The organism is Huintestinicola butyrica, assembly GCF_025567215.1.
In the GTDB taxonomy this organism is placed as follows: domain Bacteria; phylum Bacillota; class Clostridia; order Oscillospirales; family Ruminococcaceae; genus Huintestinicola; species Huintestinicola butyrica.
In genome coordinates, this window is record NZ_JAOQKB010000010.1 from 6,673 (window position 1) to 102,800 (window position 96,128).

At 48.1% G+C, this 96,128-nt stretch carries 88 protein-coding genes, 7 tRNA genes, 2 pseudogenes, 1 riboswitch and 1 other annotated feature; of the genes and pseudogenes, 74 read left to right on the forward strand and 23 right to left on the reverse strand.

The features are described 5' to 3' along the window. Both OCV68_RS10520 and OCV68_RS10525 read right to left on the reverse strand, forming a co-directional pair. Positions 1 to 932 (reverse strand): hypothetical protein (locus OCV68_RS10520; protein ID WP_262572521.1); only part of this gene is annotated, 932 nt, incomplete at its 3' end. Further along, a complete protein-coding gene (locus OCV68_RS10525; RefSeq protein WP_262572523.1) occupies positions 913 to 1,449 on the reverse strand; it encodes an RNA polymerase sigma factor in 537 nt (178 codons plus the stop codon). The genes OCV68_RS10520 and OCV68_RS10525, both read right to left, overlap by 20 nt. Before the next feature lie 186 nt (positions 1,450 to 1,635). Here OCV68_RS10525 and OCV68_RS10530 point away from each other — a divergent pair. Continuing rightward, a tRNA-Leu gene (locus OCV68_RS10530) sits at positions 1,636 to 1,719 on the forward strand. A 386-nt stretch (positions 1,720 to 2,105) separates the two neighbouring features. Here OCV68_RS10530 and OCV68_RS10535 read toward each other — a convergent pair. The 5 genes from OCV68_RS10535 to OCV68_RS10555 form a co-directional block, all read right to left on the reverse strand. Next, positions 2,106 to 3,728 carry a DUF4368 domain-containing protein gene (locus OCV68_RS10535; RefSeq protein WP_449555768.1) on the reverse strand — a complete coding sequence of 541 codons (1,623 nt, stop codon included), beginning with the start codon at positions 3,726 to 3,728 and terminating at the stop codon, positions 2,106 to 2,108. Between the two features lie 100 nt (positions 3,729 to 3,828). Beyond that, positions 3,829 to 4,023, reverse strand: coding sequence for a hypothetical protein (locus tag OCV68_RS10540; protein ID WP_002334813.1), 195 nt, complete (start codon positions 4,021 to 4,023; stop codon positions 3,829 to 3,831). A 72-nt stretch (positions 4,024 to 4,095) separates the two neighbouring features. Further along, positions 4,096 to 5,040 carry a MobV family relaxase gene (gene mobV, locus OCV68_RS10545; RefSeq protein ID WP_118595220.1) on the reverse strand — a complete coding sequence of 315 codons (945 nt, stop codon included), beginning with the start codon at positions 5,038 to 5,040 and terminating at the stop codon, positions 4,096 to 4,098. A gap of 183 nt (positions 5,041 to 5,223) precedes the next feature. Further along, positions 5,224 to 5,619, reverse strand: coding sequence for a replication initiator protein A (locus tag OCV68_RS10550; protein ID WP_118595219.1), 396 nt, complete (start codon positions 5,617 to 5,619; stop codon positions 5,224 to 5,226). 111 nt (positions 5,620 to 5,730) lie between these two features. After that, complete coding sequence (locus OCV68_RS10555; protein WP_262572526.1) at positions 5,731 to 6,144, reverse strand: cysteine-rich VLP domain-containing protein; 414 nt, start codon at positions 6,142 to 6,144, stop codon at positions 5,731 to 5,733. Between the two features lie 468 nt (positions 6,145 to 6,612). Between OCV68_RS10555 and OCV68_RS10560 the strand changes: the two genes are divergently transcribed. The 5 genes and pseudogenes from OCV68_RS10560 (at position 6,613) to OCV68_RS10580 (ending at position 10,236) form a co-directional block, all read left to right on the forward strand. Continuing rightward, a complete protein-coding gene (locus OCV68_RS10560) occupies positions 6,613 to 7,413 on the forward strand; it encodes a helix-turn-helix domain-containing protein (protein WP_118595217.1) in 801 nt (266 codons plus the stop codon). Positions 7,414 to 7,433: 20 nt separating this feature from the next. Beyond that, on the forward strand, positions 7,434 to 8,132 hold the full coding sequence (locus OCV68_RS10565) for a GNAT family N-acetyltransferase (RefSeq protein ID WP_118595216.1): 699 nt from the start codon (positions 7,434 to 7,436) through the stop codon (positions 8,130 to 8,132). A gap of 183 nt (positions 8,133 to 8,315) precedes the next feature. Then, positions 8,316 to 8,798, forward strand: a pseudogene (locus tag OCV68_RS10570) (GrpB family protein); the annotation flags it as partial. Continuing rightward, the gene (locus OCV68_RS10575; RefSeq protein ID WP_242944011.1) at positions 8,799 to 9,212 is read left to right on the forward strand and encodes a cytidine deaminase family protein; all 414 of its coding nucleotides are present in this window, start codon (positions 8,799 to 8,801) and stop codon (positions 9,210 to 9,212) included. It abuts the pseudogene before it with no gap. Positions 9,213 to 9,369: 157 nt separating this feature from the next. Then, complete coding sequence (locus OCV68_RS10580; protein ID WP_001255868.1) at positions 9,370 to 10,236, forward strand: aminoglycoside 6-adenylyltransferase AadE; 867 nt, start codon at positions 9,370 to 9,372, stop codon at positions 10,234 to 10,236. A gap of 1,003 nt (positions 10,237 to 11,239) precedes the next feature. Here OCV68_RS10580 and typA read toward each other — a convergent pair. The 3 genes from typA to OCV68_RS10595 all read right to left on the reverse strand — a co-directional run bounded on the left by typA (position 11,240) and on the right by OCV68_RS10595 (position 13,448). Next, the gene (gene typA / locus OCV68_RS10585; RefSeq protein ID WP_022473835.1) at positions 11,240 to 13,060 is read right to left on the reverse strand and encodes a translational GTPase TypA; all 1,821 of its coding nucleotides are present in this window, start codon (positions 13,058 to 13,060) and stop codon (positions 11,240 to 11,242) included. A 225-nt stretch (positions 13,061 to 13,285) separates the two neighbouring features. Continuing rightward, a tRNA-Tyr gene (locus OCV68_RS10590) sits at positions 13,286 to 13,369 on the reverse strand. Between the two features lie 3 nt (positions 13,370 to 13,372). After that, positions 13,373 to 13,448, reverse strand: a tRNA-Thr gene (locus tag OCV68_RS10595). Positions 13,449 to 13,711: 263 nt separating this feature from the next. Here OCV68_RS10595 and OCV68_RS10600 point away from each other — a divergent pair. The 3 genes from OCV68_RS10600 to OCV68_RS10610 all read left to right on the forward strand — a co-directional run bounded on the left by OCV68_RS10600 (position 13,712) and on the right by OCV68_RS10610 (position 17,934). Further along, positions 13,712 to 14,401: a response regulator transcription factor gene (locus tag OCV68_RS10600; RefSeq protein ID WP_262572529.1), complete on the forward strand. Its 690-nt coding sequence runs from the start codon at positions 13,712 to 13,714 to the stop codon at positions 14,399 to 14,401. Positions 14,402 to 14,432: 31 nt separating this feature from the next. After that, complete coding sequence (locus OCV68_RS10605) at positions 14,433 to 15,893, forward strand: sensor histidine kinase (RefSeq protein ID WP_178086129.1); 1,461 nt, start codon at positions 14,433 to 14,435, stop codon at positions 15,891 to 15,893. A 742-nt stretch (positions 15,894 to 16,635) separates the two neighbouring features. Further along, positions 16,636 to 17,934: an O-acetylhomoserine aminocarboxypropyltransferase/cysteine synthase family protein gene (locus tag OCV68_RS10610; RefSeq protein ID WP_262572531.1), complete on the forward strand. Its 1,299-nt coding sequence runs from the start codon at positions 16,636 to 16,638 to the stop codon at positions 17,932 to 17,934. Between the two features lie 384 nt (positions 17,935 to 18,318). Here the strand turns inward: OCV68_RS10610 and OCV68_RS10615 are convergent, their stop codons facing one another. The 4 genes from OCV68_RS10615 to OCV68_RS10630 form a co-directional block, all read right to left on the reverse strand. Next, positions 18,319 to 18,972 (reverse strand): HAD family hydrolase, encoded by a 654-nt coding sequence (locus OCV68_RS10615; protein ID WP_262572533.1) that lies wholly within the window; start codon positions 18,970 to 18,972, stop codon positions 18,319 to 18,321. Beyond that, positions 18,965 to 20,554: an aldolase catalytic domain-containing protein gene (locus tag OCV68_RS10620; protein WP_262572535.1), complete on the reverse strand. Its 1,590-nt coding sequence runs from the start codon at positions 20,552 to 20,554 to the stop codon at positions 18,965 to 18,967. Before OCV68_RS10620 ends, OCV68_RS10615 begins: the two co-directional genes overlap by 8 nt. Then, complete coding sequence (locus OCV68_RS10625) at positions 20,551 to 21,300, reverse strand: 3-deoxy-manno-octulosonate cytidylyltransferase (protein WP_022474965.1); 750 nt, start codon at positions 21,298 to 21,300, stop codon at positions 20,551 to 20,553. The genes OCV68_RS10620 and OCV68_RS10625 overlap by 4 nt, the downstream gene beginning before the upstream one ends. Positions 21,301 to 21,444: 144 nt before the next feature. Continuing rightward, entirely contained in the window at positions 21,445 to 23,052 is a 1,608-nt protein-coding gene (locus OCV68_RS10630; RefSeq protein WP_262572538.1) for a leucine-rich repeat domain-containing protein, read from the reverse strand. Positions 23,053 to 23,350: 298 nt separating this feature from the next. Here OCV68_RS10630 and OCV68_RS14690 point away from each other — a divergent pair, with 298 nt between their 5' ends. Next, positions 23,351 to 23,677 carry a helix-turn-helix domain-containing protein gene (locus tag OCV68_RS14690; protein ID WP_317259213.1) on the forward strand — a complete coding sequence of 109 codons (327 nt, stop codon included), beginning with the start codon at positions 23,351 to 23,353 and terminating at the stop codon, positions 23,675 to 23,677. A 96-nt stretch (positions 23,678 to 23,773) separates the two neighbouring features. On the opposite strand, the gene OCV68_RS10640 is transcribed toward OCV68_RS14690, so the two are convergent. Beyond that, complete coding sequence (locus OCV68_RS10640) at positions 23,774 to 25,630, reverse strand: CAP domain-containing protein (RefSeq protein WP_262572540.1); 1,857 nt, start codon at positions 25,628 to 25,630, stop codon at positions 23,774 to 23,776. Between the two features lie 378 nt (positions 25,631 to 26,008). Here OCV68_RS10640 and wecB point away from each other — a divergent pair, with 378 nt between their 5' ends. The 8 genes from wecB (at position 26,009) to OCV68_RS10680 (ending at position 34,399) form a co-directional block, all read left to right on the forward strand. Next, on the forward strand, positions 26,009 to 27,106 hold the full coding sequence (gene wecB, locus OCV68_RS10645) for a non-hydrolyzing UDP-N-acetylglucosamine 2-epimerase (RefSeq protein WP_262572627.1): 1,098 nt from the start codon (positions 26,009 to 26,011) through the stop codon (positions 27,104 to 27,106). A gap of 1 nt (position 27,107) precedes the next feature. After that, positions 27,108 to 27,548 carry a GtrA family protein gene (locus OCV68_RS10650; RefSeq protein ID WP_262572542.1) on the forward strand — a complete coding sequence of 147 codons (441 nt, stop codon included), beginning with the start codon at positions 27,108 to 27,110 and terminating at the stop codon, positions 27,546 to 27,548. Positions 27,549 to 27,562: 14 nt separating this feature from the next. Then, positions 27,563 to 28,327 (forward strand): glycosyltransferase family 2 protein, encoded by a 765-nt coding sequence (locus OCV68_RS10655; RefSeq protein ID WP_262572543.1) that lies wholly within the window; start codon positions 27,563 to 27,565, stop codon positions 28,325 to 28,327. Between the two features lie 4 nt (positions 28,328 to 28,331). Next, complete coding sequence (locus tag OCV68_RS10660) at positions 28,332 to 30,077, forward strand: glucosyltransferase domain-containing protein (RefSeq protein WP_262572545.1); 1,746 nt, start codon at positions 28,332 to 28,334, stop codon at positions 30,075 to 30,077. Positions 30,078 to 30,485: 408 nt separating this feature from the next. Continuing rightward, positions 30,486 to 31,205 carry a serine O-acetyltransferase EpsC gene (gene epsC / locus OCV68_RS10665; RefSeq protein ID WP_022474956.1) on the forward strand — a complete coding sequence of 240 codons (720 nt, stop codon included), beginning with the start codon at positions 30,486 to 30,488 and terminating at the stop codon, positions 31,203 to 31,205. Positions 31,206 to 31,219: 14 nt separating this feature from the next. Continuing rightward, positions 31,220 to 32,638 (forward strand): cysteine--tRNA ligase, encoded by a 1,419-nt coding sequence (cysS, locus tag OCV68_RS10670; protein ID WP_262572547.1) that lies wholly within the window; start codon positions 31,220 to 31,222, stop codon positions 32,636 to 32,638. 9 nt (positions 32,639 to 32,647) lie between these two features. Further along, the gene (locus OCV68_RS10675) at positions 32,648 to 33,328 is read left to right on the forward strand and encodes a peptidylprolyl isomerase (RefSeq protein ID WP_262572550.1); all 681 of its coding nucleotides are present in this window, start codon (positions 32,648 to 32,650) and stop codon (positions 33,326 to 33,328) included. An 81-nt stretch (positions 33,329 to 33,409) separates the two neighbouring features. Further along, positions 33,410 to 34,399, forward strand: a complete 990-nt coding sequence (locus OCV68_RS10680; protein WP_262572552.1) for an aldo/keto reductase — start codon at positions 33,410 to 33,412, stop codon at positions 34,397 to 34,399. A 63-nt stretch (positions 34,400 to 34,462) separates the two neighbouring features. On the opposite strand, the gene purB is transcribed toward OCV68_RS10680, so the two are convergent. Beyond that, on the reverse strand, positions 34,463 to 35,899 hold the full coding sequence (gene purB, locus OCV68_RS10685; RefSeq protein ID WP_022474952.1) for an adenylosuccinate lyase: 1,437 nt from the start codon (positions 35,897 to 35,899) through the stop codon (positions 34,463 to 34,465). Between the two features lie 157 nt (positions 35,900 to 36,056). Between purB and OCV68_RS10690 the strand changes: the two genes are divergently transcribed. Then, entirely contained in the window at positions 36,057 to 37,622 is a 1,566-nt protein-coding gene (locus tag OCV68_RS10690) for an alkaline phosphatase family protein (protein ID WP_262572554.1), read from the forward strand. A gap of 20 nt (positions 37,623 to 37,642) precedes the next feature. Continuing rightward, positions 37,643 to 38,056, forward strand: coding sequence for a peptide deformylase (locus OCV68_RS10695; RefSeq protein WP_147622568.1), 414 nt, complete (start codon positions 37,643 to 37,645; stop codon positions 38,054 to 38,056). Positions 38,057 to 38,125: 69 nt separating this feature from the next. Here the strand turns inward: OCV68_RS10695 and OCV68_RS10700 are convergent, their stop codons facing one another. From OCV68_RS10700 to OCV68_RS10710, 3 genes are all read right to left on the reverse strand, one after another. Beyond that, positions 38,126 to 39,097 carry an SPFH domain-containing protein gene (locus OCV68_RS10700; RefSeq protein WP_022474949.1) on the reverse strand — a complete coding sequence of 324 codons (972 nt, stop codon included), beginning with the start codon at positions 39,095 to 39,097 and terminating at the stop codon, positions 38,126 to 38,128. Positions 39,098 to 39,120: 23 nt separating this feature from the next. Further along, positions 39,121 to 39,540: an NfeD family protein gene (locus OCV68_RS10705; protein WP_147622566.1), complete on the reverse strand. Its 420-nt coding sequence runs from the start codon at positions 39,538 to 39,540 to the stop codon at positions 39,121 to 39,123. A gap of 515 nt (positions 39,541 to 40,055) precedes the next feature. Further along, positions 40,056 to 41,096, reverse strand: coding sequence for a sensor domain-containing diguanylate cyclase (locus OCV68_RS10710; RefSeq protein WP_262572558.1), 1,041 nt, complete (start codon positions 41,094 to 41,096; stop codon positions 40,056 to 40,058). A gap of 167 nt (positions 41,097 to 41,263) precedes the next feature. On the opposite strand from OCV68_RS10710, the gene OCV68_RS10715 reads away from it, so the two are divergent. The 13 genes from OCV68_RS10715 (at position 41,264) to OCV68_RS10775 (ending at position 59,807) form a co-directional block, all read left to right on the forward strand. Next, positions 41,264 to 43,093: an adenylate/guanylate cyclase domain-containing protein gene (locus tag OCV68_RS10715; protein ID WP_262572559.1), complete on the forward strand. Its 1,830-nt coding sequence runs from the start codon at positions 41,264 to 41,266 to the stop codon at positions 43,091 to 43,093. Next, positions 43,090 to 43,866 (forward strand): sugar phosphate isomerase/epimerase family protein, encoded by a 777-nt coding sequence (locus OCV68_RS10720; protein WP_262572561.1) that lies wholly within the window; start codon positions 43,090 to 43,092, stop codon positions 43,864 to 43,866. Before OCV68_RS10715 ends, OCV68_RS10720 begins: the two co-directional genes overlap by 4 nt. A gap of 112 nt (positions 43,867 to 43,978) precedes the next feature. Next, a riboswitch (cyclic di-GMP riboswitch) is annotated at positions 43,979 to 44,068 on the forward strand. 81 nt (positions 44,069 to 44,149) lie between these two features. Further along, complete coding sequence (locus OCV68_RS10725; RefSeq protein WP_262572563.1) at positions 44,150 to 47,299, forward strand: FecR domain-containing protein; 3,150 nt, start codon at positions 44,150 to 44,152, stop codon at positions 47,297 to 47,299. Between the two features lie 276 nt (positions 47,300 to 47,575). Further along, complete coding sequence (locus OCV68_RS10730) at positions 47,576 to 48,466, forward strand: hypothetical protein (RefSeq protein ID WP_262572565.1); 891 nt, start codon at positions 47,576 to 47,578, stop codon at positions 48,464 to 48,466. Between the two features lie 111 nt (positions 48,467 to 48,577). Beyond that, positions 48,578 to 49,792 (forward strand): EAL and HDOD domain-containing protein, encoded by a 1,215-nt coding sequence (locus OCV68_RS10735; RefSeq protein ID WP_262572567.1) that lies wholly within the window; start codon positions 48,578 to 48,580, stop codon positions 49,790 to 49,792. Between the two features lie 209 nt (positions 49,793 to 50,001). Beyond that, on the forward strand, positions 50,002 to 50,211 hold the full coding sequence (locus OCV68_RS10740) for a hypothetical protein (protein ID WP_178086127.1): 210 nt from the start codon (positions 50,002 to 50,004) through the stop codon (positions 50,209 to 50,211). Next, positions 50,111 to 51,520, forward strand: coding sequence for a hypothetical protein (locus OCV68_RS10745; protein ID WP_147622559.1), 1,410 nt, complete (start codon positions 50,111 to 50,113; stop codon positions 51,518 to 51,520). The genes OCV68_RS10740 and OCV68_RS10745 overlap by 101 nt, the downstream gene beginning before the upstream one ends. 96 nt (positions 51,521 to 51,616) lie before the next feature. After that, positions 51,617 to 53,155, forward strand: coding sequence for an ABC transporter permease (locus tag OCV68_RS10750; protein WP_147622558.1), 1,539 nt, complete (start codon positions 51,617 to 51,619; stop codon positions 53,153 to 53,155). A 13-nt stretch (positions 53,156 to 53,168) separates the two neighbouring features. Then, positions 53,169 to 54,143, forward strand: coding sequence for a carbohydrate ABC transporter permease (locus OCV68_RS10755; protein WP_262572572.1), 975 nt, complete (start codon positions 53,169 to 53,171; stop codon positions 54,141 to 54,143). A gap of 57 nt (positions 54,144 to 54,200) precedes the next feature. Beyond that, the gene (locus OCV68_RS10760) at positions 54,201 to 56,021 is read left to right on the forward strand and encodes a type 2 periplasmic-binding domain-containing protein (RefSeq protein WP_147622557.1); all 1,821 of its coding nucleotides are present in this window, start codon (positions 54,201 to 54,203) and stop codon (positions 56,019 to 56,021) included. A 254-nt stretch (positions 56,022 to 56,275) separates the two neighbouring features. Continuing rightward, positions 56,276 to 56,932, forward strand: coding sequence for a YesL family protein (locus OCV68_RS10765; protein WP_262572574.1), 657 nt, complete (start codon positions 56,276 to 56,278; stop codon positions 56,930 to 56,932). A 135-nt stretch (positions 56,933 to 57,067) separates the two neighbouring features. Beyond that, complete coding sequence (locus OCV68_RS10770) at positions 57,068 to 58,969, forward strand: GGDEF domain-containing protein (protein WP_262572576.1); 1,902 nt, start codon at positions 57,068 to 57,070, stop codon at positions 58,967 to 58,969. A 319-nt stretch (positions 58,970 to 59,288) separates the two neighbouring features. After that, a complete protein-coding gene (locus OCV68_RS10775; RefSeq protein ID WP_147622554.1) occupies positions 59,289 to 59,807 on the forward strand; it encodes an SGNH/GDSL hydrolase family protein in 519 nt (172 codons plus the stop codon). Positions 59,808 to 59,850: 43 nt separating this feature from the next. On the opposite strand, the pseudogene OCV68_RS10780 reads toward OCV68_RS10775, so the two are convergent. Next, positions 59,851 to 60,078 (reverse strand): annotated as a pseudogene (locus tag OCV68_RS10780) (cupin domain-containing protein); the annotation flags it as partial. 72 nt (positions 60,079 to 60,150) lie between these two features. Further along, positions 60,151 to 60,315: an NADPH-dependent FMN reductase family protein gene (locus OCV68_RS10785; RefSeq protein WP_262572578.1), complete on the reverse strand. Its 165-nt coding sequence runs from the start codon at positions 60,313 to 60,315 to the stop codon at positions 60,151 to 60,153. A gap of 289 nt (positions 60,316 to 60,604) precedes the next feature. Here OCV68_RS10785 and OCV68_RS10790 point away from each other — a divergent pair, with 289 nt between their 5' ends. The 20 genes from OCV68_RS10790 (at position 60,605) to OCV68_RS10885 (ending at position 74,578) form a co-directional block, all read left to right on the forward strand. Beyond that, positions 60,605 to 61,504 (forward strand): LysR family transcriptional regulator, encoded by a 900-nt coding sequence (locus OCV68_RS10790; protein ID WP_262572580.1) that lies wholly within the window; start codon positions 60,605 to 60,607, stop codon positions 61,502 to 61,504. Positions 61,505 to 61,693: 189 nt separating this feature from the next. Then, positions 61,694 to 61,963 carry an ACT domain-containing protein gene (locus tag OCV68_RS10795; protein WP_022474929.1) on the forward strand — a complete coding sequence of 90 codons (270 nt, stop codon included), beginning with the start codon at positions 61,694 to 61,696 and terminating at the stop codon, positions 61,961 to 61,963. A 21-nt stretch (positions 61,964 to 61,984) separates the two neighbouring features. Beyond that, positions 61,985 to 63,340: a PFL family protein gene (locus OCV68_RS10800; protein ID WP_022474928.1), complete on the forward strand. Its 1,356-nt coding sequence runs from the start codon at positions 61,985 to 61,987 to the stop codon at positions 63,338 to 63,340. Positions 63,341 to 63,433: 93 nt separating this feature from the next. Next, positions 63,434 to 63,754 carry a hypothetical protein gene (locus OCV68_RS10805; protein ID WP_147622549.1) on the forward strand — a complete coding sequence of 107 codons (321 nt, stop codon included), beginning with the start codon at positions 63,434 to 63,436 and terminating at the stop codon, positions 63,752 to 63,754. A gap of 35 nt (positions 63,755 to 63,789) precedes the next feature. After that, positions 63,790 to 64,851 carry a V0D/AC39 family V-type ATPase subunit gene (locus tag OCV68_RS10810; protein WP_022474927.1) on the forward strand — a complete coding sequence of 354 codons (1,062 nt, stop codon included), beginning with the start codon at positions 63,790 to 63,792 and terminating at the stop codon, positions 64,849 to 64,851. 24 nt (positions 64,852 to 64,875) lie between these two features. Then, positions 64,876 to 66,828, forward strand: coding sequence for a V-type ATP synthase subunit I (locus OCV68_RS10815; RefSeq protein ID WP_022474926.1), 1,953 nt, complete (start codon positions 64,876 to 64,878; stop codon positions 66,826 to 66,828). Positions 66,829 to 66,855: 27 nt separating this feature from the next. Next, the gene (locus tag OCV68_RS10820) at positions 66,856 to 67,287 is read left to right on the forward strand and encodes an ATP synthase subunit C (RefSeq protein WP_022474925.1); all 432 of its coding nucleotides are present in this window, start codon (positions 66,856 to 66,858) and stop codon (positions 67,285 to 67,287) included. Between the two features lie 19 nt (positions 67,288 to 67,306). Next, a complete protein-coding gene (locus OCV68_RS10825; protein WP_022474924.1) occupies positions 67,307 to 67,615 on the forward strand; it encodes a V-type ATP synthase subunit F in 309 nt (102 codons plus the stop codon). 34 nt (positions 67,616 to 67,649) lie between these two features. Next, entirely contained in the window at positions 67,650 to 68,252 is a 603-nt protein-coding gene (locus OCV68_RS10830) for a V-type ATP synthase subunit E (RefSeq protein WP_262572585.1), read from the forward strand. After that, a complete protein-coding gene (locus tag OCV68_RS10835; RefSeq protein WP_262572587.1) occupies positions 68,249 to 70,027 on the forward strand; it encodes a V-type ATP synthase subunit A in 1,779 nt (592 codons plus the stop codon). Before OCV68_RS10830 ends, OCV68_RS10835 begins: the two co-directional genes overlap by 4 nt. Continuing rightward, positions 70,027 to 71,424, forward strand: a complete 1,398-nt coding sequence (locus OCV68_RS10840) for a V-type ATP synthase subunit B (RefSeq protein WP_262572589.1) — start codon at positions 70,027 to 70,029, stop codon at positions 71,422 to 71,424. The genes OCV68_RS10835 and OCV68_RS10840 overlap by 1 nt, the downstream gene beginning before the upstream one ends. A 41-nt stretch (positions 71,425 to 71,465) precedes the next feature. Next, positions 71,466 to 72,146: a V-type ATP synthase subunit D gene (locus OCV68_RS10845; RefSeq protein ID WP_022474920.1), complete on the forward strand. Its 681-nt coding sequence runs from the start codon at positions 71,466 to 71,468 to the stop codon at positions 72,144 to 72,146. Between the two features lie 229 nt (positions 72,147 to 72,375). Next, a tRNA-Val gene (locus tag OCV68_RS10850) sits at positions 72,376 to 72,451 on the forward strand. 3 nt (positions 72,452 to 72,454) lie between these two features. Next, positions 72,455 to 72,531: transfer RNA gene (locus OCV68_RS10855), tRNA-Asp, on the forward strand. A 4-nt stretch (positions 72,532 to 72,535) separates the two neighbouring features. After that, positions 72,536 to 72,611 (forward strand) — tRNA-Gly (locus tag OCV68_RS10860). 78 nt (positions 72,612 to 72,689) lie between these two features. After that, positions 72,690 to 72,763 (forward strand) — tRNA-Cys (locus OCV68_RS10865). Between the two features lie 33 nt (positions 72,764 to 72,796). Beyond that, on the forward strand, positions 72,797 to 73,126 hold the full coding sequence (locus OCV68_RS10870; RefSeq protein ID WP_022474061.1) for a YabP/YqfC family sporulation protein: 330 nt from the start codon (positions 72,797 to 72,799) through the stop codon (positions 73,124 to 73,126). Continuing rightward, positions 73,123 to 73,662: a spore cortex biosynthesis protein YabQ gene (yabQ, locus tag OCV68_RS10875; protein ID WP_022474060.1), complete on the forward strand. Its 540-nt coding sequence runs from the start codon at positions 73,123 to 73,125 to the stop codon at positions 73,660 to 73,662. The genes OCV68_RS10870 and yabQ overlap by 4 nt, the downstream gene beginning before the upstream one ends. Positions 73,663 to 73,688: 26 nt before the next feature. Then, entirely contained in the window at positions 73,689 to 74,051 is a 363-nt protein-coding gene (locus OCV68_RS10880) for an FtsB family cell division protein (protein ID WP_022474059.1), read from the forward strand. Positions 74,052 to 74,119: 68 nt separating this feature from the next. Further along, entirely contained in the window at positions 74,120 to 74,578 is a 459-nt protein-coding gene (locus OCV68_RS10885) for a S1 RNA-binding domain-containing protein (RefSeq protein WP_022474058.1), read from the forward strand. Between the two features lie 74 nt (positions 74,579 to 74,652). On the opposite strand, the gene OCV68_RS10890 is transcribed toward OCV68_RS10885, so the two are convergent. Continuing rightward, on the reverse strand, positions 74,653 to 75,102 hold the full coding sequence (locus tag OCV68_RS10890; protein ID WP_262572593.1) for a MerR family transcriptional regulator: 450 nt from the start codon (positions 75,100 to 75,102) through the stop codon (positions 74,653 to 74,655). A 145-nt stretch (positions 75,103 to 75,247) separates the two neighbouring features. On the opposite strand from OCV68_RS10890, the gene OCV68_RS10895 reads away from it, so the two are divergent. From OCV68_RS10895 to OCV68_RS10910, 4 genes are all read left to right on the forward strand, one after another. Then, positions 75,248 to 75,538: a carboxymuconolactone decarboxylase family protein gene (locus OCV68_RS10895; protein ID WP_394803508.1), complete on the forward strand. Its 291-nt coding sequence runs from the start codon at positions 75,248 to 75,250 to the stop codon at positions 75,536 to 75,538. Positions 75,539 to 76,397: 859 nt separating this feature from the next. Next, complete coding sequence (locus tag OCV68_RS10900; protein WP_022474009.1) at positions 76,398 to 77,108, forward strand: DUF421 domain-containing protein; 711 nt, start codon at positions 76,398 to 76,400, stop codon at positions 77,106 to 77,108. Next, positions 77,095 to 77,472 (forward strand): DUF4363 family protein, encoded by a 378-nt coding sequence (locus tag OCV68_RS10905; RefSeq protein WP_022474008.1) that lies wholly within the window; start codon positions 77,095 to 77,097, stop codon positions 77,470 to 77,472. The genes OCV68_RS10900 and OCV68_RS10905 overlap by 14 nt, the downstream gene beginning before the upstream one ends. 110 nt (positions 77,473 to 77,582) lie before the next feature. Further along, positions 77,583 to 78,392: an Ig-like domain-containing protein gene (locus OCV68_RS10910; protein WP_262572594.1), complete on the forward strand. Its 810-nt coding sequence runs from the start codon at positions 77,583 to 77,585 to the stop codon at positions 78,390 to 78,392. A gap of 42 nt (positions 78,393 to 78,434) precedes the next feature. Here OCV68_RS10910 and OCV68_RS10915 read toward each other — a convergent pair whose 3' ends face one another. Then, the gene (locus OCV68_RS10915) at positions 78,435 to 80,684 is read right to left on the reverse strand and encodes a DUF4125 family protein (RefSeq protein ID WP_262572596.1); all 2,250 of its coding nucleotides are present in this window, start codon (positions 80,682 to 80,684) and stop codon (positions 78,435 to 78,437) included. A 363-nt stretch (positions 80,685 to 81,047) separates the two neighbouring features. Between OCV68_RS10915 and OCV68_RS10920 the strand changes: the two genes are divergently transcribed. The 17 genes from OCV68_RS10920 to queF all read left to right on the forward strand — a co-directional run bounded on the left by OCV68_RS10920 (position 81,048) and on the right by queF (position 95,901). Next, the gene (locus OCV68_RS10920; RefSeq protein WP_022474005.1) at positions 81,048 to 81,917 is read left to right on the forward strand and encodes a nucleotide-binding protein; all 870 of its coding nucleotides are present in this window, start codon (positions 81,048 to 81,050) and stop codon (positions 81,915 to 81,917) included. Between the two features lie 41 nt (positions 81,918 to 81,958). Beyond that, positions 81,959 to 82,363: a methylglyoxal synthase gene (gene mgsA, locus OCV68_RS10925; RefSeq protein WP_022474004.1), complete on the forward strand. Its 405-nt coding sequence runs from the start codon at positions 81,959 to 81,961 to the stop codon at positions 82,361 to 82,363. Positions 82,364 to 82,423: 60 nt separating this feature from the next. Beyond that, positions 82,424 to 82,629 (forward strand) — a binding site (T-box leader). A 54-nt stretch (positions 82,630 to 82,683) separates the two neighbouring features. Then, entirely contained in the window at positions 82,684 to 83,976 is a 1,293-nt protein-coding gene (gene hisS, locus OCV68_RS10930; RefSeq protein WP_147622537.1) for a histidine--tRNA ligase, read from the forward strand. Continuing rightward, positions 83,927 to 84,610 (forward strand): hypothetical protein, encoded by a 684-nt coding sequence (locus OCV68_RS10935; protein ID WP_147622536.1) that lies wholly within the window; start codon positions 83,927 to 83,929, stop codon positions 84,608 to 84,610. Before hisS ends, OCV68_RS10935 begins: the two co-directional genes overlap by 50 nt. A gap of 21 nt (positions 84,611 to 84,631) precedes the next feature. Next, positions 84,632 to 86,413, forward strand: coding sequence for an aspartate--tRNA ligase (gene aspS, locus OCV68_RS10940; protein WP_262572599.1), 1,782 nt, complete (start codon positions 84,632 to 84,634; stop codon positions 86,411 to 86,413). Positions 86,414 to 86,640: 227 nt separating this feature from the next. Beyond that, positions 86,641 to 87,663, forward strand: a complete 1,023-nt coding sequence (locus tag OCV68_RS10945; RefSeq protein WP_262572602.1) for a pyridoxal phosphate-dependent aminotransferase — start codon at positions 86,641 to 86,643, stop codon at positions 87,661 to 87,663. After that, complete coding sequence (locus tag OCV68_RS10950) at positions 87,656 to 89,137, forward strand: cobyric acid synthase (RefSeq protein WP_262572605.1); 1,482 nt, start codon at positions 87,656 to 87,658, stop codon at positions 89,135 to 89,137. The genes OCV68_RS10945 and OCV68_RS10950 overlap by 8 nt, the downstream gene beginning before the upstream one ends. A 2-nt stretch (positions 89,138 to 89,139) precedes the next feature. After that, the gene (locus tag OCV68_RS10955; RefSeq protein WP_022473998.1) at positions 89,140 to 89,661 is read left to right on the forward strand and encodes a cob(I)yrinic acid a,c-diamide adenosyltransferase; all 522 of its coding nucleotides are present in this window, start codon (positions 89,140 to 89,142) and stop codon (positions 89,659 to 89,661) included. 34 nt (positions 89,662 to 89,695) lie between these two features. Then, positions 89,696 to 90,283, forward strand: a complete 588-nt coding sequence (gene yfbR / locus OCV68_RS10960) for a 5'-deoxynucleotidase (protein WP_262572608.1) — start codon at positions 89,696 to 89,698, stop codon at positions 90,281 to 90,283. Between the two features lie 317 nt (positions 90,284 to 90,600). Then, complete coding sequence (locus OCV68_RS10965) at positions 90,601 to 90,870, forward strand: hypothetical protein (RefSeq protein WP_262572610.1); 270 nt, start codon at positions 90,601 to 90,603, stop codon at positions 90,868 to 90,870. Positions 90,871 to 90,972: 102 nt separating this feature from the next. After that, positions 90,973 to 91,569, forward strand: a complete 597-nt coding sequence (locus OCV68_RS10970) for a UBA domain-containing protein (RefSeq protein ID WP_262572612.1) — start codon at positions 90,973 to 90,975, stop codon at positions 91,567 to 91,569. 159 nt (positions 91,570 to 91,728) lie between these two features. Beyond that, positions 91,729 to 92,166: a UBA domain-containing protein gene (locus tag OCV68_RS10975; protein WP_262572615.1), complete on the forward strand. Its 438-nt coding sequence runs from the start codon at positions 91,729 to 91,731 to the stop codon at positions 92,164 to 92,166. A gap of 20 nt (positions 92,167 to 92,186) precedes the next feature. Beyond that, positions 92,187 to 92,870, forward strand: a complete 684-nt coding sequence (locus OCV68_RS10980; protein WP_262572617.1) for a response regulator transcription factor — start codon at positions 92,187 to 92,189, stop codon at positions 92,868 to 92,870. Between the two features lie 34 nt (positions 92,871 to 92,904). Continuing rightward, the gene (locus OCV68_RS10985) at positions 92,905 to 93,726 is read left to right on the forward strand and encodes a lipase family alpha/beta hydrolase (protein ID WP_262572619.1); all 822 of its coding nucleotides are present in this window, start codon (positions 92,905 to 92,907) and stop codon (positions 93,724 to 93,726) included. Positions 93,727 to 93,753: 27 nt separating this feature from the next. Further along, on the forward strand, positions 93,754 to 95,064 hold the full coding sequence (locus tag OCV68_RS10990) for a sensor histidine kinase (protein WP_022473991.1): 1,311 nt from the start codon (positions 93,754 to 93,756) through the stop codon (positions 95,062 to 95,064). A 13-nt stretch (positions 95,065 to 95,077) separates the two neighbouring features. After that, on the forward strand, positions 95,078 to 95,386 hold the full coding sequence (gene trxA, locus OCV68_RS10995; RefSeq protein ID WP_262572621.1) for a thioredoxin: 309 nt from the start codon (positions 95,078 to 95,080) through the stop codon (positions 95,384 to 95,386). A gap of 17 nt (positions 95,387 to 95,403) precedes the next feature. Further along, entirely contained in the window at positions 95,404 to 95,901 is a 498-nt protein-coding gene (gene queF / locus OCV68_RS11000) for a preQ(1) synthase (protein WP_022473989.1), read from the forward strand. Positions 95,902 to 96,128: the final 227 nt, after the last annotated feature.

Here is a 96,128-nt window from a genome sequence, read left to right on the forward strand (position 1 = left end):
AAGCCTGTGCGGAAATGACCCTTGTCAAAGGTAAAATGTCCGCCGAAGCTGTCACGGAGGTTATATGCCTTGGAATATTCCGTACCGCAGCTGACGGTCTCGCCGTTTTTCAGCTTTATATATGCCTTGCCTGCCAGCAGGCCGTTTTCGCTGTTCATCAGGCTGTCATAGCTGTAGCCCTCGGTGTCGGCTGCAACGCCGCAGGGGGTTATGGTAAATTCGATGCCGTTGCCGCCTGCATATCGGTTGACATAATCGGGTATCTCAACGGTGAAATCTGCGGAGAACAGGCTGCTGTCAATGATATTGTCATATGAGATGATGCGGCCGGAGTTAAGATATACGCCGGACATATTGAAGCAGGTGAAATCTATGGGGATAGTGCCGCTCATCTCGCCGGTGCAGTTCACGGTGAAGATGCAGTAGAAAGTCCTGCTGTCCTCACGGACAAAGCGGATATCGGAATGTCCGCCGTTGGTGGAAAAGCGTGCGTAGGTGTTTTCCATTTCAACGCCGTCGTGTCCCCAGCCGTCAATGTACTGCTCCTCGTAATAGTCATACATAGGGATATCATGGTCAAAATCCAGCTTAAATACACAGAATATGCTGTAGCTGTCCGCCGCATAGCCCATGGGAGTGACCGTAAGGCCGTCGCTTTCACATTCAAGTGAGGATATGTCCATCTCGCCCGTAAGGCCCTCAAAATTGCTGTAGTCCGCCTCTCTGCCGTATATGACGGAGAACAGACCGCTCTGAGCCGCATACACCACCGTGCCGAACATCAGCACCAGCACCGCCGCAGCGGGGAGCATGAGCTGACGGAGCTTTGGCCTCGCCTTTTTTCGCCTTTGGGGGATATCAAGTATTTTCTGCCTTGTGGCATCGTCTGCCTTTAACTTGTCAAGTGCGTTTTTATAATGCTGTACATTCATCGCCGTATTCCTTTCCTAGAGCAGCCCTAAGCCGCTCTCTGCCACGCTGGAGCCTTGTTCTCACTGTAGATTCCTTAACGCCCGTAAGCTGTGATATTTCCTTGACGGAGTATTCCTCGTAGTAATAGAGATGTATCGCCGTGCGGTATTTCAGCGGCAGGCTCATGACCGCTTCAAGGACAGCCTGCTCGCTGCCGCTCATTTCAACATGAGCAAACTCATCGGAGCCGACATTGCCGATTATGTCATTGCTGACTATGTCAGCAATGTCCCTGTGGTCACGGCGGGAGAACCACGCCAGCCGTCTGCGATTGATGCAGTAGTTTGCCGTTACCCGAATGAGCCACGCCTTTTCCGCTTCCGCCGAATCGAAGGAGATATCCTCCTTAAACAGCCGAAGGAACACCTCCTGAGCGGCGTCCTCCGCCTCGGCAAAGTTTTTCAGATAGGTGTATGCCAGCCGCACCACCATATCCAGCCGCCTGTTTACGGCGTTTTCATATTCTTCTTTGTTCAACACATCATCTCCCTGTCAGTGGAGTTTTATCGAAACGTTTCTGTATATAAAACACATCAGCGGGGCAAAAAGTCTCATTTTTGTGCGATTATTTTAGGAAATATATTGTTTACAGATTATTGATGAATATAGATATCTGCTGTGCTATAATATAAAAGCTGACTGATTAAACAGGTCAGAAAATATGCGAGAGTGCTGGAATAGGCAGACAGGCACGTTTGAGGTGCGTGTGTCTTTGACGTGTGGGTTCAAGTCCCATCTCTCGCACCAAACACCGTTCAGATTCTGAGCGGTGTTTTTTTGTGCTTACAAGGCAAAAGCGGTTCGGATATCCGAGCCGCTTTTTCGTTTGTATAGTGCCGTCAAGCGGCTTCAATGTGCCGTTTGGTGGAGGTATGCAGATTATGCCCGAGTGGCTTTTTATCAAATAAAAATGAGATGCAGAGGACAGTGTCCCACCGATATTCGGGGCTGATATGTCTATGGGTGTGAAAACAGGCTGTCTTTTCATATTTACCTCCTTGAAATCGCTTGTTTCGGTGCTGCCTGAAAGGAGCGATTCAAGGCTTACGGACAGTATTTCCGAAAGCTCGGTGACAAGGGTTATGTCGGGGCAGCCCAGACCGGTATCACATAGTTAAAGATATTGGTATCATTCAATCAATTTTGCCGATAAAGCGGTAGAAGATTTCTACCTCCTGTTCCCGGCTTCCGTCCTCACCTTTGACCGCTTCATGGACAACGATTTTTTCAATCAGCGTATTCAAAAGTTCGGCGGTCAGTTCTGTTGGATTGACGCACTCTTTCATCAAGGCAATCCATTTTTCTGCGTCTGCGGCGTTCTGGCTTTCAGTGGCGATAGCGGATTGAAGCTGTTCAATCTTTGTGTCCAGTTCAGCCTGTTCGCTTTGGTACTTCCCGGACAGCATAGAGAAGTTGTATTCCGTGATACGCCCCGCCGCCCAGTCCTCATACATCCGGGCAAACAGGGTATCAACTTCGGATTTCCGCTTCTCTGCCTTTTTCAGCTCGGCGGCCTGCTTCTTTCTTGCGGCGGCCTGTCCCTTGTCATTGGCGTTTAACAGCCGCTTCAAGAGCCGTTCTTCATCATGCTGTACCAGCCCCGACCAGTATTGCAGACGGGAGAGGACATAGGCGTAAAGCACATCATAGCGGATATAGTGCATGGAGCATTGGCGTGTGCCCTGTCCGTACTTGCTACAATGATAATGGCCGTAAGGCTTGCTGTTCTGCCTGTTCTCCCCATAGGACAGCGACCAGCCGCAATCCGCACATTTTACCAATCCGGAAAAAATCTGCGTTGTACCATCCTTGCACTTCCTACGGCGGTTTGCTATCTGCTCCTGTACCTGCCGGAAAACCTGCTCGCTGATAATCGGCTCCTGCGTGTTCTCCACCCGCACCCATTCACTTTGGGGCTTGCGTACCCTCCGCTTGTTCTTAAAGGAAATGTTCGTTTCCCGGTAGTGAATGGTATGGCCGATATAGGTTTCATCTTTCATAATGCTCTTGACCTGCGCTATCGTCCATGCGTAGCTTTTTTCCTCTGGCGCACCCGCATAGATGTTTGCGAAAGTCCCGTCACGCTGGAAGTTGATAAATCCCGGCGTGGGAACCTTTTCCGCAATCAGTATTCTTGTGATACTGGCCGCCCCTCTGCCATGAATGGCAAGGTCAAAAATCTTCTCCACTATCCAGCGGGTTTCCTCGTCGATTATCAGCTTGTTTTTGATTTCCGGGTGTTTCCTGTACCCGATGGGAGCATAGGCGCCGATACGCTGTCCTGTGGCAAACTTCGCTTTGAAAGCGGCCTTTACCTTGCGGCTTGTATCTTTCGCAAACCATTCATTGAACAGGTTTTTGAACGGGACAAAATCGGAAAGCCCTTTCTCTGTGTCCTCATTCTCCGCAACGGCGATGTAGCGAACCCGTTTCTCCGGGAACAGAAATTCCAGATAGTAGTCCATCATCACATGTTCCCGCCCGAAACGGGACAGGTCTTTCGTGACAATGCAGTTTACTTTTCCGGCTTCCACATCGTCCATCATGCGCCGAAAATCCGGCCGTTCAAAGTTCGTCCCCGACCAGCCATCGTCCACATACTCACCGACTACATGAAGCCCCTGTTCCTTTGCGTACTGTTGCAGGATTGTCCGCTGTGTTTCAATGCTTACGCTGTCACCATAGTTTTCATCGTCCCGGCTCAATCTCATATAAAGCGCCGTGTTGTAAATCGTAGTATTGTAAGGTTGTTTCACCGTTAAAAATCCTCCTTCTAAAGAAACAACCCACGCTTACAATACTTTTGCTCTATGGCAATTATATCATAAGCGTGGGCGTGTTATCAATGATGGGCTATCAGGTTGAAGCGGCTTTTTCTGCGGTATGCCGCACCACATCTACAATCAGATCACCGAGGGGCTTCCCGCCTGCGGCGAAGTGTTCGGAGATTTTTATACGGTTGTTCCCACATACAAAATACTGCGTGCCGTTCTCTGCTTGTATGACCTGCCCTGTCCGGGGTGTAAAAATATCGCTTTCGCTTTTTGCCATCCAGTGTCCTCCATATTCAGTTTTCAAGGTACAATGCCGCACAGGGGCGGCGAAAATTTCTGCTTATATCTATCACCTTTCCTTTACCGTGTGCCGCTGCTGCCGTTTCAGTTCCGCCAGTATATCCGGCGGGATACGGTCAACCAGCCGCTGTAAATTGTCCAGTTCGCTTTTCAGCTTTGCCCGTTCCATCGTATCTTTCATCTTGCCTTTTTCACTGGCCTTTGCCCTTGCTTCCAGCTTCTCATTCTCCGCCAACAGGTCATTGATTGTGACCTTGTACTTTTTCAGTTGCCCGGAGAAGTTCTCCATCTGCGGGAACCACTTTTTCAGCATGGAGAGGGCTTCCTCTTTTTTCTTTCCGGCGTTCAGCGGGTTAATGCCGTCAAGGGCGGCTTCAATGGCTCTGGCCTGTTTGGAGAGGGAAACCGCCTGTTTGAAAAGCCGAGTGGGGATATGCTTCCGGCCTGTCTTGCTGGCACTCTCCCCACGCTCCAAGTCGGGATATTTCTCCACCATATAGGCGTGAAAGTCGTCCTGCCACTTCGTCAGGTTTGCCCGGTTGCCGATAATCTCCTTTGCACACAGGCGGTTGTCCTTTGTCAGCGGAACAAAGGTCAAATGCAGGTGGGGTGTTTTCTCGTCCATGTGTACCACCGCCGACACGATATTTTCCCGTCCTACCCGGCCAATGAGGAAATCTGCCGCCCTTTGGAAGAACGCCTGTATCTCCTTTGGGGATTTCCCCTTGAAAAACTCCGGGCTGGCAGTTATCAGCGTATCGACAAACCGTGTGCTGTCTTTCCTCGTCCGGCATCCGGCCTGCTCGATACGGCTCTGAATGAAGTGGTAATAGCGTCCCTCCGGCTTGACGATATGGAAGTTGTATTTGCTCCGGCTTGTATCAATGTCGGGGTTACTGGCGTATTGTTCTTTCTGTCTTTCGTGATGGGCTTCCAGCGGCCTTGCTGGGTTGCCCTTGTGCTTCTCAAACCGCAAAATTGCGTGTTGTGCCATTCTGCTCCTTTCCCCATTCCTTTCCTATCCGGGGTTTTCCACAGGGAAAATCCCGCCGGAATTATCTCTGATACGATAGGAATGGAATGGATATAAATAAATCATTTTAATCTTTGTATTTCTATATACCGTCCGGTTTTCGTACTTCAAGGGGGCGGTTTCCGTACTTCATGGGTACGGTTTTCAGTCCTCCGGCGTACCAGAACGGGATTTCTTGAAGTCGGTGTTTGGAACCGCTTCATAGGATTTTGGGAAAATGCGGTTGGGTTTTCCACAGCCCTGCTTCTGGATTTCCACCAGTCCGGCGTATTGCAGTTCCCGCAGGGTATTTACCGCTTTCTGCCGCCCACAATGGAGCAGGTCAACCACTTCACAGATAGGGTAATACAGGAAAATCCGTCCGCAGTCATCCGCCCACCCATTCTTGCGGGACAACTCTGTCCGGCGCAGGATAAAGGCGTACAGAACCTTTGCCTCGTTGGACAGGGACTTGAATGTGGGGGCTTCAAAGAGGAAATTCGGGAGCCGGGTGAAGCTGAACGCCTTTTCCGGCTGATGGATATAGATGGTATTTGTCATAGTGCGTTTTGTGGACGGTTAGAAGCTCGTTTTCCGGGGCGGGCGATACTTTATACCACCTGCCCCGGTTTGGGGCTTGTAAAGCCTGATAAATCAAGGCTTTTTTCGCTCCTAACTGTCCACAGCAGACCTCCTTTTCCGTTCACTTTCTGTTTTCTGCCGCCTGTGAACTCTGGCGGCACAGCCGGGGCAGTATTTTGCCCGGTTGGATTTGGGGACGAACACGCCGCCGCAGACCGCACAGCGTTTCAAGTCCCTATCCCGGAAAATCTCCGCTTCCAGCGTTCCGTCCAGCGGCAAGACCGACCAGCGGAACCACTTACAGCAGACCGAGAAAGAAACTGTCTGCGGGCAGGTGCAGGTGTCCCCATCATCAAGGACAATGCAGTTGCCGTCCTCAAAGCAACAGCACTCCCGGTGTATCAGGCTGGCCGCCTGTTTCTTCTGCGCCGGTGTCATGCGGTAAAGGGAACCGTCCGGCTTGCGTTCCAGCGGCGGCAAGTCTTTATAGGGGTTATTTCTCATGCGTTCCCTCCATTTTGTTTTCCGTTGCCGTTCTCCCCGAAAAGGTTTCCTGCCTCGTCGTCGCAAGCTGCGTATCGTTCGTTTCACCGCAAGCGGCAAAACTCACTCGCTCCGCTGCTCCTCCTCTCCCCACAAAGCCATGCGGCTTTGCGGGGACCCCGACAATAGCGGCGTGTTCCGGCGTTGGCACGCTCCCCGCAACTTCGGGACAACTTGTCCCGAAGTGACCTCTGGACAAAGTGTCCAGAAGCTGGCTCCTTGCGGTGCTTCCCCAGCTGGGGTATTCCTTTTCGGACGGTCATTCTGTTTTCAAGGTGCCGTTCATCGATGAACTACCCTAAGTCTACACGAAAAAAATGCAATCCCCGGAATTTTGCGAGAATTGCATTTTGATGAAGTTTACACTTTGGAAATTGCATTTTTGCAATCATTCTGTATAATGGAAGTATGCGGAGGAGGTGCGTGTTTATGGCTTTACCCGGAACACCCGGACAGCGGATTTCCGATTTATGCAACGGGAACCACATCACACAAAAGGAACTTGCGGAGAAAATAGGCGTTTCCGCTTCCCAGTTGAGCCGCATTGTCAGCGGCGAAACGAGAACGGTCAGCAGTGATATTCTCATAGGTGTGGCAAAGGAATTTAAGGTATCGACAGACTACATACTGGGCTTGTCCACCGTGAGCGTCCGTAAAAGCTACGATATTTCTGAATTAGGCTTGTCCGAGGGAGCCGTGAGGGGGCTTGTGACGGGTGCTGTTGATGTGCAAATCCTTAATCGTCTGTTAGAACACAGGAATTTTCCCAAGCTGATAGATTTGATACGGATTTATTTTCAGGACACGGCGGCAAAGGGGATAACAGCAAGAAACAAGCTTATCGAGATAGCAACGGCTTCCCTGTCCGACCTGATGAAAGAACACCCGGAACACCGGGCGGAAGCAAAGCAGGATTTGCAGCTTTTGAACGCCCAGAAGATGGGGGAACATGAAGCGGAGATTGAGAAAATCAAAAATGTGTTCCTCGCTATCCTGCGGGATATTAAGAAAGACATTGACAACGGGTCACAGCCGGGAGAAGCTGTGACCGCCGCTATGTTCCAAGCCATGCGGGACGCACTGGCGGAGCAGAAACAAAAACCGCTTTCCATTGACGATGTAACGGCGATGATAGCCGGACAGATCGGACAGCTTGCACCGATGGACGAGGAAACCGCCGACCTGTTTCAGCGGTTAGTAAAGAAAATGATTGAACAGGCAGAGAAATAAATGTAAGAGAATATTAGAAAATGGGAAAAAGCAACTCGTACTATATGCAGCTTCATGTAGAAGCACTGTTTACAATGAATGAAAAGAACGAACTTATGACTATAAGGGAACCATGGGACTCAACTTCACAGCCGGCTCCCCGCTTCTATTTGACAAGACCACTTTACGAAAAACCACATGCTTATTTTCGTGTTGACGTACCGAAAGAATTAAGAGAAAAACTACAATCAATTACCAACAGAGAGCCAGTACTGATGCTGCCGAATGAATCACCTATTTATGATAAAGAATATCGGCAATTATTAGGAGAAAGTAAGATTTCAGAAGATGCTTGTTTTTGGCTTCCTGAACAGCCAAAGTTAAAAGCCTGCTTACTCACTAAAGACAACATTGAGCCTCAGATGAGCCACTATTTTCCCTGGCTACCTGAAGAGTTGCTGGATGTTCCCTTTTGCGCTGCTTATTTGGAAGATTCTCAAGTCGTATCTATTTGTCGTAGTGTTCGGATTATTCTTGAGGCAGAGGAAGCGGGAATTGAAACGGCTGAACTTTACAGAAGAAAAGGGTATGCATTCCACACACTTGCAGAATGGGCAGAAGCAGTTAGACGAAATGGTAGTATTCCTTTGTATAGTGCGTCCACTTCTAACTTAGCCTCTTTAGGTTTAGCAAAAAAGGCAGGCGGCATTTTCTTTGGTAACGGTTTTTGCGTTTGCTGATTTATGGTTTTGGGGTATAACAAACTGTTTGAAGAAGAAAAGAAGCGGCTAAAATAGATTGCGGAGAAGTTGGACTTGCCGAAAAATCCAAACCCGCAGCGAGGCAGAAAGTAAGAGAGCAGTAAATACTGATTAAGGGAGCAAGTTGATATGAAAATTAAAGAAATCAAGGAGTGATTTATTATGCCACAGCATATAACCGTTGTAAATTATGACCCGGAATGGCCGTCAAAATATGTACGAGAGCGGGACTATATTACCGAAATACTGAAAGAAAATTGCATTTCTATCTACCATATTGGAAGTACATCTGTTCCGGGACTGGCCGCCAAGCCAATTATCGATATTATGGCAGTCGTTAGAAGTCTTGAAAAGGTAGATACGGTTGCGGAAAAGTTTTCAGAGATAGGCTACGAATATCTCGGAGAATTTGGAATAACGGGCAGACGCTATCTTCGCAAAGGCGGTGATGAGCGAACCCATCAAATTCATATTTTTCAAGCGGACGATTGGAACAATATCGGACGGCACCTCGCATTCCGTGACTATATGCATACCCATGAAAAAGAGCGGAACGAATACGCAAAAATCAAGAAAGACCTTGCACAAAAGTTTCCCTATGATATAGATGGATATTGTGATGGGAAAGAAAATTTTGTTCGTGAGATGGAAGAGCGTGCGCTTGCCCAATACGATGGGACGTGGGATAAATTGTATATTGCCGCAAGGAAAGTACAGCATGAAAGAAAACTCTCTCCACTGATTGAGGTTGGGAGTGTTTCTGCCGCAGTTCTTTCGGCAAAAGGAAATATCTATACCGGGGTTTGCATTGATACCGCTTGTTCATTGGGAATGTGTGCGGAAAGAAATGCGATTGCAAATATGATAACAAACGGGGAAAGCCAAATCATAAAAATAGTCGCTGTTATGCCAGACGGAAAAGCAGGCATGCCGTGTGGAGCCTGCCGGGAATTTATGATGCAGTTAGATAAAGCGGCGGGAGAAATAGAAGTCCTGCGTGACTATGAAACAAAACAGGTGGCGAAGCTAAAAACCCTAATTCCTGATTGGTGGAAGTAAGTTATTAGCAAAGCCAGCCGAGCCAGTCAACGGTCAAGATGAACGGCGCATAAATGCGCCGCCGTTGACAGTCCCGCCCGTCTTTGCTGATGGGCAATCAAGGCGGGAAAGCCCTAAAATGGCTTCACACCTATTTCAATAATTGGAGGAGATAAAAATGAGATCAGAAAAAGAAGTTTATGATATTGTTTTGAATTTTGCAAAAACAGACAAACGCATTCGCATGGTTACTTTGGAAGGATCTAGAACAAATACAAATATTCCGCCTGATGATTTTCAGGATTTTGATATTACTTTTTTTGTTACGGATATGGACAGCTTCACAAGTGATGATAAATGGCTAGATATATTTGGTGAAAGGTTGATTCTGCAAAAGCCGGAAGATATGGAATTATTTCCAGCTGTAGAAAAGGGATTTTCATATTTAATGCTGTTTACTGATGATGTTAAGATAGATTTAACTTTGCTGCCGCTGGAACTGATAGACGAGTATTTTACATGGGATAAACTGGTAAAGTTACTGTTGGATAAAGACAACCGTATCGTAAAGCCGCCAATACCAACGGATATAGACTACCACTTGCAGAAGCCTACTCAAAGAATGTTTGACGATTGCTGTAATGAATTTTGGAATACTACAACATATGTAGTAAAGGGCTTATGCCGCAAAGAAATTCTTTTTGCTATTGACCATATGAATGATATAGTACGAAAAGAATTGCTTCGCATGATTTCCTGGCTGATTGGTATCAAACAGGGATTTCATTTCAGTTTGGGAAAAAACTATAAATTTATGAAGCAATATGTCCCAGAGGAATTGTGGGAACGACTTATGTCCACTTATAATATGGATTCCTATCCCCATATGTGGGAATCCTTTGAACAATGTATGGCATTGTTCCGGGAGGTTTCGTCAGAAGTGGCATGTCAGTTGGATTACCAGTATCCACTATATGATGAAAAAATCAGTAATTATGTGATTCGGCAAAAGAAAAAATATGGCATTGAAGATGATAACAAATAAAATTTTTTCAATCGAAAAAATTTATTTTGATTATTCAATTTTGAAAAACTGAATACCTCAAAATCAGAAAGAGCGCGGCCAAGCACTTTGAGGGATTGGCCGCCTTGTCCACCCATCCAGCGGGGCGGCGGGCGGCGGTCAAGGCCGGGTGTAACCCCGTTCATTTCAGCCTTGACGGTTGCCCGCTGTCCTGCTACTTTTTCGGGAGTGTGGCCACAACTTCGGGACACTTTGTCCACAAGTCGGAGCGTAGGACGAGGGACGGGGGCTTTCATATACGCCCAGTCTGCTGTTGAAACCAGACCTGTGCTTACGGCTCTACGCCACGCAAGCACAGCCCTGTTTTCCTGCCGCTTCAAATGCCCTTGCCCTCCCCGGCGGCAACGGCATTTGAAGCGGCAACGCCGACAGAGCGTATAACACACTACACTTTGCTTCGCAAAGTCGTGTGCCAAATGGGGGCGTTGCCCCCTTTGGAAACCCCCACAAGAAAAGGCGATATGCTACCCCTCCACGGGGCGCATACCGCCTTTTCTTGTTATTCAGCCCTCCGGCTGTATTGGTTGAGCAAAAGTCAGCGTGGGATTGGTGTGGTATCTTTATCTAAGCGATACCCCTCTCTCCCATTTTGAGACTGCCTTGTCGATCAGCTAGTTGTTTCTGGGTCATATTCAGATCGGTGCGCAGTTTTCTTATAATACTAAGCACCAATTAAAAACTATACAAAAAATTGAGCATGATCTTGCGTATATGGATTATGCGATGATTTTTTGTCTATAGTTTTATTGGTGATTAGTATAAGGTTGCCTACATCGGCGCAATTCATACGATCAGCTCCGTTCTTATATTATCATACCGCTTTTGGAGGGGAAATCAATAAACGAACCGTAGAGATATATTGGGGGACAGCGGATTTTTTATGAGCCACGCTCGTTTTATCTCTGAATATCAAAATCAAAAGGGCTGCTGCATTGCTGCAACAGCCCTTGGCTTATTTATACGATTACTTTTCCTTTGCCTTGGTCTTTGCTCTCAGGGCGTTATCAAGGATACGCTTTCTGATACGTATGGACTTGGGTGTTACCTCCAGCAGCTCATCATCTGCGATGAACTCAAGGCTGTCCTCAAGGGAAAGTCTTCTGGGAGGTACAAGTCTCAGTGCATCATCGGAGCCGCTGGCACGGGTATTGGTCAGGTGCTTCTTCTTGCAGACGTTAACTACAAGATCCTCCACCTTGGGAGATGCGCCTACTACCATTCCCTCGTAAACGGGTGTGCCTGCGCCGATAAACAGGGAACCTCTCTCCTGTGCGTTGTACAGACCGTAGGTAACTGCCTCGCCTGTTTCAAAGGAGATAAGGGAGCCTGTATTTCTTCTGGGGATATCGCCCTTATATGGCTGATAGTTCTCGAAGATGCTGCTCATTACGCCCTCGCCCCTGGTATCGGTGAGAAATTCGCTCTTGTAGCCGAAAAGTCCTCTTGCGGGGATTATAAATTCAAGTCTCATACGGCTGCCCTGGGGGTGCATGGACTGAAGCTCGCCCTTTCTTGTGCCCATCTTTTCCATTACGGGGCCTGTGCAGTCCTCGGGAACGTCGATTACAAGGCGCTCCATAGGCTCGCAGAGGACGCCGTCGATCTCCTTCATCAGCACCTTAGGAGTGGAAACGCCCAGCTCATAGCCCTCACGGCGCATATTTTCGATAAGGATAGAAAGGTGCATCTCACCTCTGCCGCATACTCTGAAAGCGTCGGTGCTCTCGGTCTCGGAGACACGGAGGGAAACGTCACGGAGGACTTCCTTGAACAGTCTTTCACGGAGCTGACGGGAGGTAACGAACTTGCCCTCTCTGCCTGCAAAGGGGCTGTCGTTTACGGAGAAGGTCATCTCAACGGTAGGCTCGGAAATTTTTACGAAAGGCAGGGGCTCGTAGTTATCTGCTGCGCAGAGTGTATCGCCGATGGTGATGTTCTCGATACCGGATATCCATACGATATCGCCCACCTTTGCCTCGTCAACGTTTGCCTTGCCCAGACCCTCGATCTGGCTTATGGTAACGATCTTGCTGTTATAAGGCTTCTTTGTTTCGTGGTAATCGCCGACGATAACGGGCTGATTTACCTTGATAACGCCTCTTTCAACACGGCCGATACCTGTTCTGCCCACATAATCGTTATAGTCGATAGAGGAGATGAGCATCTGCATGGGGCCGTTCTCGTCGCCCTCGGGTGCGGGGATATAGTCGAGGATAGTATCGAAAAGGGGCTTCAGGTCTGTGCCTGCCTCATACTGGCTGAGGGAGCAGGTGCCTGCACGGCCTGAGCAGAAGAGGATAGGGCTTTCGAGCTGCTCGTCGCTTGCGTCCAGGTCAAGGAGAAGCTCCAGCACCTCGTCGCCGATCTCGTCGAGACGTGCATCGGGACGGTCGATCTTATTTACGACGATGATTATTTTATGGCCAAGCTCCAGTGCCTTGGAAAGCACGAAACGGGTCTGAGGCATGGGGCCTTCGGCTGCATCTACCAGCAGGAGAACGCCGTCAACCATTTTGAGCACACGCTCTACCTCGCCGCCGAAATCGGCATGGCCCGGGGTGTCTATGATATTGATCTTAACGCCGTTATACTTAACGGAGGTATTCTTTGCGAGAATTGTGATTCCTCTTTCACGCTCGATGTCGTTGGAATCCATTACTCTGTCTTCAACTTCCTGATTTTCTCTGAATGCGCCGCCCTGCTTGAGCATTTCATCAACGAGGGTGGTCTTGCCGTGGTCAACGTGGGCGATGATGGCGATGTTGCGCAGATCGTTTCTTACCATAATAATCTTTCCTTTCAGTATGTCCTTTTTGAATTTCTTTTCCTGATATCCTGCAAATTGAACATACTCTGCAATAATTTCAAAATACTGCGTACAAAATAACTTAAACTGATATGGTCATAGTGCCAGATAAATTTGAACAGATTAACATTTTTATATTTAACCCATACAAATGCGTCACGGCATAAAAAAGCCTTGCAGGAAATCCTGCAAGGCAATTTTTACTGGTGGAAGAGGGTGGATTCGAACCACCGAAGCCGAAGCAACAGATTTACAGTCTGCCCCCTTTGGCCACTCGGGAACTCTTCCATATGGAGCTGGTGGACGGACTTGAACCCCCGACCTGCTGATTACAAATCAGCTGCTCTACCAACTGAGCTACACCAGCTTGAACTTTCGTTCGTGTTACTCATTCAAGCGACTATTACAGTATATCACCTTAGTCGGATTTTGTCAAGCACTTTTTTTATGATTTACAGAATGTTAATATTTGCGGGTTTGGGGCGGATATACTATATTTTTGAAAGAAAAGCTCGGAATATGCCGCTGATTGCAATATTTCATGCTGCACGCCTGATTTTCACAAAAATGTCACATTTATATGTTATTATGGTTATACCGACAACTTAAATACAGAAAGGAACGGTAATTATGGAGGGCAAAAAAATTCTTATTGTTGATGATGAAAAGAATATCCGCAATGTTATAAAAGAATACGCTAAGTTTGACGGCTTTGAGACCTTTGAGGCGGAGGACGGTATGCAGGCTGTGGAAATGTGCCGCACTCAGGACTTTGACCTTATAATCATGGACATCATGATGCCTAAGCTTGACGGCTACTCCGCTGTAAGAGAGATTCGCAAGACCAAGCAGATACCCGTTATCATGCTTTCCGCAAGGGGCGAGGAGTATGACAAGCTTTTCGGCTTTGAGCTGGGCGTTGATGACTACGTTACCAAGCCATTTTCTCCCAAGGAGCTGCTGGCACGTATCCGTGCGGTAATGAAGAGAAGCGCCGCTCCTGCGCCTGTGGGTGATAATAATGTGCTGAAATTCGAGGGGCTGGAGATAAATATGTCAGGCCGTGAGGTGTTCGTTGACGGCAAGCCCGTTTCCCTCACTCCCAAGGAGTATGACCTGCTGTTCTACCTTGTGCGCAACAAGGGCATTGCGCTTTCCCGTGAAAAGCTGCTGGAAGAGGTCTGGGGCTATGACTTTTACGGCGATGACCGCACCGTTGACACGCACATCAAGATGCTGAGAAACTCGCTGGGCGATTACCGCAAGTTCATCGTTACACTGAGAGGAATGGGTTACAAGTTCGATGCGGGACGTGAATAAGGAAAAAAAGGAAAGCCGCAGGGAAAAAGGGATGAACAGCCTGAGCAGGCTTTTCCGCAGTGTCAGATTTACGGTATGGATATATTTTGCCATATTCATCACAAGTATCCTGATGCTTATATGGATATCATTTACGGTATCGCTGGAGGCTACTTACCGCACTCAGAAGACCAATGATATCACCTCCATAGCAAACTACATTCTTACCCAGTGGAGCGAAGAGGGCTTTACCACAAGCACTCTTGACCGTATCGCCCATGACAATGATATGTGCGTGCTTATCCAGGACAGGTACGGGCTGAATGTGTATTCCTATGACACTATGGCGAAAAACTGCCTTGTGCATGGCTCGGTAAACTATCAGAACCTGTATAAGTACCGTGAAAAGGCGCTCAACAGCGCTACGGGCATTTATTATGCCGAGACCAAAAACAACCAGTTCAACACGGATATGCTCATCTTTGTGATGCTCATAGGTACAAAGGAGCAGCCGTCGGGCTACCTTTTCCTGAACACATCGCTGGAGCCGTTGGACTCCACCGTTTCGATCCTCAGGGTGCAGATGCTTCAGGTGAGCCTTGCAATGCTGGCGCTGGGTTTCGGCATATCAATATTCCTGTCAAGGCTCATTGCTACGCCTATCACAAGGATAACCCTTTCCGCCGAGAAGCTGGCGCAGGGCGACTATAACGTAAAGTTTAACGGCAGGGGATACACCGAGACGGAGCAGCTGGCGGACACGCTGAACTATGCTTCCAAGGAGATAACCAAGGTGGATACCATGCGCCGTGACCTTATGGCGAACATATCCCATGACCTGCGCACACCTCTTACAATGGTAAAGGCGTATGCGGAGATGATACGTGACCTTTCGGGCGATGACCCTGAGAAGAGAAACGAGCATCTGGAGATAATCATTGAGGAGAGCGACCGTCTGGCGGCGCTGGTAAACGACATAATGGATCTTACCAAGCTGGAGAACGGCACATCTGAGCTTCACAAGGAGCCTTTCTGTGTGGGTTCACGGCTCAGGGAGATAATGACACGCTACAAGCTGCTTTCCGAGAGGGACGGCTACAAGTTCTATATCTCGGTGAACGATGACGCATGGGCAGAGGCTGACCTTATCAAGTTCGATCAGGTAATATACAACCTTGTAAACAACGCTGTCAATTACTCGGGCGAGGAGAAGTCCATATACGTTATGGAGGTCGCAACGCCCAAGAAGATAACCATTTCCGTGACAGACACGGGAGACGGCATTGACAAAGAGCTTATGCCGCTTATATTTGACCGCTATTACCGTGCGGAAAAGCATAAGAGAGAGGTAATAGGCACGGGACTGGGACTTTCCATTGTAAAGCAGATATTCATTCTTCACGGCTTCCAGTTCGGAGTTAAGTCGGAAGAGGGGATAGGAAGTACGTTCTGGTTTGAGATGGATAGAGTTCAGCCGCCAAAGGACGAGGAGATCGAGGAAAAGGCGGAATAACGACCAAAATATCAGATAATAGGACAATATGAAAAAATCAGCACAAATGAGAGCAAGGCAAAAAGTTTAGTCCACCTTTTCAAAGGTGGCGGGTTTCCAAAGGGCAGAGCCATTTGGTCGCTGCTCGCAAGCAGCGAAATCCGTTTGCGAGCGGCTTGAATGATTGACCTGATAGCCGACTTAAAAATCCTAAAGCCGCCTGCACTGTAAGTTAAAAAACGCTCAAACAAATATAATTTCTAAAATAGTCTTAAAACTATTAAATGCAGGCGGCTTGAAACCAAGAGATGTTCCATTAGGAACGTCGAATTTGGTTTCCGCCGTAAGGCGCTGGTACGGACAAACTAACGTTTCAATTATATATGTCCGTACCGAATGCAAAGGAGACACCACCAGGGAAAAGGCGTTATTTTCGATTTTATAGGTTCCTTTTTCAACAAAAACAGGCAGATGTATTAAAATCATCTGCCTGTTTTTGTTTATATTGCCAAAATCTTATAATATCCCTTGACATTGTAGGAATTATGGTGTATTATATAGCCATAGTAATTCATACCATACAGCTATGATAAATATGATTAGAGTAAATTCCCGCAAATAAGGAGCAAACAGAACATGAAGATCAGGTATCTGGCGCTCAGATGTACCATACGAATGTGCAGCTGATATGCGCTTTAAATAAGAAAATTCGTACATTCAGTGTGATATACACAGAAACTTGATTTATAAGGAGATATTTAAAATGAGTAATTTTGCAGGAAGAGATCTTAAGTTTGAAACCAAGCAGCTTCATATCGGACAGGAGAACGCAGACCCCGTTACTGACGCAAGAGCAGTACCTATCTACGCTACTTCTTCCTATGTTTTCCATAACTCCCAGCACGCAGCAGACCGTTTCGGCCTCAAGGACGCAGGCAACATCTACGGCAGACTTACCAACCCCACTCAGGACATCTTCGAGCAGAGAATCGCTGCTCTTGAGGGCGGTGTTGCAGCTCTTGCAGTAGCTTCCGGCGCAGCTGCTATCGCTTACACTATCCAGAACCTGGCAAAGGCCGGCGAGCACATCGTTGCTGCCAAGACCATTTACGGCGGTACATACAACCTCCTCGAACACACTCTTCCCGAGTACGGCATCAGCACTACTTTCGTTGATCCCGATGAAGAGGGCGCATTCGAGAATGCTATCCGGGACAATACCAAGGCTATCTTCATTGAGACCCTCGGCAACCCCAACGCTAACCTTATCGACATCGAAAAGACCGCTGAGATCGCTCACAAGCACAAGATCCCTCTGGTAATAGACAACACCTTCGGTACTCCTTATCTTATCCGTCCCATTGAGCACGGTGCAGATATCGTAGTTCATTCCGCAACAAAGTTCATCGGCGGCCACGGCACTGCTATCGGCGGCGTTATCGTTGACAGCGGCAAGTTCGACTGGGAAGCGAGCGGAAAGTTCCCCTCCCTCACCGAACCCAACCCCAGCTACCACGGCATCAGCTTCACCAAGGCAGTAGGCGCTGCGGCTTTCGTTACAAAGATCAGAGCTATTCTCCTGAGAGATACAGGCGCAACCCTTTCTCCTTTCCACGCATTTATGTTCTTACAGGGTCTTGAGACACTCTCCCTGAGAGTTGAGAGACACGTTGAGAACGCTATCAAGGTAGTAAATTACCTGAACGCTCATCCTCAGGTAGCAAAGGTAAATCACCCCTCACTTGCAACAGGCAAGCAGAAGGAGCTTTATGACAAGTACTTCCCCAACGGCGGCGCCTCTATCTTCACCTTTGAGATCAAGGGCACTGAGGACGATGCTAAGAAGTTCATTGATAATCTTCAGGTATTCTCCCTCCTGGCAAACGTTGCCGATGTTAAGAGCCTTGCTATCCACCCCGCTTCCACCACACACTCTCAGCTCAACGAAGAAGAGCTTGCTGAGCAGGGTATCAAGCCTACCACTATCAGACTTTCCATTGGTACAGAGCACATTGATGATATCATCTTTGACCTTGAAGAAGCTTTCAAGGCTATCAAGTGAGATAAGTTATAATACTAATCCTCAATCAACCTATAGACAAATCCTCGGCTGAAATAAGCCCATTCTTCGTCAAGCTCCCTTGCCGGGCGACAAGCCCGCCTGCAGTCGCTTTCCTAGACTGGTCTTATTTCATCTGTCGGCTTTGTCTATAGAACGATTAAAGATTAGTATAAGCTGAAAAGCAGTGTCAGGAATGGCACTGCTTTTTTGTGCTTATATGGGCAATAATGGGTGAGATGCAAAAAAGCAGTGCGGCTTTGATTGCTGCACTGCTTTCGGTTTTATACTAAGAACCAATTAAAAACTATACAAAAAATCGAGCATGATCTTGCATATATGGATTATGCGATGATTTTTTGTCTATAGTTTTATTGGTGATCAGTATTATTCGCAAAGAAATTTTTCTATCTGCATTACATCATCACATACTGCACAGCAGGGAAACTCTTTTGCATCTTCCACGGTTTTGAAGCCGAAGCCGTAGGTCACGGCTATGAAGTCGATGCCCGCTTCCTTTGCGCCTATGGCGTCGTATTTGCTGTCGCCTATGAGCACGGCTTGCGACTTATCGCAGCCGCTCTTTTCAAGGCAGTACTCCAGAAGCTGGGCTTTGGTTTTTGGAGCCTTGGTATCCACTCCCGTTACGATATCGAACTTATCGGAGAGACCGAATGTATCGAATATTTTCACTGCTGTCTGGTGGGCTTTCAGGGTGGCTACTGCGGTGAGCTTGCCCTGTGCCCTAAGCTTGTCCAGCAGGTCGGTGATGTGGGGGTACAGATCTATTTCCTTATAGCCTTGTTTTACGGCGTACTCCTTATGATATTCTACCGCCTGTCTGAGCCTGTCGCCGGAAAGTCCGAAATTGCGTGCGTAGGATTCGTCCATGGGTGGACCTACGTGGGAATACATCTGCTCCAAGGTTATCTCGGGCAGGTGCATCATTTTTTGGGCGTATCTTATGCTGTTGAGTATTCCGGGAGAGGTATCGGCAAGTGTGCCGTCAAGGTCGAATATGATGAGCTTATAGTTATTCATCCGGTGTCTCCTCTTCGTACAGCGAGGGGGTGATGAAGCTTATTTTCATTGAGCTGCGGAGCTTTGCAAGGTATTCCCTGATGGCTCTGTTCATGAGGACGTGCTTTTCAGTATCGTCCACGCTCATCATTTTTTCATCGAAATAGTTCTTTTCGGAGGTAACGTCAAATCCGTCATAGCCTGCAAGGGCGGCTTCGGTCACGCCTGCTTTTTTCAGGATATTCAGCAGCATGAGGCCTGAGTTATCGGAGATGATGTCGTTGTCGATAAGATATTCCGAGTAGTTTACGGTGCATACGCTGCCGCCTGCGGCGATGTTGGAAGTGAGGATAACACGTCCGTCCATGGCGGAAACTGCGTCATCAATGCCCTTGAAACGCTTCAGGTTGCTGACGAAAACCCTGTCGCAGCGGTGATATCTGGGAATATGGTTTATGCTGAAAATAATGGGGGAGTTATCATCGATATACTGCTGTATCTGTTCCTTATGGGTAAGCAGAGTTTTTCCGGGGGCAAGAATGAGTATCTTCCTGCCCTTGCAGAGAGCTGCTATTTCTTCTATCGCCTTGCTGTCGTCGATGTTGTGCTCCTGATAATCAAGGTACAGCTCGGTGATAAGCTCCTTATTGTAAAGGTGCTTTTTATCGGCGGGCAGTCTTTTGATTATGGCGCTGATATCACGAATGCAGAGGGACTGCTTATTCATCAGGTATGAAGCGTAATTGGGGTGGCAGCCGTTTACTGCGGCAAGGTAATAGGGGGCGGAATAGCCCCATGTTTTTCTTGAATAAACGGGCAGGATATGCTCGTCCATTATTTCCAGAATGGGTATGATATCATACTTTTCGCAGGTGTTTTCGTTGATATACTGGGTCAGCAGCTCGGTGCAGAGGTTTCCCGCACCTCTTCCCATGCCGAACACGGAGGAGTCGATGATAATATTTCGTTTGGAATTAAGTCCGATAAGCTCCTGTGCGTTTGAGAATGAAAGCTGGAGGTTATTATGGGAATGGAAGCCCACTCTTACATCGGGTGCAAGGTTATTATCCACCAGATAGAACATTCTCAGGAGGTTGTTCTTATACATGGTTCCCAGTGTATCCACCAGATAGAATGCGAAGGGGTGCATGGTGTTGACCTTTTCGATAAGGTCAAGGAGGGCTTTATCAGTATAGGTAGCGGTTCCAACGGGCTGAATGAACACCTTATAGCCCTTATCGGAGAGCCGGTTTGCAAAGTCAAAGGCTCTGTCGATATCCTGCTCGTGGAATGTGAGACGTATGCCTGAGATGGACGTGCCGTCATACGGCTCTATTTCCTCGATAGGGATATCGCCGTAGGCTATCATTGCCACGTACATTGTGCCGTCCTTATTATCCGGCAGGTGCATTGCAATGGCGCTGACGCTGCCGAAAAGGGACTTATCGGGGTCATTTGCTCCGCTTTTCAGGAAGCCGCACTCGATTATCTCTATCTTTGCCTGTGCAAGACTGGAGATTATCTCGGAGATACACTTCCTGCCAAAATTGAAATCATTGATGTAGCCTCCGTCACGGAGGGTGCAGTCAAGAATACTTATCATAAAACAATTTCTCCGTTATTTATCTTTTCGGCGATGATCTTGTTTACCTTGTCGAGATCCTTGTGGGTATCAACGGAAAGGGTCGTTGCTTCGGTAAGAATGAACTTTATCTTGTGGCCGTTTTCGAGGAAGCGGAATTCGTCGATATCCTCAATGCTCTCGATCTCGCCACGCTTGGTGTCGTTTACGAATTTAAGGGACTTTTTGGTGAAGCACTGAACGCCCACGAACTTTTTGAGCTGATAGGTAGATTTTGCTTTGGGGAAGGGGATAGGGCTTCTTGCCATGTACATTCCGTAGCCCATCATATCAACGGCTATTTTTATCTTGGAGCTGTCGATAGCGTCGATGGGGTCTCTGAGGATCATCATGCCGTTTGCAACATAGCTGGAGTCGGGGTCAACGTCATGGGGGATAAGGTCCTCGATGCAGCTGGACTCGATAAGGGGTTCGTCGCCGTTTACGTTGATGTAGAAATCCGCATCTACCTTGGTGGAGAACTCATAAAGTCTTTCAAGGTGAGTGGGGCAGCTGTCGGAGGTCATGACAACCTTGATGCCCAGTGACTCGCAGGTCTCACGAATCTTGTCGTCATCGGTGGCAACATATACCTCGTCGATGCCCTTTGCCATGCTCAGCTGGCGGTGCACCCACCATATCATTGGCTTGCCGCATATATCGGCAAGGGGCTTGCCGGGGAAACGTGATGACTTATATCTTGCGGGAATTACGCCTACAACTTTCATTATTATACATTCCTTTCAACTTATACAATTATACCGCCGCAGGGCGGCTTTTCATCATATTTAAATTATACAGTGTTTATGGGGTTTTGTCAATCAATAAAAAATCGGATACCGTTTTGGACGGTATCCGATGATGGGGCTATGTTATCTTACGGTAGGGGCTACGTCAACGAAATCAATGCCGTTTTCTTCGAGGTAGGTGAGATCGTTGAAGCCATTTTCTATATACTCACCCTTGGCAGCGGTGGGAGCGGCGTAAACAATATCAGATGATGATACGCTTGTCCATGAGCCGTTTACATAAGCCTTAACGGCAAAGCCGTACATTACGTAATTGCTGAGGTTCCTTACGTACATACCGTTGGTCGTTCTCTTGCCCGCCAGTGTCCATCTTCCGTTTACGGTGTAATATACTGCATACTGGGTTGCGCCCGATACATTTGTCCAGTTAAGAGCGACCTGTCCGTTCTGGGGCACTACCTTTGTTATTCTCGGCTTTGCGGTGGTTGTGCCGCTTGCTGACGGGGTTGCATACACGATATCGGCGCTTGTTACTCCTGACCAGCTGCCGTTGACGTATGCCTTTACTGCGAAGCCGTATCTTGTACCGTTGCGGAGGTTTCTTACATACATTCCGTTGGTAGTTCTTGTGCCTGCGTTATACCATTTGCCGCCTACGGTGTAATAAACTGCATAATTTGTTGCGCCGCTTACAGCTGTCCAGTTCAGGGCTACCTGACCGTTCTGTCCCTGCGCTTTGGTGATAACGGGCTTGGCGATGTATCTGTAATTTATGCCGTAGCTTCTTGCATAGCGCTCTGCATACGAACCTCGTGTGCAGTAAATAGTCAGATTATAGCAGTTTGAAAATGCGGTGTCGCTTATTGATGTAACGTTTGAGGGGATAGTGATACTGCTGAGATTATAGCAGTTTGAAAAAGCATAATCGCCGATAGATGTTACTCGTGAGGGTATAGTAACGCTTGTAAGACCGGAGCAGCCGTAGAATGCAGAAGAGGATATTTTAGTCATATTATTTGAAAGCCTTAATGAGCGGATACCCGAGCAGTTGGCAAAGGCATATGCTTCGACCTGTGTAACGTTGTCGGGGATACTGAGGCTTTGCAAGCCACTGCAGTTCTGGAAAGCATAAGAGCCTATACGAGTAACTTTGCCCGGAATGCTTATGCTGTTGAGGGAATAGCAGTTGTAAAAAGCATAATTTCCTATATTGGTAAGGTTTGAGGATAACTTAACATAGGAAAGGCTTGTGCAGTTTTTAAATGCACCGGGACCGGTTTTATAACGCCAATATCTGCAATCTGAAGCATCCTCAGTTACATTGCCATCATATATACTTGTTACAGTGTTTGGAAATATTACACCTGAAAGCAGCGTTTTGTCGGTAAATGCTGATGCACCGATAATTCCTACATTATAGCCTTTTAATGTGGTTGGAATCTGTAAATACGGACTGGTTCCTGTATATTCATATATAAATGCAGCACTATCATTTGGGTATATTGAACTTGATAAATCCGTTTCACTTCCCATATGCCAGTTAGCTTCCGGAATCTCTGTATCAGTTTCATCTTCCGTGGGGGCTGCTTCGGAGAATGAGAGACTGTCAGTATATTCACCTAAGAGCGTATCGGGGAAAATAAGCGACGGGTCGTCTGCATATGCCGACGGTATGCAGGAGGAGACTACAGCCGCAGCTGCAAGCACAGATACGATTTTTTTGAATTTCATTTTCATCAACCATCCTTTTTGTTTTAATGTATATAAATTTCCAATTTTTTATTGGAAATCATATCCTAAAATGAAATTTCTGCTTTCAATGCCATTATATCACAATGAAAAAAAGGTTGTATTTTTTGATTCTGTGTTATAGCTTTATGAAACTAAATTTTTCTCAATTATGTTATATCTATACCCAATATATATATTGGATTTAAATATATTATAATGTAATATATTGGATTTGTCAAGTATAATCCATGAAATATGTTATAATATATCAAATACCAATGAAAAAGAGGATAAGCAAATGGCATTTTATAAAAGAATAAAAGACCTGAGGGAGGACAGCGACAAGACACAAAAGGAAATTGCAGATTATCTCGGTACCTGTTATCAGTATTATGCGGTTTATGAAAAGGGAAAAAGCGAAATATCCTTTGAACGTGCGATAATGCTTGCGGATTATTACAATGTGAGCCTTGATTATATTGCGGAGAGAACGGACAATAAAATGGGAATGTGTCCGGCACTTTCAAAGGAGCAGTCGGAGCTTCTTAATGCTTACAGCAGGCTTTCGGAGCGTGATAAAAGGCTTATATCGTCTCTTATGAATGAAATGGAACAACAAAAATAACGGAACGCTTTTACTCACCCTGAGAAAAACGTTCCGTTATTTTGTTTTATGGTTAATTGTGTGTTACGTGTTGACCGTTGGAGATAATACAATATTTCATCTTACGGTTGGAGCTACGTCAACGAAATCAATGCCGTTTTCTTCAAGAAAGCTGAAATCATCAAAATCGGTATCCATAAGGTCGGACTTTGCGGCGGTGGGAGTTGCATAAACGATATCGGCGCTTGTGATGTTTGTCCATGCGCCGTTTACGTACGCCTTGACTGCGAAGCCATACTTTGTGCCGTTTGTAAGACCTGTTACGTACATACCTGTTGCGGTTCTGTAGCCTGCTACTGACCACTTGCCGTTAAGGTAGGTGTAAACTGCGTAATTGGTTGCACCGTTTACGGCAGTCCAGTTAAGGGCTACACGACCGTTCTGACCCTGAGCCTTGGTGATAACGGGCTTTGCTGCTGCGCTGACGGGTGTGGCATATACGATATCGGAAGAGGATACCGATGACCAGGTGCCGTTAACGTATGCTTTTACTGCGAAGCCGTACTTTGTGCCGTTGGCAAGGTTCCTTACATACATACCTGTGGCTGTTCTGTAGCCTGCGACTGACCATGTGCCGTTGAGATAAGTATAAACTGCGTAATTTGTTGCGCCCGAAACGGCAGTCCAGTTGAGGGCGACCTGACCGTCCTGACCCTCTGCCTTGGTTATCTTGGGCTTTTCAACGGCGGCTGTGGGTGTGGCATAGACGATATCCGAGGAGGAGACCGATGTCCATGTGCCGTTTAAATATGCCTTGACAGCAAAGCCGTATCTTGTGCCGCCTGTAAGACCGCTGACGGTCATTTTAAGGGCGGTGGTGGTTCCTGCGTTATACCATTTTCCGTTTGCGGTGTAATAAACTGCGTAGTTTGCTGCGCCCGAAACGGAGCTCCAGCTGAGATCGACCTTGCCGCTGCCTGCGGTTATGCTTGTTATGGAGGGCGTCAGGCTGGGAGCGGTAGAGGTAAGGGTATCGGAAACGGAAAGGCTTCCCTTTTTGGTGGCTGCGGTGATAATGGCTGTTCCGCCGCCTGCTACGGTGACATTTCCTGCTGAATCCACCTTTGCGGCGGAGGAACTTGATGAATAGTTGAATGAGGAGCTGTCAACGGTGGCGGTTATATATGTCCAGCCCACGTTATTGTTGCTGACGGTGAATATTGTGGTCTCGCCAGCGGAAGAGAAGGTGTTTTCTGCCAGCTTGCCGCTCATATTTATATAGTCCGTTGAAGCGCTGACGGCGGCTGTGGCGGACGCTGTTCCCGTTTTCACGGCGCCGTCGGCTGTGATATCGCTGAAGCACTGCACCCAGAAGTTGATGCCCTTATAATTGAAGCAGCCTACGCCCACGCTGGTGTAGTTTGCTTTGAGGATATTTTCACGGTGACCTGTGGAGTTCATCCAGCCTGTTATTACTTCGTCGGGGTCTGCCTGACCTGCGGCGATGTTCTCACCTCTCCAGCCGCCGTCAAAGGCGGTGAAGCAGCGGCTTCCGTTGGGACGGGTATGGCTGAAATATATGACTGTTTCGGCAGCTCTCTGCATTGCGGCAGCGGTAAGGGTGCTGTCGGCGGTGAGGGGGGAGAGGCCGTTATTCACACGCTGCTCGTTGAGCAGGGTAATTACCTGTGAGGCATATGTATAGTTCTGCGTGCCGCTGATGTTCAGTGTTCCTGTAGCCGAGGCATAGATATCGTCTGTCAATGCGCTGTCGTATGGAGATTCGGCTGCCTCGGTGGATATTGCTTCCCCGATAGTTGTTTGGATACCGTCAACATCTGCTTCGGCATACGCTGCTGCGCTCATTGACAGGCAGAGTGCGGCAGAAACCGTGCAGGCGAGGAGCTTCATCATTGATTTTATTTTGTCATATCCGCAGGTCTTATGATATGTCTGTGAGTTATGTTCCTTCATGTCAGGATCATTCCTTTCACAGCCCGATAAAAGAGCTAAAAAATTATACATATTTATTATAATATTTTTGGGCGCTTATGTCAATCGTCAGGGAAAATACGGGGGAGAAATTTTCGGGGGATTTATGGGGAATGTGTACAAAAGTGCAAAGCGGATAAACAGGTGGGTTGTTGACTGTGATATAAATCAAAGGTGTATAATGGGGTGCTGTATCTTTAACAGCGAGCGTAAAGTTATAGGTCTCGGATTTAAAAATTCATTGACAAAGCGGTTGTAATGCTATATAATTATATTAACTTTATTTTACTAAAGAAATTACATAATGTTATTTTACGGAAATAAACGGTAATACAGTAAAGGGTGAATGATTTGAAGGTAATGTGCGTGTTCGGTACAAGGCCTGAGGCTATAAAGATGTGCCCCCTTGTAAATGAACTTAAATCAAGAAAAAATATTGAAACAGTGGTATGCGTTACGGGTCAGCACAAGGAAATGCTCCGGCAGGTGCTTGATATTTTCAAAATTACTCCCGAATATGACCTGGGGATAATGAAAAAGGGTCAGGACCTTTTTGATATAACCACTGCCGTGCTTACGTCCATCAAGGAAGTGCTTGCAAAGGAAAAGCCTGACCTTGTTCTTGTTCACGGCGATACTTCCACTGCTTTTGTAACTGCTCTTGCCTGTTTCTATTCGGGCATAAAGGTGGGTCATGTTGAAGCGGGACTGAGGACTTACAATATTTTCTCGCCATATCCCGAGGAGTTCAACCGTGAGGCTATAAGCCTTATATCCGAGCTGAACTTTGCTCCCACTGAGTTTGCACGTCAGAATCTTCTTAATGAGAAAAAGGATCCGGCCAACATCTTTGTTACGGGAAACACGGGCATTGATGCGCTGAAAACAACTGTAAGCCCCGATTACAGGCATGAGCTGCTGGACTGGGCAGGCGATTCAAGGATACTTCTTATCACTGCGCACAGACGTGAAAATATCGGCGAGCCTATGCGCAGGATATTCCGTGCCATTCTCAGGCTGGTGAACGAAAATCCCGATGTGAAGGCTATTTATCCCGTTCATCTTAATCCTGCGGTAAGGAGCATTGCCAGGGAAGAGCTGGGCAGCTGCGACAGGATAAAGCTGTGTGACCCTCTCAATGCCATAGATTTCCACAATATCATGGACAAGTCCTACATAATCCTTACGGATAGCGGTGGAATACAGGAGGAAGCACCCTCTCTCAACAAGCCCGTTCTTGTGCTGAGAGATACCACAGAGCGTCAGGAGGGCGTGGAGGCAGGAGTTCTGAAGCTTATCGGAACATCTGAGGAAAATATCTACAATGCCTGCACGGAGCTTCTTAACAACAGGGAAGAATATAATGATATGATAAACCGCAGCAATCCTTACGGTGACGGCTTTGCCTCCAAGAGAATAGCGGATATTATCTGCGAGCGTTTCGGGGCTGGGGAATGATATGGAAAAAATAAGATCGCTTATTGAAAAATATTTGCAGGTGATAAAGTATTTTATCATTTCCTGCGGAACGGCAGTTATTGAGCTGTGCATAGGGCTGCTGCTCATAAATCTGCTGCACCTGTCGGAAGTGATATCAAACACGGCAGGTATCCTTATCGGCTCGGCTATACATTATGTATGTGTTACCAAAAAGGTTTTTAACAGGTCTGTGGATATAAGGACTGTTGTTATATATATTTCCACGTTCCTGCTGGGTATGTTCATTCAGAACGGTGTTGTATGGGGCGTATGCAGGCTCCTTGACGGCGTTGTGGGCAAGAGCATAGGCTACACGGTTTCAAAGGTCGCTTCGTTGGCGGTATCGTTTTTTGTGCTTTACGGAGTAAGAAAATTCCTGTATGCAAAGGTCACTCCCAGGGACAATAAGGATAACAAATAAAAGGAGATATACAGATGAATAAGATATATGCAATGCTTCCCTGCTACAATGAGTCGGAAAATATTGCCGCTCTTATAGAAAAGTGGCTTGGTCAGGCAGAGGTGCTCAGAGGTATGGGATATGAGCTGACTGTTGTGGGAATTGATGACCGCAGCACAGACAATACATATGATATCATCAGCAGCTATGCCGAAAAGTACGATAATGTAAAGGTGATAAGGCACGAAAAGAACCTTAATCTTGGCGGCGGCGTAAACACTGCGTTCACTGCGTTCCAGAAGGAATGCTCCGAGGGCGATCTTTGTGTTCTTATGGACGGCGACAACACTCATGACCCTGTTTACATCAAGTCCATGGTGGAAAAGATAAAGGCAGGCGCTGATGTGGTCATTGCTTCAAGATACTGTCAAAGCTCTTCGGTAAAGGGCGTTCCGGGAATAAGACTTTTCCTCAGTGACGGTGCAAGAGTGTTCTATACTGCTGTGCTCCATGTTAAGAATGTAAAGGACTACACCTGCGGATACAGAGTATATACCTATGAGATAATCAAAAAAGCAAGAGGGGTTTACGGCGACAGGTTTGTTGAGATGAAAACATTCTCCTGCATGATGGAAGTGCTGTACAAGCTTTCTCTTGTAGGTGCAAAATTTGACGAAGTGCCATTTGAGCTGAGATATGACAACAAGCTGGGCGAAAGCAAGATGAGAGTGCTCAGGACTGTAAAGGACAGCATCACCACTGCGTTCCGCCTCAGATTTTCCGCAAAGAAGAAAAGGTGAGGATATGGAAGAGACATTAAAGAAGCGGAAATTTTCGGTATATAACATAATCTTCATCATAGTTGTAATTGCACAGCTCATTTTTCTGTCAGTGAGCTTTGCGGTAAACAACACAGCTCACCATGAGGACGAATATTTTTCCTATGGACTGGCAAACAGCCAGAACAGGGTATATCTTTACGGAAGCGCTTTTCAGGTGCCTGATAACTACAATGTATGGATGACGGGCAATGACTTCAAGTATTATATTGAGACGAATGAAGAGTCAAGATTTTCGTATGATACTGTGTGGAAAAATCAGGCGGCAGACACTCATCCGCCGCTGTATTACGCTGTACTTCACACCATCTGCTCCTTTTTTCCCGATCAGTTCTCTTGGTGGTGGGCATTCGGGATAAACCTTTTCTGCTTTGCGGTGACACAGGTATTTTTGTACAAGTTTTTCTCAAGATTTGCAAAGTCACAGCTGGCGGGTGTCATTGTCTGCATTTACTGGGGGCTTTCGCTGGGCGGGCAGTCCAATGTGTATTTCCTGCGAATGTATATGATGCTCACCATGTTTGCGGTGATGTACGCATATTTCAGCCAGACCGTACTTACGGCTGAGGGGAAAATCCCGCTGAAGCAGTTTATTTTTGTGGGACTGACGACGTTCCTCGGAGCGCTTACTCAGCATAATTTCCTTGTGTTTGCGTTTATGTACACGCTCATTCAGTGCGTTGTACTGCTGATAAAAAAGCGTGTTAAGGACTGCTTTGCATACGGCGGTTCTGCGGCTGTGGGCGTGGGACTTTCCATTGCGGCATTCCCTGCGACCATTGCCCATATGTTCTCCACGGAAATGCACTGGTCAGGCGAGATAGACCCTGCTATACAGAGATATCAGTATCTCAGGGTAATTGTAAGGAACATGACCGGCTACATAATGAATTTCTTTGAAATGAATTATTATGCAGATGTCATTGCCATAATTCTGTGCGTACTGGTAGTATTGGCTGCGGCGTGCTTTGTGTGCAGAAAAGAAAAGTGGTTCATTCCCATTGCGGAAAAATGCAAAAATGCTCTGCGTACTTTATGGACAAACTTTAAAAAGGCAGACCTCAGCCCCATAATGATATTTGCGGCATCTGTGCTGGTATTTGAGATAGTTGTCCGCAAGGTATATATCTATGACCTGGAGCTGGACTCGGTACGTTATTTTTACATATTCCTGCCGCTGGTCATAGGCGTTTTTATCAGCTGGATATATGTCATCGGAACACATATCTCAAAGAAGATATGCACGCCTGTTATATGTGTTGCTCTGGCGGCGCTGCTGGTTTATCAGAATGTAAGGATCACGCCTACATATGTGTTGAGCGACTCGCCTGAAAACGGCACTGTAAGCAGCTATGTAAAGGGGCAGAACTGTGTTGTTCTGGTAAGCTCCCCGATTTTCCTGCCCTGTTACTGCACTATGCTTGCAGATACGAACAATGATTATATAACCCCATATGTTAACTGCGAGTTTGAGGCTCATGCAGATGAATACAAAAAGCTTTATGAAAACGGCGAGGACTTTTATGTTCTGTTCGATACCAACAAGATCGCCGAAAAGAAAACAGATGAAAATTCCAATGCCCTTACCTACGATTATATCATAGACTATTTTGAGGATATCTCGGGATATAAGGCGACTTACTGCACACAGCAGAGAGAGCATTATATGGACGTTCGCCTCTACAAATTTGAAAAGCAGGCGGAAAATTAAAAAAATTGCTATTGCTTTTTAAAGATGGACGTGGTATAATAATATCAATATTTCAAAGGCTAAGCGTTCAGAGTAGCCGTTTTGTCACTTTTCAGAGAGCGTCCGTTCGGTGCGAGGGCGCAGGTGCGGGCGGTGAAGTGCGTTCGTCAGCTTGGCGGGGGAAGCGTTTGTTGTGTTATATCACAACAAATTATAGTGTGTATCCCGCTGCGGGTGTTCCCGTTACAGAATGATATCGCTTCGGCGGTATATAAGGGCAGCTTGCTGCCGAATTGAAGTGGGACCGTGGCTTTTCGCCGCCTTCAGATATTTCTGAAGGCGGCTTTTTTGTTGCAGGCATATCATATGCACGCTTGCCTTCATATAATAATATTATCCCTGCATTTTACAGGTTACAGGAGGAACGATATGAGCAGTTTTGATGAGCTTATAAAGCATTTTAAGGCGGACATCGAATCCGTCAAGCAGAGAGACCCTGCGGCTAAGAACACCGTGGAGATAATCCTCACTTACTCGGGACTTCATGCGGTGGCGGCTTACCGTGTATCCCATTATTTCTATAAGAAGAAAATGTTCCTTACCGCAAGAGTTATATCTCAGGCGGCAAGGTTTATCACAGGCATTGAGATCCACCCGGGCGCAAAGATAGGCAAGGGTCTGTTCATTGATCACGGCATGGGCGTTGTTATCGGCGAGACCACCGAGATAGGCGACAACTGCCTTATATACCAGGGTGTTACCCTTGGCGGTACGGGCAAGGACAGAGGAAAGCGTCACCCGACACTGGGCAACAATGTTATGGTCGGCGCAGGCGCAAGGGTGCTTGGCCCCTTTAAGGTGGGCAACAATGTAAAGATAGCCGCAAATGCTGTTGTGCTGGAAGCCATTCCCGACAACTGCACGGCTGTCGGCGTTCCCGCAAGGATAGCACGCTGCAACGGCAAACCCACCACCGATCTTGACCAGGTACACATTCCCGACCCTGTTGCTCAGGAACTGTGCAAGATGGACGTTCGTCTCAGCCAGCTGGAAAAGAAGGCGGGCATCACTCCCGCTCCAAAGGACGAACCCAATCTGGACTGCGGCTGCGGTTTCAGAAGCGATGATTATGACGATTACGTAATTTGAAAGGAAGAATAAAAATGCAGATCTATAATTCACTGAGCCATAAAAAGGAAGAATTTATCCCCAACACCCCAGGCAAGGTTTCCATGTACACCTGCGGCCCTACAGTATATCACTATGCGCACATAGGCAACCTGAGAAGCTACATCATGGAGGACGTTCTTGAAAAGTACCTCCGCTTCACAGGTCTGGACGTTAAGAGAGTTATGAACATCACCGATGTCGGACATCTTACCAGTGACGGCGACACAGGCGATGACAAGATGCTCAAGGGCGCAAAGCGTGAGCACAAGACCGTTATGGAGATAGCTGATTTTTACACCAAGGCTTTCTTTGCGGACTGCGCAGAGCTAAACATCAAGACCCCCGATGTGGTTGAGCCTGCTACTCACTGCATTCCCGATTTTATAAAGGTAATTTCCGCTCTTATTGAAAAGGGCTACGCATATGAGGCAGGCGGAAACATTTATTTCGACACCTCAAAGCTGAAGGAATACTATGTTTTCGGCGACTTCAACGAGGAAGACCTGGCTGTTGCTGTCCGTGAGGGTGTTGACGAGGACGGCAACAAGAGAAACAAGGCTGACTTTGTTCTCTGGTTCACAAAGTCCAAGTTTGACGATCAGGAGCTTAAATGGGAAAGCCCCTGGGGTGTGGGATATCCCGGCTGGCACATTGAATGCTCCTGCATCAGCATGAAGCATCTTGGTGAATATCTTGACCTTCACTGCGGCGGTATTGACAACGCATTCCCTCACCACACCAACGAGATAGCTCAGAGTGAAGCTTATCTGGGTCACAAGTGGTGCAACTACTGGTTCCATGTTCATCATCTTAACACCAATCACGGCAAGATGAGCAAGTCCAAGGGTGAGTTTCTTACCGTTTCCCTGCTTAAAGAAAAGGGATATGACCCTATGGTTTACAGATTCTTCTGCCTCCAGTCCCATTACCGCAAGTCGCTGGTATTCTCTTACGAGAATCTTGACAATGCGGCAGGTGCATATGACAAGCTGATAGCAAGGGTGGCACGTCTTCTTGCCGAGACTCAGGGCGAGATCGACAAGGCAGCTTATGACGAGCTGATGAAGGGCTTTACTGCGGCTCTTGACAATGACCTGAACACCTCTCTGGCAGTTACTGCGGTCTATGATGTTCTCAAGGCTGACACCACTGCGGCTACAAAGCTTGCGCTTATCGGCGAGTTTGACAAGGTACTTTCCCTTGGAATTATCGACCATGCAAAGAAGCTCAGCGCAAAGAATGAGTCTGCCGATGATGATATCCCCGAGGAGATAAAGGCGCTTGCGGAGCAGAGAAAGGAAGCAAGAAAGGCAAAGGATTTTGCTCTTGCGGATTCTCTCAGAGACAAGATAGCTGAGCTGGGCTATGTTATCGAGGAGACCCGTCAGGGCACTAAGATAACCAAGAAGTAATGGTGTGATATGCAGACAAAGACCATAAAGATAAGAAAAAAGTATGTTTTCGGGTTCTTTTTCTTCGTGATCGCAGCTATTACCATATTTATGCTGATAAACGCATTCACGGAGATGAACAAGGCGGCTCCCGACCCTGTGGAGAATTACGACAACATTGAGCTTATCCAGTTTGAGCCTGTGGGCGACGGGGCGCAGGTGGCTCTCATATCCACCGACGTGGGGGATATGAAGGCGGTATTGTACCCCGATGAAGCGCCCAATGCGGTGAGCCTTTTTGTCAGCACTGCCGAGAGCGGCGGATATAATGGGCTTACAGCGGGGCTTTACGAGCAGAAGAGCGTATTTACTCTTGACGCTCCCGAGGTAGACGGCACATACAAGGCGGAGCTTCACAAGAATCTATGGCCCTTTAAGGGTGCGCTGTGCATGACTGACGGGGGAGACATTGTTTTCATAAACACGGTGCAGTACACCGATGAGGACAAGGAGTATCTTTCCGCAGAGGAGGGCGAGATGCCCGAGGTGCGTCATGCTTTTTATGAGCATGGCGGTGTTCCCAACTATGCTGGTCAATATGCTGTTTTCGGACAGGTTTTCGAGGGCATTGATGTGCTGGAGAAGATTGCGGACAGCGAGATGGGGACGGAAATTGCGGTGAAGAGTGTGGAGATTTTGACGGAAAAATAGTACATAAGCCGACAGAGCTTTTAAAAGCATAACTGTCGGCTTATTTGCAAGTTAAACATGATTTATGGGAATGGAGCGCTAATGTACACCACAAACGAAAAAAGATACGATAAAACAGAATATCGCCGATGCGGGAAGAGCGGGTTGAAAATGTCCGCTTTGTCGCTGGGGCTGTGGAAGAATTTCGGTTCAAAAAGTCCATTTGACAACATGGAGAAGATGGTTCACACCGCTTTTGACTGCGGTATATGCTGCTTTGACCTGGCCAACTGCTACGGAAGCCCTGACAACGGGGCTGCTGAGGAGAATTTTGGCAGGATACTTGACAAAGGACTGAGAGCCTATCGTGATGAGCTGTGTATTTCCACCAAGGCGGGCTTTTATATGTGGAGCGGCCCTTACGGCGACAAGAACGGTTCGGCGAAAAATCTCACTGCGTCCCTGGACGGCAGCCTTAAAAGAATGGGGCTTGAATATGTGGATATTTTCTATCACCACATTGCCGACCCTGACACTCCCGCAGAGGAGACGGCGCTGGCTCTTGACAAAGCGGTAAAGGACGGCAAGGCGCTTTATGTGGGGATATCAAACTATGACGGCAGGCAGACTGAGGAGATCGCTTCCATATTCCGTGAGCTTCACACGCCGTTTATTGTAAATCAGCTGCCCTTTTCTGTTCTTGACAGGGAATCGGAAGAAGTGCTGAGGGTCAATGATGATATCGGCATTGGCACGGCTGTTTTTTCGCCCCTTTATCAAGGCTTCCTTTCCGACAGGTATCTGAACGGCATTCCTGCTGATTCAAGGGTGGGCAAGGGTGAGACATGGGTAGGCGAGGAACTTGATGACAAGATGATATCAAAGCTCAGGCAGCTGAACTGCATTGCTCAGGCAAGGGGACAGTCCCTTTCGCAGATGGCGCTGGCGTGGATACTCTCTCACAAAGAGGTCACGACGGTGATAATCGGCGCAAGCTGTCCCGAGCAGATAACCGAAAATGCCCGCTGCACCGAAAAGCCTGATTTTTCGGAAGAAGAGCTTTTGCAGATAGACATGATAATATGTAAATAAAAACGTCCGCATCATTTGGTGCGGACGTTTTGCGTTATATCGTCATATATCGTATTTTTCGGATCAGACATTGATCTCAGCGGACTCGTGGGTCATGGAGCTGTACTTGTCAAGTACGGGCTTTACGCACTCAGCAAGGAACTCTGTAACCTGCTCGGAGCTTCTGCCTGTGTAGTTCTCGGGAACCAGAACAGCCTCGATATCCTCTCTCTTGAGACCAAAGGAAGGATCGGCAAGGATACGCTCGATAAGGTCGTTTTCCAGGCCCTCTTCCTTTACCTGCTTGCCGGCTTCCATAGCGTAGGTACGGATCTTCTCGTGAAGCTCCTGACGGTTTCCGCCTCTCTTTACAGCGTCCATCATAATGTTCTCGGAAGCCATGAAAGGAAGCTCTCTCATAATTCTCTGGCGGATCACTTTGGGGTAAACTACCAGCTCGGAGGTTACGTTTATCATAATGTTCAGGATAGCATCTGCTGCAAGGAATCCCTCTGCAACGGAGATTCTCTTGTTTGCTGAGTCATCGAGAGTTCTCTCGAACCACTGTGTACCTGCGGTGAATGCAGGGTTAAGGGTGTCTATCATAAGATATCTTGCAAGCGCAGTGATTCTCTCGCAGCGCATGGGGTTTCTCTTATAAGGCATTGCGGAGGAACCGATCTGGTTCTTCTCGAAAGGCTCTTCCATCTCCTTGAAATTCTGGAGGATTCTCATATCGTTTGCGAACTTCATTGCAGACTGTGCAATGTTGCCCAGTGTGCTGATTATCTGGGAGTCTATCTTTCTGGAATAGGTTTGACCGGAAACGGGAACTACAGCGTCAAAGCCCATTTCCTCAGCGATCATTCTTTCAAGCTCCTTGACCTTGGTGCTGTCGCCCTCGAAAAGCTCCTTGAAGGAAGCCTGTGTGCCTGTGGTTCCCTTGGAACCGAGAAGCTTCAGGTTCTTAAGTCTGTATTCAAGCTCGTCAAGGTCCATGAGCAGCTCATTTATCCAAAGAGTAGCTCTCTTGCCCACAGTGGTGAGCTGTGCGGGCTGGAGGTGGGTGTATGCCAGAGCGGGCATATCCTTGTACTTATCTGCAAATGCGGAAAGCTGGGAGATAACGGTAACAAGCTTCTTGAGGACGATGTTCATAGCGTCTCTCATAACGATGATATCGGTGTTGTCACCAACATAGCAGGAGGTAGCGCCTAAGTGAATGATGCCTGCTGCCTTGGGGCAAACCTTTCCGTAGGTGTAAACATGAGCCATAACGTCGTGGCGGACGAGCTTCTCACGCTCTGCTGCGCACTCATAGTCGATGTTATCAACGTTTGCTTCCAGCTCATCTACCTGCTCCTGAGTAACATTCAGACCCAGCTTCATTTCAGCCCTTGCCAGAGCCACCCAAAGACGTCTCCATGTGGTGAATTTTTTATCTGCTGAAAATACATACTGCATTTCCTTGCTTGCGTATCTGGTGCAGAAGGGGGATTCGTAGGTGCTTGTATCCTGCATTGTAATAACTTCCTTTCGTTTCTTTCCTGACGGCATAATAATATAGTTTATTATACCATGGTGCGCAGGATTTGTCAATAACGAATGAAAAGGGCAGGGACTTGCTTTTTGCGGCCGTTTGGGGTATAATGGTTCTTATCAACTTGGAGGTGAGCTTATGGCTGAGGATAGCCTTATATCAAAAAACACCAAACAGACTGTCACTTTTGCGTCGGCGCTGTTTTTTTCGTTTAATATTCTGTTTTTCGCCCCATTGGAGATATATCTGGGCAATATGAATGATATTTCCGTTCCGCTGAAATATGTGCTGTGGGGCATTGCTCCGCTGACCGTTGCGGTCACTGCAATTCTGTTTTTCCTGCTTTACAAGACTAAGGAAAAATATTTTTACACGGCGGTAAGCGTAGTCTGGGGACTGGGACTGGCATTTTACATACAGGGAAATTTCCTGCAGATAAATTCCGCTCAGCTTGACGGCACCGAGCAGCGGGCGGGAGCGGTGAGCTGCATAATAAACCTGCTCATCTGGCTCGTGATACTCGCAGTGCCGCACCTGATACAAAAATTTAAGCGTGATATTTTCCCCAATGCTGTGAATATATCGTCGCTGGCTATTGTGGCGATAGAAGTGCTGGTACTTATCCTGGGCTGCTGGCAGGCGGCTGAAAATGACGTTGACGGCAGAGTTATCGAGATGCTTTCGGGGGATAATTACGACTACTATCTTTCTCAGGACGACCAGTACGAGTTTTCCACTGACCATAACATTATCCTGATACTCACCGATGAATATGATTCTTTCTGCTTTGAGAAAGCGGTGAAAAATGACCCGCAGGCTGCGGAGGGCTTTAAGGATTTCACCTTTTACAGCAACACCATCGGAGTATTCGGCGGTTCCTCGCCGTCCATAACCAACATATTCACAGGCAGTCATACAGATCTGGATTTCAGCAACGACACTTTGTTTAGAACCCTTGATTCAAACGGCTACATAACGCAGCTCTTTGCTTCCAAGGAGATATTCTCCCATGATATATTTATGAAATATGCGGATAACTGCGTTGAATACAGCTTTGGTGCAAAGGATCTTATGAATCTGGACAAGTGCATATACAGCCTTGCTTTTTACAAATATATGCCTGTGATACTGAAAGAGCCTTTCCATCTTGGCGGCGCAGACATCAACAGAATGACATCTTCCTCCGACGCATATTACCGTGTTTATGACTATAACAATCTGGCTTTTTACAACACCATCGGAACTGATGTCACTTACACCGACAGTAAATGCTTCAAGTACATATATCTGTTCGGACTTCACCCCATAAGAACTACATCAAAGGACCTTATCGACCACGGCGATGAACAGGTATCGGAGGAAGAGTGTGCGGAAGCTGTCAACAAGATACTTTGTGTATATCTTGAAAAGCTTCGTGAGAACGGCGTTTATGACAATTCGGACATAATCATCATGGCTGACCACGGCTTTAAAAACAACGACTGGGGTAAATATCCTACCCTGCTGATAAAGCGCAGCGGAGAGAGTTTTGACAAAATGAATGTTTCGGACGTTCCCGTATCATATGATGATATGTATCCCACTCTGCTGTATCTTGCGGGAGACGAAAGCTCCGAAGGCACTGTATTTGACCTTAAAGAGGGGGAGCGGACAAGGTATTTTGCTCAGACTGATGAATACATCACAGGCTCGGTGACACGATAAAATAATATGAGAGGTGCTTTATGATAAAAGAACTTATGCACGACCCCATATTTCTGGCTCAGAAGTCGGAAACGGCGGACAGAAACGATATACAGACAGCAAATGACCTGCGTGACACGCTGGAAGCCAACAGGGAGCGGTGCGTGGGCATGGCTGCCAATATGATAGGCGTGAAAAAGCGCATGATCTGCTTTGTTAGTGACGGGGAATATATGATAATGTTCAACCCCGAAATAATAAAGCAGTCCGACCCATACGACACTGAGGAGGGCTGCCTTTCTCTGCTTGGCGGCCCCAGAAAATGCAAAAGGTACAAGAAAATAAAGGTGAAATATCAGAACGAGGATATGCAGGTGCGGATAAAGACCTTTTCCGATTTTACCGCCCAGATAATCCAGCACGAGACAGACCACTGCAACGGCATACTTATATGAATTTATATAATTATAAATAAAAAGGCGTGACAGCTCATATGAACTGCCACGCTTTTTTTGATAGTGTTTTTACTTGCTTTCGGGCTTCTGATCTGTTACCACAAGCTCCTTGAGAGAGGTTGCAAGACCTGCAAGTCCCTGTATCTCGGAGGGGATAATGATCTTTGTTGCCTTGCCGTCGGCTGCCTTCTGGAAGGCTTCCAGGCTCTTGATAGCGATAACGCTCTGGGAAGGATTTGCTTCATTGAGCTGACGGATAGTATCAGCCAGAGCCTGCTGAACGTTTCTGATGGATTCAGCTTCACCCTCTGCTTCGAGTATCTTCTGCTGTCTTACAGCGTCTGCACGGAGTATCATAGCCTGCTTCTGAGCCTCTGCCTGGAGGATAGCTGCCTGCTTTTCAGCCTCTGCACGGAGTATCTTGGACTCCTTTTCACCCTCTGCAACAAGCACCTGAGACTTCTTTTCACCCTCTGCCTGGAGGATCTTCTCACGGCGCTCACGCTCTGCCTTCATCTGCTTCTCCATTGCGTCCTGTATCTCACGGGGAGGAAGGATATTCTTCAGCTCTACTCTGTTTACCTTGATGCCCCAGCGGTCGGTAGCCTGGTCGAGGATAGCGGTTATCTTGGTGTTGATAACATCTCTGGAGGTGAGTGTAGCATCAAGCTCCATCTCGCCGATGATGTTACGGAGTGTGGTTGCGGAAAGGTTCTCGATAGCGGAAAGAGGTCTTTCAACGCCGTAGGTGTAAAGCTTTGCGTCGGTAACGGTGAAGAACACGACGGTGTCTATCTGCATTGTAACGTTATCCTTGGTGATAACGGGCTGAGGCTTGAAGTCAACTACCTGCTCCTTGATGGAGACCTTCTTTACCACCTTGTCGATGATGGGGATAACGTAGTGGGGGCCTGTGTGAAGTGCTCCCGAGAATGCGCCCAGACGCTCAACCACGTACACCTGAGCCTGGGGAACAATCTTTATTCCCGAGATGATGATAACTACAACGATAAAAATTATTATGGCAATTAAATATTCCATATCTGCTCTCCTTTTGGTTTAGGTTATTCTTTTGCGACTGTGACGAATGCGGCGCCCTTGGCTTTTACCACCACGGTCTCGCCCTTTTCGATCACTGAGCTGTCGGCTGTTTTTGCACCCCAGTCAACGCCCTCGATGCGTACTCTGCCCGTACCTGCTTCGGGGTCTATCTTTTCGATGACTATTGCTTTTTTGCCGATGTCAAGCTCGCCGTTTGTGGGTGTGTTTTTGGGCATGATCTTTTTAACAACAGGTCTTGTGACCGCCAGCGTGATAACAGAAACGGCAAGGAATACCGCCAGCTGTACTGCGAAGCCTGCTCCGAGGACAACTGCGATCAGGGCTGCCAGTGCACCCAGTGCGAACCATACTGAGACCAAGGCACAGGTTGCAGCTTCCGCCAGAACTGCTGTTATCAGCACGATGATCCATAAGATGTACATTACTCTGCTCACTCCTTTCGTTGTCGGTACCGGTGTTTATGTCGGCTGACTTTTGCCTTAATACTATATTATCATAGTTTTATGCTAAAATCAATGATTTTATTAAATTTTAATCTTTTTCACAGGAAAATCATAATAATATTACATTGGGAGAGGGCGTTTTGTGGGATCGGTAAAACAGAATTATAGTTTGCCCGTGCCTGCGGCTGCGACGACCGGATGGCTCTGCCCTCATGTGGACTTCCTAATACTAATCTTCAATCAACCTACAGACAAATCCTCGGCTGAAATAAGCCCATTCTTCGTCAAGCTCCCTTGCCGGGCGGCAAGCCCGCCTGCGGTCGCTTTCCTTGACTGGTCTTATTTCATCTGTCGGCTTTGCCTATAGAGCGATTGAAGATTAGTATAAAACCTTTTCCTTTGTGCTTATTTGTGCTGTTTTTTTATTTGTACCACTGCAAATAAAAAAAGACTGCCACGATTGCAGCAGTCCTTTCAAATATCTTATGATACTATTAAAGAATAACAGTATTTCTTCCGCTTTCCTTTGCCTTATACAGCTTTTCGTCAGCGGTCTTGATATTGTCCTCAATGGACTTCATGGGGTCAAGCTGAGTTACGCCGAAGCTCATGGTCACCTTTATGTCCATGCCCTCAAAGTGACAGACAGAATCCATTATTGCCTGACGCACCCTCTCGGCAGCCTCTGCCGCCTCTTCGTCTCCTGTATCGGGCAGTATAACGATGAACTCCTCGCCGCCCCAGCGGTAAACGCCGTCGCATATGCGCACGTTCCTTCTGAGATAGCCTGCCACATGGCGCAGAACCTCATCGCCTGCGTTATGACCGTATGTATCGTTTACTTTCTTAAAGAAATCTATGTCGCAGATGAAAAGGGAAACGCATCTTACGGCTTCCGGGTCGGTAAGTATCTTCACATAATTCTTGTTATAGTCATTATAGAAGCCCATACGGTTTTTAAGCTCGGTGAGCTTGTCGTGCTGGGAATCGTCAAGGAACGTTTCCGATTCAAGAGTAATGCCGCAGATGAATGCCGCCAGTGAAAGACGCTTTGTATCTGCCTGAACATCGAACTTGCCGTCATTATCCAGCTTGTTTATAGCCTGATATGCGCCGATGAACTCTCCCTTGCAGTCGGAGATAGGCATTACCAGTATGGATTTTGTAACATATCCTGTTTTCTTATCAACATCTGAGTTGAAATCAGGGTGATTGTAAGGGTCGTTGGTCACTATAGTGCGCTTTTCTGCGAGAGCCTTGCCCACAAGGCCTGTGCCCTCGGGAATGGTTATCCTGCCCGTACCCACAGCGGCAGTTGTCCATAACTCATGGGAACGCTTATCCCATTTCCAGAAGCTTGCTCTGTCGGCATTGACGAGAGTTCTGCCCAGATCCGTCAGCAGGCGGAAAATAGCGGAATGGTCATTTGAAGCGTCGTCATCGGGGTGGGACATCTCGGTGTAAAGGCTCTGTGTGATGGAAAAGATCTGCTCCAGCAGCTTATCCGAAGATACAGCTTCGTTTACGTTATCCATATTATCACTTCCAATATCTGATTTTTATGTTATTATAACACATTCAAAACAGCTTGTAAATAGAAAAATATCTTTTTGGCGATTTTTTTTGAAATATAGTGACAAATTGCATTTAACGTGTTATAATATTATTAAATATTATCTATCAGAAGAAAGGGTGGCATACTTTGAAGAACCACAGCAAGGTATCGGCAGTCATTGAAGCCGCAGTAGTTTTCGCTCTGGTGTTCGTCACCTCATTTTACGATGTGTTCTATTCCTTTGACAGCCTGCTGAGAGACAAGCTGTACCAGGCCCCCAGGGGCATAAACAATAAAATAAAGATAATCGCCATTGATGATGAAGCTCTCCGTGAATACGGTCCTTTCGGCACATGGTCAAGGGGCGTTTATGCGGATATCATCAACACTCTGGGGGAATATCCCGCTGCGGTGGCAATGGATATCATGATATTCGGCGATATGGACAGCCAGGGCGACAAGGCTCTTTCGGAAGCCTGCCGTAACAGCGGACATGTGGTGGCAGGCTCATACATAAGCTACTCCAACGCATACAAGACGGACGAAAACGGCAAGCCCTACATCGACCGCTTCCATATCGAGCAGATAGAGCAGCCCATTGAGGCGGCTGACTGCATCACAGGCTTTGTGAACGCTTCCCCTGACGATGACGGAATAGTCCGCTCCGCATTCCTTACCGTGTCCGCTCCCGAGCTGTACGGCGATGAGAGCTTCGGCAGCCTTGCGGCGGAGACCTACTATCTTTATTGCAAAAACACAGGCACTGCGGCAAACACCCCCACACTTGACGATAACGGCAGAATGTGGATAAGCTATGCAGGCCGCCCGGGAGATTATGAGCATATCTCCATGTCCTCTCTACTTGACGGAAGCGTTGACCCACGCATATTCACCGACTGCATAGTTCTTGTGGGAGCATATGCTTCGGGACTTCAGGATCAGTTCTCCGTACCCAACAGCTCCGACCAGATGTTCGGAGTGGAGATACACGCAAATATCATACAAGGCCTTCTGGACGGCAAATGCCCCGTTCCCGCAAACCGTGTATTATCCGCACTGGCAGCGTCAGCAGCGGCGGTGCTGGCATATCTTATCTCAAAGTATTCAAAGGTGAAAATATCCACACCTATTATAATGGTAATGACGGCCGCCTATATCGCAGCTGGAGTTATGCTGAACGGCTCGGGCCTTACCATACCCATACTTTATGCACCTTTGTTCATGGTAATATGCTACCTTGTAAATCTTGGCAGAAAATATGCGGAGGAAGCTATTGAAAAGCGCAAGATAACCGCCGCATTTAAGAAATACGTTGCTCCGCAGGTGGTTGAGGAGATAGCAAAGTCAGGCTCATACCACATAAAGCTGGGCGGAGAAAACAGGCACATCGCAGTGCTTTTCGTTGATATCAGAGGCTTCACACCCATGTCAGAAAGCCTTGAGCCTGAGCAGGTGGTGGATATCCTGAACAGCTACCTTAACCTTACCACAAATTCAATTTTTGCCAACGGCGGCACGCTGGATAAGTTCATCGGCGATGCCACCATGGCAGTGTTCAACGCTCCTTTTGACCTTGACGACTATATCTTCCGTGCCGTAAAGACCGCATGGGATATCGTCAGCGGAGGAAATGCAATAGAAAGCACATTTATGGAAAAGTACGGCAAATCCGTAAGCTTCGGCGTGGGCGTCAACTGCGGAAACGCCGTTGTGGGCAATATCGGCTGCGATTTCCGTATGGACTACACCGCCATCGGCGACACCGTAAACACCGCCGCCCGTCTGGAATCAAACGCCAAGCGTGGTCAGGTGCTTATCAGTCAGGCGGTATATGACGAGGTAAAGGACAGGATAACCGCAGAGCCTATCGGCGAGATACCTTTGAAGGGCAAATCAAAGGGCGTGTTCGTATATTCGCTGACAGGCATAACAGGTGAGATCAAGACCGACAAGCAGAAAGGAATGTCCGCACAATGAGCAGATTTATGATAATCCCACGGATAGACAAACTGGACGAGAGCCTTGCCCTTGCCCATGAATACGGCTTCGGCTTTGAGTTCAACGACTTTTACTCGCCCAAGGTGCTTGATGATACTGAGCTTACGGAAAGCATCATCGAAAAATACAAAGCGGCGGGGCTTCCCGACTACTGCACTTCCCACGGCGACTTTTTTGACGTGCTGGTGTTCAGCGAGGATAAATACATCAGGGAGATATCCCGAAAGCGCATTATCCAGAGCCTTGAAACCGCTTTGAAGATAGGCGCAAGAGGCGTGGTGTTTCACACAAACCACAACCCCTATTTTATAGCCGATGCTTATGTGAACAGCTGGCACAGGTATAACGAGGAGTTCTGGAACGAGATACTTCCCATGTACCCGCAGCTGAACATCTATCTTGAAAATATGTGCGACAGTTCCCCGAAAATGCTTGCCGGCCTTGCCAAAAGCCTCTGCCATCACAAAAATTTCAGCGTATGCTTTGACTATGCCCACGCCAGCGTTTTCGGCAGATGCGATATAGGGCAGTGGGTAACGGAGCTTGCTCCATACGTAAAGCACCTGCACATAAATGACAATGACCTTGAAAGCGACCTGCACCTTGCAGTGGGCGACGGCAAGATAGACTGGCAAAGGTTCAAAGAATACTATTTTAAGTATTTTTCCGATAAGACCGTGCTTATCGAGACCTCATATCCCGAGACACAAAGGCGTTCCGCCGAATACCTGAAAAAGCTTGGAGTGCTGTGATACAGACATACTGCACAATATTTGCGTTAAGAATTGGTTAAAAGTGAGTTTTTTGAACAATTTTGGCAAACCCACTTGATTTTATGTAAATAATATGTTATAATTCATATAAGCAAATAAAAGGCAAAACCGATGAAAATCGGTGGCGCAAAGCACGAGCCTAAGCTATGAATTTTCAAGGTACGGCGGTCGGGCTGCATTTGCAGGAATTCCTGTTTTGCGGCTTGCCTGCGTACCTTTTTTATTTTGCGGTAAGCTGATTTTTAATTAACGAGGTGATCATATGAAAACACTTACATCTAAAGCCAAAGTGATAATTACAGCCGTTGCGGCGGCAGTTGTTGCTGCGGGCATTGTTGCAGGTGTGCTTCTCACAAGGCAGGACTCATACAGAGTGCTTAAAGTATTCGAGCTTATGGGTACTGCATCGGTAACAAGAGAAAGCGCAGGCGACCTTGACGCTTATGTGGGAATGAACCTGGAAAGCGGTGACGTTGTTTCGGTAGATGACAACAGCAATATGCGCATTTCACTTGACAGCGATAAATATGTGCTCCTTGATGCGGGAACAGTGCTGGAGCTTGTTGCCGCAGGCAATGAGAAGGACAGCAGAACTACCCTTAATCTCAGAGAGGGCGCAATACTTAACGAGATAACCTCCGCTCTGTCGGAAAATTCCTCCTATGATGTAAACGCCCCCAAGGCGACCATGGCAGTAAGAGGAACCAGCTACAGTGTTACCGTCACCAAGGACGGCGACAGGTATATCATCGAGCTTGATACATTCCACGGCAAGGTGGCTGTCCGCCTGATAAGCGAGGACGGCACTCCCGGGGAAGAGGTAATGGTAGGCGAGGGCAAAAGCGTGCTTATCATAACTGAGCCGAACGAGAATACCCACAACTCTCCCGATATTGACGGTCACTCATATTTCGTTATCCGTGACCCCGAGGCTGAGGGCGGCTACAGAAAGGTGGATATCTCCGAAGCTGTATTTGACTCGGAATACGATTTCCTTGCCGCTTCCATCAAGGAGCGTGTGGTAAGCTCCAACAACAGCGGACTTTTCCGGATAAAGGACGCTATAATCGAAAAGCTCACAGGCGCAGAGACAGAAAATGACGTAACTACTGCTGCCACCTCCTATAAGGTAATGGCAGGCGGCTCGGGCACAAGTGCAGCCCAGACAGCTGCTCCCGCTCAGACTGCAAAGCCTGCACAGACTTCAGCATCTACAGCTCCAAGGGAGCCTATAAATTCCGACAACTACACTGCTCCGGCATTTACCGAAAGCACCACAGCAGGCACAACAGCCACTTCGGCGGAAGTTCCCGCTCAGGCATCGGCAGCTGAAAGCACATTCGGTACAGGCGATTCTTCAAACGGAGCAAACGGAACGGGAACAAATGCCTCGGGTACAAGCGCTTCAAACTTTGTATCGGGCACAGGAGTGACCGCTCCCGCAAATTCCGATACATCGGGAACAAGCAGAAGAGAGACCTCGCCCCGCACCACAGGTCAGGGTACACAGACCTCTCCTGATGTGACAAATCCCAACGTTACCGCTCCCACAGACCCCACAGGTTCGGGATTTTCTCCTCTGGTAACAACACGTCCCACAGGCACAGCCTCTCAGACTTCGGCAACCACAAATCCCACCACAACTACCACCGCAGTCACCGATAAGGAGCCTGAGGTATTTACTGTAACATTCCTTTCCGACAATGGCACAGTCCTTTACACCCGTGACGTTGAGTCGGGCGATACAGTTTCAAACTTCCCGCAGGTGCCTGCAAAAACAGGCTACACAGGCGTATGGCTGGTATCGGGCAAGAACACTCGGTTCACAGCAGCCACTGTGGTTACATCTGATATGTCCGTATATGCTTCCTACACCGCAAAGGAATATACCATTACAATGAACGTTGAGGGAACCACAACCACAATGACCGCAAAGTACGGTGATTCCCTTTCCGATGTTCTCCCCGCTGTACCTGCTAAAACAGGCCATGACGGCATATGGACAATAAACGGTGCGGCAATATCCTCCACAGCAAAGGTTACGGGTAATATGACCGTTACCGCAAAATACACCCCCAAGACCTATACAGTTACCATTATAATCGGAACTGAGCAGGATACAAAGACTGCCAAGTACGGCACTCTTCTCAGCGACATTCTACCCACTATCCCCGAAAAGAAGGGCTACCACGCAGCATGGACAGTTGACGGCTCACCCCTTACCGATAATGCGAAGGTAACAGGCGACATCACCGTTACCGCAGAATATGCTCAGAAGGAATTTACCGTAAACTATATGGATAAGGAAAGAACCTATTCCGAGACCTATGCAGACAACGGCGAAAAGCTCCTTGACGTTCTGGACGATCCCGATGTGGGCAATGAGCTTGACCTTAAATACACATGGATCACCCGCTACAACGCATGGACTGCATCGTCAAACAGCGGTATGGTAAAGGTAAACGACGGCCATGTTGTAACTAAGGATATTGACAGCAGTTACGAGGTTCAGGCGGTCGAAAAGCAGCAGATAACCTATTACATCGGCGATGATGTCAACGGCTACACCGCAGGCGGCAGCTTCTATCTGCTGACAAATATGACTACCGAAACTATTTCGGAAGTTCAGCCCGGATATTTAGGAACTATTCTTCCTGCAAGCTACAGCGGATTTGTTTATGACTACTATGGAGATGCCGTTCCCTTTACCGAAAATGACGCCGCATATGGTGTTGATGCTATATACACCTATAACTATCTCGTGACATTCAAAAGCGCCGACGACACAATAGTCACCAAACGATTCCCGACGGGCAAAACTATCGGCGACCTGCCTCAGCTCCCACAGCTTTCCGACCCGACAAACAATGTGTGGGCATATTATGAGGGCGATGTTCCTACGAAAGTCACATCGGCAACTCAGGTAAACTCGGATATGAATATCATCGAAATGCCCAAGAGCGAGGTCATCTTCCATACCGTCACCTATACCCGTGCCGACGGCACAACGGGCACCATAAGGGTAGGCGAGGGCGCAAGCATTTATGGCTCGCTGACATCAGGCGGACTTACTCCTGCCGAGGGATACAGCTGGATAGACGAAAGCGGCAATGAGATTTCAAGCGATACGGTCTGCACAGGAGATATGACCATAACCGAAAAGGGCGACCTTGTAACGCTGGAATTTTATTACGGCGGCACCCTTTACAGGACAGAAGATGTCCGCATAGGCGAAGAATTTATCTTTTCTTCCGATATGCTCATAGGAACCACAGGCGCACCGTTCTCAACTATCGAAGCGCTGCAAAACGACTCCCATGTGTGGAAATTCACTATTGACGGCGTTGAGTACACTGTTATCGACACATTCACCGTAACAGGCGCAGCAACAGTTTATGTAACAATGGAATGATTTTTAAAATAAAGCGCTAAAATGTTGATCTGTCAAGATCTTTTATACTAAGCTCTGATCGTTCTATAGACAAAGCCGAGAGATAGAATAAATCCAGTCTAGGAAAGCGACCGCAGTAAGGCTTGCCGCCTTGCAAGGAAGCTTGACGACGAATGGATTTATTATAGCCGAGGATTTGTCTGTAGGTTGATTAGAGGTTAGTATTATGAGGTCTTGACAGATTTTTTTATATGGGATATAATTATAGTATCTATTTTATCAGAAGGAAGAACGGCTATGATGATGCTTTCCGAAAAAACAGCATACAAAGCTGTGGCTTTTGCCGCACGCCATAAGTGGGCAAAGCCATTCTGCTTCGGAGTGTATTCTGCCGTTTACGCAGCAGAGAAGCTGAAAGCAGATGAAAAGCCGTTTTCAAAGCGGCTCATAGCATTTGCCACGGCCTCTGCATTTGTTTTTATGACCGTTCCCACGTCATATGCCGCCGCCCTCACCCAGCCCGAGACTTCCGTTGTTACGGAGCAGATGAATACCATGGAGCCTGTTGCAATGTCCCCCGAAGATATCGCCGCAAGAGTTACACTGGAGGGTCTGGCGGAAAATGAAGCTTCCTACGGACTTACGCTGAATATCCGCTCGCTCAGAACAGACGTTACCGCAAGATTTACAAGCTCCGACAAAATGGAAAGCGATATAAAAGCTGCCTTTGAAAGCTACGGCATAAATTCCGACGAGCTGTGCATATCCCCCGTAAAAATACAGCTTTACAGGAACGATACAAGGGAAAAGCTGCAGATATCAGATGGGTATTCCGCTGATGTTACTTTGCCAGTGCCCGAGGAAATGCTCAGCCGCATTGACGAGCTGAGAGGCGTCCGCCTTGAGGATAACGGCACGCTCACCGTCATCGAGGGCGAGACAGATGAAAATACATTTTCATTCCGTACAAATAAGCTGGGCAGCTTTGCACTGGTCACATATAAGGACACGGCGGAGGATATCGGCAGCGGTGCGGGAGTATCCGACACGGGTATCGTTACGGATATATCCATATCCGTTCCCCAGCCTATAACAGACGAGGATAAGCGCCGCTTCCGCAGGAACAGGGGAAAGAAGCACATTTACAGAATAAAGCGTATAGTCAAGGAAAACGAGCGCTTGATATAATAGTGATACTGCACAAAAATCACATCAAAATACTACCATTCTGCTGTTGAAGTTTTGGGCTCAAAGTGGTATAATATGTGTAAAATTTATATCCGTTAAGGAGCAACGCATATGGACCCGTTTATCGCCAGACAAATTATTACCGATAAGCTCCAGCACACCGTGGGCTGTGAGATAATACTTGCCGATCCCAAAGCCAATGCAGAAAGGAACGAGCTTTACGAAAGCGCCGCCGCTGATAATATATCACGGCTGAACTTGGATAAATTCACCGACGGCAGGACTGCCTACATCACCTTTACCCGCAGTATGCTGACCGCAAATATCCCCGCACGCTTCGGAAAAGACAAGCTTGTGATACAGATAGACGGCTCACTCATCAACGACCGCTCCGCTCACAATCTTATCAGGAAGTACCGCCAGGCAGGGTATAAGATAGCTGTCATCGGCTTTAAGGTTGATTCGGGTTATTTCGGCATTATGGACAGCTTTGACTACATCAAGGTGGATTTCAGGGATTTTACATCTCCCGAGCTGGAAAATATCCTGCGAATGGCACGAACCTTCAATAAAAAAATAATCGCATACAATATAGAATGCGCTGAGGCATATACCAAGGCAAAGCTCTGCGGCTGCACATATTACCAGGGAATGTACATCTATGGCAAGATACCTACGGCTGTGCGCAGAAAGGGCATCATGCGTGAGGGCTTCAACGAGCTTTTCAATGAGCTTTACAGCGGCAGGTCGGATATTGTCAGCATTACAAATATCATAGGCAGATATCCCGAGATATCGGAAGCGGTACAGGCTCTGGCAAATTCGCTTTACTTTGCCTCCGACGTGCGCACCGTTGGCACTGACAAGGCAGCGGCAAAGCTGGGCGAGGAAAATCTGAGAAAATACGTTTATATCATTGGCTTCAAGGCTGAGGACGGTTCCATGCCCGGCGAGCTGATAAAATTCGCACTTCTCAGGGGAATGCTCTGCTCGGAGCTGGCGGGATTTGCAGACAGTATGCCGATAACATCGTCAGAAGCATTTTCGATGGGAACGGTCTCAATGCTCGGCAGACTTCTTCACAAGCCGTTGGCTGAGGTAATGCCCGATACTGTGTGCGCCTCCCTTATTTCGGGTCAGGGCAGAGCGGGAATGCTTTACAAGATGATATGCGCATATGAAAAAGCCGATATGAAGACTGCAGCGGAATTTGCCGCAGCTCTCGGCATACCGCCTGCCATACTGCCGCAGAAATACCGTGAATGTGTATCCGCAGCGGATGAAATGTGGCATAAGCTCATAACTCCCGCTGAGTTCAGGGAATGATAAGTACATTTAAAAGCCTTCCGTTTCGGGAGGCTTTTTTTTCATTTTGTATAAAATGATTTTATTTGACGAATATTATTGTAAAGGTTTACATAACCGCTTGATTTTATTTGTGTAAAATAGTAATTGACACTTTTGTCATTTTGTATTAAAATTAAAAGTACCAATATATTCTCTTTTGTGTATAACCACATGAGAATGGGGAAATTATGGGAGAAATTACGTCCGTAAACGATAACATTACGGACAGGGGCAGCTGCTTTAAGGAGAGAGCTGTTCAGAGGGCTTTGTCAGCAAAGCCCGGAAAGGAAGGTTATTATGAAGAAATCAAAACTCATCGGAGCCTTAACGGCTGCGGCACTGGCTGCTGTCAATATGACAGCTTTTGCAGCACTGCCCGTTTCTGCGGCAGAGGTTGACCTTGACGGCACATATCACGCATATATCGGCGTGCAGTCCGCAAGCTACACCTTCAGAAACGCTTATGACGATGCGACCTACGGCTACGGCGTAACTGCCGATGACGGAACTGTATGGTTTGATCAGCTCACAGGCTGGGACGGCCCCACAGCTCTCAACAAGGGCGGCAATTTCACTGATGCCGAGATAGCCGGAAACGGTACTTATTCTGTGTCTGTAAACGATTTCGATTTCGGCGATGACGAGTCCCTTAATCTGCTGTTCGTTTCCACCGATATCCCTCTCAACGATCAGATCAAGATCACTGACGTTAAGGTGATCATGGACGGTCAGACAAAGTACACCTTTGATGACGCTTTCATGGATCCCGATGCTGCTGAGTATATGAAGTGGCTCGCAATCAACATCTGGAATGACGAGCTGGGCGGTGCTGAGGGAATGTTCGGTTATGTAATGCCCTCCGATTCCATCGAGCTTCAGTTCACAGTTTCAGGCTTCAACTATGACAAGGCTGAGGACGCTGTTGAGGGTGCTTCCGACGGCGCATTTGACCCCGACGGCGAGTATGACGCTTACCTTGGCGTTCAGTCCGCAAGCTACACCTTCAGAAACGCATATGACGACGCTACCTACGGCTACGGCGTAACTGCCGATGACGGAACTGTATGGTTCGATCAGCTCACAGGCTGGGACGGCCCCACAGCTCTCAACAAGGGCGGCAAGTTCACCGATGCCAAGATAAAGGGCAACGGCACATACTCCGTTTCCGTTACCGATTTTGATTTCGGCGACGACGAGACCTTTAACCTCCTCTTCGTTTCCACCAATATCCCCCTCAACGATCAGGTAAAGATCACTGACTTCAAGGTAATCCTTGACGGTCAGACCAAGTACACCTTTGACGAAGCTTTCATGGATCCCGATGCTGTATCCTACATGAAGTGGCTTGCTATCAACATCTGGAATGACGAGCTGGGCGGTGCTGAGGGAATGTTCGGTTATGTAATGCCTACAGATTCCATCGAGCTCCAGTTCACAGTTTCCGGCTTTAACTATGACAACCCCGATGCAGCAGCTCCCGAGGAGACTGAGGCAGTTACCGAAGCTGAGACCGAGGCTGAAACAGAAGCCGAGACCGAGGCAGAGACCACTGCTGAGGAAACAACAGCTGCCGAGACCGAGGCTGTTCAGGCAGAGGCTCCCGCTGAGTCCGGCGGCAGCAGCGCAGTCGTTATCGTAATTGTTATCGTAGCAGTTGTAGTTATCGGTGCAGTTGTATTCGTAGTTATCAAGAAGAAGCAGTCCTGATAAAGAACCTGCGGAATAAACGAAAACATACTGCCGCTCCGCAGGTGCGGCAGTATGTTTTTGAGCGTTAAATTAAAGGAAAGGACTGATAAACAAATGGCGGACGGCACAACCGATACCATCGTCAGCACCGAAACTCGTGACATTCCCGTTCACCCAAAGAAAAAAGAAGCTCCAAAGACGCTGGCAGAAAAGATCTCAGACAAAATATACTGGATACTGCGATGCGCCGTTGTTATTAACATAATCGCACTGTTTTTCCCCTCGTTCAACCCTGCACGCCTCAGCGGAATGATAAACAAGAATCTTTCACTGTTCTCCTGCGGTATATCCTATAAGTCAATAGTTGCAAACTTCGGCCGTGCGTTCAGACAGGGCTGGGTGCAGGAATCCACATTCCATGCACTTAATGTCTGCGCAATGATAGTCATTGTGGCTGCGGTGCTTGCGGCAGCAGGCGGCTGTATGTCCCTCGGAAACAGAAAGCTCAAGAGAACAGGCGCATTTGTCACCATTGCGGCAGGTATCCTGGAGCTTGGAGCTGTTTTCCAGTTCAAGAACCTCTACAATCAGATCGCCGATCAGGCAATAAGCGCCAACAAGCTTGACAGAGTGCTGCCCATGTTCCCCTACAATAACTACATCTTCATGGGTCTGGGAATCGCACTTGTCGTATGCTCTGCAGTTAACCTGTTCCTTGTTCCCGCTGCGGAAAAGGGCGAGCACTATGATATGGAACCTAAGTTCAGGCTTTTCCTTATGATGCTCCCCATCATCGCACTGGCATTCGTATTCAGCTATCTCCCTCTCTACGGCTGGAGATACGCATTCTTCAACTACAATGCAGGTGAGGACCTGACCATGGATAAGTTCGTGGGCTTCAAGTGGTTCACCTCGCTTTTCCAGAACAGCGCCACAAGAAACGATATCGTGAACGTTCTCAAGAACACTCTTGCAATGAGCGGCCTCGGAATTGCCACCAGCTGGGTGCCTATGGTATTCGCAGTGTTCCTTTCCGAGATAAAGAACAACCGTTTCAGAAGACTTGTCCAGACCTTTACCACCATACCCAACTTCATCAGCTGGGTAATCGTTTACGCTATCGCACTGGCTATCTTCTCCACCGACGGCTTTATCAACACAATGATAAACAGCGTTTCAGGCTCCGATCAGCTTGTTACCACAAATTACCTTATGTCCTCCGGCCATATGTGGCTGAAAATGCTTGCATGGGGCATCTGGAAGGGCACCGGCTGGAGTGCGATCATCTACATCGCAGCCATTTCGGGCATCGACCAGGGCCTTTACGAGGCTGCCACCGTTGACGGCGCAGGCCGATTTGCAAAGATGTGGTACATAACTATCCCAGAGCTTATCCCTACTTTCTGCGTTCTCCTGCTTATGTCCATCGCAAATATCCTTTCAAACGGCATGGAGCAGTATATGGTATTCTCCAACGCAATGAACTGGGAAAAGATCCAGGTGCTTGACCTTTACGTTTATAACCTTGGTATCGGCAAGGGACTTATCCCTCTGTCAACAGTTATCGGTATGGTCAAGTCCATCGTCAGCGTAATTCTTCTCTTCGCCGCAAACGGAGTTTCAAAGCTTATCCGTGGCGAGAGCATTGTGTAAAGGAGGGAAAGTCATGGCAGAAAATACCGCTGTTAACAGCAGCTTCCCCAACGACAGCAAGGGTATCCGTGAGGTGGGCGAGCATTCCCACATCAAGCTCACCGCAGGCGACATCATATTCAACATTCTGAACTATCTGTTCTTCGGACTTTTCACACTGAGCTGCATATTCCCCTTTTACTACATTTTCATCAACACCATCTCCAACCCCGAGCTTGTAACCAGAGGGGCAATCACCCTTATCCCCAAGGAGCTTACCATTCAGAACTACATCTCCATGGGCGCTGTAGGCGACCTGTGGAAATCAGTTTTGGTAACAGTTCTCAGAACCGTTATCGGTACTGCGCTGATGGTATTCGTATCCTCACTGGCAGGCTACCTTGTTACCAAAAAGGAAATGTGGCACAGACAGTTCTGGTACCGCTTCCTTGTTGTAACAATGTACTTTAACGCAGGTCTTATCCCCTGGTATCTGAATATGTCCATGCTTGGTCTTACCGATACCTTTGCGGCTTACATAATCCCCGGTATCGTTTCACCCTACAACATCATTCTTGTAAAGACCTACATCGAGTCCATACCCGCAGAGATAGAGGAAAGCGCATTTATGGACGGCGCAAGCTACTGGATGATCTATCGGAAGATAATCTGGCCGCTTAGCAAGCCCATACTTGCAACTATTGCCATATTCGGCGCAGTAGGCCACTGGAACTCTTTCCAGGATTCGCTTATCCTCAACGCAAACTCTCCTGCACTCTACACCCTCCAGCACAGACTGTACATCTACCTGAACCAAAGCTCCAACCTCGGTGCGGTGGTCGCATCGGGTACCAGCAGCTCCGACGCATCGGCGCTGGCAAGCTCCTTCAACACGAAGATACTGCAGTACACCATTTCAATGGTAACGATAATCCCTATCCTGTGCGTATATCCGTTCATGCAGAGATACTTTGAAAAGGGTCTTATGCTTGGCGCAGTAAAGGGTTAACAGCAAACATAATCAGTTTCAATAAAAAAATTATTCAGAAAGGATCGATCTCCCAAAATGAAGATGAAAAAATTCCTGGCAGGAGTTCTCGCTCTTGCAATGGCAGGCTCACTTACAGCCTGCGGCGGTGCAGCCACACCCGAAATGCCCGATGCAACATCAGTAGCTGCTGACGGCGCCGATACCGATGCAGCAGACGGTTCCGACGACAGCGCAGATACCTCAGCTGACAGCTCCGAGGGCGGAAACAGTCTCTCCGACCTGTATGGCGATGAGACTATCCAGCTCACCGTTTACAGCCAGCTGGCAAACTACTCAGGCAAGCTCACAGGCTGGTTTGCCGAGGTAATGAAGCGTGAATTCAATGTTGAGATGACCATTATCCCCGAGTCCGACGGTATGTTCGATACCAGAATGGAATCAGGCAATCTGGGAGACATCGTTATCTTCGGTTCCAACGGCGATAACTACCAGAGAGCTGCAAAGGGCGGCCTCCTCTTCGACTGGAACGAGGACGATATCCTCACCGACTACGGCTCCTACATCAAGGAGAATATGCCCTACGCTATCGAGAACAATATGCAGTTCAATGATTCATTCGGCGCAGGCAACAAGCTCTTCGGCTTCGGCCACAACGTTGCAACCTCTCCCGAGGATCATGAAGCATTCTTCTACACCATGGACCTCCGCTGGGATCTTTACAAGCAGCTGGGATATCCCGAGCTTAACAATATGGACGATCTCTACAACCTGTTCGTAAGCATGAAGGAGATCTGCCCCAAGGACGAGAACGGCAACGAGACATATGCAATGTCCCTCTGGCCCGACTGGGACGGCAACATGGTAATGTACATCAAGGCATTTGCTACCTGCTACTGGGGCTATGACGAGATGGGCTTCGGTCTCTACGATGTTGAGAACGGCACATATCATGACGCTCTCGAGGAGAACGGCCCTTACCTCACCGCCCTCAAGTTCTTCAACAAGCTTTATCAGGCAGGTCTTATCGACCCCAACTCCATGACCCAGACCTATAACGAGATGAGCGAAAAGGTTCAGGCAGGCGGCGTATTCTACTCTATCTTCGACTACGCAGGCTCCGCTCTTTACAACATCGAAGAGCACCTCCAGTCCGATTCCGCTATGTACCCCGTAGTTCCCGCTGATGCAACTCCTCTCTGCTACGGCATGAACGTACTGGGCGGCAACAGAATCTGGACTATCGGCGCTAACACCGAGTATCCCGAGCTTTGCATGGCTATCATCAACTACCTCTGCACTCCCGAGGGCTATATGACCTACTGGTGGGGCCCCAAGGATCTCTGCTGGTACTATGACGATGAGGGCAACACCTGCTTCACCGAGCTTGGCGAAGCTGCTTACAAGGACAGAAAGGGTACTATGATGCCCGATGAATGGGGCGGCGGAAGCTTCAACGACGGCACATTCCAGGCTAACAACACCACCTGGTCAAAGGACGCTTCCAACCCTGACTCCAACGGCGAGACCTACAACTGCGAGAACTGGAAGAGCAGACGTACCGATGCCAAGTACGGCATTCTCCAGGATTGGAGAGACTTCACAGGCAAGTACAATACTCAGGAATATATGGACAGCATCAACCACAAGGTTTCCCTTGCAACTTCCTACACCGAGTCCAGCAAGAGCGATGAGCTCAAGATCATCTGGGAGCAGGTAGCTAAGTGCGTCGTAAACTACTCATGGCAGGCTGTTTACGCTAAGGACGACGCTGAGTATGACAAGATCGTTGCCGAGATGACTCAGAAGTGCAAGGAGTACGACCCCAACGGTGAGTGCCTTGCATGGTGCGAGAACGAAGCATCTATCAGATGCGGTCTTGAAGATGCAGTAAGATGATCATTTACAGAATCAAGTATTAAGTGATGCGGAGCGCAGATATCCTGCGCCCCGCATTATGGTATTATACTAATCCTTAATCGTTCTATAGGTAAAGCCGACAGATGAAATAAGACCAGTCTAGGAAAGCGACCGCAGGCGGGCTTGGTGCCCAGCAAGGGAGCTTGACGAAGAATGGGCTTATTTCAGCCGAGGATTTATCTATAGGTTGATTGAGGATTAGTATTGAAACATAAGTTTCAAGGAGAATTTCAATGGCAGGTTTTTTCAGTCCCGACAGCAAGCTGTACAAGTTCATGACACGACTTACGGACGTTTTCGTCCTTAACGTGATGTGGCTGGTGTTCAGCCTGCCCATAGTGACCATAGGCGCTTCCACCATAGCAGCGTGCTCCGTAACGCTCCATATGGCAGAGGATACCGAGGGTCACGCAGCAAAGGACTTTCTCAAAGCGTTCAAAGCGAATATCAAGCAGGGCATACCGATGACGTTCATTACCCTCATATGCGTGTGGGCAGTGTATCTTGACTTTCAGATATACGGCGCAGAAGCGGATATGGGTCACAGCGGCGCACTTATCTTCCTGATAATAGGCATCGTGGCGGCATATATCTTTGCATTTTCCCTGCTGTATGTGTATCCGTTGCTGGCAAGATATGAAAACTCCATTATCAACAGCCTGAAAAACTCGTTCAGGATAAGCATGAAATTCTTCCTCCGCTCGCTTCTCCTGCTGATACTTGTGGCGTTTGAGGCCGCAGTGATAATGTGGAACACCACAACATTGTTTGTGGGACTTCTCATAGGCCCTGTGTTCATACTTTTCACCATAAGCTCATTTGCCATAAGGATATTCAGAGAGCTGGAGAAAACTCCGGGAACTATATCAAATCCCGATAATAAATATTGATATCAAGCGGCTTTGCACAATGCGGAGCCGCTTTTTTGTATGTGTTATTTAAAAAATACTTGAAATTTCTCCGCTGTATGATATAATAGGTATATCGGATCTGTTGTGCAATATGAACATATGGGAGTGAGATCCATGAAAAGAAAAACCATCGCTTTGTGCGTTACAGGCTATGATAAGGAATATGAGACACGCATTGCGGAGGGTATCGCCCGCAGATGTTCGGCGCTTGATATAAATCTGCTTGTGTTCGCAAGCCTTATCAGAAAGCCTGACCTTAATTCGGGGCTTACTCTGCCCGAAAGTGTCATCAAGGGCGAAACTGCTGTATTTGACCTTATAAATTACAATATGCTTGACGGCATCATCATTCTGGGCGATTCCATCATTGATGAAAGCGTTATCGAAAAGGTACACAGGCTGGCACAGAAAAACAATGTGCCCGTTATCAACATAAACGACCCGACCCATGTGCTTGATAAGAACATCACCCTCAGCGACAAGTGCGCTATGGAGTTTGTGATGAAGCATCTGGTGGAGGATCATGGGCTTACAAGGATAAACTTCATCGGCGGCTTCCCCGGAAACCTCCAGACGGAGGAAAGGCTGGCAGGCTACAAAAAGGTACTTACCGAGCATAATATCCCTGTGGAGGAGCGGCGTATCGCTTACGGTCAGTTCTGGACAAAGGCGGCGGACTGCACAAGGGAATTTTTAAAAGATGAGCTGCCCCAGGCCATTGTTTGTGCCAGCGACACCATGGCTATCTTCTGCATGGACGAGCTGAAAAATCAGGGCTACAGCATACCCGAGGATATTATTGTAACAGGCTTTGACGGCATTGCCGACTGCGAGCTGTATTCGCCCACTGTCACCACTGTAAGGCGGAGCTTTGCCGAGGCGGGCAAAAAGGCTGTGGATATGCTCAGCGGTATGTGGCAGGGCAGGGAAGTCCCCGACTGGGAAGATGTGGTGTCGGTGCTGGAAAAGGCTGAGTCCTGCGGCTGTGTGAAGAAGGAGCCTCAGGAAGAAAGCTACTACAACTCAACGTATCAGACCAAGAACACATTTATAGAGTTTACCGCCAAGCTTACGGAGATGAACACGTCTTTTGCGGGCTGCCGGACCTCGGAAGAGGTATATGAGGCGCTTAAAAACGGTGCGGCATTTTTCCGCTTCAACAGGCTTTTCGTGTGCATACGCTCCAGCGTGGAGGGCGGCGGAAGCTTTGTGGGCAGCGGCAGCATGAAATCCGAGGGTTCGGCGTACAGTATGATGTCCATGCTCCAATACGGGCATGATGTTCCTGTGGGAACAAAGTTTTCCTCCGAGCAGCTTCTGCCCATAGATTTTCCGGACGGGGAAAAGGCGGTGTTCTTCGGATTTTCTCCCCTGTATTTCAGCGGAAAGTTTATGGGATATCTTGCATATGAGCCCACAAGAATGGGCGGCGCAGGGGACTTTTTCAGCACATGGGTCACTGCCATAAACAACAATGCGGGCAATTTCTACATGAAAAAGGACCTGGAGCTTGTTGTAAAGGAGCTTGAGAACCTTAATGTCCGTGACCCTCTTACTGAGCTTTTCAACCGCCGTGGAATGGAGAAATTCGGCGGCAGGCTGGTGGATCGGGCAAGGAAGGAAAAGCTTGTGCTCACAGTTATCTGTGCGGATATTGACGGGCTGAAGCTCATAAACGACCGCTGGGGACATGAGGCGGGGGACAATGCCATCAGGCAGACTGCAAATGCGATGTTTTACGCAATGCCCTCGGACAGCGTATGCACCAGAACAGGCGGAGACGAGTTCAGCGTTATCCTCTGCGGTGCGGACGATTCGGGCATAGAGGGATATATCAGCCGTGTATCGGATTATCTTGCGGACTACAACAGCCGCAGCGGACTGCCATACAAGGTGGACTGCAGCTGCGGATACTGCTCGGTGAACGGGGGAGAGATATGCTCCATGGAAGCGGTAACGAGAATGGCTGACGACAATATGTACAGGCTGAAGGCTGCAAAAAAGAAGTCACGGTAAATTTTTTTGTAAGGTATTTACTATAAGTTTACAGCGCGCCTGAGATATGGTGTGTGAAATAAACAAACAATTTATGGAAAAACGCAGCTGATATAACTTTGATGTTATGAATATCTTGCGTATAGCATATTTGACATTATATTATCATGTGGTATAATAAGAGCTGACAAAGGACATACGCAGTGCACAGCGTTATCCCGAGTTACGAGAAGAGAAAAAGCAGAGAAGAGGTCGTGCGCGCAGATTTCTTTCCGATCTTTTCGCATTGTGTCTTTTCAGGCTCTTAATATAATACAGAACCTTGAAAGGAAGTCTTTTTATGAAAAACTATTACTCCGTACTTAATGAATGTGCCGTTAAAAATCAGGTGCTTTTTGCAGGCTCCACATTTGCTCATGATTTCCCTATCAACGAGCTGATGCAGGATTTTGATGTTGACGCAAGGGTGTATAACCGCAGCGAAAAGGGCGCAAAGCTTGCCGATGCCCGTGATTTTGTTATGGAGCAGGCGGAGGCTCTTGAACCTTCAAAGATATTCCTTTGCTTCGGCGATGAGGATATCAAGGCTGAGGGCTTTCTTGCAGGCGAGTTTTCATATGAGTACAAGGAGCTTGTTTCCGATATAAAGAAGAAATTCCCCGACTGTCAGATATATATTCTCCCTGTTATGGCTGATGGTGCTGAGGAGGCTGACAATGCTCTGAAAAATATCTGCGGCGATATAGCAGAGTTTATTCCCCTTTCTGCTGAGGCAAAGCATGACGCAGGAAAGATATTCAGAGAGCTTAAAACCTTCCTCCACGGCAGAAATGTTATTTTCGGTCAGGCTTGGAACTGATAAAAGCCGTACAGTCATTGGGCTGTACGGCTTTTTTTATGGCTTATAGGTTATTGTATTCTTCGTCGGTGACAGGTTCGCACCATTCGTTGGAGGTGTTCTCTCCCGGAACTTCAACGGCTATGTGACTGAACCAGCTGTCCTTCTTTGCACCGTGCCAGTGCTTTACATTGGGAGGGATAACGACTACATCGCCGGGGTCAAGGCTTCTGGGGGCTTTGCCCTCTTCAACATACCAGCCGCTGCCTGCGGTGCAGATAATACTAATCCCCAATAAAACTATAGACAAAAAAACATCGCATAATCCATATATGCAAGATTATGCTCGATTTTTGTATAGTTTTTAATTGGTGCTTAGTATGAGCTGTTCGATCCTGAACATATCCGCACCTGTGAGAGCTTGCAGTATCTCTGCGGCAATCTGGGTGTTGCCCTTGTCGATATATCTGAGTGTTCCGCCGAAATAGTTTTCATCGGCTCTTGAATAATATGCTATAAGTGCCGGCATACAATATCCTCCTTTGCTTGTTCTGCTTTTTACTTTAGCTATATTATATATAATACTAATCTTCAATCAACCTACAGACAAATCCTCGGCTGAAATAAGCCCATTCTTCGTCAAGCTCCCTTGCCGGGCGGCAAGCCCGCCTGCGGTCGCTTTCCTTGACTGGTCTTATTTCATCTGTCGGCTTTGCCTATAGAGCGATTGAAGATCAGTATCAAATTGGCTTGACAGTGAATTACAAATAAGCTATAATAGCATTAACTTAAAGTAAATGCTGATCTGAGGTGTTAACATGATAAGCAGCAGACTTTCGGTATTCTTATGCACGGCTGACTGCGGCAGCTTCAACAAGGCTGCGGAAAAGCTGTTCGTGACCCCTGCGGCGGTGATGAAGCAGTTCAATGCTCTGGAGGACCAGCTGGGTGTGAAGCTGGCGGAGCGCACTTACCGTGGGATAAAGCTCACCGAGGCGGGGGAGGTCATCTACCGCCAAGGGAAAATAATGTCCGAGCTTGCCCGTGAGGCTGCGGAGGAGGCTCGCCGTGCTGCGGCGGAAAGCTCCTGTATTCTGCGTGTGGGAAGCTCTCTTCTTAACCCATGCAAGCCGTTCATGGACCTGTGGAACGAGGTCAGCAGGGATTTCCCCGAGTTCAAGATATCCGTGGTGCCATTTGACGATGAGCACAGCGGCATATTGTCGGTGATAGAGCGGATAGGCACGGATTTTGACATTATAGTTGGCGTATGCGACTCGGCAAAATGGCTGGAAAGATGCAATATGCTGAAGCTTGGCGCATATAAAAAGTGTATAGCCGTTCCTGCGGGTCACAGGCTGGCGGGAAAGAAAAAGCTGAAAATATCCGACCTGTTCGGCGAGACGCTTATGATGGTAAAGGCAGGGGACTCACCCATAAATGACAGCATTCGGGCGGAGCTTGAAAAATATCCGCAGATAAAGATCGAGGACACGGATCATTACTATGACATTTCAGTGTATAACAAATGCGTCCGCACGGGCAGTCTGCTATTGAATCTCGAGTGCTGGAGCAATATCCACCCTTCGCTTGTGACTATCCCTGTGGAGTGGGAATATGAGATGCCGTATGGTCTGCTTTACGGAAAAAATCCATCGGAGGAAGTTCTGAGATTCATAAAAGCAGTGGAGGCTGTGAAAAAAGCAACAAGAAAGTGACATTTTTTATGCCAAGTATAAATGATTTTTCAATAGATACCAGAAAAATGTTTATTTGTTAATATTTTTGTGATATAATACTATCACATTAAAGGCGCCGCAAAGGCACTGCCGCTTTGGTATTTGCGGGATAGCCCACAGAATATTTCGCTGCGAAGCTCGGCTTTGCACGGAAAGGATGGTTTTTTTATGAAAGCAGTTATTACCGTTATCGGCAAAGACGCCGTTGGCATTCTTGCAAAGGTAAGCAGCATCTGCGCTGAGAGCAACGCCAACGTTATTGAGGTAACTCAGAGCGTTATGCAGGATATGTTCGCAATGATAATGCTGGTGGACATCACCAAGCTCAGCGGGGATTTCTCCGTACTCCAGGATAAGCTTTCCGCTCTGGGAGACAGCCTTGGTCTTAAGATCCACACAATGCATGAGGATATTTTCAATTCCATGCACAGTATATAACTTTTCGGGAGATTTGTACTTATGATAAATGTATATGACATTCTCGAAACCATTCGCATGATACAGGACGAATGCCTGGATATCAGAACCATCACAATGGGTATCTCCCTGATGGACTGCATCGACAGCGACATCGACAAGGCGTGCGACAAGGTTTACGATAAGATCACCCGCTGTGCCGCAAATCTTGTCAAGGCAGGCGAGGAGATCGAAAAGGAATACGGTATCCCCATCATAAACAAGAGAATTTCGGTAACGCCTATCGCAATCGTTTCGGCGGCGTGCAATGCAAGCCCCGTTAAGTTCGCTCTTACTATGGAAAGAGCTGCCAAGACCTGCGGCGTTAACCTTATCGGCGGATATTCCGCACTTGTTCAGAAGGGCTTCTCCGCAGGAGATGAGAGGCTTATCCGCTCTATCCCCGAGGCTCTGGCTTCCACAAGCTGCGTATGCTCTTCCGTAAACATCGGCTCCACAAAGACCGGTATCAATATGGACGCAGTAAAGATAATGGGCAGTATTGTAAGAGAGGCTGCCGAGCTTACTGTTGACCAGCAGTGCTTCGGTGCGGCAAAGCTCGTTGTTTTCTGCAACGCTGTTGACGACAATCCCTTTATGGCAGGCGCATTCCACGGCGTGGGCGAGCCTGACTGCATCATAAACGTAGGCGTTTCGGGCCCCGGTGTTGTAAGATCGGCGCTGAAAAAGTATCCCGACGCTGATATCAACGGTCTGGCTGATATCATCAAGAAAACTGCTTACAAGATCACAAGAGTAGGTCAGCTGGTAGGCGTAAGAGCCTCCGAAAAGCTGGGCGTTCCCTTTGGCATAGTTGACCTTTCCCTTGCTCCCACTCCCGCAGTAGGCGACAGCGTTGCTTACATTCTTGAGGAAATGGGTCTGGAGAAGTGCGGCTGCGCAGGAACCACTGCCTGCCTTGCTATGCTCAACGACGCTGTTAAGAAGGGCGGCGTAATGGCTTGCTCCAGAATAGGCGGACTTTCGGGCGCATTTATCCCTGTTTCCGAGGACGCAGGAATGATCGCTGCGGCTGAGAGCGGCTCACTTCTTATCGAAAAGCTGGAGGCTATGACCGCTGTTTGCTCCGTAGGACTTGATATGATAGTTATTCCCGGCGACACCACTGCGGACGTTATTTCGGGAATAATCGCTGATGAAGCTGCTATAGGCATGGTAAACTGCAAGACCACTGCGGTAAGAGTTATCCCTGCCATTGGCTGCAAGGAAGGCGATGTGCTTGACTGGGGCGGACTTTTCGGAAAGGGTCCCGTTATGAAGGTAAACACCTTCTCACCCTCCAAGTTCATCAACAGAGGCGGACAGATACCTGCTCCTCTTCACAGTCTTAAAAACTAAAATGCTGACCAAAGAGGGGCAATATGTATGTGATCTGCGCAGGCATATTGCCCCTTTTGATTATAGCTGCAATTATACGAAAGGAGAATGGCAATGGACGACGTTATCCAGTCCATACTGGACATTGACAAAAAGGCGTCCGACAAGCTGGCGGAGGCTGAAAAAAACAAGCTGGACGCTATCAAAAAGGCTACTACCGAAAAAAATCAGATGATACTTGATGCTGAAAAAAGCGCCGAGGACGAGATAAGGCAGATAGAAAAAAGCGAAGCCGACAAGGCAGACGCCCGCATCAGGGAGTTTAAAGAGGAAGAAGTCAGACGTGTTTCCGAAATGAAGAAGAGCTTTGAGAAGAATTCCGCCGCATGGCAGGAGGAGATCTTCAGAAAGGTCATCTCGGGAAACGACGAATGATGTTATCACCATGACGGGAAAGGAGGGGAGACAAGTTGAAAACAGAAGGCAGATCAAGCGGCAGAAGAAATCTTAATGCTACGGTGGCGAAGATGCACGCCGTTTACGGAAAAAGGCTCAAGCCCGAGGATTATTCGGCGCTGCTGAGCTGCACCTCCGTATCGGACGCTGCGGATTATCTGAAGCGCAACACTTATTTCAGCAGGTGGCTGGACGGCGTTGACACTGAGAATATCCACAGAGGAAACCTGGAAAATATCCTGCGCCGAAGCCTTATGGAGAATTATTTCCGAATAGTCGGCTTTGAAAAACTGGGCGGTGATGAGTTTTATAACTACATCATCATCAAGACGGAGATAGATGAGATACTTATATGTATCCTTCACCTTAACGCAGGCACGGGCGACCACATCACCACGCTGCCCATTTACATGAACAAATACACGTCCTTCAACCTGATGGACCTGGCTCATGTAAAGAGCTATGATGAGCTTCTTGACCTTACGGCAAAGACCCCTTATCACGATATCCTGAAAAAGTACAAGCCTGAGCTAGCGGACGGTCACATCGACTATGCTGCCTGCGAGCTGAGCCTGAGGACATATTATTCGGGACGACTGGTGGCATCGCTGCACAAGTTCGGCGGTGAGACGGAAAAACGCCTGAAAAGCTATCTGGGAACTCAGATAGACACCATCAACATCGCAAATGCCTACAGAATGATACACTTCTTCAATGCGGATCAGCAAACGGTAAAGTCCAGAATGATCCCCGTGTATCTGAAAATTCCCGAGAGAAAAATGGACGAGCTTTACTCCGCCCAGAACGATCAGGAATTCCTGAAAACACTGGCTGCAGGCTATTACGGCAGAGAAATGGCGGAGCAGGGCATTGATATGGCCGAACCCGATACGGCTCTGGCAAGGCTCAGGTTCAAGCAGACCAAGCGTGCTTTCAGCAGCGCAAGGTCGGCTCCAGAGTGCTTCTTTACCTTTAACTCCCTTGCTGAGGTTGAGGTAAAGAACATTATAAGGATAATCGAGGGTATCCGCTACGATCTTCCCGCAAAGGAGATCAGTGAGCTTTTAATTACTTAAAGTAAGGGACGGTGTATAAGAAAAATGTCATCCATCGAAAAAATGATGTTCGCAGATATTGCGGGCGTGGACAGCGACCTTGACGCAGTGCTGGAGATAATCAGCTCATGCGGCTGCTTCCATATGGAGAATGCCGCAGTTGCTCATTCGTCCCAGTCAAAGGCTGCGCCGAAGCGAGAAAATCCCTACACGTCAACGCTGAAAATGATGTCTGAGATATTCGGCATAACGGGCATTAAGCCTCATCAGGCCGACTGCTCCGATATCCATGACAGCGATGCGGATAAGATAAGGGACGAAGTCCACACAATGCGCAACAACCTGCAGAAGCTGCGTGCGGAACAGAAAAAGGCGGAGGAGGAGTACAGCTCCCACACCATGGCGCTGGAGCAGGTAATGCACCTGAGCGGCGGCGAGGGGGTAGGCTCTATGAATATCGACTTCCAGAAGATATTCGCCTGCCAGCACATCAAGGTGCGTTTCGGACGGCTTCCCGTGGACAGCTACGACAAGCTGCCCTATTATAACGACAAGAACTTCTACTTCCTGGCATACGGACGGGACAAGGAATACTGCTACGGCTTCTGCTTTGCTCCCGCTTCCGATATCGAGGAGATAGACAAGATCCTGGAGTCACTGTATTTTGACCGTATCCATCTGCCCGACTTCGTTCACGGCAATGCGGGCGAGGCTTCACAGGCGCTCAAGGACGATATTGAGCTGGACAAGAAAAATGTGGAGGACTGCAGGAAGAAGATACAGGATTTTGCGGAAGAGAACCGTGAAAAGCTCTGCAAGTATTACTCCAAATTCAAGGCAATGCACGACACCTTTGAGCTTCGTGAAAAGGTGCTTCTCATAAGAGACAAGTTCTACATCGTAGGATTTGTTCCCGCAGCCGACGCAGAGCGGTTCAAGAAGTATTTCGAGGACTTAAAGAGCGTTTCGCTCATAATAAAGCCCTGCACGGAAAGCGGCGATATCGAGCCTCCCGTAAAGCTCAAAAACAACAAGTTCGCAGAGCCTTTCTCAATGTTCGTTGATCTGTACGGACTTCCCGCATACAACGACATCAACCCCACAAACTTCGTGGCTATTACGTACACGCTGCTGTTCGGTATAATGTTCGGTGATGTGGGTCAGGGTCTGCTGGTGCTGATACTGGGTATAATCCTCTGGAAAACCAAGAAGATGACCCTGGGCCGCATAATGGAGCGACTGGGCGTATCGAGCATGATCTTCGGTGCGATTTACGGAAGCGTATTCGGCTATGAAGACCTGATGGATCCCCTTTATGCTTCAATGGGAATAAGCTTTCTGCCCTTCAAGGCTATCCACAACATTAACACTGTGCTTTATGCCGCTATCGGCATCGGTATTGCCATCATCATAATCTCGGTGATCGTGAATATGATAATGGGCTTCAAGGACAAGGATCTGGAACGGGCGCTGTTCTCCAATAACGGTCTGGCGGGACTTGTGTTCTACTGCTCGCTGCTGGGACTGCTTCTCGGCTCAATGCTGGGCTTCAAGGTAGGCGGACCTGTTTACGTTATCTGCCTTATCGTTCTTCCCCTCTTTGTTATGTTCCTGAGAGAGCCTCTGGGCGATCTTGTAAAGGGCAAGGGCTTCCACCTCCACGAAAGCGTGGGCGACTTTATTGCGGCAAACTTCTTCGAGTGCTTTGAGTATCTCTTGGGCTATGCCACAAACACCCTTTCCTTTGTCAGAGTCGGCGGCTTCGTCCTCTCACACGCAGGCATGATGAGCGTTGTTCTTTCACTGGCGGATATGTCAGGCAAATTCTCTCCGTTGGTAATGGTACTGGGCAACCTGTTCGTTATATGCCTTGAGGGACTTCTGGTAGGTATCCAGGTGCTGAGACTTGAATTCTACGAGATGTTCTCCCGTTACTATGCAGGCGGCGGCAAGGCGTTCAAGCCCGTTACCGTCAATTACGATGAGATCATTGAATAATAAAATAATTTTTAGGAGGATACTAAAATGTATATTTTCTTACTTCCCCTCGTTATCGTTACACTTCTCACTCTTCCCGTTCTTTCCAGAATAAAGCACTTCTCTGACGGCAAAAAGGCTCAGAGAGCTATCATCGGCAACCTTTGCACATTCTTTGGCATTATGATCCTTGCAGTTGCACTTCCTATCGGCGGCTTCGTTTCCGCTGAGGCCACAGCTGAGGCTGCAGACGTTCTTACAAATGCAGCAGGTCTCGGCTACCTTGCAGCAGGCCTTGCAGTAGGTCTTGGCTCCATCGGCTGCGGTATCGCAGTTGCAAACGCTGCTCCCGCTGCTATAGGCGCAGTTGCTGAAGAGCCTTCCAGCTTCGGTAAGGCTATGATCTTCGTAGCACTTGGCGAAGGTGTCGCTCTTTACGGATTCCTTATCGCATTCCTTATCATTCAGGCTCTGGCGTAATTTCCGAACGGAGGCTGAAATGAAGTTCTTTCTGATCAGCGACAATGTCGATACCGTTACGGGAATGAGGCTTGCGGGAATTGAAGGCGTTGTTGTCCATGAGGCTCAGGAGACCGAAAGAGTTCTTATGAATGCCATGGACGACAAGGACATTGCCGTTATACTTATGACGGAGAAGCTTATCGACCTGATAGAGGACAAGGTAAACGAGCTGAAGCTCACAAGGCCGTCGCCTATCATCTCCGAGATCCCCGACCGTCATGCCGACATGGACGTTACGGCGTCCATCTCCCGATATGTTCAGGAGGCTATCGGCATAAAGCTGTGATCCACAAAATTCAAGAAGAGAAAGGAATGATACCTTGGAACAGGAAAAGGAAAAGCTTGAACGCTTTATCAGCGCTGTTGAGGCCACCACTAACCAGCAGGTAAGGGCTATCGAGAACGACGCTGAAAATGAATGCGCAAATATACTTGCCGAAGCTCAGAAAAATGCTGAGGAGGCTAAGCAGCGCAAGCTCAGCGATACCAAGAAAATGCTTTCCGGAAAATATGTGCGTATGATTTCCAAGGCAGAGCTGGATATGAAAAAGCAGGTCCTTCTTTGCAGGGAGGAGCTTACAAAGACGCTTTTTGACAATATCAGGAAGCAGATCGCAGAGTACCGCACTTCGGAGCAGTATGCAGACAGTATGTGCGCCATGATCGCCAAGGAAGGCGATATGAAGGGCGCTCAGATATGTATCGCTCCCGAGGATATGGGGCTTAGCGACAAGCTCCTTGCCGCAGCAGGCGAGGGCGCTTCCGTTGCTGCGGACGATTCCGTCAAGCTGGGCGGATATCTTGTTCTTCGCAGAGAGCAGGGAACTGTTACCGACAGGACATATGACTGCGCTCTCAAGGAACAGCAGAGCCTGTTTGCGTCAAGAAATCTTATGACTGCACAGGAGGGAGACAGCAAGTGAATACCGTATATTCAATAAACGGCCCTGTCGTAAAGGTTCGTGACACTGCGGACTTTTCCATGATGGAAATGGTCTATGTGGGTGTAAAGCACCTTATGGGCGAGGTCATAAGCGTAAATTCTGAGGAGACCACCATTCAGGTCTATGAGGTGACAACAGGACTTCGCCCCGGCGAGCCTGTTATCGGAACGGGCGCTCCCGTTTCGGCAGTCCTCGGCCCCGGCATTATCTCAAATATATTTGACGGCATCGAGCGCCCTCTTAAAAAGATGGAGGAGCTTTCAGGGGCATATATCGACACTGGCTCAAACGTTGACAGCCTTGACGGCGAAAGACTTTGGAAGGTAACTGTCAAGTCCTCCGTGGGTGACATGGTAACAGGCGGCACTATATATGCCACCTGCCCCGAAACTCCCGTTGTTGAGCACCGCTGCATGGTGCCTCCCAATATTTCGGGCAAGGTAACATATGCTGCTCCTGACGGAGAATATCATCTGAATGATGTTATCCTTCGTGTGGAGGACGCTGAGGGCAATGAGCATGAGCTTACCCTCTGCCAGAAGTGGCCCATCAAGCAGCCCAGACCCTTTACAAAGAGACTGCCTATCGACCGCCCCCTTATCACAGGTCAGCGTGTCATTGATACCATTCTCCCCATTGCAAAGGGCGGTACAGCTGCCGTTCCCGGCGGTTTCGGTACAGGAAAGACCATGACCCAGCACCAGCTGGCTAAGTGGTGTGACGCAGATATCATCGTTTATATCGGCTGCGGAGAGCGTGGAAACGAGATGACCCAGGTCCTGGAGGAATTCTCGGGACTTATCGACCCCAAGACCAACCGTCCCCTTACCGACAGAACTGTGCTTATCGCAAACACATCAAATATGCCCGTTGCTGCCCGTGAGGCTTCCATTTACACAGGCATCACCATTGCGGAATATTACCGTGATATGGGCTATCATATCGCTATCATGGCGGACTCCACCTCAAGATGGGCGGAGGCTCTCCGTGAGATAAGCGGACGACTGGAGGAAATGCCCGCAGAGGAAGGCTTCCCTGCATATCTTCCTTCACGTCTTTCCGAGTTCTACGAGCGTGCAGGCTATGTTGAGAGCCTTAACGGAGAAGAGGGAAGCGTTACCATCATCGGTGCGGTATCACCTCAGGGTTCTGACTTCTCTGAGCCTGTTACACAGAACACAAAGCGTTTCGTCCGCTGCTTCTGGGCGCTGGACAAGGCTCTTGCGTATGCAAGACACTATCCCGCTATCAACTGGAACAACAGCTACTCCGAATATACTGACGATCTGGGCGAGTATTACTACAAGAACGTATCACCCGACTTCCTGCCCTGCCGTCAGAAGATATCCTCGCTGCTCAGTGAGGAAAACAAGCTGATGGAGATAGTAAAGCTTATCGGTGCGGACGTTCTCCCCGACGACCAGAAGCTGGTCATCGAGACTGCCCGTGTTATAAGAGTAGGTTTCCTGCAGCAGAACGCTTATCATAAGGACGATACCTATGTTCCCCTTGACAAGCAGTTCAAGATGATGAAGATCATCATTCAGCTTTACGATAACTGCCGTGAGGCTGTAAATCAGGGCGTTCCGTTCAGCAAGCTCCTTGAAACGGGTATGTTCGAGCGTGTTATCAAGATGAAATACGACATTCCCAACGACAAGTCCGTTATGGACGATAAGTTCACAGACCTGAGCGTTGATATCGACCAGGCGGTAAAGAATGTTGTAAAGCAGTGCACTGAGGAGGGAAGATAATGGCTGTACAGTATCTCGGACTGAAAGAAATCAACGGTCCTCTTGTCGCCCTCGATAACGTTACGGGCGTTTCCTACGATGAAGTTGCGGAGATAACCCTTTCCGACGGCTCCACACGTACAGGCCGTGTTGTTCAGATAGACGGCACAAGAGCCATACTTCAGGTGTTCGAGGGAACAAAGGGACTTTCCCTTACCAATACAAGAACAAAGTTTTCGGGCAAGCCCATGGAGATGCCTCTTTCCGAGGAGCTTCTGGGGCGTGTGTTCAACGGCGCAGGCAGACCTATTGACGGTCTGGGCGATATCTATGCGGAAAAGTATGAGGATATCAACGGCCGTCCCCTTAACCCCGTTGCACGTTCCTACCCCAGAAACTACATCAACACAGGTATTTCCTCCATTGATGCGCTGATGACCCTTATCAGAGGTCAGAAGCTGCCTATATTCTCAGGTTCGGGTCTTTCCCACAACAAGCTTGCGGTGCAGATAGTAAGACAGGCTAAGATCGCTGAGGACAGCGGTCAGGGCTTTGCGGTGGTATTTGCGGCAATGGGCGTTAAGAACGATATCGCCGATTACTTCCGCAGAAGCTTCGAGGAAAGCGGCGTTCTCCAGAAGGTCGTTATGTTCCTGAACCTTTCAAATGACCCTATCATCGAAAGAATACTTACACCTAAGTGTGCGCTTACCGCTGCCGAATATCTGGCATTCGAGAAGAATATGCACATTCTGGTTATCCTTACGGATATGACGAGCTATGCCGAGGCTCTGCGTGAGTTCTCCTCCTCCAAGGGCGAGATCCCCGGAAGAAAGGGCTACCCCGGATATCTGTACTCCGACCTTGCTTCCCTTTATGAGAGAGCAGGCGTTGTTGAAGGCTCCGAAGGCTCTGTTACACAGATACCCATTCTTACAATGCCCAACGATGATATCACTCACCCTATCCCCGACCTTACAGGTTATATCACCGAGGGTCAGATAGTTCTGGACAGAAGCCTTGACCAGAACGGCATTTATCCTCCCGTATCCGTACTTCCCAGCCTTTCAAGACTTATGAAGGACGGTATCGGCGAGGGCTATACCAGAGGAGACCACTCCGACTGCGCAAACCAGCTCTTTGCGGCATATGCAAAGGTGCAGGATGCACGTTCACTGGCTTCCGTTATCGGTGAGGACGAGCTTTCATCGCTGGATAAGGCTTATCTGCGATTCGGCCGCCTTTTTGAAAAGCACTTCCTGAACCAGAGGTTTGATGAGAACCGTTCCATTGACGAGACTCTTGACATGGGCTGGGCGCTGCTTTCAACTCTGCCCCGTTCCGCTCTTGATCGTGTTGATGAAAAGCTTCTGGATCAGAAGTACGATCCCGATGCTGCGGCTCAGTTTGAAGAATAACAGCTTCGATTATTATAAGAAAGGAAACGGAGGCGGGATAATTGGCCGATCAGGTTTTTCCTACCAAAGGAAATCTGCTTAATGTAAAAAAATCGCTGTCGCTGGCGAAGGTAGGCTATGAGCTGCTGGACAGAAAGCGCAACGTTCTTATCAGAGAGCTTATGATGATGGTAGATGCCGCAAAGGCACTGAGATCTTCCATTTCCGAGACCTACAAGGACGCTTATAATGCGCTTCAGAAGGCCAATATCACCATGGGACTTATCAGCCGTGTTGCTGAGGGTATGCCTGTGGAGAAAAGCGTAAACGTAACCTACAGAAGCGTTATGGGCTGCGAGCTGCCTAAGGTAACACTTGACCCGCCTGACAGCTCCATACCATACGGCTTTGAGAATACAGACGGCAATGTAGATGTGGCGTACATCTCATTCGGACGTGTAAAGCAGATGACCGCCATGCTTGCAGAGGTGGATAACAGCGTGTTCCGCCTTGCAAATGCCATAAAAAAGACCCAGACCAGAGCAAACGCCCTGAAAAACATCGTTATCCCCCGATATGAGACCACGGCTAAGTTCATTGAGAACAGCCTGGAGGAAAAGGAGAGAGAAGAGTTTTCAAGGCAGAAGGTCATCAAGAACCAGAAGGAGCGGAAGAAGTACAAGGGCAGGGCAGTTCCTGCGGAAAAGTTCACTGTTCCCGATGTGTCTGAGTTTGTAAAGTAACTTTTATTAAATCTCCGCATCGAAAGAAAAATTTTTCTCCGATGCGGAATTTTTTTGAGTATAAGCGTATATAATATACCATGAACTGCGTAACAGAGCCATTTGCGGGCTTTCAAAAATTTTTTTGGAAATTTTGAAAAAACACTTGACAAATCCAAAGTATTAGTGTATAATATAAAAGTCGGTTGGAGAGATACACAAAACGAAATCTCAAAAGCCTGAAAAATGTGGGAGCATAGCTCAGCTGGGAGAGCATCTGCCTTACAAGCAGAGGGTCATAGGTTCGAGCCCTATTGTTCCCACCACATGGCCTGGTAGTTCAGTTGGTTAGAACGCCGCCCTGTCACGGCGGAGGTCGTGGGTTCGAGTCCCATCCAGGTCGCCATTATGCGGATTTAGCTCATCTGGTAGAGCGCCACCTTGCCAAGGTGGAGGTAGCGAGTTCGAGCCTCGTAATCCGCTCCATTTTTTCTCTGTACATTTTGGTTGTGTCGGCAAAAGTCGGCACATGTGCTTCTTCCGATTGCAGAGAAAAACATCCACGGCGCTATAGCCAAGTGGTAAGGCAAAGGACTGCAACTCCTTGACCCCCGGTCCGAATCCGGGTGGCGCCTCCAGGATCTCCGAACAATAGTTCGGAGATTTTTTTTATGTCTATTTTTATATTTCTGCTCATAGTATTAAGTATTATCATGAGTATGGAGCTGATAGGCATGGAAAAAAACGAACATTCCCTGAAGCTTGAAAACAGAAGCAGACTGACCGTCACAGGCGTGACCGATACGGATAAATTCAACGAGAACTCCGTTCTGCTATATACCTGCATGGGCGAGCTTACGGTAAAGGGCAAGGATCTCAGAGTGGGACTTCTTTCGGTGGAAACGGGGGATATGGTCATCGAGGGGGAGATAAACGCTGTTATCTACGGCGACAGCCAGGTGAAAGGCCCTCTGGGGTTTGTGGGCAGGCTGCTTAAATGATGCTGCTTACAAAAATTGAGCCTGAGGCGTTTTTCACAGTAAGCGAGCAGACGGAGCTTTTTCTGCTGTCGGTGCTGGCAGGCGTGACATTCGGGGTGCTGTGGGACGTGTTCCGTGCCCTGCGTGTGATGCTTCCCCCTATGCGCAGCACGGCGCTTACCGCTGTGTGCGACGCCCTTTATATGATAATATGCGGGCTGGGGCTGTACATATTTTCCCTGCTGTTCGCCAGGGGAGAGATAAGGGCGTTTTACTGGCTTGGTGCGCTGCTGGGGGCGGTAATATATATCCTGACGGCAGGTACGGTGATAATGGGGTTCCTCAGGTGGCTTTTCGGCGGCATATATGGCTTTTTACACAAAGTATATTTATTTGCCGCTAAACCGTTTGTATTTTTTAGGCAAAAAATGTTAACAAAAATGAACTCCAAATTTGTATCAAACGCCAAAAAAATCAGGGCAAAATCTAAAAATTATAAAAAACACTTGAAAAATATACCTGAAATGTTGTATAATAAATCAGCTAAGATGAAGTAGAAGCGTCAGGAAAGGACGGTGGGAATATGTCCGCAAAAGGTAAAGACAGCAAGGAGAAAAAAGCGGCTATGGCTGCTGTCAGAAAGGCTTACCGCAAAAAGCAGGGCAGAAGCAATGCACTTGCAAGCATAATCGCTGTTCCCGTTTTTATTGTTCTTATAGGTGCCTGCGTTGTTTCGATCATCGGCGACAAGGTGGAGCTGAGCGAAAAGCAGCAGGAGCTTGAAGTCCTGAAGGCTCAGGCAGAGGCTCTTGAGGCTGAGAATGCAAGCTATGAAAGTATTCTCAATGAGGACGATGAACGTACCTATATGGAGCGTATCGCTATGGAAAAGCTGGGGTATGCTTATCCCGACGAACGCAGATTCTACGACACTACTCGAAACTGATAAGGCGGTTTTCCGCTTTTTCATAAACTGGCGCAAGCCAAAAAATAAGGAAGGGTATATTTTAGTTTATGCAGCCGGATGTAGGAAAAATTTATGAGGGCAAGGTTACAGGCATTACCAAGTTCGGAGCTTTTGTGGAGCTTGAACCCGGTGTTACGGGAATGGTTCACATCTCCGAGGTGGCGAATACCTTTGTAAATGAGATTAGAGATCATCTGACCGAGGGACAGCAGGTAAAGGTAAAGGTTCTCGCAGTTTCCGAGGACGGAAAAATATCTTTATCTATCAAAAAGGCTCTTCCTCCTCAGCCTAAGAAGGAATTCAGAGGCAGACCCGACGGCGGAAACCGTCAGGGCGGTGACAGGAGACCCAGGCAGGACAAGTTCGCTCCCAAGGAGCCGCAGACTCCCGAGTCCGCTTTTGAGGATATGCTCAACAAGTTCAAGGCAAGCTCCGATGAGCGCATGGGCGATATAAAGAAAAATATTGATAACAAGCGCAGGAATACTTCCCGCCGCAGAGGCTGATAGAATTTCAAGCCGCATTTCTTGCTATAAGAAATGCGGCTTTTTTGTGCAAACCGGTCGCAGATGAAATAATATTATGCAGTGCCCTTGACCTTTTTTCTTCCGCAGCGAAACTTTTCGGGAATGTCCTCCTCGGAAAGGTTGTCGTGTATCTTGCAGGTGCCTGCTTTTTCGGCGGTCTCGTAGTACCACTGCTTGTAGTCAAGAACGTCAAGGGTCTCGTTCAGCTGGCGTATCTGCTCCTCAACGGCACGGCGCTGCTTTTTGATAAGCTCCTTGCGCAGGGAAATGGTGCTGTCGCCCCGGTGGCACCAGTCCATAAACTGCTTTATGTCCTTGATGGACATTCCTGCTTTTTTCAGGCAGCCTATCATGGAAAGGGTCTCCATATCGGCGGCGGTGAACATTCTTATGCCGCCCTCTGTTCTGCTGACGGCTGGGAGCAGACCCTCTTTGTCGTAATATCTCAGAGTTGAGGGGGCTACGTTCAGCCTTCTGGCAGCTTCTCCTACAGTATAGCTCATATTATCACCCGTTCATAAAATTTATAAAAAATAACTATTGACTTAAAGTCAGCTTTAAGGTTTATAATTTAAGCATATCACAAAAACTTTTCCGTGTCAACAGGAGGTAATTATTATTGTAAAGCAGACAGCAGGAAGAAATGCACTGGGCGAATTTGCTCCCAAGTTTGCGGAGCTTAACGATGATGTGCTTTTCGGAGAGGTATGGAGCCGTGAGGAGCAGCTTTCACTCCGTGACCGCAGTATTGTGACCGTTGTGGCACTTATGTCCCAGGGACTTACGGACAGCTCATTCCGCTATCATCTGGAAAATGCGAAAAAGAACGGGGTTACAGCCGAGGAAATGGCTGAGATCCTTACCCACGCCGCATTTTACGCAGGCTGGCCCAAAGCATGGGCGGCTTTCAACATGGCAAAGGAAGTTTACGCAGAATAATTTAAAGGTAATATCACGAGCCGACGGCATATGCTGTCGGCTCGATTTGTTTATGGGAGATAGGCGGATAATATAACCAATCCACACCGCAGAACCAAACAAAACGAACAGCAGATAAAAGAACGGAGTGAAGCTCAAGCTTGTAAACATAGCTATAGAAAAGAGTGCAAATAAATGAACGGGGTTCGGTCTCCGTCGGCAAGCAAAATGTAGGGGGATAAAAAACGGTAGGGAATAGGGTGTAAGGAAGAGATGAGTGCTTGCCTTTTACAAAGCCACGGAGAAACCATCAGGGGGAAGGGGAATGCCGTTTTTTGCCCTTGCTTTAGTTTAATTAACCTTTGGTTAATACTTCCCACCTGGTGGTGTCTCCTTTGCATGGTACGGACTTTATAAAAATGAAAAGCAGATTTGTCCGTACCTGCGCCTTACGGCGGAAACTGAAACGCAATTTCTGCGAAATTGCTCTCAGTTTCAAGCCGCCTGCATAAAAAAGCTTTTAGCCAATTTGAGATGTTTTGCTTATTAGCAAGTTTTCAAATTTTCGGTGCAGGCGGCTTTTAGAACTTTTATATTTGTCGGCTATCAGGTCAATCATTTATACCGCAAACAAAAAGATTTCGCTGTCTGCGGACAGCGACCAGATGGCTCTGCCCTCTGGACACCCGCAAGCCTTTCGGGAAAAAGGCTTGACCTAAACCCTTTGCCTTGTGCTTATTTGCAAAGGTTCTCATATTTGTGCGTCTTACTTTTGGTTTTTTGGATTGCTTTTTTCTATTTGCTGCGCAGCAGTCCCTTTGCATATTTGCCAAAAATCCGCACAGAATAAATATCATTAAAGATGAAAGGACGTGCGTTCTTGACAGTTGTATTTATTCGTGCGGTGATCTTGTACTGCGTACTGATATTTGCGGTGCGCCTCATGGGGAAACGCCAGATAGGAGAGCTTCAGCCCTCGGAGCTGGCTATTACCATACTTATCTCCAACATCGCCACTCTGCCTGTGGAGGATCTGAGCATTCCTCTGGTGACGGGTCTGCTGCCTGTGCTGACACTTGTATGCCTTGATGTGCTCATGTCATGGGTGACGATGAAGTCCAAACGCCTCAGAAGCGTTATATCAGGCGAGCCTGTTGTTATTGTCAGTGACGGAAAGGTAGATCAGCAGAAGCTTTTCAATCTGAGATTTACCACTGACGACCTGATGGAAGCGGTACGTTCTCAGGGTATTTTTGACATTGAACAGGTCCAGTTTGCTGTGGTGGAGACTACGGGCAAGGTGAGCGTTTACCCCAAATTCAAGAACCGCCCTGTTACCAACGAGGATATGGATATAAAAAACAGCTCCCCCGACCCGCCTGCGGTGGTGGTGCAGGACGGTGTGGTCATGGACTCGTCGCTTAAAAGGCTGGGGCTTGGCAGGCAGTGGCTTGACAAGATATTGTCGGAAAACAGCGTTGACCCCACCGACATTTTCATGATGACGGCGGAAACTGCGGCAAAGTACCGCATTATCAAAAAGGAGCTTTCCACTGAATGCAGGGGGGATAAGATAATTGAAAAGGGTTAAAATAGCGGTCACGCTTATTGTGCTGATAATAATTTACTCGGTAACATCGCTTTTTATACTGGACAATCAGAATGATCTGCTGAAAGGTCGGATTGAAAAGATACAGCAGGTATATGAAAGCGGAGACGTTGAGGGTGCGCTGGCGTTGTCAAACGAGCTTAACGACTTTTGGCACAGCTACGAGCGGAAAGTTACCATGATAATCCATGATGATGCGCTGGCAAACCTGAACATTTCCATTGCAAAGGTAACTCCGTTCATCTCCAACGAAAATGACGAGCTTATTGCGGAGATCCAGGCGATATATCATCAGATAGACCAGATATATGAGGAGGAATTTCCCAGCTGGTACAACATTCTGTAGCATATCATACGACATTAAATGTGTTCTGTCTGTTGACATCTTCCTTGATTTATTGTATAATATTTAAAAACTATATGACTGTATGCGATTTTGAAAGGAATGATTTTTCTATGAAAAACAGTGGTATGAAGCGGTATTCGGCTATATGTGCTGCCGCTCTCATTACTCTCTCAATGGCAGGCACCTGCTTTGCAGGCGAATGGAAGGACACCGACAATGGTAAAATGTACGTGGATAACGGCAAGGCTGTTACGGGCATGGAAGAAATTGACGGTGAGACTTATTATTTCAACAGCAAGGGCATTATGAAAACAGGCTGGCTGAAAACAAAGTCAGGCAAGAAATATTACTTCGGCAGTGACGGAGTTATGAAAAAGGGTTGGCTCAAAGCCAAGTCCGGCAAATATTATTTCGGCAAGAACGGCGCTGCTGTTACAGGCGTTAACAAGATAGGCGGCTGCTATTACTTCTTTGACAATGAGGGCGTTATGCTCACAGGCTGGCAGGAGAGCGATGGCGAGACCTATTATTACTGCACCAGCGGCAAGCGTGCGGTGAGCAGGACTGTCAGCATTGACGGCGAGAAAGTGAAGTTCAACAAGGACGGCAAGGTAGTCAAGAAGCCTGCAAAGAAAGATACGGCCGATACTTCGGACAAGGAAGAGATATATCCTACAGAGTTGACCGTTATCAAAAAGGAGATACCTCTGGCTTACCACACCACAGCCAACATAACATTCAGCTTCAAGCCTATCAACACCACTTTCAGGGAGGTAACATACAAGTCTTCCAATCCTGATATAGTTTCCATTGATGATAACGGCAAAATGACTGCACACAAGTCAGGCAGCTGTTACATCACCATTACCTCGACTCATGATAAGTCCGTCAGCGTTACTGTTAAGGTAACTGTTTCATAAAAAGATAAAGTGGTTGCCGCAAAATGTGGCAACCACTTATTTTTATGCGTGTTCTTCCGCTTGGTCAAGGCTCTCATAGCCGTACATCTTAACTGACTGCTCCATTATTATATAGGCAAGATTTTTCCCCTCTGTACAGAGGCGGGCGATAAAGCTGCCGTAAAGCTTCAATGTGATATCCGAATAGGTATAAAGCTCCCCACGGAGATATGTTTCATAAGATGTGAGCCAGGGTGTGTCCTCATAGGTGTGTATTGTTCTTGCTCTGCCTGCAAGCTTGGGATAATTGGCGGCAAATTCCTCCATCATGCCTGTTTGTATCTGGCAGATAGCGGAGCACAGCTCCTTTTTCTGCTGCGGTATCTCGGGGAGAGAGGAGCGTATCTCAGCAAAGCGGGCGGGGGCGGTGGTCTCCATCATATAGCCGTATTTTTCGGTTATGGGGTTGCGGTCGTCTGCTTTGGCTGCCTTGAAATCCTCATACAGCGAGCAGAGCATGGGCAGCTCCCAGCAATAATACTGGCTGCGGCGCATTATGGAAAAGGTGTAGTAATCGTCCTGGCAGTCGGCTCTTCCGCCCTCGTTCTGCACCTTATCGAAAAAATCCCACTCCATGGCAATTATTTCTTCGGCGGTGTAGATGATGTCCGCACGGTGCTTGGCATCATCGGCGCACACTGACATATAATCGTCGGAGTTTGATATCTGCTGAGCCTTTAGCTCGGCTCTGACAGCTGCGCAGGCTATTTCTATATTTTCGGTGATATTTTTTCCCTCGGCGATATTGCGGACAGCTATTGCCAGCTCATCAAATTTTGGAAGAGCTTCCGTGCTTCTGAACAGCCATTTTGAATAGGGAGCATATTTTTGGGAAAGGATATGGGCTGCTTTCATGGAGCTTTCCATAAATGCGGAAAGGGTGAAAAATGCGGCGGCGGGGTCGGTTCTCTTCATTGCTCGGGGGTAGTTGTACTGACCGCTCTGGGCCATTTTTTCAAGCTCTGCGGCAAGCTTCCTCAGCCTGATATCCTCGGGCTGGACTTGGAGCCGCTGACGGATATCGGTGAAAAAGCCTGAATTATCCATGAAAATGCTGCCGTTCACGGCGCAGGCAAGGTTTTCGTCAACGGTGTACTGCCATTCCTCGGAGCTGTTTGGAACGTGGTCAAAGCCTGTGAATTTTCTCAGGAAGTCCGTGACTTTTATCACGCCTGTGCGGTCGGTCCCATTTGGGGTGACTATTCGTTTCATGCCCATGAATTCTTTTGGCAGCAGGTCATATGCCTTTTGGAGCTTGGCGCACATATCGTCGGGTAGGTCTGTCCAGATGCAGAATGAGGGCCCAAAGTCGTGGTCGGGGGAGATATGGTCGTCAAAGCCCAGACACTCGGAGCCTTCTCCTGCCAGTCCGCAGGCGATATGGTCAAGGTAGAGGGCAAAATTCCTTTGGAGCATGGGTCTGCCGAAGACCTCGAAATATTGTCTGCACAGCTCCATGCCTTTGAGTGCCGGCTTGCCGCCTAAGTTTTCATAAGCTTCCGAGAGGTTGTGGGACACTATATCATAGAAGTTGTTTCTGCCCATATGAAGCTCTATTTCGGACAGAGATGCTTCATAATAGTATGCGGCTTTGGAAAGATCCTTTTCAGCAAAGCATATATCACCCATGGCGGCGAGGGCTGCGCTGTAATGGAAATCAGAGGGGGACAGCCCCGAGAATGTTTCCATAGCGGGAGCGAGTGTCTCTTTTGCGGCACTGTTGTCCCCAAGCTTTGTGAGACAGACGGCAAGATTTGAGCGTGTGATCGCCCTGCGGATATCGTCATCTGCAAGGGAGAGGGCTTTTTTCAGGCAGTCTGCGGCTTCCTGCCAGTTATTTGTTTCCTGATAAAGCAGGGCAAGATTATTATAATAGCTTGCGTAGAGTGGCTTTTCTGCGCCGATATTCTCCAGAATTGCATATATTCTGCGGTAATAGTCAAAGCTTTCATCATACAGCCCTGCGGCACGGCAGGCGTTGGCGGAGTTGAGCAGAGCGGAGGCAAGCTGAGCGCCGCCGATGTTCATTTTTTCAAGAAGCACTTCCGAGCGGCGGCAGCTTTCCAGCGCTTCGGCAAATCTGCCGCAGTCACGGTAAAAGCCTGCAAGCTCATTGTAAAGGGTGAGCATTATATCGGGGCGGTCCGATTTTTCCGCATCGGAAAGAGTGGCTTTCATATATTTTTCCGCTTCATCAAGGCGGCTTTCTTTTAGCAGGCTGTCTATGTGAGAAAGAATTTCATTGGTATTCATATTATCGTCCTTTCTGAATTATACTTGATAGGTATATTATAACATATATTTTTATGAAAATCAACTGTTTTTTAGGGTATTGCAAGGGGAAGATCCGTACTTTTTGTCAGAAGTTTATTATTAAAAATAATTTGTATAAATTATACAAATATTATGATTTGAATAATTACACTATAACGAAATTGTGCAAAGTGGGCAAAAAGCCTTTGACTTTTTGCGATTTTATGGTACAATAATAGTAACCGGTTGTGTGCCTTTAATCAGGTAATCGTCCGTGCCGTGTGAGACTTTGAGGAGCTGGGGAGAAATATTATCCCATTTTGTGGGTGAAGCTCCGAAGTACATATCAGGCAGGAATGGCAGATGCTTGCGGGAATTTTTCTCACAGGCATATATTGCGTTATGAAGTCCGTCGGTCTGTCCGCATCATTCAGTCGGGCGGCACACAGCTATTATTATATCAGAAATGCGGAGAATGGAGCTATTATGTCCAAGATCATTGCTGTTACTTCCGGTAAAGGCGGTACCGGAAAATCCTCAATCTGCTCCGAGCTGGGCTTTGCTCTTGCAAAGCAGGGACACCGTACACTTATTATAGAACTTGACTTCGGACTCAGATGCCTTGATATCATGCTGGGAGTCAAGAATGACATAAAGTATGACCTGGGCAACGTTCTCAAGGGAGAATGTGACATTTACCAGGCTACTACTCAGGTGAAGATCGCAACAAACCTCAGCATTGTCTGTGCTCCTGAGGATCCTTTCGCAAGAGTTGACGCTGAGACTATCAAGAACATCTGCCAGGAAATGAGAAAGTACTATGAGTACATCATCGTTGATACCTCCGCAGGTACCAATGCCAGCGTTTTCGATGTTGTTGAGCAGTCTGACCTTATCCTTATCAACACCACTCCCGACCCTGTATGCGTAAGAGACGCAAGAACAATGTCGGATGAGTTCTATAAGAGAGGCAACAAGAAGCAGCGCCTTATCATAAACAAGGTAAATCCCGACCTCTTCAAGGCTGACCTGGTAGTCGATCTTGATGAGATCATTGATACAGTCGGCGTTCAGCTCATCGGTGTTATCCCCGATGATGATGCTGTTATTATCGCAACCTCCAAGGGAGAACCTCTTCCCTCCAGCTCACTGGCATTCAAGGCATTTGACGCTATTTCAAAGAGGATCAAGGGTGAGGACGTTCCTCTCAGCTTCAAGGTTCTTCTTCAGTAATGATGGCTTCTGTTATCTCACGGGGAAAGGAATGATAGAAAATGAATATTGCACTTATTGCGCATGACTCCAAAAAGGAGCTGATGGTCCAGTTCTGTATCGCCTACTGCGGTGTGCTGTCACGTCATAACCTATGCGCAACAGGCACAACGGGCAAAATGGTAGCTCAGGCTACGGGACTTAATATTCAGAGGTATCTGAGCGGCGCACAGGGAGGAGATCAGCAGATAAGCGCACGTATTTCGTGCAACGAGATCGACCTGCTCCTTTTTTTCAGAGACCCGCTTTCTCCAAAGCCCCACGAGCCGAATGAAATGAACCTGCTGAGACTCTGCGATGTTCATAACATTCCCGTTGCGACCAATATCGCTACTGCCGAGGCTCTTATCCATGCGCTTGAAAGAGGAGATCTTGACTGGCGCCAGATCGTTAATCCCATTGATTGATATAAATGTTGATTTGCCCTTGACAAATGGGGAAATCAAGTGTATAATGATATCAATATCACAACGGCTTTGAGTCGGGAGAGTAATATTATGTGCTTTTTCAGAGACAGGCGGATTTGCTGGAACTGCCTGACTGCACCTGATATGAAGGACACTCGGTGAGCCGGCGGGTGAATAAAAGCCCGTCCGCATATCTGCGTTAAAGATGTATGAGGCCGCACTGCGGCAAATACGGGTGGTACCACGGTTTTACAGTCGTCCCGAATGTGTTTATACACATTTGGAGACGGCTTTTTTGTTTAAAGAAAGGAACAGATATTATGGAGCTTATTACCACAAGGATAAAGGGAATGGAGGACGTTGTCCCCGCTGAGAGCCACAAGTGGCAGACTGTTGAGAAGATTGCTGCGGATACTGCCGCTTCTTACGGTTTCAGGGAGATACGCATTCCTACTTTTGAAAATACCGAGCTTTTTGTGCGCTCGGTGGGCGAGACTACCGACGTTGTTCAGAAGGAAATGTTCAGCGTTATGGGCAGGGAGAGCAAGTTCACTCTCCGTCCCGAGGGCACTGCGGGCACTATCAGAGCTGTGCTCCAGAACGGACTTTTAAATGACGCACTTCCTCAGAAGGTGTTCTATATCCTCTCCTGCTTCCGCCACGAGAAGCCTCAGGCAGGCAGACTGTGGGAGTTCCACCAGTTCGGCGCTGAAATGGTGGGAAGCTCTTCACCTGCTGCTGACGCTGAGATGATATGCCTTGTGGGAAGCGTTATCGAGAGACTGGGACTTAAAGATATCGAGCTGCACATCAACTCCATCGGCTGCCCTCACTGCCGTGCAAAGTATTACGAGAAGCTGAGAGAGTTCTTTGCTCCCCACAAGGAGGAGCTTTGCGGCACCTGCCAGTCAAGATTTGAAAAGAACCCTATGAGAATACTGGACTGCAAGAGCGAGATCTGCCGTGAAATAGGCAAGGACGCTCCCCTTATGATAGATTACCTCTGCGACGAGTGCAGAGAGCATTTTGAGACCCTCAAGGGCTACCTTGACGAAATGGGCATCAAGTACACAGTTGACCCCAAGATAGTAAGAGGCCTTGACTACTACACCAAGACCGTTTTTGAGTTCATCACCACATCTATCGGCGCACAGGGAACTGTATGCGGCGGCGGACGCTATGACGGACTTATTGAGGAGATGGGCGGCAACCCCACTCCTGCGCTGGGCTTTGCCATGGGCCTGGAAAGAATAATCATGACCATGGAAAAGCAGGGCTGCGAGTTTGATATGCCCCGTGGCTGCGATATCTACATCGGCGCAATGGGCGCTGCGGCTCAGAAAAAGGCTGTTTCTCTGGTCAAGGCTCTCCGTGACGAGGGCTACCACGCTGAATGCGATGTTATGGGCAGAGGCGTAAAGGCTCAGATGAAGTATGCCAACAAGATAGGTTCCGCTTTCTCCATGATAATCGGCGACAACGAGCTTGAAGCAGGCAGCGCAAAGCTTAAGAACATGACCACAGGTGAGGAGACCGAGATAACTCTGGGCGACAAGTTCCTTGATGTTTTCTCCGATATCCACATGGCTGATATGTTCGCTTCCGAGGAATGATATGGCGGTCATAAGGATATACGACGGTAAAAGCTTTATAGGCGAAGTGACCGAGGAGCAGATAATTGTTACCATGGGCGGCGAGGTTGCCATGGCAAATGAGCATATGAAAAAGGACTTTGAGGGGCTGATGGCATTTGTCCGCAGCCGTTCATCGGAGGGAAACGGCGTTATCACGGCTGATATGAGAGAGCTTCTGAAAGGAAACGGACTTGATGCCGCAAAGACCACGTCCCTTTTCTGGCTGGCGGCGGTCATGGGTCAGAAGAAGATACTGAACAAGCTTTCGCCCGTTACGGTCATGAAGCTGCTACCTCTTATTGCTGCAAAGACCAAGGTGGCGGAGCTTAACAAGAAGAGCATGGGCAATGACCTGGAGCGGCTGCTGGAGTTTTCACGGGCATACACCGAATGCACAAAGAAAATTGCGGCAGGGGAGATGACTGCGGATACGGCGGCGGAAAGACTGCTCACCGTTCTCCCGTCGGAAAGGCTTGCAAGAAGCGAAGCCAAGGAGCGCCCTCAGATAATCGGCGTTCTGAAAGGGGTAAGGGACATCGGCAATGCCTGTGCCGACCCCGAAACAAAAGAAAAAATGTCGGAATATTTCGATAAGATAAATGATATTCTGTAATACTGAAAGGAAGTTTTTAAAATGGCAGATAATATGAAAGGCCTGAAGCGCACCTGCTACTGCGGCGAGGTAGAGGGCGTTGGCAAGGAAGTTGTTGTAGGCGGTTATGTTCAGAAAATAAGAGACCTGGGCAACCTTATCTTCATCGACCTGAGAGACAGAACAGGCATTGTTCAGCTGGCTTTTGACGACGGCACCGACAGGGCTATATTTGAAAAGGCATCTTCCTGCCGCTCCGAATATGTTCTTCTGGTAAAGGGTACCGTAAGAGAAAGAGAAAGCAAGAACAACGACATCAAGACAGGTAATATCGAGGTATATGTAAGCGACCTGAGAATACTTGCAAAGGCTCAGACCACTCCTTTTGAGATAGTTGACAACTCCAACACCAACGAGGAGCTTCGCCTCAAATACCGTTATCTTGACCTGAGAAGAAAGCCTCTCCAGCAGAATATCATTATGAGAAGCAAGATTGCAAAGGTTGCAAGAGACTATTTCTATGAGAACGGCTTCATTGAGATAGAAACTCCTATGATGATAAAATCCACTCCCGAGGGCGCAAGAGACTACCTTGTTCCTTCAAGAGTTCACCCCGGCAAGTTCTATGCTCTGCCCCAGTCCCCTCAGATATACAAGCAGCTGCTTATGATAGCAGGCTTTGACCGCTATATCCAGCTGGCAAGATGCTTCCGTGATGAGGACCTCCGTGCGGACAGACAGCCCGAATTTACTCAGATAGACCTTGAAATGTCCTTTGCCGAGACCGAGGACATTATGGAAATGGCTGAGGGCTTTATCAGCAGACTGTTCAGCGAGATACTTGGCAGAGATATCCCTGTGCCTCTGCCCAGAATGAAATATACCGAGGCTCTCGAGCGCTTTGGTTCCGATAAGCCCGATACACGTTTCGGCATGGAGATAACCGACCTTACCGATGTTGTTAAGGACTGCGGCTTCGGAGTATTTACCTCCGCTATCGCAAACGGCGGCACTGTTCGCTGCATCACCGCAAAGAGCGGCGCTTCCACTTTCACAAGAAAAGAGATTGACAAGCTGACCGAATATGTCAAGGGCATCGGCGTAAAGGGCCTTGCTTATATCCGTTGGGTCGAGGACGCTCCCAACTGCTCTTTCGGCAAGTTCCTCGGCGAGGGCGAGCTTGATAAGATACTTGCTGCGGCAGGCGCTGAAAAGGGCGACGTTGTGTTCATCATCGCCGACAAGAAGAATACAGCTCTTACATCTCTCGGCGCTCTGAGACTTAAGTGTGCACGCCAGCTGAATATTATTCCCGAGGGCAAGTTCAACTTCCTGTGGATAACCGAGTTCCCCTTCTTTGAATGGAACGAGGAAACTCAGCACTGGGACGCTATGCACCACCCCTTCACAATGCCTATGGACGAGTGCTTACAGTATCTTGACACTGCTCCCGAAAAGGTATTTGCAAAGGCATATGACCTGGTGCTTAACGGCACTGAGCTTTCCAGCGGTTCTATCAGAATTACCGACTATGAGCTTCAGCAGAAGATGTTCGAGTCACTGGGACTTACCGATGAAGAGATCGAGGCTAAGTTTGGCTTCCTGGTAGAGGCGTACAAGTACGGCGCAGCTCCCCACGGCGGCATGGGCATAGGTCTTGACAGACTGGCTATGATAATGTGCGGCGCTGACAGTCTCCGTGATGTTACCGCATTCCCCAAGGTGCAGAACGCTTCCGAGCTTATGAGCAACTGCCCTGCGGCTGTTGACAAGGACAGCCTTGATATCCTGGGAATTGAAGTTACAAAGTCAGAGGACGAATAATTTTTCAGAGCCAAAGGCGGCTTGCTAAAAACTGCCTTTGGCTCAATTTATACTAATCTTCAATCGTTCTATAGGCAAAGCCGACAGATGAAATAAGACCAGTCAAGGAAAGCGACCGCAGGCGGGCTTGCCGCCCGGCAAGGGAGCTTGACGAAGAATGGGCTTATTTCAGCCGAGGATTTGTCTGTAGGTTGATTGAAGATTAGTAATATACGCTGAGGTGGAATATGGATAAATACGAGCACGGGGGCACTGATGCCCGCATTGATTTTTCTGCCAACATAAATCCGCTGGGAATGCCTGAGGGGGCATATAAAGCTCTTTCGGGAGCTATACGCAGCTGCGGCACATATCCCGACCCCGAGTGTACCGTGCTGAGAGAGAAAATAGGGCAGCGGGAGAACATTCAGCCTGAGCATATCATATGCGGCAACGGTGCGGCTGACCTTATTTTCCGCACAGTATTTGCCGCAAAGCCGAAAAAGGCGCTGTTATTGGCTCCCACATTTTCCGAGTATGAAAAGGCGCTTTCGGCGGCAGGATGTGAGATCAATTTTTATGCGCTCAAAGAGGAAAATGACTTTGCTTTGGGCGATGATTACATAAACGTTCTCGAGGGCGGATATGACATTGTGTTTTTGTGCAGCCCCAATAATCCCACGGGAGGGGAGCTGTCGGAACAATGCCTACTGGAAATTGTCACACGGTGCAAAAGACTTGGGATACTGCCCGTGATAGATATGTCCTTTGCCGATTTTTCCGAAAATACCGTCAGTGCCAATGTACTTGCCGAGGCGGGAGCGGCAGTTATAAAGGCGTTTACAAAGATATATGCCATGCCTGCTCTTAGGCTGGGATATATGCTGTGCTGTGATGAGGATCTTCTCGGAAAAGTCAGCCTTGCGGGACAGAGCTGGAGCGTGAACAGCCTTGCTCAGGCGGCAGGAGCGGCGGCGCTTGATGATAGTGATTTCATCGGGCGGACGGTGGAATATATCTCCCGTGAGCGGAGATTTTTGACGGAAAAATTCGGCGCAATGGGTATAAAGACATATCCTGCGGCAGCAAACTTTATACTGCTTAAAAGTGAGCATGATCTGGCGGACATTGCCATGGAAAGCGGCATTGCCCTGCGCAGGTGCGAGAATTTCTGCGGGCTGGACGGCAGTTTTTTCAGGACGGCGGTAAGGTCACATGAGGACAACATTGAGCTTGTTATGGCGCTTGAAAGGGGGCTTTTGAATGGCTAAGGCGATAATGGTGCAGGGAACTATGTCCAACGCAGGCAAGAGCTTTTTTGCGGCGGCGCTGTGCAGGATATTCCACGAGGACGGTTACTCCTGTGCGCCCTTTAAATCGCAGAACATGGCGCTGAATTCATACATCACCTCCGAGGGGCTGGAAATGGGCAGGGCGCAGGTCATGCAGGCGGAGGCAGCCTGCACGGAACCGTCCGTGCTGATGAACCCTATCCTTTTGAAGCCCACAACTGACATCGGCTCCCAGGTGATAGTCAACGGCGAGGTGGTGGGCAACATGACCGCTTCGGCGTATTTCAAGCGGAAAAAGGAGTTTATCCCCGACATAATGAGGGCGTACAATGCTTTGGCGGAGAAGTATGACATCATTGTGATAGAGGGGGCGGGCAGTCCTGTGGAGCTTAATCTTAAAAGCGATGACATTGTGAATATGGGCATGGCAAGGCTGGCGGACGCACCTGTTCTGCTGGTGGGGGACATTGACCGTGGCGGCGTTTTTGCCCAGCTTATCGGCACTCTAATGCTCCTTGAAGAAGAGGAGCGGCAGAGGGTGAAGGGGATTGTGGTCAACAAGTTCCGTGGGGACAAGCGGCTTTTTGACAGCGGCTGTGATATTCTCCGTGAAAAGGGCGGCGTGCCTGTGGCGGGGGTCATTCCCTATATTCACTGCGACATTGACGATGAGGACAGCTTGTCGGAAAAAATCGAAAACAAGGAAAGGGGGCTTATCAACATTGCCGTTGTACGTCTGCCCAGGATATCCAATTTCACGGACTTTGATGTGTTCAGCCAGTACGAGGGTGTTTCGGTGAGATATGCTTCCAAGCCAGGTGAGCTGGAGGGAGCGGACATGATAATCCTCCCCGGAACGAAAAGCACTCTGGGGGACATGAAGTGGCTTCGTGAAAGCGGCATGGAAGCGATGATAAAGAAGCTGAACTTCGGCGGAGTTCCTGTTTTCGGCGTTTGCGGAGGGTATCAGATGCTTGGCAGGCGCATATCCGACCCTGAAAACACCGAGGGCGGCGGCGAGGCTGCGGGAATGGGTCTGTTGGACTGCGAGACGGTATTCAGAAGCGAAAAGACACGGACAAGGATATCGGGAAAGATACAGAGCATAGGCGGATTTTTCTCGTTCCTGTCGGACAGGGATTTTTCGGGCTATGAAATTCACATGGGTGAAACGAGCATCGGCGGAAATGTGCTGTCTGAGCTTGACAATGGCAGGGCGGACGGCTCATGGAAAGGAAATGTCTGCGGCAGCTATGTTCATGGAATTTTTGACAGCGCTGACATCTCCGGTGAGATAGTAAAGGCTCTTTTTAGATCAAAGGGGCTTGAATACGGTGCGGAACGCACTGACAGGAAAAGCTACAAGGAACGGCAGTATAAGCTTCTGGCGGATAATGTACGTGCAAATCTGGATATGGAGCTTATTTATAAGATATTGAGAAAAGAGGTATAATTATGGGACTTATTCACATTTACTGCGGCGACGGCAAGGGCAAGACTACGGCTTCGATGGGGCTGGCTGTGCGTGCGGCGGGTGCAGGCATGAGAGTGCACATTGTTCAGCTTTTAAAGGGCAGCAAGACTGCGGAGCTTGAAAGTCTGGCACTTATACCAAATATCAGAGTGACCCGTCCCGATAGAAATTACGGCTTCACTTTTTCCATGACCGACGAGGACAAGGCGGCTATAACCAAGTGCCACAATGCTCTGCTGGAAGAGGCGCTCAGAGAGATGAAAAATGACGAGATAGATATGCTTGTTATTGATGAATTCTGTGCAGGCTACAACTGTGGTCTGGTAGATAAGGCTCTGGCTGACGAGATAATTCTGCACAAGCCCGAAAAGTGCGAGCTGGTGCTTACGGGCAGAGACCCCGAGCAGAAATATGTTGACGCTGCCGATTATGTCAGCGAGATAAGGGCGGTAAAGCACCCTTATGAAAAGGGCATTGACGCACGCAGGGGAATTGAGTTCTGATTTACAGCAAATCTTACACCGAAAGAAGAATTTTATGCAGGAACAGAAATTTTTTGCCATAATCTCCCGAATGAAATACATCAACCGCTGGGGGCTTATGCGCAACACCATAAATGAAAATATCAGCGAGCACAGCCTTGAAACGGCGTTTATAGCCCATGTGCTGGCGCTGTACAGGAATGTGCGGTTCGGCGGGAACGTTGACCCTGAGCGGGCGGCTCTGCTTGCTATGTATCACGACGCTACGGAGATAATCACGGGGGATCTGCCGACCCCTGTGAAATATTACAATGCCGAGATAAAGGCGGAATATGACAAGGTGGAGAAAATGGCTGAGGAAAAGCTGCTGTCCTATCTGCCTGAGGATCTGAGGGGATACTATGCTCCGCTGTTCTCAAAAACCGAGGAGGACAAGGAGCTTTGGGTGCTGGTAAAGGCGGCGGACAAGCTTTCTGCGCTGATAAAGTGCATCGAGGAGCGGCAGATGGGCAACTCCGATTTTACCGAGGCGGAGAAAAGCACCCTGCAGGCGGTGCATGACATGGCGCTTCCCGAGGCGGAGGAGTTTATATCAGAGTTTTTGTCGGCATATCATCTGACCCTTGACGGACAGACGAAGTGAGGGAAAATAGGATAAATGGCTGTTGATTTAGGGTGACAGCCATTTTTATATGGAAAGGCGGACAAATACTAATCACCAATAAAACTATAGAAAAAAATCATCGCATAATCCATATACGCAAGATCATGCTCAATTTTTTGTATAGTTTTTAATTGGTGCTTAGTATAAACCCTTTCATTTGTGCTTTTTTGTGCTGACTTTTAAATTTGACGGTTTATTTTCTAATTCCTTTCTAATGCCCTTTAAAGTACACCTTAATTTGCGTGAGGTATTATATATACATCAAATAAAACATCACACAAAAGGAGTGCTTGATAATGAATGAAAATAATAATCTGCCTGCTGTGGTAAACGGCGGCTTCTTTGACAAGGTGAAAAGATTCTTCTCAATGCTTTGCAGAAATGACGTTACCGTGTCACGTACAAGCGAAATATTCCATATGCCTGTGCTGGCGTTTATAATTGTTGCTCTGCTGCTGTGGAAGATATCTTTTATCGCTATACTCGTTTCCCTCTTCTGCAGCGTGGAATACACCATCGGCGGAGAGGACTTCCCGCAGGAAAAGAGAATATCTTTTAAGAAATAGTTCTAATGAAATTCTAATCTTTCCTGAAAAATGCTTTAATTATCGCAGGATATAATAGTAATCAGAACGAGAGAAATAAAACTACCCGAAAGGACGACTGTTATGGATGATTTTGAAAATGTAAGCAAACTGGTAAGTCAGACAGGCTCTACTTTTGAAGAAGCCCGCTATGCTTATGAGGCTTGCGGAAAGGATATGCTGGCTGCGGCTGTTATGCTTGAAAAGGCTAAGAAAAAGAACTGCTCATCGACCACAGGCGCCAGCGGACAGTGCGCAAGCTACAGCGACTATCAGTGGGATAAGGATAAGTTCAGGCAGGAGTTCCGCCGTGGCGCACGCACTGCTTTTGACTGCACAGGCGGATTTATCTCCAAGCTGGCAAGAAACACGCTGACCGTCAGCGGCAGCAGGGACTATTTCACGGTGCCCATTATTGCTGCTGTGATATGCCTTATCCTCTTATGGGGCGGGGCGATCCCAGTGGTGCTAATCTCGCTGCTGTTCGGCATAAGATACACATTCTCAGGCCCCGATTTTTCAAAGGAATTTGTATTTGGCTTCAGCAGACCTGCGGGCAGCAATGTAAATGTAAAGACTGACAGCCCGTCATATGACGCTCACGCTGCCGAACAGTCCTACAGACAGAATTATGAGACATATGAAAATCAGGACAAGGGCTTTTTTAACGACAACAAATAAGCATTTATCTCATGCCGCATTTCCCATATCTGCCCACAGGAAATGCGGCTTTACTGCATTTCGGAAGTTTGACGGACAATATCAATCAGCTATTGTCAAACAAATAAATTTGTGTTATAATAGGCTAAGATAAATCTGCCTGAGAAAGGAGTCTGCGCTGTGGAGCATCATGAAATGGCTGAAAAGCTTGTGGAAAAATGCGGGATAACCTATGAAGAAGCGGGTGAAGTGCTGAAGGAAGCGGACTACGATCTTCTTGAGGCTATGATAATACTGGAACGCAGGGGACGGCTCGGAAACGGCGTGAACAAGTATTCTACGGGCATTATGCAGAATAACTACACATCTACAAGATACGAATCCGCTGCGGACGCAGAAAGTCTGGGCGAGTTTATAAAGATAGCTTGGAGAAAGCTTTGCGAGTTCTACCGTGCCCTGCTGAAATATCAGGTGGTCATATCCAAAAACGGCAGGGAAATGATAAACTTTCCCCTTATACTGGCGATAATTTTGGTTTGCTGCACGGCGGGTGTGGTTTTTGCCGCTGTTGTTATCTCGCTGATGAGCGGATGCAGCTACTCGATACGCAAAAAGTAAAATCGGACGGAGTGTGTTTTATGCCAAAAATTCTTATTGTTGAAGATGAACCTCAGCTTGCAAGATTTGTTCAGCTGGAGCTGGAGCACGAGGAGTATGAGACTGTTATTTCGGGCGACGGCAGAGAGGGACTTACTCTTGCCGAGGACGGGGGATTTGACCTTATACTGCTGGATATCATGCTCCCGGGGCTTAACGGTCTTGAAGTGCTGAGGCGGCTCAGAAAGGCGGAAGATCACACTCCCGTTATTATGCTCACTGCCCGTGACTCGGTAATGGATAAGGTATCGGGGCTTGACATGGGCGCTGATGACTACATCACCAAGCCTTTTGCCATCGAAGAGCTTCTGGCAAGGATAAGGGTAACTCTCCGCCAGCACAAGCCTGCGGAGAAGGAAAAGTACGAGGGCGGAAACCTGACCTTCGGCGAGCTTTCCATGGATACGGCACGGCACACTGTCACCTGCGGCGGAAAGCTCTTGGAGCTGACGGTGAAAGAGTTCGGACTTTTGCAGGCTTTGCTTGAAAATGTGTCTATCGTCCTCACCCGTGAGCAGCTACTGGAACGGGTATGGGGATATGATTATTTCGGCGAGACCAATGTTGTTGACGTATATATAAGATACCTCAGAAGCAAGCTGGAAGAGGTATCGGACGTGAAATATATCCAGACGGTACGTGGCGTGGGATATGTTATAAAATGATTTTTCGGTAATATCTGACGGCGTGGGTGATGATATGGAAAGACTTAAATATCCGCTGCTGATGGTACACGGCATGGGATTTCGGGACAACAGGGTGATTGGTTACTGGGGACGCATTCCGAAAGCGCTGGAAAAATGCGGTGCGGAGGTTTTTTTCGGCGGTCAGGACAGCAACGGTAGCATTGAGGGCAATGCGGCTCAGCTGAAAAAGACCATTGAAGCTGTTCTAAGGCAGACAGGTGCGGAAAAGGTAAACATTATCGCCCATTCAAAGGGCGGACTGGAGGCAAGATATCTTATCTCGACCATGGGAATGGCGGATAAGGTGGCGTCTCTGACCACCATATCCACGCCACACAACGGCTCTGTCACGGTGGATAGGCTGATGGACATTGTTCCGCAGCCGCTGGTTAAGCTGGGCTGCGGCGTGACTGACCTGTGGTTCAGGATATTGGGAGACGAGTCGCCTGACACCTACAGCGCCGTAAACTCATTCAAGACAAATTCGGCGGACATTTTTAACATAAAAAATCCCGACAGCCCCGACGTATATTATCAGAGCTGCGCTTTTGCCATGAAAAAGCCCACTTCGGACATTTTTATGAGCTGGACGTGGCTTGCGGTGAACAGGTTCGAGGGCGAAAATGACGGTCTGCTTGCGCCGAGAGCCGCGAAATGGACTAATTTTATGGGCACATTCTACGGCAGTGACGGCAGAGGAATATCCCACTGCGATGAGGTGGATATGCGCAGGGCTGCTTTTTCAAAGAAAAAGGACGGCGCAGAGGCGGACATTGACGACATTACCGAGTTTTACTCGGATATTGTACGTGGACTTATAAGCAAGGGCTTTTGATACAGATCATTGAAGGGCGGTGAGAATATGTCCAAACGGCCTGCGGACAGCAGCTCCATTGCGGGGCAGATAGCTTCGCACCGACAGCTTGACAGGCTGGCGTGGAATCTTTGCACCGACCTGCTGCTGGTGGTCTTTTCCGTTATCAGCTGGTGTGCTGCCACGGAAGCAAGATTTTATGACTCCTTTGACCCGTCCCTCAGCCGTGAGCTGCTTTTTGACGACACGGCGGGGAACTTCTGGGATATTCTTGCCACGGGCGTTTATAACGTTGGGGGTCATTCGGTAAGCTGCGGGGGCTTTGCTTCCGTTCTTATGTTTGCGGTGTGCGGTCTGGGAATAATCCAGGCGGTGGTATGGCTCATCGGATTCCTGCCCGAATATTTCAGGGCGAAAAAAATGCTCAGTCCTCTTAACAAAATGGCTGTTACCGCTACGGAGCTTACTGAGGCGGCGCATCAGAATCCTTATAATTTCGATGATATTGAGTCTGCTATCGGCAGCATTGATGACCCTATGGAGTCAAATGTACACATTTCCACGGGCAACCGTGACCTGAAAAGGCTTGAAAATGCGGTCAATGACCTGCTGGACAGAATGAGGGCTGCGTATAAGAGCCAGTCAAGGTTCGTATCGGACGCATCTCATGAGCTTCGCACGCCCATTGCTGTTATCAAGGGCTATGCTGATATGCTGGCAAGGTGGGGAAAATCCGACGAAAAGATCCTTGACGAGAGCATCACTGCCATAAAAAATGAATCGGAGAACATGAACAAGCTGGTGGAGCAGCTGCTGTTCCTTGCGAGGGGCGACAACGGCAGGCAGCCTGTGAATATGACTGTGTTCTCGCTGTCGGATATGATACGTGAGGTTCACACCGAGGCGGAGATGATAGACCCCGACCATGAATATATCCTTGACATTAAGGAAAACATAAATATAAACGCCGATGTTTCGATGATGAAGCAGACTGCCCGTATTCTCTGCGATAATGCGAAGAAATACACTCCCAAGGGCAACACAATTACCCTGAGGGTGCTGCACAATGAGGAGGGCGAGTGCTGCTTTGAGGTGCAGGACACAGGCATCGGCATTGACGAAAAGGATATACCCAGAATATTTGACAGATTTTACCGCTCCGACCCTGCAAGAAGCCGTGAAACAGGCGGCACGGGTCTGGGGCTTTCCATTGCGAAGTGGATAGTCGAGCGGCACAGCGGACATTTTGAGGTAATATCGTACAAGGACATCGGTACGAGAATAACGGTCTGTCTCCCTGCGGCTTCTGAAGTGAAAAGGCTGGATATGCCCGCTCAGAGCAGGGAAACGGTAAAATGAAAGGAATGATAATATGAGCAAGCTGGATATTACAAGCTTTGAGGATTTCAAGGAAAAGATCGCAGGAAATGAGACTGTACTGGTGGATTTTTATGCGGTCTGGTGCGGCCCCTGCAAGATGACTGCGCCCATTATCGAGGAGATCGCTGCCGAGGCGCAGGACTTCAAGGTATATAAGGTAGATGTTGACAATGTACCCGATGCTGCTGTTGCCTATGGGGTAAGCAGCATACCTACCATTATATCTTTCAAGGGTGGAAAAGAGCACGCACGACACATCGGATACGGTGATAAAAACACGCTTCTTGCGCTATTAAAATAAATTTAAGGAGAATTACCATGGAAGGAAGAACCGCCGAAGAAAAGCAGGGCATAACTCTGCTTGGCAATCAGAAGACAAAATACCCCGACGACTACGCTCCCCAGATGCTGGAGACATTCATAAACAAGCACCAGGATAACGACTATTTTGTAAAATTTAACTGCCCTGAGTTTACAAGTCTCTGCCCCATCACAGGGCAGCCTGACTTTGCGACTATCTACATTTCCTACATACCCGATGTGCGCATGGTGGAGTCAAAGTCGCTGAAGCTTTATCTGTACAGCTTCCGTAATCACGGCGATTTCCACGAGGACTGCGTTAATATCATTATGAAGGACCTTATCAAGCTTATGGACCCCAAGTACATTGAGGTGTGGGGCAAGTTTACTCCCAGAGGGGGCATTTCCATTGACCCGTACTGCAACTATGGCAGAAAGGGCACCAAGTTTGAAGAGATGGCTATGCACCGCCTGATGGAGCATGATATGTATCCCGAAAAGGTGGATAACAGATAAATTTATTTATCGGATACAGTTTTCTGTATCCGATATTTTTATATACATATAATGATAAAGACGGGGAAGAATATAAAATGACTATTCATTTGTGCACTCTGTCGCTAAAAATCGACAAGAAATGCTATGACGCTGTGCAGTTATCCAAAAGCAAAAAAAAGGCTTGACAAGATGGGCTGTATATGATATGATATAAAAGCTCTCTCCGAGAGAGACAAACAAACCGA

Coding starts and splice junctions, on each gene's coding strand:
- OCV68_RS10540 (WP_002334813.1), bottom strand. CDS start 4,023: ATGGCAAAAAGCGAAAGCGATATTTTTACACCCCGGACAGGGCAGGTC.
- mobV (WP_118595220.1), bottom strand. CDS start 5,040: ATGGCACAACACGCAATTTTGCGGTTTGAGAAGCACAAGGGCAACCCA.
- OCV68_RS10550 (WP_118595219.1), bottom strand. CDS start 5,619: ATGACAAATACCATCTATATCCATCAGCCGGAAAAGGCGTTCAGCTTC.
- OCV68_RS10555 (WP_262572526.1), bottom strand. CDS start 6,144: ATGAGAAATAACCCCTATAAAGACTTGCCGCCGCTGGAACGCAAGCCG.
- OCV68_RS10560 (WP_118595217.1), top strand. CDS start 6,613: ATGGCTTTACCCGGAACACCCGGACAGCGGATTTCCGATTTATGCAAC.
- OCV68_RS10565 (WP_118595216.1), top strand. CDS start 7,434: ATGGGAAAAAGCAACTCGTACTATATGCAGCTTCATGTAGAAGCACTG.
- OCV68_RS10575 (WP_242944011.1), top strand. CDS start 8,799: ATGGAAGAGCGTGCGCTTGCCCAATACGATGGGACGTGGGATAAATTG.
- OCV68_RS10580 (WP_001255868.1), top strand. CDS start 9,370: ATGAGATCAGAAAAAGAAGTTTATGATATTGTTTTGAATTTTGCAAAA.
- typA (WP_022473835.1), bottom strand. CDS start 13,060: ATGGTAAGAAACGATCTGCGCAACATCGCCATCATCGCCCACGTTGAC.
- OCV68_RS10600 (WP_262572529.1), top strand. CDS start 13,712: ATGGAGGGCAAAAAAATTCTTATTGTTGATGATGAAAAGAATATCCGC.
- OCV68_RS10605 (WP_178086129.1), top strand. CDS start 14,433: ATGAACAGCCTGAGCAGGCTTTTCCGCAGTGTCAGATTTACGGTATGG.
- OCV68_RS10610 (WP_262572531.1), top strand. CDS start 16,636: ATGAGTAATTTTGCAGGAAGAGATCTTAAGTTTGAAACCAAGCAGCTT.
- OCV68_RS10615 (WP_262572533.1), bottom strand. CDS start 18,972: ATGAATAACTATAAGCTCATCATATTCGACCTTGACGGCACACTTGCC.
- OCV68_RS10620 (WP_262572535.1), bottom strand. CDS start 20,554: ATGATAAGTATTCTTGACTGCACCCTCCGTGACGGAGGCTACATCAAT.
- OCV68_RS10625 (WP_022474965.1), bottom strand. CDS start 21,300: ATGAAAGTTGTAGGCGTAATTCCCGCAAGATATAAGTCATCACGTTTC.
- OCV68_RS10630 (WP_262572538.1), bottom strand. CDS start 23,052: ATGAAATTCAAAAAAATCGTATCTGTGCTTGCAGCTGCGGCTGTAGTC.
- OCV68_RS14690 (WP_317259213.1), top strand. CDS start 23,351: ATGGCATTTTATAAAAGAATAAAAGACCTGAGGGAGGACAGCGACAAG.
- OCV68_RS10640 (WP_262572540.1), bottom strand. CDS start 25,630: ATGAAGGAACATAACTCACAGACATATCATAAGACCTGCGGATATGAC.
- wecB (WP_262572627.1), top strand. CDS start 26,009: ATGTGCGTGTTCGGTACAAGGCCTGAGGCTATAAAGATGTGCCCCCTT.
- OCV68_RS10650 (WP_262572542.1), top strand. CDS start 27,108: ATGGAAAAAATAAGATCGCTTATTGAAAAATATTTGCAGGTGATAAAG.
- OCV68_RS10655 (WP_262572543.1), top strand. CDS start 27,563: ATGAATAAGATATATGCAATGCTTCCCTGCTACAATGAGTCGGAAAAT.
- OCV68_RS10660 (WP_262572545.1), top strand. CDS start 28,332: ATGGAAGAGACATTAAAGAAGCGGAAATTTTCGGTATATAACATAATC.
- epsC (WP_022474956.1), top strand. CDS start 30,486: ATGAGCAGTTTTGATGAGCTTATAAAGCATTTTAAGGCGGACATCGAA.
- cysS (WP_262572547.1), top strand. CDS start 31,220: ATGCAGATCTATAATTCACTGAGCCATAAAAAGGAAGAATTTATCCCC.
- OCV68_RS10675 (WP_262572550.1), top strand. CDS start 32,648: ATGCAGACAAAGACCATAAAGATAAGAAAAAAGTATGTTTTCGGGTTC.
- OCV68_RS10680 (WP_262572552.1), top strand. CDS start 33,410: ATGTACACCACAAACGAAAAAAGATACGATAAAACAGAATATCGCCGA.
- purB (WP_022474952.1), bottom strand. CDS start 35,899: ATGCAGGATACAAGCACCTACGAATCCCCCTTCTGCACCAGATACGCA.
- OCV68_RS10690 (WP_262572554.1), top strand. CDS start 36,057: ATGGCTGAGGATAGCCTTATATCAAAAAACACCAAACAGACTGTCACT.
- OCV68_RS10695 (WP_147622568.1), top strand. CDS start 37,643: ATGATAAAAGAACTTATGCACGACCCCATATTTCTGGCTCAGAAGTCG.
- OCV68_RS10700 (WP_022474949.1), bottom strand. CDS start 39,097: ATGGAATATTTAATTGCCATAATAATTTTTATCGTTGTAGTTATCATC.
- OCV68_RS10705 (WP_147622566.1), bottom strand. CDS start 39,540: ATGTACATCTTATGGATCATCGTGCTGATAACAGCAGTTCTGGCGGAA.
- OCV68_RS10710 (WP_262572558.1), bottom strand. CDS start 41,096: ATGGATAACGTAAACGAAGCTGTATCTTCGGATAAGCTGCTGGAGCAG.
- OCV68_RS10720 (WP_262572561.1), top strand. CDS start 43,090: ATGAGCAGATTTATGATAATCCCACGGATAGACAAACTGGACGAGAGC.
- OCV68_RS10725 (WP_262572563.1), top strand. CDS start 44,150: ATGAAAACACTTACATCTAAAGCCAAAGTGATAATTACAGCCGTTGCG.
- OCV68_RS10730 (WP_262572565.1), top strand. CDS start 47,576: ATGATGATGCTTTCCGAAAAAACAGCATACAAAGCTGTGGCTTTTGCC.
- OCV68_RS10735 (WP_262572567.1), top strand. CDS start 48,578: ATGGACCCGTTTATCGCCAGACAAATTATTACCGATAAGCTCCAGCAC.
- OCV68_RS10740 (WP_178086127.1), top strand. CDS start 50,002: ATGGGAGAAATTACGTCCGTAAACGATAACATTACGGACAGGGGCAGC.
- OCV68_RS10745 (WP_147622559.1), top strand. CDS start 50,111: ATGAAGAAATCAAAACTCATCGGAGCCTTAACGGCTGCGGCACTGGCT.
- OCV68_RS10750 (WP_147622558.1), top strand. CDS start 51,617: ATGGCGGACGGCACAACCGATACCATCGTCAGCACCGAAACTCGTGAC.
- OCV68_RS10755 (WP_262572572.1), top strand. CDS start 53,169: ATGGCAGAAAATACCGCTGTTAACAGCAGCTTCCCCAACGACAGCAAG.
- OCV68_RS10760 (WP_147622557.1), top strand. CDS start 54,201: ATGAAGATGAAAAAATTCCTGGCAGGAGTTCTCGCTCTTGCAATGGCA.
- OCV68_RS10765 (WP_262572574.1), top strand. CDS start 56,276: ATGGCAGGTTTTTTCAGTCCCGACAGCAAGCTGTACAAGTTCATGACA.
- OCV68_RS10770 (WP_262572576.1), top strand. CDS start 57,068: ATGAAAAGAAAAACCATCGCTTTGTGCGTTACAGGCTATGATAAGGAA.
- OCV68_RS10775 (WP_147622554.1), top strand. CDS start 59,289: ATGAAAAACTATTACTCCGTACTTAATGAATGTGCCGTTAAAAATCAG.
- OCV68_RS10785 (WP_262572578.1), bottom strand. CDS start 60,315: ATGCCGGCACTTATAGCATATTATTCAAGAGCCGATGAAAACTATTTC.
- OCV68_RS10790 (WP_262572580.1), top strand. CDS start 60,605: ATGATAAGCAGCAGACTTTCGGTATTCTTATGCACGGCTGACTGCGGC.
- OCV68_RS10795 (WP_022474929.1), top strand. CDS start 61,694: ATGAAAGCAGTTATTACCGTTATCGGCAAAGACGCCGTTGGCATTCTT.
- OCV68_RS10800 (WP_022474928.1), top strand. CDS start 61,985: ATGATAAATGTATATGACATTCTCGAAACCATTCGCATGATACAGGAC.
- OCV68_RS10805 (WP_147622549.1), top strand. CDS start 63,434: ATGGACGACGTTATCCAGTCCATACTGGACATTGACAAAAAGGCGTCC.
- OCV68_RS10815 (WP_022474926.1), top strand. CDS start 64,876: ATGTCATCCATCGAAAAAATGATGTTCGCAGATATTGCGGGCGTGGAC.
- OCV68_RS10820 (WP_022474925.1), top strand. CDS start 66,856: ATGTATATTTTCTTACTTCCCCTCGTTATCGTTACACTTCTCACTCTT.
- OCV68_RS10825 (WP_022474924.1), top strand. CDS start 67,307: ATGAAGTTCTTTCTGATCAGCGACAATGTCGATACCGTTACGGGAATG.
- OCV68_RS10840 (WP_262572589.1), top strand. CDS start 70,027: ATGGCTGTACAGTATCTCGGACTGAAAGAAATCAACGGTCCTCTTGTC.
- OCV68_RS10870 (WP_022474061.1), top strand. CDS start 72,797: ATGTCTATTTTTATATTTCTGCTCATAGTATTAAGTATTATCATGAGT.
- yabQ (WP_022474060.1), top strand. CDS start 73,123: ATGATGCTGCTTACAAAAATTGAGCCTGAGGCGTTTTTCACAGTAAGC.
- OCV68_RS10880 (WP_022474059.1), top strand. CDS start 73,689: ATGTCCGCAAAAGGTAAAGACAGCAAGGAGAAAAAAGCGGCTATGGCT.
- OCV68_RS10885 (WP_022474058.1), top strand. CDS start 74,120: ATGCAGCCGGATGTAGGAAAAATTTATGAGGGCAAGGTTACAGGCATT.
- OCV68_RS10890 (WP_262572593.1), bottom strand. CDS start 75,102: ATGAGCTATACTGTAGGAGAAGCTGCCAGAAGGCTGAACGTAGCCCCC.
- OCV68_RS10910 (WP_262572594.1), top strand. CDS start 77,583: ATGAAAAACAGTGGTATGAAGCGGTATTCGGCTATATGTGCTGCCGCT.
- OCV68_RS10915 (WP_262572596.1), bottom strand. CDS start 80,684: ATGAATACCAATGAAATTCTTTCTCACATAGACAGCCTGCTAAAAGAA.
- OCV68_RS10920 (WP_022474005.1), top strand. CDS start 81,048: ATGCTTGCGGGAATTTTTCTCACAGGCATATATTGCGTTATGAAGTCC.
- mgsA (WP_022474004.1), top strand. CDS start 81,959: ATGAATATTGCACTTATTGCGCATGACTCCAAAAAGGAGCTGATGGTC.
- hisS (WP_147622537.1), top strand. CDS start 82,684: ATGGAGCTTATTACCACAAGGATAAAGGGAATGGAGGACGTTGTCCCC.
- OCV68_RS10935 (WP_147622536.1), top strand. CDS start 83,927: ATGTTTTCTCCGATATCCACATGGCTGATATGTTCGCTTCCGAGGAAT.
- aspS (WP_262572599.1), top strand. CDS start 84,632: ATGGCAGATAATATGAAAGGCCTGAAGCGCACCTGCTACTGCGGCGAG.
- OCV68_RS10945 (WP_262572602.1), top strand. CDS start 86,641: ATGGATAAATACGAGCACGGGGGCACTGATGCCCGCATTGATTTTTCT.
- OCV68_RS10950 (WP_262572605.1), top strand. CDS start 87,656: ATGGCTAAGGCGATAATGGTGCAGGGAACTATGTCCAACGCAGGCAAG.
- OCV68_RS10955 (WP_022473998.1), top strand. CDS start 89,140: ATGGGACTTATTCACATTTACTGCGGCGACGGCAAGGGCAAGACTACG.
- yfbR (WP_262572608.1), top strand. CDS start 89,696: ATGCAGGAACAGAAATTTTTTGCCATAATCTCCCGAATGAAATACATC.
- OCV68_RS10965 (WP_262572610.1), top strand. CDS start 90,601: ATGAATGAAAATAATAATCTGCCTGCTGTGGTAAACGGCGGCTTCTTT.
- OCV68_RS10970 (WP_262572612.1), top strand. CDS start 90,973: ATGGATGATTTTGAAAATGTAAGCAAACTGGTAAGTCAGACAGGCTCT.
- OCV68_RS10980 (WP_262572617.1), top strand. CDS start 92,187: ATGCCAAAAATTCTTATTGTTGAAGATGAACCTCAGCTTGCAAGATTT.
- OCV68_RS10985 (WP_262572619.1), top strand. CDS start 92,905: ATGGAAAGACTTAAATATCCGCTGCTGATGGTACACGGCATGGGATTT.
- OCV68_RS10990 (WP_022473991.1), top strand. CDS start 93,754: ATGTCCAAACGGCCTGCGGACAGCAGCTCCATTGCGGGGCAGATAGCT.
- trxA (WP_262572621.1), top strand. CDS start 95,078: ATGAGCAAGCTGGATATTACAAGCTTTGAGGATTTCAAGGAAAAGATC.
- queF (WP_022473989.1), top strand. CDS start 95,404: ATGGAAGGAAGAACCGCCGAAGAAAAGCAGGGCATAACTCTGCTTGGC.